Source organism: Streptosporangium sp. NPDC001559 (assembly GCF_042893955.1).
GTDB lineage: Bacteria > Actinomycetota > Actinomycetes > Streptosporangiales > Streptosporangiaceae > Streptosporangium.
Window position 1 is genome coordinate 167,887 of sequence record NZ_JBIAVG010000010.1, and the last position, 111,054, is coordinate 278,940.

At 71.2% G+C, this 111,054-nt stretch carries 111 protein-coding genes and 1 riboswitch (2 of these 112 cut by a window edge); of the genes, 49 read left to right on the forward strand and 62 right to left on the reverse strand.

Translation table 11 applies throughout. The annotated features are described in order from the left end of the window. Positions 1-1,365 carry the 3' portion of a carboxyl transferase domain-containing protein gene (locus ACFYY8_RS22960; protein ID WP_390044000.1) on the forward strand. It extends 54 nt beyond the left edge of the window, so 1,365 of the gene's 1,419 nt are visible here — the last part of the coding sequence; its start codon lies off the left edge, out of view; its stop codon occupies positions 1,363-1,365. Positions 1,366-1,381: 16 nt separating this feature from the next. Here ACFYY8_RS22960 and ACFYY8_RS22965 read toward each other — a convergent pair whose 3' ends face one another. From ACFYY8_RS22965 to ACFYY8_RS23050, 18 genes are all read right to left on the reverse strand, one after another. Continuing rightward, entirely contained in the window at positions 1,382-2,368 is a 987-nt protein-coding gene (locus ACFYY8_RS22965; RefSeq protein ID WP_390044003.1) for a PDR/VanB family oxidoreductase, read from the reverse strand. Positions 2,369-2,380: 12 nt separating this feature from the next. After that, entirely contained in the window at positions 2,381-3,376 is a 996-nt protein-coding gene (locus ACFYY8_RS22970; RefSeq protein ID WP_390044006.1) for a hypothetical protein, read from the reverse strand. A gap of 25 nt (positions 3,377-3,401) precedes the next feature. After that, positions 3,402-4,052, reverse strand: a complete 651-nt coding sequence (locus tag ACFYY8_RS22975; protein WP_390044008.1) for an RraA family protein — start codon at positions 4,050-4,052, stop codon at positions 3,402-3,404. Then, positions 4,049-4,444: a RidA family protein gene (locus ACFYY8_RS22980; protein WP_390044009.1), complete on the reverse strand. Its 396-nt coding sequence runs from the start codon at positions 4,442-4,444 to the stop codon at positions 4,049-4,051. The genes ACFYY8_RS22975 and ACFYY8_RS22980 overlap by 4 nt, the downstream gene beginning before the upstream one ends. 22 nt (positions 4,445-4,466) lie before the next feature. Then, complete coding sequence (locus ACFYY8_RS22985) at positions 4,467-5,465, reverse strand: hypothetical protein (RefSeq protein ID WP_390044011.1); 999 nt, start codon at positions 5,463-5,465, stop codon at positions 4,467-4,469. Further along, entirely contained in the window at positions 5,465-6,154 is a 690-nt protein-coding gene (locus ACFYY8_RS22990) for an RraA family protein (RefSeq protein ID WP_390044013.1), read from the reverse strand. Before ACFYY8_RS22990 ends, ACFYY8_RS22985 begins: the two co-directional genes overlap by 1 nt. Beyond that, positions 6,154-6,339 carry a hypothetical protein gene (locus tag ACFYY8_RS22995; RefSeq protein ID WP_390044015.1) on the reverse strand — a complete coding sequence of 62 codons (186 nt, stop codon included), beginning with the start codon at positions 6,337-6,339 and terminating at the stop codon, positions 6,154-6,156. Before ACFYY8_RS22995 ends, ACFYY8_RS22990 begins: the two co-directional genes overlap by 1 nt. Before the next feature lie 58 nt (positions 6,340-6,397). Next, positions 6,398-7,675, reverse strand: a complete 1,278-nt coding sequence (locus ACFYY8_RS23000; protein ID WP_390044017.1) for a Rieske 2Fe-2S domain-containing protein — start codon at positions 7,673-7,675, stop codon at positions 6,398-6,400. A 102-nt stretch (positions 7,676-7,777) separates the two neighbouring features. After that, on the reverse strand, positions 7,778-8,869 hold the full coding sequence (locus tag ACFYY8_RS23005; RefSeq protein ID WP_390044019.1) for an ABC transporter substrate-binding protein: 1,092 nt from the start codon (positions 8,867-8,869) through the stop codon (positions 7,778-7,780). A gap of 64 nt (positions 8,870-8,933) precedes the next feature. After that, positions 8,934-10,073: an ABC transporter ATP-binding protein gene (locus tag ACFYY8_RS23010; RefSeq protein WP_390044021.1), complete on the reverse strand. Its 1,140-nt coding sequence runs from the start codon at positions 10,071-10,073 to the stop codon at positions 8,934-8,936. Further along, positions 10,073-11,818, reverse strand: coding sequence for an ABC transporter permease (locus ACFYY8_RS23015; protein ID WP_390044023.1), 1,746 nt, complete (start codon positions 11,816-11,818; stop codon positions 10,073-10,075). The genes ACFYY8_RS23010 and ACFYY8_RS23015 overlap by 1 nt, the downstream gene beginning before the upstream one ends. 179 nt (positions 11,819-11,997) lie before the next feature. Continuing rightward, positions 11,998-13,209 carry a hypothetical protein gene (locus tag ACFYY8_RS23020; protein WP_390044026.1) on the reverse strand — a complete coding sequence of 404 codons (1,212 nt, stop codon included), beginning with the start codon at positions 13,207-13,209 and terminating at the stop codon, positions 11,998-12,000. Between the two features lie 17 nt (positions 13,210-13,226). Further along, the gene (locus ACFYY8_RS23025; protein WP_390044027.1) at positions 13,227-14,468 is read right to left on the reverse strand and encodes a hypothetical protein; all 1,242 of its coding nucleotides are present in this window, start codon (positions 14,466-14,468) and stop codon (positions 13,227-13,229) included. A gap of 87 nt (positions 14,469-14,555) precedes the next feature. Beyond that, positions 14,556-16,550 carry a M1 family aminopeptidase gene (locus tag ACFYY8_RS23030; RefSeq protein WP_390044029.1) on the reverse strand — a complete coding sequence of 665 codons (1,995 nt, stop codon included), beginning with the start codon at positions 16,548-16,550 and terminating at the stop codon, positions 14,556-14,558. 23 nt (positions 16,551-16,573) lie between these two features. Then, complete coding sequence (locus tag ACFYY8_RS23035) at positions 16,574-18,079, reverse strand: ethanolamine ammonia-lyase reactivating factor EutA (protein ID WP_390044031.1); 1,506 nt, start codon at positions 18,077-18,079, stop codon at positions 16,574-16,576. Between the two features lie 40 nt (positions 18,080-18,119). After that, a complete protein-coding gene (locus ACFYY8_RS23040; protein ID WP_390044033.1) occupies positions 18,120-18,833 on the reverse strand; it encodes a 4-carboxy-4-hydroxy-2-oxoadipate aldolase/oxaloacetate decarboxylase in 714 nt (237 codons plus the stop codon). 34 nt (positions 18,834-18,867) lie between these two features. Further along, on the reverse strand, positions 18,868-19,878 hold the full coding sequence (locus ACFYY8_RS23045) for an amidohydrolase family protein (protein WP_390044035.1): 1,011 nt from the start codon (positions 19,876-19,878) through the stop codon (positions 18,868-18,870). Between the two features lie 178 nt (positions 19,879-20,056). Continuing rightward, positions 20,057-20,728, reverse strand: a complete 672-nt coding sequence (locus ACFYY8_RS23050; protein WP_390044037.1) for a GntR family transcriptional regulator — start codon at positions 20,726-20,728, stop codon at positions 20,057-20,059. Positions 20,729-20,897: 169 nt separating this feature from the next. Here ACFYY8_RS23050 and ACFYY8_RS23055 point away from each other — a divergent pair, with 169 nt between their 5' ends. Both ACFYY8_RS23055 and ACFYY8_RS23060 read left to right on the forward strand, forming a co-directional pair. Then, a complete protein-coding gene (locus ACFYY8_RS23055) occupies positions 20,898-21,992 on the forward strand; it encodes a zinc-binding dehydrogenase (RefSeq protein ID WP_390044039.1) in 1,095 nt (364 codons plus the stop codon). A 7-nt stretch (positions 21,993-21,999) separates the two neighbouring features. Beyond that, on the forward strand, positions 22,000-23,241 hold the full coding sequence (locus tag ACFYY8_RS23060; RefSeq protein WP_390044041.1) for an MFS transporter: 1,242 nt from the start codon (positions 22,000-22,002) through the stop codon (positions 23,239-23,241). A 75-nt stretch (positions 23,242-23,316) separates the two neighbouring features. Here the strand turns inward: ACFYY8_RS23060 and ACFYY8_RS23065 are convergent, their stop codons facing one another. The 6 genes from ACFYY8_RS23065 to ACFYY8_RS23090 form a co-directional block, all read right to left on the reverse strand. After that, positions 23,317-23,871 (reverse strand): hemerythrin domain-containing protein, encoded by a 555-nt coding sequence (locus ACFYY8_RS23065; protein ID WP_390044043.1) that lies wholly within the window; start codon positions 23,869-23,871, stop codon positions 23,317-23,319. A gap of 259 nt (positions 23,872-24,130) precedes the next feature. Further along, positions 24,131-24,814, reverse strand: a complete 684-nt coding sequence (locus ACFYY8_RS23070; RefSeq protein ID WP_390044045.1) for a pentapeptide repeat-containing protein — start codon at positions 24,812-24,814, stop codon at positions 24,131-24,133. Positions 24,815-24,918: 104 nt separating this feature from the next. Then, positions 24,919-25,074 (reverse strand): hypothetical protein, encoded by a 156-nt coding sequence (locus ACFYY8_RS23075; protein ID WP_390044047.1) that lies wholly within the window; start codon positions 25,072-25,074, stop codon positions 24,919-24,921. A gap of 121 nt (positions 25,075-25,195) precedes the next feature. Next, entirely contained in the window at positions 25,196-26,152 is a 957-nt protein-coding gene (locus ACFYY8_RS23080) for an MBL fold metallo-hydrolase (RefSeq protein WP_390044049.1), read from the reverse strand. Between the two features lie 29 nt (positions 26,153-26,181). Continuing rightward, entirely contained in the window at positions 26,182-27,267 is a 1,086-nt protein-coding gene (locus ACFYY8_RS23085) for a mandelate racemase/muconate lactonizing enzyme family protein (protein WP_390044051.1), read from the reverse strand. After that, positions 27,264-28,406, reverse strand: coding sequence for an alpha/beta fold hydrolase (locus ACFYY8_RS23090; protein ID WP_390044053.1), 1,143 nt, complete (start codon positions 28,404-28,406; stop codon positions 27,264-27,266). Before ACFYY8_RS23090 ends, ACFYY8_RS23085 begins: the two co-directional genes overlap by 4 nt. A 179-nt stretch (positions 28,407-28,585) precedes the next feature. On the opposite strand from ACFYY8_RS23090, the gene ACFYY8_RS23095 reads away from it, so the two are divergent. The 6 genes from ACFYY8_RS23095 (at position 28,586) to ACFYY8_RS23120 (ending at position 34,378) form a co-directional block, all read left to right on the forward strand. Then, positions 28,586-29,242, forward strand: a complete 657-nt coding sequence (locus tag ACFYY8_RS23095) for a peroxiredoxin-like family protein (RefSeq protein WP_390044055.1) — start codon at positions 28,586-28,588, stop codon at positions 29,240-29,242. Positions 29,243-29,475: 233 nt separating this feature from the next. Next, entirely contained in the window at positions 29,476-30,738 is a 1,263-nt protein-coding gene (locus ACFYY8_RS23100; RefSeq protein WP_352011921.1) for an ABC transporter substrate-binding protein, read from the forward strand. Beyond that, on the forward strand, positions 30,735-31,538 hold the full coding sequence (locus tag ACFYY8_RS23105) for an ABC transporter ATP-binding protein (RefSeq protein ID WP_390044057.1): 804 nt from the start codon (positions 30,735-30,737) through the stop codon (positions 31,536-31,538). Before ACFYY8_RS23100 ends, ACFYY8_RS23105 begins: the two co-directional genes overlap by 4 nt. Then, positions 31,535-32,344: an ABC transporter ATP-binding protein gene (locus ACFYY8_RS23110; RefSeq protein WP_390044059.1), complete on the forward strand. Its 810-nt coding sequence runs from the start codon at positions 31,535-31,537 to the stop codon at positions 32,342-32,344. Before ACFYY8_RS23105 ends, ACFYY8_RS23110 begins: the two co-directional genes overlap by 4 nt. 11 nt (positions 32,345-32,355) lie before the next feature. Further along, on the forward strand, positions 32,356-33,255 hold the full coding sequence (locus ACFYY8_RS23115; RefSeq protein WP_390044061.1) for a branched-chain amino acid ABC transporter permease: 900 nt from the start codon (positions 32,356-32,358) through the stop codon (positions 33,253-33,255). A gap of 73 nt (positions 33,256-33,328) precedes the next feature. Continuing rightward, complete coding sequence (locus ACFYY8_RS23120) at positions 33,329-34,378, forward strand: branched-chain amino acid ABC transporter permease (protein ID WP_390044063.1); 1,050 nt, start codon at positions 33,329-33,331, stop codon at positions 34,376-34,378. A 168-nt stretch (positions 34,379-34,546) separates the two neighbouring features. On the opposite strand, the gene ACFYY8_RS23125 is transcribed toward ACFYY8_RS23120, so the two are convergent. Both ACFYY8_RS23125 and ACFYY8_RS23130 read right to left on the reverse strand, forming a co-directional pair. Beyond that, positions 34,547-35,728 (reverse strand): homogentisate 1,2-dioxygenase, encoded by a 1,182-nt coding sequence (locus tag ACFYY8_RS23125; RefSeq protein ID WP_390044065.1) that lies wholly within the window; start codon positions 35,726-35,728, stop codon positions 34,547-34,549. A gap of 182 nt (positions 35,729-35,910) precedes the next feature. Beyond that, complete coding sequence (locus ACFYY8_RS23130) at positions 35,911-36,603, reverse strand: IclR family transcriptional regulator (protein ID WP_390044067.1); 693 nt, start codon at positions 36,601-36,603, stop codon at positions 35,911-35,913. A gap of 179 nt (positions 36,604-36,782) precedes the next feature. Here ACFYY8_RS23130 and ACFYY8_RS23135 point away from each other — a divergent pair, with 179 nt between their 5' ends. Beyond that, complete coding sequence (locus ACFYY8_RS23135; protein WP_390044069.1) at positions 36,783-38,393, forward strand: FAD-dependent monooxygenase; 1,611 nt, start codon at positions 36,783-36,785, stop codon at positions 38,391-38,393. A 31-nt stretch (positions 38,394-38,424) separates the two neighbouring features. Beyond that, positions 38,425-38,898 carry an OsmC family protein gene (locus ACFYY8_RS23140; RefSeq protein ID WP_390044071.1) on the forward strand — a complete coding sequence of 158 codons (474 nt, stop codon included), beginning with the start codon at positions 38,425-38,427 and terminating at the stop codon, positions 38,896-38,898. A 62-nt stretch (positions 38,899-38,960) separates the two neighbouring features. Here ACFYY8_RS23140 and ACFYY8_RS23145 read toward each other — a convergent pair whose 3' ends face one another. Beyond that, on the reverse strand, positions 38,961-40,058 hold the full coding sequence (locus ACFYY8_RS23145; RefSeq protein ID WP_390044073.1) for an NADH:flavin oxidoreductase/NADH oxidase: 1,098 nt from the start codon (positions 40,056-40,058) through the stop codon (positions 38,961-38,963). A gap of 110 nt (positions 40,059-40,168) precedes the next feature. Here ACFYY8_RS23145 and ACFYY8_RS23150 point away from each other — a divergent pair, with 110 nt between their 5' ends. Then, complete coding sequence (locus ACFYY8_RS23150; RefSeq protein ID WP_390044075.1) at positions 40,169-40,489, forward strand: ArsR/SmtB family transcription factor; 321 nt, start codon at positions 40,169-40,171, stop codon at positions 40,487-40,489. Between the two features lie 43 nt (positions 40,490-40,532). On the opposite strand, the gene ACFYY8_RS23155 is transcribed toward ACFYY8_RS23150, so the two are convergent. Both ACFYY8_RS23155 and ACFYY8_RS23160 read right to left on the reverse strand, forming a co-directional pair. Beyond that, positions 40,533-40,970: a hypothetical protein gene (locus ACFYY8_RS23155; RefSeq protein ID WP_390044077.1), complete on the reverse strand. Its 438-nt coding sequence runs from the start codon at positions 40,968-40,970 to the stop codon at positions 40,533-40,535. Next, positions 40,967-43,621 (reverse strand): multicopper oxidase domain-containing protein, encoded by a 2,655-nt coding sequence (locus ACFYY8_RS23160; protein WP_390044079.1) that lies wholly within the window; start codon positions 43,619-43,621, stop codon positions 40,967-40,969. The genes ACFYY8_RS23155 and ACFYY8_RS23160 overlap by 4 nt, the downstream gene beginning before the upstream one ends. A gap of 347 nt (positions 43,622-43,968) precedes the next feature. Between ACFYY8_RS23160 and ACFYY8_RS23165 the strand changes: the two genes are divergently transcribed. Both ACFYY8_RS23165 and ACFYY8_RS23170 read left to right on the forward strand, forming a co-directional pair. After that, positions 43,969-44,460 (forward strand): hypothetical protein, encoded by a 492-nt coding sequence (locus ACFYY8_RS23165; protein ID WP_390044081.1) that lies wholly within the window; start codon positions 43,969-43,971, stop codon positions 44,458-44,460. Between the two features lie 44 nt (positions 44,461-44,504). Further along, on the forward strand, positions 44,505-45,944 hold the full coding sequence (locus ACFYY8_RS23170) for a nitronate monooxygenase (protein ID WP_390044083.1): 1,440 nt from the start codon (positions 44,505-44,507) through the stop codon (positions 45,942-45,944). Between the two features lie 58 nt (positions 45,945-46,002). Here ACFYY8_RS23170 and ACFYY8_RS23175 read toward each other — a convergent pair whose 3' ends face one another. From ACFYY8_RS23175 to ACFYY8_RS23190, 4 genes are all read right to left on the reverse strand, one after another. Further along, entirely contained in the window at positions 46,003-46,212 is a 210-nt protein-coding gene (locus tag ACFYY8_RS23175; RefSeq protein ID WP_390044085.1) for a hypothetical protein, read from the reverse strand. Positions 46,213-46,341: 129 nt separating this feature from the next. Continuing rightward, positions 46,342-46,509: a hypothetical protein gene (locus ACFYY8_RS23180; RefSeq protein ID WP_390044087.1), complete on the reverse strand. Its 168-nt coding sequence runs from the start codon at positions 46,507-46,509 to the stop codon at positions 46,342-46,344. A gap of 323 nt (positions 46,510-46,832) precedes the next feature. Next, entirely contained in the window at positions 46,833-47,021 is a 189-nt protein-coding gene (locus ACFYY8_RS23185; protein WP_390044089.1) for a hypothetical protein, read from the reverse strand. A gap of 25 nt (positions 47,022-47,046) precedes the next feature. Beyond that, complete coding sequence (locus tag ACFYY8_RS23190; RefSeq protein WP_390044091.1) at positions 47,047-47,448, reverse strand: thiamine pyrophosphate-dependent enzyme; 402 nt, start codon at positions 47,446-47,448, stop codon at positions 47,047-47,049. On the opposite strand from ACFYY8_RS23190, the gene ACFYY8_RS23195 reads away from it, so the two are divergent. Both ACFYY8_RS23195 and ACFYY8_RS23200 read left to right on the forward strand, forming a co-directional pair. After that, entirely contained in the window at positions 47,438-48,715 is a 1,278-nt protein-coding gene (locus ACFYY8_RS23195) for an enolase C-terminal domain-like protein (RefSeq protein WP_390044093.1), read from the forward strand. The two genes, ACFYY8_RS23190 and ACFYY8_RS23195, sit on opposite strands and share 11 nt — an antisense overlap. Before the next feature lie 88 nt (positions 48,716-48,803). After that, positions 48,804-49,463, forward strand: a complete 660-nt coding sequence (locus ACFYY8_RS23200) for a YqjF family protein (protein WP_390044096.1) — start codon at positions 48,804-48,806, stop codon at positions 49,461-49,463. Positions 49,464-49,469: 6 nt separating this feature from the next. Here the strand turns inward: ACFYY8_RS23200 and ACFYY8_RS23205 are convergent, their stop codons facing one another. Beyond that, complete coding sequence (locus ACFYY8_RS23205) at positions 49,470-50,723, reverse strand: PP2C family protein-serine/threonine phosphatase (RefSeq protein WP_390044099.1); 1,254 nt, start codon at positions 50,721-50,723, stop codon at positions 49,470-49,472. Positions 50,724-50,954: 231 nt separating this feature from the next. Then, positions 50,955-51,572: a TetR/AcrR family transcriptional regulator gene (locus ACFYY8_RS23210; RefSeq protein WP_390044101.1), complete on the reverse strand. Its 618-nt coding sequence runs from the start codon at positions 51,570-51,572 to the stop codon at positions 50,955-50,957. Positions 51,573-51,651: 79 nt separating this feature from the next. Between ACFYY8_RS23210 and ACFYY8_RS23215 the strand changes: the two genes are divergently transcribed. Next, the gene (locus tag ACFYY8_RS23215; RefSeq protein ID WP_390044103.1) at positions 51,652-52,407 is read left to right on the forward strand and encodes an SDR family oxidoreductase; all 756 of its coding nucleotides are present in this window, start codon (positions 51,652-51,654) and stop codon (positions 52,405-52,407) included. Positions 52,408-52,708: 301 nt separating this feature from the next. Here the strand turns inward: ACFYY8_RS23215 and ACFYY8_RS23220 are convergent, their stop codons facing one another. The 3 genes from ACFYY8_RS23220 to ACFYY8_RS23230 form a co-directional block, all read right to left on the reverse strand. Continuing rightward, positions 52,709-53,125 (reverse strand): DUF2795 domain-containing protein, encoded by a 417-nt coding sequence (locus ACFYY8_RS23220; RefSeq protein WP_390044105.1) that lies wholly within the window; start codon positions 53,123-53,125, stop codon positions 52,709-52,711. A 137-nt stretch (positions 53,126-53,262) separates the two neighbouring features. Further along, entirely contained in the window at positions 53,263-54,465 is a 1,203-nt protein-coding gene (locus ACFYY8_RS23225; RefSeq protein WP_390044107.1) for a cytochrome P450, read from the reverse strand. A 42-nt stretch (positions 54,466-54,507) separates the two neighbouring features. Continuing rightward, positions 54,508-54,996 (reverse strand): GbsR/MarR family transcriptional regulator, encoded by a 489-nt coding sequence (locus tag ACFYY8_RS23230; protein WP_390044109.1) that lies wholly within the window; start codon positions 54,994-54,996, stop codon positions 54,508-54,510. A gap of 507 nt (positions 54,997-55,503) precedes the next feature. On the opposite strand from ACFYY8_RS23230, the gene ACFYY8_RS23235 reads away from it, so the two are divergent. The 16 genes from ACFYY8_RS23235 to ACFYY8_RS23310 all read left to right on the forward strand — a co-directional run bounded on the left by ACFYY8_RS23235 (position 55,504) and on the right by ACFYY8_RS23310 (position 71,399). Then, on the forward strand, positions 55,504-56,391 hold the full coding sequence (locus tag ACFYY8_RS23235) for a hypothetical protein (protein ID WP_390044111.1): 888 nt from the start codon (positions 55,504-55,506) through the stop codon (positions 56,389-56,391). Further along, complete coding sequence (locus tag ACFYY8_RS23240; RefSeq protein ID WP_390044113.1) at positions 56,384-57,139, forward strand: YqcI/YcgG family protein; 756 nt, start codon at positions 56,384-56,386, stop codon at positions 57,137-57,139. The genes ACFYY8_RS23235 and ACFYY8_RS23240 overlap by 8 nt, the downstream gene beginning before the upstream one ends. Further along, entirely contained in the window at positions 57,124-58,242 is a 1,119-nt protein-coding gene (locus ACFYY8_RS23245; RefSeq protein WP_390044115.1) for a GNAT family N-acetyltransferase, read from the forward strand. The genes ACFYY8_RS23240 and ACFYY8_RS23245 overlap by 16 nt, the downstream gene beginning before the upstream one ends. Positions 58,243-58,307: 65 nt before the next feature. Beyond that, positions 58,308-58,835: a thiamine pyrophosphate-binding protein gene (locus tag ACFYY8_RS23250; RefSeq protein ID WP_390044117.1), complete on the forward strand. Its 528-nt coding sequence runs from the start codon at positions 58,308-58,310 to the stop codon at positions 58,833-58,835. Between the two features lie 7 nt (positions 58,836-58,842). Then, a complete protein-coding gene (locus ACFYY8_RS23255) occupies positions 58,843-59,433 on the forward strand; it encodes a thiamine pyrophosphate-dependent enzyme (protein ID WP_390044119.1) in 591 nt (196 codons plus the stop codon). Next, positions 59,430-61,385 (forward strand): alpha-hydroxy-acid oxidizing protein, encoded by a 1,956-nt coding sequence (locus ACFYY8_RS23260; RefSeq protein WP_390044121.1) that lies wholly within the window; start codon positions 59,430-59,432, stop codon positions 61,383-61,385. The genes ACFYY8_RS23255 and ACFYY8_RS23260 overlap by 4 nt, the downstream gene beginning before the upstream one ends. Continuing rightward, positions 61,382-62,068: a class I SAM-dependent methyltransferase gene (locus ACFYY8_RS23265; protein ID WP_390044123.1), complete on the forward strand. Its 687-nt coding sequence runs from the start codon at positions 61,382-61,384 to the stop codon at positions 62,066-62,068. The genes ACFYY8_RS23260 and ACFYY8_RS23265 overlap by 4 nt, the downstream gene beginning before the upstream one ends. Beyond that, complete coding sequence (locus ACFYY8_RS23270; RefSeq protein WP_390044126.1) at positions 62,065-63,333, forward strand: MFS transporter; 1,269 nt, start codon at positions 62,065-62,067, stop codon at positions 63,331-63,333. The genes ACFYY8_RS23265 and ACFYY8_RS23270 overlap by 4 nt, the downstream gene beginning before the upstream one ends. Continuing rightward, a complete protein-coding gene (locus ACFYY8_RS23275) occupies positions 63,330-64,166 on the forward strand; it encodes a hypothetical protein (RefSeq protein WP_390044129.1) in 837 nt (278 codons plus the stop codon). The genes ACFYY8_RS23270 and ACFYY8_RS23275 overlap by 4 nt, the downstream gene beginning before the upstream one ends. Then, the gene (locus ACFYY8_RS23280; protein ID WP_390044131.1) at positions 64,163-65,002 is read left to right on the forward strand and encodes a nucleotidyltransferase family protein; all 840 of its coding nucleotides are present in this window, start codon (positions 64,163-64,165) and stop codon (positions 65,000-65,002) included. Before ACFYY8_RS23275 ends, ACFYY8_RS23280 begins: the two co-directional genes overlap by 4 nt. 51 nt (positions 65,003-65,053) lie before the next feature. After that, positions 65,054-66,127, forward strand: coding sequence for an amidohydrolase family protein (locus ACFYY8_RS23285; RefSeq protein ID WP_390044133.1), 1,074 nt, complete (start codon positions 65,054-65,056; stop codon positions 66,125-66,127). Next, positions 66,124-67,278, forward strand: coding sequence for a hypothetical protein (locus tag ACFYY8_RS23290; RefSeq protein ID WP_390044135.1), 1,155 nt, complete (start codon positions 66,124-66,126; stop codon positions 67,276-67,278). Before ACFYY8_RS23285 ends, ACFYY8_RS23290 begins: the two co-directional genes overlap by 4 nt. Then, positions 67,275-68,507, forward strand: a complete 1,233-nt coding sequence (locus tag ACFYY8_RS23295; RefSeq protein WP_390044137.1) for an acetyl-CoA carboxylase biotin carboxylase subunit family protein — start codon at positions 67,275-67,277, stop codon at positions 68,505-68,507. The genes ACFYY8_RS23290 and ACFYY8_RS23295 overlap by 4 nt, the downstream gene beginning before the upstream one ends. Positions 68,508-68,514: 7 nt before the next feature. Continuing rightward, entirely contained in the window at positions 68,515-69,276 is a 762-nt protein-coding gene (locus ACFYY8_RS23300) for an inositol monophosphatase family protein (RefSeq protein WP_390044139.1), read from the forward strand. A 5-nt stretch (positions 69,277-69,281) separates the two neighbouring features. After that, positions 69,282-70,499, forward strand: coding sequence for an ATP-grasp domain-containing protein (locus tag ACFYY8_RS23305; protein ID WP_390044141.1), 1,218 nt, complete (start codon positions 69,282-69,284; stop codon positions 70,497-70,499). Between the two features lie 138 nt (positions 70,500-70,637). Beyond that, complete coding sequence (locus tag ACFYY8_RS23310) at positions 70,638-71,399, forward strand: metallophosphoesterase family protein (protein WP_390044142.1); 762 nt, start codon at positions 70,638-70,640, stop codon at positions 71,397-71,399. An 18-nt stretch (positions 71,400-71,417) separates the two neighbouring features. Here ACFYY8_RS23310 and ACFYY8_RS23315 read toward each other — a convergent pair whose 3' ends face one another. Together ACFYY8_RS23315 and alaS are read right to left on the reverse strand one after the other, a co-directional pair. After that, positions 71,418-71,642, reverse strand: a complete 225-nt coding sequence (locus tag ACFYY8_RS23315; protein WP_390044144.1) for an ArsR/SmtB family transcription factor — start codon at positions 71,640-71,642, stop codon at positions 71,418-71,420. 99 nt (positions 71,643-71,741) lie between these two features. After that, positions 71,742-74,387, reverse strand: a complete 2,646-nt coding sequence (gene alaS, locus ACFYY8_RS23320) for an alanine--tRNA ligase (protein ID WP_390044146.1) — start codon at positions 74,385-74,387, stop codon at positions 71,742-71,744. A gap of 138 nt (positions 74,388-74,525) precedes the next feature. Then, positions 74,526-74,652, forward strand: a riboswitch (cobalamin riboswitch). A gap of 192 nt (positions 74,653-74,844) precedes the next feature. Between alaS and ACFYY8_RS23325 the strand changes: the two genes are divergently transcribed. Genes ACFYY8_RS23325 through ACFYY8_RS23335 form a run of 3 tightly spaced genes read left to right on the forward strand, consistent with a single transcriptional unit; the run spans position 74,845 to position 77,689 of the window. Continuing rightward, positions 74,845-75,849, forward strand: a complete 1,005-nt coding sequence (locus ACFYY8_RS23325) for an ABC transporter substrate-binding protein (RefSeq protein WP_390044148.1) — start codon at positions 74,845-74,847, stop codon at positions 75,847-75,849. Then, positions 75,846-76,910, forward strand: coding sequence for a FecCD family ABC transporter permease (locus ACFYY8_RS23330; RefSeq protein ID WP_390044150.1), 1,065 nt, complete (start codon positions 75,846-75,848; stop codon positions 76,908-76,910). Before ACFYY8_RS23325 ends, ACFYY8_RS23330 begins: the two co-directional genes overlap by 4 nt. Next, complete coding sequence (locus ACFYY8_RS23335; RefSeq protein WP_390044152.1) at positions 76,910-77,689, forward strand: ABC transporter ATP-binding protein; 780 nt, start codon at positions 76,910-76,912, stop codon at positions 77,687-77,689. Before ACFYY8_RS23330 ends, ACFYY8_RS23335 begins: the two co-directional genes overlap by 1 nt. Before the next feature lie 13 nt (positions 77,690-77,702). On the opposite strand, the gene ACFYY8_RS23340 is transcribed toward ACFYY8_RS23335, so the two are convergent. Next, the gene (locus ACFYY8_RS23340; RefSeq protein ID WP_390044154.1) at positions 77,703-78,344 is read right to left on the reverse strand and encodes an NAD(P)-dependent oxidoreductase; all 642 of its coding nucleotides are present in this window, start codon (positions 78,342-78,344) and stop codon (positions 77,703-77,705) included. A gap of 97 nt (positions 78,345-78,441) precedes the next feature. Here ACFYY8_RS23340 and ACFYY8_RS23345 point away from each other — a divergent pair, with 97 nt between their 5' ends. From ACFYY8_RS23345 to ACFYY8_RS23355, 3 genes are all read left to right on the forward strand, one after another. After that, positions 78,442-79,026: a TetR/AcrR family transcriptional regulator gene (locus ACFYY8_RS23345; RefSeq protein ID WP_390044156.1), complete on the forward strand. Its 585-nt coding sequence runs from the start codon at positions 78,442-78,444 to the stop codon at positions 79,024-79,026. A 311-nt stretch (positions 79,027-79,337) separates the two neighbouring features. Further along, positions 79,338-80,657: a M20 family metallopeptidase gene (locus ACFYY8_RS23350; protein WP_390044158.1), complete on the forward strand. Its 1,320-nt coding sequence runs from the start codon at positions 79,338-79,340 to the stop codon at positions 80,655-80,657. A gap of 88 nt (positions 80,658-80,745) precedes the next feature. Further along, positions 80,746-81,540, forward strand: coding sequence for an IclR family transcriptional regulator (locus ACFYY8_RS23355; RefSeq protein WP_390044160.1), 795 nt, complete (start codon positions 80,746-80,748; stop codon positions 81,538-81,540). 3 nt (positions 81,541-81,543) lie between these two features. On the opposite strand, the gene ACFYY8_RS23360 is transcribed toward ACFYY8_RS23355, so the two are convergent. The 4 genes from ACFYY8_RS23360 to ACFYY8_RS23375 are packed head-to-tail and all read right to left on the reverse strand — an operon-like array spanning position 81,544 to position 85,503. Beyond that, positions 81,544-82,407 (reverse strand): alpha/beta fold hydrolase, encoded by an 864-nt coding sequence (locus ACFYY8_RS23360; RefSeq protein WP_390044162.1) that lies wholly within the window; start codon positions 82,405-82,407, stop codon positions 81,544-81,546. Positions 82,408-82,462: 55 nt separating this feature from the next. Continuing rightward, positions 82,463-83,341 carry an alpha/beta fold hydrolase gene (locus ACFYY8_RS23365; RefSeq protein WP_390044164.1) on the reverse strand — a complete coding sequence of 293 codons (879 nt, stop codon included), beginning with the start codon at positions 83,339-83,341 and terminating at the stop codon, positions 82,463-82,465. Then, the gene (locus tag ACFYY8_RS23370) at positions 83,338-84,285 is read right to left on the reverse strand and encodes a hypothetical protein (protein ID WP_390044166.1); all 948 of its coding nucleotides are present in this window, start codon (positions 84,283-84,285) and stop codon (positions 83,338-83,340) included. Before ACFYY8_RS23370 ends, ACFYY8_RS23365 begins: the two co-directional genes overlap by 4 nt. Before the next feature lie 9 nt (positions 84,286-84,294). Next, positions 84,295-85,503, reverse strand: coding sequence for a Rieske 2Fe-2S domain-containing protein (locus tag ACFYY8_RS23375; protein WP_390044168.1), 1,209 nt, complete (start codon positions 85,501-85,503; stop codon positions 84,295-84,297). Between the two features lie 231 nt (positions 85,504-85,734). Between ACFYY8_RS23375 and ACFYY8_RS23380 the strand changes: the two genes are divergently transcribed. Both ACFYY8_RS23380 and ACFYY8_RS23385 read left to right on the forward strand, forming a co-directional pair. Beyond that, positions 85,735-86,727, forward strand: a complete 993-nt coding sequence (locus ACFYY8_RS23380) for an NAD(P)/FAD-dependent oxidoreductase (RefSeq protein WP_390044170.1) — start codon at positions 85,735-85,737, stop codon at positions 86,725-86,727. Positions 86,728-86,746: 19 nt separating this feature from the next. Then, complete coding sequence (locus ACFYY8_RS23385; protein WP_390044172.1) at positions 86,747-87,106, forward strand: indolepyruvate ferredoxin oxidoreductase subunit alpha; 360 nt, start codon at positions 86,747-86,749, stop codon at positions 87,104-87,106. 197 nt (positions 87,107-87,303) lie between these two features. On the opposite strand, the gene ACFYY8_RS23390 is transcribed toward ACFYY8_RS23385, so the two are convergent. Continuing rightward, positions 87,304-88,476 carry a hypothetical protein gene (locus ACFYY8_RS23390; protein WP_390044174.1) on the reverse strand — a complete coding sequence of 391 codons (1,173 nt, stop codon included), beginning with the start codon at positions 88,474-88,476 and terminating at the stop codon, positions 87,304-87,306. A 166-nt stretch (positions 88,477-88,642) separates the two neighbouring features. Here ACFYY8_RS23390 and ACFYY8_RS23395 point away from each other — a divergent pair, with 166 nt between their 5' ends. Beyond that, positions 88,643-89,068, forward strand: coding sequence for a low affinity iron permease family protein (locus ACFYY8_RS23395; protein WP_390044176.1), 426 nt, complete (start codon positions 88,643-88,645; stop codon positions 89,066-89,068). A gap of 229 nt (positions 89,069-89,297) precedes the next feature. Here ACFYY8_RS23395 and ACFYY8_RS23400 read toward each other — a convergent pair whose 3' ends face one another. The 3 genes from ACFYY8_RS23400 to ACFYY8_RS23410 form a co-directional block, all read right to left on the reverse strand. Further along, positions 89,298-90,095: an inositol monophosphatase family protein gene (locus ACFYY8_RS23400; RefSeq protein WP_390044178.1), complete on the reverse strand. Its 798-nt coding sequence runs from the start codon at positions 90,093-90,095 to the stop codon at positions 89,298-89,300. A gap of 199 nt (positions 90,096-90,294) precedes the next feature. After that, the gene (ligA, locus tag ACFYY8_RS23405) at positions 90,295-92,391 is read right to left on the reverse strand and encodes an NAD-dependent DNA ligase LigA (RefSeq protein ID WP_390044180.1); all 2,097 of its coding nucleotides are present in this window, start codon (positions 92,389-92,391) and stop codon (positions 90,295-90,297) included. Positions 92,392-92,788: 397 nt separating this feature from the next. After that, entirely contained in the window at positions 92,789-93,160 is a 372-nt protein-coding gene (locus tag ACFYY8_RS23410) for a hypothetical protein (protein WP_390044182.1), read from the reverse strand. A gap of 520 nt (positions 93,161-93,680) precedes the next feature. Here ACFYY8_RS23410 and ACFYY8_RS23415 point away from each other — a divergent pair. Next, positions 93,681-95,102 (forward strand): M4 family metallopeptidase, encoded by a 1,422-nt coding sequence (locus tag ACFYY8_RS23415; protein WP_390044184.1) that lies wholly within the window; start codon positions 93,681-93,683, stop codon positions 95,100-95,102. 89 nt (positions 95,103-95,191) lie between these two features. Here ACFYY8_RS23415 and ACFYY8_RS23420 read toward each other — a convergent pair whose 3' ends face one another. After that, complete coding sequence (locus tag ACFYY8_RS23420) at positions 95,192-95,587, reverse strand: RidA family protein (protein ID WP_390044354.1); 396 nt, start codon at positions 95,585-95,587, stop codon at positions 95,192-95,194. A gap of 107 nt (positions 95,588-95,694) precedes the next feature. Between ACFYY8_RS23420 and ACFYY8_RS23425 the strand changes: the two genes are divergently transcribed. Continuing rightward, on the forward strand, positions 95,695-96,675 hold the full coding sequence (locus ACFYY8_RS23425; protein ID WP_390044186.1) for a helix-turn-helix transcriptional regulator: 981 nt from the start codon (positions 95,695-95,697) through the stop codon (positions 96,673-96,675). Between the two features lie 24 nt (positions 96,676-96,699). Here ACFYY8_RS23425 and ACFYY8_RS23430 read toward each other — a convergent pair whose 3' ends face one another. Beyond that, positions 96,700-97,746 (reverse strand): LuxR C-terminal-related transcriptional regulator, encoded by a 1,047-nt coding sequence (locus ACFYY8_RS23430; protein ID WP_390044188.1) that lies wholly within the window; start codon positions 97,744-97,746, stop codon positions 96,700-96,702. Between the two features lie 179 nt (positions 97,747-97,925). Between ACFYY8_RS23430 and ACFYY8_RS23435 the strand changes: the two genes are divergently transcribed. Next, entirely contained in the window at positions 97,926-99,110 is a 1,185-nt protein-coding gene (locus ACFYY8_RS23435; protein WP_390044190.1) for an RNA-guided endonuclease InsQ/TnpB family protein, read from the forward strand. Positions 99,111-99,337: 227 nt separating this feature from the next. Here ACFYY8_RS23435 and ACFYY8_RS23440 read toward each other — a convergent pair whose 3' ends face one another. From ACFYY8_RS23440 to ACFYY8_RS23460, 5 genes are all read right to left on the reverse strand, one after another. Beyond that, on the reverse strand, positions 99,338-99,835 hold the full coding sequence (locus ACFYY8_RS23440) for a flavin reductase family protein (RefSeq protein ID WP_390044192.1): 498 nt from the start codon (positions 99,833-99,835) through the stop codon (positions 99,338-99,340). Beyond that, positions 99,832-101,043 (reverse strand): acyl-CoA dehydrogenase family protein, encoded by a 1,212-nt coding sequence (locus tag ACFYY8_RS23445; protein ID WP_390044194.1) that lies wholly within the window; start codon positions 101,041-101,043, stop codon positions 99,832-99,834. Before ACFYY8_RS23445 ends, ACFYY8_RS23440 begins: the two co-directional genes overlap by 4 nt. A 40-nt stretch (positions 101,044-101,083) precedes the next feature. Then, positions 101,084-102,586: an aldehyde dehydrogenase family protein gene (locus ACFYY8_RS23450; RefSeq protein ID WP_390044196.1), complete on the reverse strand. Its 1,503-nt coding sequence runs from the start codon at positions 102,584-102,586 to the stop codon at positions 101,084-101,086. Position 102,587: 1 nt separating this feature from the next. Then, on the reverse strand, positions 102,588-102,980 hold the full coding sequence (locus ACFYY8_RS23455; protein ID WP_390044198.1) for a YybH family protein: 393 nt from the start codon (positions 102,978-102,980) through the stop codon (positions 102,588-102,590). A 110-nt stretch (positions 102,981-103,090) separates the two neighbouring features. Next, positions 103,091-103,696 carry a TetR/AcrR family transcriptional regulator gene (locus ACFYY8_RS23460; RefSeq protein ID WP_390044200.1) on the reverse strand — a complete coding sequence of 202 codons (606 nt, stop codon included), beginning with the start codon at positions 103,694-103,696 and terminating at the stop codon, positions 103,091-103,093. A gap of 125 nt (positions 103,697-103,821) precedes the next feature. Here ACFYY8_RS23460 and ACFYY8_RS23465 point away from each other — a divergent pair, with 125 nt between their 5' ends. Together ACFYY8_RS23465 and ACFYY8_RS23470 are read left to right on the forward strand one after the other, a co-directional pair. Next, positions 103,822-104,919, forward strand: a complete 1,098-nt coding sequence (locus ACFYY8_RS23465) for an aldo/keto reductase (RefSeq protein ID WP_390044202.1) — start codon at positions 103,822-103,824, stop codon at positions 104,917-104,919. A gap of 75 nt (positions 104,920-104,994) precedes the next feature. After that, entirely contained in the window at positions 104,995-105,414 is a 420-nt protein-coding gene (locus ACFYY8_RS23470; protein WP_390044204.1) for a hypothetical protein, read from the forward strand. Positions 105,415-105,439: 25 nt separating this feature from the next. Here the strand turns inward: ACFYY8_RS23470 and ACFYY8_RS23475 are convergent, their stop codons facing one another. Together ACFYY8_RS23475 and ACFYY8_RS23480 are read right to left on the reverse strand one after the other, a co-directional pair. After that, positions 105,440-106,324 (reverse strand): IS5 family transposase, encoded by an 885-nt coding sequence (locus ACFYY8_RS23475; protein WP_390044356.1) that lies wholly within the window; start codon positions 106,322-106,324, stop codon positions 105,440-105,442. Positions 106,325-106,435: 111 nt separating this feature from the next. Then, a complete protein-coding gene (locus tag ACFYY8_RS23480; protein ID WP_390044206.1) occupies positions 106,436-106,891 on the reverse strand; it encodes a MarR family winged helix-turn-helix transcriptional regulator in 456 nt (151 codons plus the stop codon). Between the two features lie 135 nt (positions 106,892-107,026). Between ACFYY8_RS23480 and ACFYY8_RS23485 the strand changes: the two genes are divergently transcribed. Then, positions 107,027-108,241 carry an amidohydrolase family protein gene (locus tag ACFYY8_RS23485; protein WP_390044208.1) on the forward strand — a complete coding sequence of 405 codons (1,215 nt, stop codon included), beginning with the start codon at positions 107,027-107,029 and terminating at the stop codon, positions 108,239-108,241. Between the two features lie 19 nt (positions 108,242-108,260). On the opposite strand, the gene ACFYY8_RS23490 is transcribed toward ACFYY8_RS23485, so the two are convergent. The 3 genes from ACFYY8_RS23490 to ACFYY8_RS23500 form a co-directional block, all read right to left on the reverse strand. Continuing rightward, positions 108,261-109,553, reverse strand: a complete 1,293-nt coding sequence (locus ACFYY8_RS23490; protein ID WP_390044211.1) for an RNA polymerase sigma factor — start codon at positions 109,551-109,553, stop codon at positions 108,261-108,263. 34 nt (positions 109,554-109,587) lie between these two features. Further along, entirely contained in the window at positions 109,588-110,007 is a 420-nt protein-coding gene (locus ACFYY8_RS23495; RefSeq protein WP_390044214.1) for a YciI family protein, read from the reverse strand. A 96-nt stretch (positions 110,008-110,103) separates the two neighbouring features. Continuing rightward, the gene (locus ACFYY8_RS23500; protein ID WP_390044216.1) at positions 110,104-110,451 is read right to left on the reverse strand and encodes a cupin domain-containing protein; all 348 of its coding nucleotides are present in this window, start codon (positions 110,449-110,451) and stop codon (positions 110,104-110,106) included. Between the two features lie 276 nt (positions 110,452-110,727). Here ACFYY8_RS23500 and ACFYY8_RS23505 point away from each other — a divergent pair, with 276 nt between their 5' ends. Continuing rightward, entirely contained in the window at positions 110,728-110,892 is a 165-nt protein-coding gene (locus ACFYY8_RS23505; RefSeq protein WP_390044218.1) for a hypothetical protein, read from the forward strand. Position 110,893: 1 nt separating this feature from the next. Here the strand turns inward: ACFYY8_RS23505 and ACFYY8_RS23510 are convergent, their stop codons facing one another. Further along, positions 110,894-111,054, reverse strand: the end of a protein-coding gene (locus ACFYY8_RS23510; RefSeq protein WP_390044220.1) for an NB-ARC domain-containing protein. The gene runs 1,987 nt beyond the window's last position; the window shows 161 of its 2,148 coding nt (coding positions 1,988-2,148); the start codon falls outside the window, past its right edge; it ends in the stop codon at positions 110,894-110,896.

Sequence of the window (111,054 nt, forward strand, 5' to 3'; positions counted from 1 at the left end):
GTCTCGTGGGACACGCGCATCGAGATCGCCTCCGAGGACCCCGGTTACCGCCGGGAGCTCAGGCGGGCGGCGAGGACCTCCGGCCACGACGAGTCGATCCTCACCGGCACCGGACGGATCGAGGGCAGGCGGGTCGCCCTCGTCGTCGGTGTCTTCGAGTTCCTCGCCGGGTCGATCGGTACCGCGGCCGCACGGCGGATCATCACGGCGATCGAACGCGCGACCGCCGAGCGGCTGCCGCTGCTGGCCGCGCCCGCGTCGGGCGGGACGCGCATGCAGGAGGGGACGCGGGCCTTCGTGCTGATGGCGGACCTCGCCCGGGCCGTCTCCGAGCACCGGCGTCACGGTCTCGCGTACGTCGCGCACCTGCGTCACCCGACGACGGGCGGCGCCTTCGCGTCGTGGGGCAGTCTTGGGCACTTCACGGCCGCCGAACCGGGGGCGCTGCTCGCCTTCTCCGGCCCCCGCGTCCACGCGACGCTCACGGGCACCCGGTTCCCCGAGGGCGTGCAGACCGCCGAGAACCTCTCGGCCAGAGGCGTCATCGACGCCGTGCTGACTCCGGAGGAGATGCGTGCCACGATGGCGCGGATCGTACGGGTCACCGAGGGGCGCGACCGCCGTCCCGTGGAGACGACCCCCCTCCCGCGTTCACCGGCCGACGGGACGGACTGGGCGTCCGTGCTGCTCACCCGCGACGCCGGAAGGCCGGGGCTGCGGGAACTGCTGGCCCGCGCCACCGATGTCGTGGAGTTCCACGGGACGAACGAGGGCGAGCGGGACGACGCGGTCGTCGTCGCCCTGGCCGACCTCGGCGGCGCGTCCTGGGTGGTCGTCGGCCATGACCGGACGGCTCCGGCGCCGATGGGACCCGCCGGGCTCCGGCAGGCGCAGCGTGGGATGGACCTCGCGGAGCAGCTGGGCCTGCCGCTGCTGACCGTCGTCGACACCGCCGGCGCCGATCTCTCACCCGCGGCGGAGGAGGGCGCGCTCGCCGGCGAGATCGCGCGCTCACTCGCGCGGATCACCGCGCTCGCGGTGCCGAGCGTCTCCGTGATCCTCGGGCAGGGCACCGGCGGTGGAGCGCTCGCGCTGGTGCCGGCCCGCCGCGTGGTCGCGGCACAGCACGCCTGGTTGTCGCCGCTGCTGCCCGAGGGCGCGAGCGCGATCGTCTACCGCGACACGGCGCACGCGGCGGAGATGGTCGAGCGGCAGGGCGTCGGCTCCGACACCCTGTTCGCGAACGGAGTCGTCCACGAGGTGGTGCCGGAGCCTCGCCCCGCGCATCTCGACCCCGAGTCCTTCCTCGCCGGCGTCGTGGGTGCGTGCGTCCGCCAGCTGAAGGACCAGGACCGGACGGTCTGAGACCCGCTGGTGCCCGTCAGATGTCGAGCACCAGCGAGTCGGAGATCGCGCGCGAGCAGCAGATCATCATCACGTCGCCGCGTTCGCGGTCGAGGTCGGTCAGGACCGAGTCGCGGTGGTCCGGTGTACCTGCGATGACCCGGGTCTCGCAGGTGCCGCAGATCCCCTCCTCACAGGAGGAGAAGACCATGACGCCCGCCTCGTCGAGCGCGTGCAGGATCGTCCGCCCCGGCTCGACGGTGACCGTCACCCCGGACTGCTCGGCGGTCACCTCGAACGGCTTGTCGTCGTCGGAGAACAGGGCGTCCCTGGGCGCGAACCGTTCGGTGCGCAGGGTGCCCTTCGGAAACGGCGCGCACACGTCCTCAAGCGCGGCGAGCAGGCCCTCGGGACCGCAGGCGTACACGAGCGTGCCCGTGGCGGGAGCCGAGAGGATGCCGGCCAGGTCGAGGCGGCCCTCGACGTCCTCGGGCACGATCGTGACCTTCTCGCCGTACGTCGCGGTGAGCTCGCTCGTGAAGGCCATCGTGCTCATCGAGCGCCCGCCGTAGTAGAGGCGCCAGTCGGCGCCCGCCGCCTCCGCCTCGCCCACCATCGCCTTGATCGGCGTGATGCCGATGCCCCCGGCGACGAAGACGTACGACGGAGCCTCCTCGAGCATGAAGTGGTTACGCGGCCCTCGCACCTCGACGGTCGTGCCGGCCCGCAACGTGTCGTGGATCCGTGCCGAACCGCCTCGGCCGCCGGCCTCGCGCAGGACGGCGATCCGCCATCCCTTCCGGTCCGCGGGATCGCCGCAGAGCGAGTACTGGCGGACGACGTCACCGATCACGACGTCGATGTGCGCGCCCGGCGTCCACCGGGGAAGGTCGCCGCCGCCGGGATCGGCGAGCACGAAGCCCGCGATCCCCTCGGCCGGCTCCGTGCGTTCGGCGACGACCATCTTCGCGACGCGGTCGGAGTACGTCGTGGCAAGGACTTTAGGATGGATCGCGAGGGACATGGTTCTCTCCAGTCACTGCCACATGGCGAAGGCCGTACCGATTCCCGTGCCGGCCTCCGACCTGTAGGCGGGGATGTAGTCGACCTCGGTCATCTCCAGGTGTTCGAGAGCACCGCCCGCCGCGATCCACAGCAGGCTCTCCGATGTGCCCGACCGCATGTGCTTGCGCGGGATGGTCGACAGTGACTCGACGTCGCGGTTCTTCAGCCCGTCGAGGATCCGGCGGTCGAGCCGCTCGTCGACGACGAAGTGGCTCAGCCCGCCCGACGCCACGATCGCCACGCGAAGGTCCTCGGGATAGGACTCGATCGCGCGGCGGATCGCGCGGCCGAACTGGTAGCAGCGCCGCGGCGAGGGGACGTTCGGGGGAAGGTAGGAGTTCACGGCGACGGGAAGCAGCGGGATCATCTCCTCGCCCATCAGCCGGCGTCGCACGAACGTGAACGCGTGGCCGATGCTGCGCCCCTGAGGCTGACGGCTGTAGGCGACGACGTCGAACTCGTCCTCGACGACGGACCGGATGACGTGGCGGCCGAGGTCGCCCGGCGTGACGTACTTGTCCAGGTCCTCCGCATGACGTGCCCACATCGACGCCTGCACCCCCTTGGCGAGCGCGTCGAACTTCTCCTGCTCCATGGGCATGTCGTAGATCGCGTCGCCGTGGAAGACCGCGAACGTCGGCAGGCCGTCGTCGCGGAACATCTCGTCCTGGTCGTCGCCGATCGCGACGACGACGTCGGGCGCGACCTCGGCGAGCTTGTCCTTGAGCACTCGCACACCGGCCTGGCCGCGCTCGTGGTGCGACTGCCACACCTGGGGGGTGAGCTTCTCGGCGGGCACCGCCCATTCCGGGACCCGGGCGAGCGACGCGTAGTCGTGGACGTCGCCGTCCCTGCCGATCAGGAACGGGTTCCGACGGTCGCGGTCGGCGTGGTCCTTCCACCACGAGGTCTCGGTGCTGAGCTGGGGGGTGTGCGAGGTTGCCAGCCCCAGGACGATCTCGGCCACGGCGGGCTCCTTTCTCTGCTGTGGTTCAGCGCTTGGTCTGCAGCCGGTGGTAGCCGAGCCGCCTGCGTGCCTCGACCAGCGCGACACCGGCCTGCACCTGCTCACGGATGCGTTCCTCGGTGCTCTCGATCTCCCGGACGAGATCGAGCACCTCCTGCTCGCGCTCCTGCGGTACGACGACGATCCCGTCGCCGTCGCCGATGAGGACGTCACCAGGACGCACCCGGACCTCTCCGAGCGTGACCGGGACCTGGATCCCCACCATCTGGACGCGGTCCTTGCCGGTGCGCATGTAACGGCCACGCGAGAAGACCGGGTAGTTGAGCTCGCGGGCACGCTTGCTGTCGCGGCACACGCCGTCGATGACGGTGCCGGCGACGCCCCTGCTGGAGGCGACCAGCGTGAGGATGTCACCCCAGACCGTCGCGTCCGTGCGGCCACGGTTGTCGAGCACGATGACGGCGCCCTCCGGGACGTCGTCGATGTAGTCCCCGACGGTGCCGCCGTTGACGTCCACCGGCTGATAGAGGCCGGTGAACGCGCGCCCGGCGAGGGCGAAGTCGGGGTCGAGCGGCTGAATCCCGTGCACCTGCCCGGCGATGCCCAGCCGGTCCAGGGCGTCCGAGATGCCGGAGGTCGCGGCCTCCGCCAGGCCCTTGACGATCTCATCGGTCATTTCGTGCTCTCCGTCCATGCTTCGATGCGCAGCTGCATCTTGAGCCGGCCGGGCAGGTCGCGGACCGTGGTGTGCCGCGCGGGCCGGTCGTGCTCGTCCGGGTACCATTCGAGCCAGTGGCGGTTGACGTCGCCGCGCAGGCTGTCGTCCTTGAGCAGGACCTCGAGGAACACGACCTCGTCGAGTCCGACACCCGCCACGTCGAGCAGGGTGCGCGCGTTCGCGAACGCGAAGTCCACCTGCGCGACGCCGTCCTCGGGGAGCTCGTTGTTCCCCGGGTCGCGGCCGGAGATCCCACTCGACTGGAAGAGGTTGCCGACGCGGGCGGCCATGGGGATCGGCGCGGACCCGTGGTCCACCCCCGGGATCTCGTAGGTGCGTCGTCTGCTCACGATGTGGCCTTCCTTTCAGTTCTCACAGCGCGTGGGTGCTGGGGGCGAAGAGCGACAGCGGCTCGACGTGGCCGGCCACGAGGCCCTGCTCGACGAGCGCCCGCGCGAGCCGCTCAAGGACGCGCCTGTTCGCGGCGATGCCGTACGGCATCGGGTCGGTGCCGCCGACGGTGCGGGAGACCGAGGCGTCGACCTCGCCGACGCGGGCCCAGTTGGCGAGCAGGCCCGGCAGCGGCTCGAACGCGAGTTCCTTGGCCTCGATGAAGGCCGAGTACAGGTTGAGCGCGAGCCACGGGTGCTCTTCGAACAGCGACGCCCTGATCACCAGGACGTGGTTGATCGGCAGGATCCCCGCCGACCGGTAGTAGCGCACCCCCTCGGCGACCTTGTCCGCGAAGATCGGACGCAGATGCGGGATGCTCGCCGCGCTCCGGCCGCTGCGGTCGACGAGGTTCGTCGTGCCGAGATAGCGGACCGCCGCGTCGAGTTCTCCGCCGGCGAGCAGCTGCCCCATCGTGCGGTCCGGGTGGATGTAGGTGAGGTCGACGCCCGGTGGCGGCGTGAACGACGTCGCGCCGCCGTGGCTCTTCTCCGGTGGCCGTTCCATGAACCACTTCAGGTCGCCGGCCTTCACTCCGAACTCGTCCTGCAACGCGACGCGCGTCCAGACGGCGGCGGTCTGCTGGTACTCGGGCACGCCGACCCGCTTGCCGACCAGGTCGGCGGGCGAGTCGATGCCGGCGTCGTCGCGGGCGAGCATGTCGGTGTGGAAGAAGTGACGGGTCGTGAAGACGGGAACGGCGACCCAGTCCCGTAGCCCCTGCGACATGCCGATGCTCAGCGACGACAGCGACATCTCGGAGATGTCGAACTCGCCGAACTTGAGCTGGCGCCAGAAGAGCTCCGACGGGTGCAGCCCTGTCGTGGCGAGTTCGACGCCCTGCACCTTCACCCGTCCGTCGAGAACCGGCCGGGTCATCGGGTTCACCGTGAGCGCCATGCTCAGGCGAAGCGTCGTCATCACCGGGCCTGCCGGCGGAGGGCGTTCTGGTACTCGGGACCCATCACCTCGGACGGGCTGAGTCCCTTGCGCAGTCCTTCGACCATCCCCATCTCACGGCGCGCGAGTGCCTCGGCGATCTCGGCGACCTCCCCGAGCCGCTCGCTCGGGACGATCACGACGCCGCTGCCGTCGGCGACCACGACGTCGCCGGACCGCACGGTGATGCCGTCGATCTCGACGGGCTCGCCCTGGCTGACCTCCGTCACCCGGCTCCTCGCCGTACGGGTGACCGGGGCGCGCGCGAAGACCGGGAAGCCCAGCACACGGGCCTCGTCGACGTCGCGCAGCGCTCCGTCGGAGACGACGCCGGCGATGCCCGCCTCGATCGCGGCGGTGGACAGGAGTCCTCCCCACGAGCCCATGCCGACCCGGCCGCCGTTGTCGATCACGATCACGTCGCCCGGGCCGCCGGCCTCGATGGCCGCGGCGCCGAGGTGCACCGGTTTCTCCGGCTCCCCCTCCTCGAAGGGGGCGAGCTTCATGGTCACGGCGCGGCCGACCACCTTTGCGCCCTCCCACATCGGCCGGATGCCGAGTGGCGTGCCGAGGATCCCGAGGGAGTCGAGGGCGTCGGAGACCGTGCACGCGTCCAGCCGCCGGAGCCGCTCGATCGCGACGGCCGTCTCGTCCGAAGGCTTGTCCCCCATCAGCTCTCCCTCTCGAAGAAGAGGAGCAGATAGCCGGTGGTGGACGAGTTGTAGATGATCGGCTGGATCGTGTTGAGCCTCCAGCCGGCCGTGGTCCGTTCCTTCAGCAGGAGGTTGAGGTCCTCGGTGACGGCCTCCGGCGTACGGCCGGTGGCGCGCACCTCCTGCACTTCGTACTCAGGCATCGCGTTCTTCACTCACTGTCTGTCACATCGATGTCGCGCGTCCGGGGAATGCCGGGGCTCAGTGCCACTGGGACCGGGTGCCCTCCTTGGACGCGTCACGCCACTCGGCGCCGCGTACCACCAGCAGGTCGAAACCCCGGGTGTCACCGTGGTCCTCCGGGTCCGAGCCGCGTGGCATGCCACCGGCCTCGACGGTGTCGGCCGCCTCAAGGAGCAGGCGGCGGGCGGTCTGGATCGCACGGTCCGTGCTGCCGAGCGCCTCCAGGCTGCGGTCGACGATCGGGCCCATGCCGACCTGGAGCGCGAAGTCCTGGGTGTTCACGCCCCGGATACCGGTGTAGGTCTTCGTGCGCTGGAGCTCACGGTCGATCCCGTAGTCGTTCTCCGGGCCGAGTTTGAGCCAGTAGGTGCCGGGGACGAAGTCGTCCTTGCCACGGCCGAACCTGCTCTCGTGGGACTCCCAGTACTCGTCGCTGATCGGGAAGCGGTCGTCGGTGGAGTACATGAAGTTGTAGACGTAGGTGTTCTCGTCGTCGATCGGCACCCACAGGTGCCCGTGGACGGACGGCAGGCCCTGCGGGTTGCCCTCCCAGTCGACGAAGCGGCCGCGCGACTGCTGGCAGGGCATCACGAACTGGTAGACGCGCAGATAGGTCTGGTCGTCGCTGACGTTGCGGATGCTGGCGTAGGTGAAGCCGTGCGAGGCGACGTCCACCTCGAGCTTCGGGTGCGTGTCACGGGAGCGGAGCAGCTTGCCGTTGCCGATGTCCTCGTTGTGGGCGAAGGACGAGTGGACGGTGTCGATGCCGCCCTCGACCGCCTGCAGGTAGTTGCACTGCTCGCCGGTCTTCGAGACGCGCCGGTGGGTGTCCGGTACGCGCAGCCACTCGTAGTCGGGGACGCCGGGGGTCGTCTCACGCGGGCCCATGTAGGTCCACACCACGCCACCGGCCTCATACGTCGGGTAGGCCTTGATGGAGACGCGGGTCTTGAACTTGCTCGTCGGCGGCTCCGACGGCATGTCGACGCACGCGCCCGTGACGTCGAACTTCCAGCCGTGGAAGACGCAGCGGATACCGCACTCCTCGTTGCGGCCGTAGAACAGCGGCGCGCGGCGGTGGGCGCAGAACGCGTCGACCAGGCCGATGTCGCCGTTACTGTCGCGGAAGGCGACGAGGTCCTCACCGAGGAGCCTGACGCGGATCGGCGGGGCGTCGGGGTGAGGGAGCTCCTCACTCAGGCAGGCGGGGATCCAGTACCGCCGGAACACATCGCCCATCGGGGTGCCCGGTCCGACGCGGGTGAGTCGTTCGTTCAGTTCCTTGGTGATGCGCATCTCTTCATTCCTTGGCTTCGTCGGTCCGGCCCTCACGGCCCGGGGCAACGCCGCCCCGGCGCCCCGTCGAAGGACGAGGGGCACCGGGGCGGCGTTCGGCCGTCACTTCTCGATCACCTTCCCGCCGGCCTTGGCCAGCACGTTTTCGTAGATCCTGGACCACTTCGCGAGCTCTTCCTTGTCGTTGCTCAGGGCGTACGGGAAGTTCTTGTACTCTTCGAGCTTGAAGTTGCCCTCGTAGTCGACGTTCGCCGGATTCCGGTTCTGCTCGACGAACATCTTCTGGCCGTCGGTCAGCAGGAAGTCGAGGAACAGCAGCGCGGTGGCCGGGCGCTTCGCGGTGACCGGGATACCGGCGGAGATGAAGGTGTACGGCACGGGCTGTACGACCGGTTCCGCCTCGATCGGCGCTCCCTCGGCCTTGCCCGAGGAGATCGCGTGGTAGTAGCAGCCGAGGCAGACCTCGGCCTGGCCCGACGTGAGCAGCGTGGTCTCAAGCGTGTGGCCCTTGACGACGAACGCGCCCTTCATCGAGTCCTCGAAGTACTTGATCGCCGCGTCCTCGGTCATCCCCTTCTGCTTGACGAAGTACTCCTTCACGAGTGCCTCGAACCAGGGGCCGTCCTCCTGCTCGATCATGAACTTGCCGCGGAAGCGCGTGAGGGCGTCCTCGATGTCCTTCGGCGGGTCCTTCACCAGGTTGGTGTTCCAGGAGATCACGGGGGCGATGACGTACAGGGCCATGGTGTAGTCCGTGGCCGAGCCGGGGACCAGACGTTCGGAGAGCGGTGTCTTCAGCGGCGCGAGCGCCTTGAGGTTCGCGAGGACCGAGCCCTGCGAGGCGTCGGCGACGTACAGGTCGGCGCCGTCGTGCTTCGCCTGCACCTCCTGGAGCACCTTCTGCGCGATCACCTCACCGCCCGCGCGGTAGTTCGAGACCTTGATGCCGTACTTCTTCTCGAACGCCTCGATGATCGGGTCGGTGTCCTCGGGCTTGGTACCGGCGTAGAAGTTGATCTGCCCGCCCTCGGCCTTGGCCAGTTCGAGGAGCTTCGTGCCGCGCTGCTCCAGCGACAGGCCGTCGATCTGCGCGTAGACGTCCTCGATGCCTGAGCCACCGGCTCCGGAGTCCGAGGCGTCGGACGATCCGCACGCGGACAGCAGCGCGGCGGCGACCGCGGTCACGGCGACCACGGCGGCCAACCTCCTTGGAGGCTTAATGGACATCATCACTCCGTTTCAGTGGGGGGTCCGGTATTCAGTTGCTCATTGCCATGGGGACCGCGGCGCATCCGTGCCTGGCGAAGTTCAGGCGTACGGTGGTTCCGTCCGCGAGCGGGGACTCGCTTGAGCCGCTCACGTTCCACTCGGTGTCGCCGACCTTGACGCGGTACTCCATCGTCATGCCGAGGTAGGCGCTGCCGTCGACGACGCCCTCCCACTCACCGGGCTCGTGAGCGCCGCCGTCCACGACCGGCGAGAGGGCGACCGACTCCGGTCGCACGGAGACGAACACGTCCGCGCCGATGGAGAGCCCGGCCTGGGAGGAGGCGACGATCAGCCCGTCGGGGGTCTTCACCGTGACCTCTCCCTCGGAGACCGCGGCGACCTTGCCCGCCACGAGGTTCGCGCTGCCGACGAAGCGCGCGACGAACTCGGCGGCCGGTGCGCCGTACACCTCACGCGGGGTGCCGACCTGTTCGACCTTGCCGTTCGACATCACGGCGATCACGGTCGACATCGACAGCGCCTCGGACTGGTCGTGGGTGACGTAGACGGTGGTCACGCCGATCTCGTGCTGGAGCCGCTTGAGTTCGAAGCGCATGTCGGTGCGGAGCTTCGCGTCGAGGTTCGAGAGCGGCTCGTCGAGCAGGAGCAGCGGCGGCTCCATGACCAGCGCGCGGGCCAGGGCCAGACGCTGCTGCTGGCCGCCGGAGAGAGCGGTGGCCGAGCGGCCGGCGAACTGGCTCAGCTGGACGACCTCAAGCGCGCGCTCCACGCGCTCGCGCACCTGTTTGGCCGACGGACGGCTCTTCCGGTCGCCCACCTGAAGCGGGAAGGCGGCGTTCTTGTAGACGTCCATGTGCGGCCAGATGCCGTAGGACTGGAACACCATGCCGAGGCCGCGGTCGTTGGCCCGGACCGAGACACCCGTGTCCGAGCTGAACAGGACGCGGTCGGCGACCGTGATGGTTCCGAGGTTCGGCGACTCCAGGCCGGCGATGCAGCGCAGCGTCGTGCTCTTGCCGCAGCCCGACGGACCGAGCAGCGTCAGGAAGTCACCGGATGCCGCGGACAGGTTGACGTCAGCGATGGCGTAGTTCCGCTCCCGCCCCTTCTGGTGGCCGCCGTAGCTCTTGTAGAGACCCTCGACCTTGAGGAGCTTGTTGCTTCCCATCAGTGGTTCACCTCGTTGAATCCGTCTTCTTTGACACCGAACCTGGACGCGGCGACTCGACTGGCTCCGACGATGAGGCAGAGGATCAGGATCATGATGATTCCGAGTGCCGAGAGGAGAGTGAGCTGGCCGTTCTCCCACTGCTGCCAGATGACGACGGAGAGGACCTCGTTGCCCGGCGTGTAGAGGAGCAGTGAGCTGGCGACCTCGCGGAACGACACGACGAGGACGTAGATCCAGCCGCTGAGGAGTCCCGGGAGAATGGTGGGGACGAGCACGCGCCGGAAGGTCTGCAGCCAGGTCGCGCCGCTCGTCTGGGCGCTCTCCTCCAGTTCCGCCGACACCTGGATCATCGCCGAACTCGCGTAGCGCATGCCGTACGGCATGTACTTCGTGAAGTACGAGACGACGAGGATCAGGAGCGTGCCGTAGATCGGGATCGGCACCCGCAGGTACACGAAGAGCAGGGACACACCGAGGACCAGGCTCGGGATGCCGATCGGCAGGAACGTCAGGCTCTCAAGGACGCCCGAGCCCTTCGGCCGCGCACGCACGGTGATCCAGGAGACGATCGCCATCACGACCATCACCGCGGTGGCGGTGCCGATGCCGACCACGACCGAGTTCCGCAGCGCCTGCAGGATGTTGCCGTTGCCCAGGATCTCGCCGTAGTTGCCCAGCGTGAGGTTGCCGAGGCTCTCCAGCGACGGGCCCGCGTAGATCTTCTGCGCGGAGACGTAGGCGAGCATGACGACCGGGAGGACCACCGCGACCGCGAAGTACAGCCACGTCAGCGGAGCCAGCGCGTACTTCACCCTGCCCAGCGGCAGCGGACGCGGCCGGAAGCCCTTGCCGGTCACGGTCTGGAAGGACTTGGTCCGCTTGTTGAGGCGGCGCTGGAAGTACATCGCCACACCGGCGATCACGAGCACCGGCATCGCCAGCGCGCCCGCGGTCGAGTAGTCCGGCGGGAACAGGTGCAGCGAGTTGTAGATGCCCGAGGTGAAGACGCGGATGCCGCCCGGGGTACCGAGGATCGCGGGGACCTCGAAGGCCTCGATCGCCCGGACGAAGGTGAGGGCGATCGCGCCGATCAGCGCCGGCTTCACCAGCGGCAGGGTGATCCGTGCGATGACGGTCGGCAGCCGGGAACCGCACATCAGCGCCGACTCCTCGAACGACGGGTCCGTGTTGCGGAAGGCCGCGTACATGAGGAGGAACACGAGCGGCATCTGGTGGAGGCCGTCGACGAAGATCATGCCGCCCATCGAGAAGACGTTGAACGGCTCGATCCCGAAGAGGTTGTCCGTCCAGGTGTTCAGCAGGCTGTTGCGGGGGCTGGCGAGAAACGTCCACGAGATCGTGTGCAGGACGCCGGGGATGATCAGCGGCACGGTCGCCGCGATGAAGATCAGGCCGCGGCCCGGGATGTCGGTCCGCACCGTGAGGTAGGCGAGCCCGGTGCCGCCGACCACGGCGAAGACCGTGGTGCCCGCCGCGAAGATCAGGGTGTTCTTGATCAGCTCGAACAGGTGTCCGTCGGAGTACGCCGTGGAGAAGCCGTCGAGGGTGAAGGCGCCGTCGGCGTCGGTGATGGTCCCGTACACGAGGTACAGCAGCGGGACGACGGCGAGGTACACCACCAGCGCGGCGGCGACCAGCATGATCACGATTTCGACAGCCGAGCGACCGCGGAGGATCTTCGCCGGCTGCGGGGCGAGGGGTGCCGGGGCGATCTGCGTCATCGGACGTTCCTACGGTGTGACATAGGACTCTTGCTGTTCTGCATGGGCTGCAAGTTATAGGCTGCAGGATCTGGAGTCCAGACTCTGGGTTGAATTCGTTCGGTCACGTTTCCCCGCAAGGATGTGGAAACGGGGTGGAACGATTTCGTTCCACCCCGTGACAAAGAAGATCAAAATGGTCAAATAGCTGGCCCAAGTGACCGTGGCGTCCTGATAACGCCCATCAGGTCCTCGGGACTCAGCGCCAGGATCGCGGGCTCGTCGAAGATGTCCCCCATCTGCGACCGCACGCCGTTCGCCGAGAGCGCCTCCAGGAACCTGCGATGGATCCGTGGATCCTGCTCGTCGTACTCGACCTGGCGCCCGCCCTTGGACACCGAGACGTGCCCCTGCCCCTCGGCGCTCTTGCGGCGCAGCGCGATGAACGGATATCGCCGGCTGCCCAGACTGCAGGCCAGATAGCGCGCCGGGTCAGGGCCGGTGTTGAAGTGCTGGTGGTACATCCAGAACGGTGGTGTGTACATGAAGCCGTGGCGCCATGGGATCTCGACGAACTCCGAGTCGCCCTCGTACCAGAGCAGCGTGTAACCCTCGCCGTCGACGGCGTGCACATGGGTGCCCGCCGCGTGACGATGGCCCTTCTTGTAGCCGCCCGACGGGATCTGCGAGACGTGTGCGTGCATCGTGCCCTCGGCCAGCACGAGGGCCACGTTGCGCGAACCCTTCCCCCGGCTCTCCATGTCGTACAACGTGAAGCTCGTGAGGTCGTGGATGAAGTTGGTCTCCCAGACGTTCATCTTCTTGACCGAGTCCCTGTTGTAGACGAAGTGCTCTCCTCCTCCCCGGAAGTAGTCCTCCTGGCCTATCCGGTCGGGGAAGTCGGCGTCACAGCCGAAGACGAAGTTCGCGTCGTGGAACAGATTGATCAACAGCGGGGCGTCGTTCGTGACCGAGAACCGTGCCGGCCTGCTGCTTGAGCCGTTCGAGATCTGGTATCTGCAGTTGAGCGGGATCGCGAACAAGGCGCGTGGCCCCCACTCGAACACCCGTTGACTGCCGTCCTGAAGCCAGATCGTCGTGGTGCCGTAGCCGTCGAGGACGTAGAAGAACGCCTCGTAGAGATGTCGTACGACATCGGTCACCTTGGTCGGCTCGATCTCCAGCACGTAGTTCGCCATGAAGTCGCCCATGCCGTGGGTGTGGGCGAAGCAGCCTCGTGCGCCGTATCTCTCCCACGGCGCCGTCTCCAGGGCGAGCAGGTCGTGCCCGAAGTCGAGGTGGATCGGGATGCCCTCGGCCTTCGACCAGTCGGCGTAGGGATCGACGAGGTACTTGTCGTCGCCCTGAGGCACGTCGTCCGGCCGCGCTGAGGGGTTCACGGTCGCGGTCACCCTGTGCTCCTCCCCGCTCATCGGCCGTCGGGCCGTACGTACAGCTCCGGCGGCATCCGCGTCGTGATGCCGTTCCTCGCGAGCCGGGCCTCGAACTCCGCGCGGATGTGCGGGTCCTCGTCCCAGAACTCGATGCTCTTGCCCCCCTCGCTGCGACCGAGGTTGGAGCTCTTCAGCGTGGCTCCCGGCGGCGCGAACAACCCGGCGATGCGCGCGCTCGGCGGGCCGTTCATGGCGAGCACACGGAGTGGCTCGGCGCTCGTCGCGAAGTGCTGGTGGACCCAGTCGCCGCCGCCCGGCGCGGCGGCGACCATGCCGCCGGGCCGGTAGTCGACCCGCCTGACCAGCTCGCCGTTGCCCGCCTCCCACGGCCGCAGGCCCGCCTCAAGCGGCCAGGTGTAGGTGAAGCCGCCTCCCCTGATGCAGATCAGCACGGCGCTCGGCGGGTGGTGGTGCGCGGGCGCGTACCGGCCGACCTGGAACTCCAGGACCTTCATGTAGAAGCGGGCGTTCGCCATCCACGGCTGGATGCGCCTGGTGCCGGGACCGCGCTGGTTGTCCAGCGGGAGCTCAAAGTTCGGCAGGTCCGGGATCAGGTTGGTCACCTGCATCGCACGGCCGCGCACCGGATCGGCGACGAGCTCGTCGCGGTAGTCGAAGTAGTCGCTCTTGCCGGAGTAGCGCTCTTCGAACGGATAGGGGTTGCCGAAGATGAACTCGCGGTTGTCGTACATGTTGAAGACGGCGGGCGCGGTCGTGCCCGCGATGACGAGAGCGCGCCTGCCGCTGCCGTTCACCAGTCGATGCGGCGCGTTGAGCGGGATGCCGAACAGCGACCCGGGTCCCCACTCGAACGTCTGCGGCGCCGTGCCCGCCGGCGCCCCGTTGCGCCACACCTCCGTCGTCCCCACGCCCTCGACGACGTACATGATCTTCTCGTAGATGTGCTGCTCTATCTCAAGCGCCCCGCCCGGCGGCACCTCGATGAGATGCATGCCCCACAGCTCCTCGGTGCCCAGCAGCTGGATGTACGCGCCACGTCCGCCGGTCCGAGCCCAGTCGCCGAGTTCGAGGTCGCGCACGTCCTCGAAGCCGATCTCGCGGTAGACCGGGATCCCCTCGGCATCCATGAAGTGGTCGTAGGGCTGCTTCGGGCTCTTGAACTCCTTCTTGCCGCCGAACGCGTCGCCGGTCGGCGCGACGTACTTCGGCGTCTTGGCGGCCCCGTAGTTGGTGGTCGCCTCCTCGTACTCAGCCATGCTCGAAACTCAACTCACTCTCTTTCGCACCCGTACGACGGGCGACCCCTGGGGTAATTCTGTAGCCTATAGCGTTTGAGTAAAATGTCATACAGCATCCAGATTCATCCATTGGGACCGGAAGCGGACGCCCCAGGCCAGCTCCGCGGCGCACTCCCGCACGGCCGCCCGCGACGCCGGACGGAGCCGGCCCTCACCGAGCAGTTCGCCCACGCTCGTGAACGCGTCCGCGGTGAGCACCGAGCGCGGGAACGCGAACCGTGCCAGCGCGACCGCCCGCGGCTCGGAACAGGGGTCCGTCCTGGCCGCCGTCTCGTGCCGGAATCGAGCCACCAGCCCGGTGACGTGCTCCGGATGATCGGCGTGCCAGAGCCCCGCCGCCATCCCGGCGAGGGTGGCCGGGTCGCTCAGGCCTGGAGCGAACAGCCGCTCCCAGGCCCGTTCCTTCTCCCCCGCGTCCGGGAGGAAGGCCAGGCAGGTGGCCACCTCGGCTCCGGTCTCATCCCCTGCCGCCACGATGCCGCGACGGCCCAGCTCCCCGAGGGCGGCGAGCCGGTTGCGCGCGGCCCAGGCGAGCGGGCCCGCCGACCGTCCGCCGTCGAGCCCGCCGAGCAGACTCCTCACCGGTGGCGCGGCCGCCGTCGAGACCCACGCGTACGTCGCGGTCGCCGCGAGCCGCGAGCCGTCCGGCGCCCGCGCGACCACCTCGCGTAACGCCTCGGCGACGAGCCGCTCGGCTTCACGCCCGCCGGCCGGACGGGTCCAGCCGGCGCGGCGCAGCCGCTCGGCGAACCACGTCGTCATGCCGGCGAGCCGGTCGGCGTCGCGCTCGTGGCCCAGCAGCGACAGCAGTACGCCGAGGGCCGTGGGACCGTCGATCTCGCACGCCGCGACAGCGCGCTGAAGCTCCTCCCATCGATCGGCACCGGCCGTCGAGCGCCGCTCCGGCGGCGCGAGCGCGCCGGCGTCCAGCAGCGGGCCCTCGGAGACGACGCGTGCCAGCCGAGCCCACCACTCCTTCTCTCCGAGCGCCCGCATCCAGTCCTGGACCTGACGCACGCCCGCCGAGTAGTGATGGCTCGCGGCTGAGGCGAGCGCGTCCGCGGCCGTCAGGGCGGGCCGGTGCCGGTCGAGCGTCACCGGGCTGTGGACACGCCGGGCCTCCGCTCCGGCGTAGGGCCTCCCCGCGGGCGTCGCCCGCAGGGCCGTCCGGCCCACGACGTCGGCCAGCGCCTCCTGCAACCAGAGGTCGTCCCACCATCCGATGGTCACGAGGTTCCCGAACCAGAGGTGCGCGATCTCGTGTGCGAGCACGGACACGAGCCGCGCGTACCCGGACGAGCCCGGCGCGACCAGGAGCGAGTCGCGGACCATGACGCAACCGGCGGTCTCCATCGCCGGCCAGGCGAGACCTGGGACGAACGCGATCCGGAGTTCGCCGCCCTTCCGTGGCGCCGGGCATCCGAGCCTCTCGCCGATCTCGGCGACGACCTCGGCCACGACGCGGGCGAGGCCGGGGGCCACGCCTTCGAGCACGGGGGCGCGCGAGCGCACAGCGTGCAGGACGACCCCGAGCCCGTCCTCACGCACGGTCTCGGTCGCGAACGGGCCCGCGACGAAGCCGGTCGCGTACGTCGGCACGACGGCCGCGGCCGCCTCACCCATGCCGGTGCCCGCGACGACCCACCCCGGCGGAGACTCGACTCGAACGCTCGTCTCCGCCTTCAGGTCCGGCTGGTCGAAGCAGGTGAACCAGTGCGGCGCCGCCGTCGGCCCGGACGCGGCGTAGACGTAGACCGACCCGTCGGCCTCGTCGACGACCCGGCAGAGCCCGCTGCCGCCGATGTCGTACGTCAGCGACCGCGTGTACTCGCGGGCCTGCGTGCCGACGGCCACGGCGACGGGGACGCGCAGGTCGCGGCCCGCGTCCCTCGCCTCGGCGAACGTCGCGCCGGCTCGTTTCCCGTCGAACACGACCTTCGTCGTGGAACGCGGCGCGTCAAGATCGCGGAGGTCGACGGTCACGTCGTAGCGCAGCACCGAGAGCAGCCCGCTGCGCTCCCGTGCTTCCCGCTCGGTCAAAGGCACCCGGTGCGTCGCCATCGTCAGGCGAACAGGAGTGACTTGATGACGACCGGCACGACGCCCGGTGGGTCGATGAAGGAGCCGACGTCGACGTAGTCGAGCTCGCCGAGCTCGATGCCGTCGACGGCGACAAGCGGACGCCGTACGCCCGCGTCCTCCTGGAGCACGCGGCCGATCAGCTGGGCGACGTCGGCGTCGACCACCACCACGAGCAAGGCGTCGTCCGCGGCCGACCCGGCCACGGCGGCGATGGACCGTGCCAACGCCGCCAGCCGCGCATGCGTGGCGCTCCCGGTCCAGCGTACGGCGAGGCACACCGGCCGCCTCGGGTCGGCGTCACGCTGCCGGGCGCTCGTCTCGAAGGCCTCCACGACAGCGGCTTCGTCGATCGCGTCACCCAGTTCTCCGTCGAACCGCACGACGGGGAGGTTCTGGGCGGGCAGGCCGCCCTCCCCTGACAGGTGCAAGGTCTTGCCGCTCACCTGGACCGTGAACTGGGACGCGCCGATCACCGTGGCACGGATGCCCTGTCCCGGGTCGACCGCCGGGATCGACAGGCGTTTCGCGAGTTCCGCGATCACCGCCTTGGCGAGTTCGGGCGCGATGTCCCCGAACCGTTCGCTCGTGTGGCCGAAGACGTACTCGGCGACACCGCCGGAGAAGGTGACGTACTCGGGCTCCTTCGGCCGTCGCAGGTGCTCGGTGAGTTCGAGGGCGTGGCCGAGTTCGTCCAGGGCGTCGCCGGTGATCTCGTCCACGACGATCCGCGCGAGCCTTCGCGCGATCGCCGACCGATGCCCGGGATCGGCCAGCGACCCGGGGTCGACCGGGATCCCGAGCTCCTCGGCGACCATGCGCGCGGAGTCGTCGACCCTCGTCCATGCTCCGTCCGCGTCCTGAGCCAGGAGGCGCCCGCCGACCGCGAACGCGGCGACGTCGACGATCTCCCCGTCGACGATGAGCGCGAGCTTCGTCGTGCCTCCGCCGATGTCGACGTGGAGACCGGTCTGCCCGCGCAGCCTCGAAAGACGCGCCGCCCCCGAGCCGTGTGCGGCGAGGATGCTCTCCAGCTTGTGGCCGGCGGTGGCGCACACGAACTTGCCGGATTCCGCGGCGAAGACCTCGTCGACGGCGCGCGCGTTCGCGCGCTTGATGGCCTCACCGGTGAGGATCACCGCACCGCTGTCGACGTCGTCCGGAGTGAGGCCGGCGTCCTGGTAGCAGTCCTGGACGAAGTGCGAGAGCGCGTGGGCGTCGATCGTGCCGTCGGGCAGGAACGGTGTGAGCAGGATCGGGGAGCGCCATACGACCTCACGCTCGATCACGACGAAGCGGTCGGCCGACCTGTGTCCTTCGCGCTGGAAGTGGACGCGGGCGAACAGCAGGTGGGAGGTCGAACTGCCGATGTCGATGCCGACGGTCAGGAGTTCGAGCGTCTCCTGTTCGAGGATCGCCTTCGCGATCGCGAGACGGACCTCCTCGTCCAGCACGTCGTCATGGGTGTGGAAGAAGTCCTCGTCATGCACGGACCGGTGCTCCTAACAAAGTGGTTTCGCCGACGCCCGCTCACCGGAGTGAGACGTCCGGCAACGCGCGGCCTTGGCCGTCGACGTACTGGACGCCCAGAGACGCGAGTGTCGCGCGGAGGTTCATCACGTCGAGGCTGAGTTCTCCGTTGCGGAACTGCTCACGCTTCTCCTCCTCACTCCTGGTGCGCCGAGGCGCGAGCTCGGCCGTCTCCTTCGCCAGCTCCAGTGGTACGACGACGACACCGTCGTCGTCGGCGACGATGACGTCGCCCGGCCGTACGTAGGCGCCGGCGACGACCACCGGGACGTTGACCGAGCCCGCCGTCGCCTTCACGGTGCCCATCGCGGACACGGCCCGCGACCAGACCGGGAATCCCATGGCCTGGAGGTCAGCGATGTCGCGCACACCGGCGTCGATGACGAGGCCGAGCACTCCGCGAGCCTGCAGCGCCGTCGCGAGCAGGTCGCCGAACATGCCGTCGGACGAGGGCGACATCGTCGCCACGACGAGCACGTCACCCGGCCTGCACTGCTCCGCCGCCGCGTGGATCATCAGGTTGTCGCCCGCCTGGCTCAGCACGGTCACGGCCCGGCCGGCGATCTTCGCGCCTCGGTAGATCGGACGGATGCAGGGGTCCAGCAGCCCTGTGCGTCCCATCGACTCGGACACCGTCGCCACCCCGCTCTCGCCAAGGATGGAGACCACTTCCTCGTCGGGGCCCTCGTCGTTGACGACCACCACGTGTGGCATTGGTGACTCCTCTAGCTGTCGTTGTCAGCCGACGTCACGCAGGGATCCGCGCGTGAAGACGAGAGAACAGGGCACGTGCGTTGTCCTCGTAGACCGCCCGGCGGTCGTCCTCGGTCAGGAAGTCGATCGCGTCGATCGTGGTCTTGAAGTCGTCGAAGACCCGGCCGGTCTTCGGGTCGACCGCCGAGCCGCTGCCCGGCTTCTCGGTGCCGAAGAGGCAGCGGTCGGTGCCGACCGTCTTGAACAGCAGTTCCAGCGAGAGCGGGTTGTGCAGCACGGTGTCGAACCAGAACCGGCGCAGTCCCTGCTCGAACGGCTCTGCGTCCGCGGACCCGCCGAACTTCGGCATCAGCCGCTCCGCCTGCCAGCGCCCGATCTGGTAGGGCACCGAGCCGCCGCCGTGGGAGATGATCAGCTTCAGGCCGGGGAACCGGTCGAACACGTCCGAGTTGAGCAGGCTGAGGATCGCGATCGACTCCTCGGTCACGAAGTGCTCGCTGTAGGTCTCGCGGCCGCTGTTGCAGCCGGCCGAGTGCACGAGCGCAGGCACGTCGTGGTGCACGAGGCGCTCGAAGAGCGGGAACCAGTACTCGTCGCTGAGCCGCGGCGACGGTCCGGCGCCCTCCCACGGGTCGGGGTTCAGCAGCACGCCGACGAAGCCGAGTTCCTCGATGGCGCGGTCGAGTTCGGGGAGAGCGTTCTCGATCGGGGCGCCCGCGCACGTCGGCAGTCCGGCGACGCCGGCGAACCGGTCCGGGTGCAGCTCGACGGTCTGCGCGATGAGGTTGTTGTTGGCCTCGATCCACCAGTGCACGACCTGGTCGGGCTTGGCGGAGTGCATCTGGTGGAACGGACGCGGCGAGATCAGCTGCATGTCCGTGCCGACACTGTCCATGATCGCGATGTTTCCCGCAGCCGCCTCGGCGATGGCGGCGTCACTGACACCGATCGGCGGGCTGTAGCGCCCGCCGGCGGCGAGCAGGTTCGCGCGGTAGGCGTAGAAGACAGGGGGGGCGACCACATGGGCGTGGCTGTCGATGATCACTAGTTCTCCTCGATCGAGGCCGGACCCTCGGATTTCCGTGCAGGCTATAGGCTGTGGGGTGTCGGTGGCAACCACTCTGTCGGCATATGTCTTATTCCAGGGGGCGAACACGCGGAAAGCACTGAGGGGTGGACACCGTGCGTCCACCCCTCAGTGCTTTCCGTACGGAAGGAGATCCCTAGTCGTCGAGGCCCAGCGCCGAGTGGTCGATGCGGTCGAAGGACGCCGAGATGTGCTCCAGCATCAGCTGGGCGGCCTCCTCGGACCGGCCGGCGATGAAGGCGTCCACGATCCGGCGGTGCTCGTCGTTGGCGACCTTCACCTGCGCCTTGTCACGCAGGGTCGCCACGCGATAACGGTCGCAGCGATCCCAGAGGTTCTCCAGAATCTGCACAAGCACACTGTTGCCGCAGGAGCTGTAGATCGCGCGGTGCAGCGCGCGGTTGGAGTGCAGGCCCTCGATCGGGGTCTGGTCCCGCTCCGAGAGGACCAGCAACTCCGCGATCTCGTCGCGCTGCTCCTGTGTCGCCACCTCCGCGCCGAGCGCTACGGCCTTCGGGTCGAGCAGGATGCGCACGGCGTACGTCTCCTTGAGCTGCCCGAGGTCGAGCGGCGACACCACCGTGTTGCGGTGCCGTCGGCTGATCACGAGATTTTCGGACTCAAGGAGCCGGAGCGCCTCGCGAACCGGTGTCGTCGACAGCCCCAGCTTCGTCGCGAGCGCCTCCTGGTCGAGGATCGCGTCGGGCTGGAGCACGCCCTCGACGATGTCCTTGCGGATGAGCTTGTACGCCACCTCGGTCTTCGTCAGCGCGACGTATGGCGCAGGGACGACATCAGCGTCACTCATGGTCACCACCCCCGTAGGCACGGACCGAACCGGCCCCGACTGCCGACAGGTCATAGGCCATAGATTGTCAGAGCCGACATTACAGCACAAGAAGCTCTGGCGTGATCCGTTCTCTTGTCATGGAAAATCCTACAGGCTATATAGTCGGGGCGACTCAAGGGAGGCGCTGATGAGGTTCGCCAAGGCGAGCGTGATGACCGGTCCGCGGACCATGGAGGTCCGTGAGTTCCCACTCCCGGAGCTCGGGGTGGACGACGGTCTGCTCAAAGTGGAGGCCGCCGGCGTCTGCGGCTCCGACGTGAAGTCCTTCCTCGGTGATCTCTCCCCCCGGATCCTCGGCCATGAGAACGTCGGCACCGTCGAGGCGATCGGCCGCAGCGCGCGGCAGCGGTGGGGGCTGCGGGAGGGCGACCGCGTCGTACTGGAGGAGTACCTCCCCTGCGGGCACTGCGACTTCTGCCGGTCGTCGGAGTTCCGGCTGTGCCTCGACTCCGACCCCTCGACCAACCCCGCGGCGCTCCGGTACGGACGCACACCGCTGACCGTCGCGCCGTCCCTGTGGGGCGGGTTCAGCGACCACCTCTACCTCCATCCCCGCACGGTCGCGCATCGCCTGCCCGGCGACGTCTCGGCCGTCGAGGCCTCACTCGCGCTCCCGATCTCCAACGGCTACGAGTGGGTGTACCGCGAAGGGCGGGTCCGGCCGGGCGACGTCGTCGTCATCTTCGGACCGGGGCAGCAGGGACTCGGCGCGACGATCGCGGCGAAGGCCGCCGGCGCCGGGCTCGTGATCGTGGCCGGACTCGCACGTGACAAGGAGCGGCTCGACGTCGCGCGGGCCTTCGGCGCGGACCACACACTGTTCGCGGACGAGGAGGGCGTGCTCGCGAAGATCGAGGAGCTGACCCACGGCGAGCTCGCCGACATCGTGGTGGACACGGCCGCCGGCGACGAGTCGACCATCTCTCTGGCGCTCGACGCGGTACGCAAGCGAGGCAAGGTGATCGTCGCCGCGGCGTCGATGAAGCCGTTGCGCGAGCTCGACTTCTTCAAGATCAATCGCAGGTACCTCTCGGTGCTGGGCGTTCGCGGCCACAGCTACCAGGCCGTCGAGTGGGCGATCGGCCTGATCGCGAGCGGGCGCCACCCGCTGCATCTGATGTGCTCGCTCACGGTCGGCATCGACCAGGCCGACCAGGCGATCCTCGGTACGGCGGGCGAGCTGCCGACGCCGGTCATCCACGCCTCCGTCGTGCCTGCGTGAGCCTGCGATGACATCCCCCTCCCCCTCGGTCATCTGGAAGATCGCGCCGTCGGCGCTGGTTCCCGCCCTCGTCTACGAGATCGGCAACGGCGCGGTCGCGCCGATCATCCCGCTCGCGGCTCTGAGCGCGGGCGCCTCGACGACGACCGCCGCCCTGATGGCGGCCATGACCGGCGTCGGAAGGATTCTCGGCGATGTACCGGCGGCGAAGCTCGCCGACCGCGTCGGCGACCGCCGGGCCATGTCGATCGCCGCGACGGTCACGACTCTCTGCTGGATCGCGTGCCTTCTGACGACGTCGGTCGTCGCGCTCGGCGTCGCCCTCCTGGTCGTCGGGGCCTGCAACTCGACGTTCTACCTCGCACGGCAGAACTACGTCGCCGAGGTCGTGGCGATCACGATGCGGGCGCGCGCGCTGTCGACCCTCGCGGGCGCGCATCGCATCGGGCTGTTCGTCGGGCCGTTCCTCGGGGCGGGCGCGATCGCTCTGGGCGGCCTGCACGCGGCGTTCGCGATCGGCGTGATCGCAACCGTCGCGACCGGCCTCTGCCTGCTGTTCGTCCGCGACCTCGACTTCGCCAGCGACCGGCCTCGCCATCTCCGCGGCACCCAGGGCGCTCGAGCGATCTTCAGGCAGCACCGGTCCCTCTTCCTCTCGCTCGGCCTGATGGTCGCGACCGTCGGCGCGGTACGGGCGACGAGACAGAGCGTGCTTCCGCTCTGGGCCGACGAGATCGGCCTCAGCGCCACCGTCACGAGCCTCGTCTTCGGCATCGCGAACCTGGTCGACATGTCGTTGTTCTATCCGTCCGGTCACGTGATGGACCGCTACGGCAGGCTCTCGGTCGCGATCCCCGCGATGACGTTGCTGGGAGCGGGCCTGATCGCGCTGCCGTTCACGTGGGAGGTCGTCGGGTTCACCCTGGCGGCGGCCGTGATGAGTCTTGGCAACGGCATCGGCTCGGGGATCATGATGACGATCGGCGCCGACGTCGCGCCGCACGACAACCGCACCACCTTCCTGTCGGTATGGCGCCTGCTGAGCGACACCGGGCAGGCGATCGGGCCGGTAGTGCCGGCGGTGTGCGCCGCCGTCGCGACGCTCTCCCTCGGCATCGGCATCACCGGCGGCCTGGGGATCGTCGCCGCGATCGGCCTCGCGCGCTGGGTGCCGCGCTACTCGACGTACGCGACCCCGGCGATGGCGCGACGACAACGCGAGGCCGCCGCGCGGGGCGAGGAATCCTGACTCCGCGTGGCCGGCCGTACCCAGACGCGCGTCGCGGGGGCGGCCCGGCCCACGGATCGGTGCGCCCCCGACGTCTCAGCCTCCGAGGGCGGAGAGCAGTTCGTCCTTGGTCATGGAGCCGTAGCCCTCGACGCCCTTCTTCCTGGCCTGCTCGACCAGTTCCTCCTTGGTGCGGCCCTTCGGCCTGGGCGGCTTGGCGAGTTCCTCGGCCTTGGCCTGGCTGAAGGTCCGGCCCATCGCGACCAGCCTGTCGGCGGAGATGGCCTTGGCCATGGCGGGGAGAATGTCGCTCTCCTCCTCCTCGACGTGGTGCTTGACCGCCTTGACCATCCGCTCCAGCGCGGTCGTGAACTCCGGCCGGTCGGGGTCGGCCTCCATGAGGGCGGCCAGGAGTTCCTCGGCCTCGTGGTGTTCCCCGATCCCGTGGCGGACCTCGCCGCGCTCGCCGGGATCGGCTTCGGCCAGTTCGGGGTAGACCCGGGTCTCCTCGGCTCGGGCGTGCGCGACGAACTTCGCGGCCAGTTCCGCCACCAGGGCGGGCCGGTTCTCCGGCTGGCTCCTCAGCCTCTCGAAGATCGTCTCGACGTCGCGGTGGTCGGCCATGATCAGCTCGATGACGTTCTGGGGCATGTTCGTCTCCTCAGTCTCAGGAACGGGCCCTGGCGGACACCCGGCGATCGGCTTTCTTGATCGCCTCAACCGGCTCCGCCCCTACCCGCCGTCGTCCCCTGAAACCTCGGAGCCCCGGCCACGCGGTGTGCTCCTTCTTCCTGCGGCGGCTCGTCAGGCGTGCCGGAGGAGGTCCGGATCCTCAGTGATCTCCTAGCCCAGACCTCCGGTGTGAGAACCGGGCGGGCGATGAGAGAGGAGGCGGCCCCGAAGGAACGGGCTACTCCTCGACGGTGATCCCCATCGCGCTCGCCAGAGCGTGAACCAGTCCCCGCGCGTCCTGGCTCTTGATGATCGCGCCCCTGAGACTCGTCACACCGGCGATCCCCGACAGGTCACAGTCGGCGAAACGGGTGCCCTCCATCTGGGCGTTGGAGAACTGCGCCCTTGTCAGGTCGCAGCGTTCGAACCTCGCCCCTCGCAGGTCGGCGTTCTGGAAGGTGGCCTCCGGCATGGCGCAGTCGCGGAAGACGACGCTCTTGAAGGTGGAGAACCTGAACCCGGCCAGGTCGGCACGGCAGGAGTCGAACACCACGTCCCGGAACACGCACTCGGACCAGGCCATGCCCGTCAACCGGCTCGCGGACGTCCGGGCGCGGTGCATCGCCGACGCCCTGGCCGTCATGTTCGACAGATCGCAGCGCTCCAGTTCCACATCGGTGAATTCGGCGCGGCGCATCCGCGTGCTCGAAAAACTCGTGTCGATGAGGCGGCAGCTCTCGAATTCGGCCGCGTCCGCGTCGCGGAATGACAGATCGACGCCTTTGAACTCCATCGATCGATAGGCGCCGTCGTCCTCAAGATCGTGCTCGGGCGGCCGCGCGGCGGTCAGCGAACCGGACAGCTTGGGGAGGGCCGGCTCTTTCAACCGCTTCGGCCGGCCATGAGGGGCGCGGGATGGCATGGGGTGAAGCCTAACCTTCGGTCCGGGAACGGCTCGACCGCCGGACTCCTGAGGGACTCTCCGGCACCGCCCAACGACCGGCGTGAAGAAGGAGCAGGCCCCGCTCACCAGGCCGCCGCCGGGGCGCTCCTCCGCCGGTCGGCGTTCCAGGACGACGGCGAGGCCCTGCCCCAGCCGATGCGGAGGGCGGCCGCGCCGGTCCCGGAGCCTGCGGGCGTCGTGCCGGACCGTGTCGCGGCCGCGGCCGAACGGTGGTTCACGCGCTCCGCCGCGGACTCGGCCGGGGCCGCGGCGGAGCCGCCGTCTCCTGAGGCCGGGCGTACCGGCGCTCTCGTGGACCGCGCCTCAGGTCCTGAGCGGGTGAGGTGCCGAGGGCGGCGCTCAGCCCGTGAGGCGGTCCCAGACCTGGCGGTCGCGCTCCGGGGTCCAGATGCCGGGGGCCTGTCCGTCGAGCTCCTCCCAGGCGCGCCAGGTGTCGAAGACCATGGCGTGCTCGAAGACCGGCATGCCGCCGTACACGGGCAGCAGGGCCTCACGGGCCGCCACGTACGCCTGTTCGACCGTGCCGCCGCCCTCCTTGACCTTCTCCACGGCCGTCATCAGCGTGCTGAGGAATTCACGGGTCAGCTCGACGGCGCGCTGGGAGGCGGCACGGTCATGGGCGATCTCGCCGCGTCCGCCCACCAGGATCTCCACGTCGAGTGCCTTGACCCGGTCGAGCGTGGTGGTCATCCACTCCCGGTGGTAGGCGTCGCCGGTGTAGACGGCCGAGCCGTTCTCCACCAGGTCACCCGCGAAAAGGACCTTCGACTTGGGCACGTAGGCGTAGATGTCGCCGGAGGTGTGCGCGTTGCCCGCCCAGGCCAGTTCGACGGTGCCGCGGTCGCCGCCCAGTTCGATCGACATGTGGTCGTCGAAGGTCAGGGTCGGCCAGGTCAGGCCGGGGATGGTCTCGTGGCCGGCGAACAGCCGCGGCATCCGGCCGAACTCGACGTCCCAGTCCTCCTTGCCGCGCTCGACGATGAGCCGCCTGGTCTCGGTGTGCGTGATGATCTCCTGCGCGTCGAACCCGGCGGCGCCGAGCACGCGTACCGCGTGGTAGTGCGACAGGACCAGGTACCTGACCGGCTTGTCGGTGTGCTGACGCAACTGCGCGAGCCAGCGCCTGGCCATCACGGGGGTGGCACGGGCCTCGAAACAGACCAGGAAGTCCTCGCCCTCGATGGCGCCCACGTTCGGGTCGCCGCCCGTGGTCAGGGCGTACACGCCGTCGGCGAGGACCTCCAGGATCTCGGGCTTCTCCTCGGTGTCGCCGGTGGAGGCGAATGGCTTGGACACGGTGTGCTCCTTCTTCTTGTGGTGGTTCGTCAGGCGTGCCGGAGGCGGTCCAGCGCGGCGCCGTCCCACAACATCCCGTGGCCGGGACGGTCCGGCGGAGTCGCCACACCACCGCTGACCGGCAGGGTCTCGGCGAGCACCTCGTCGATCAGCGGGAAGTGCTCGACGTAGGTGCAGTTGGGTACGGCCGCCGCCAGGTTGATGTGCAGCTCCGGCAGGAAATGGGGGGTGAGCACGGCGCCGAACACCTCGGCCACCGCGCTGATCCGCAGCCATTCGGTGACACCCCCGCACAGCGGCACATCGGGCTGAAGCACGGACGCGGCGCCCTCGCGCAGGTAGTTCGCGAACTCGTGCCGGCCGTGCAGGTGCTCGCCGACCGCGACGGGGACGCCCTGACGGGCGGCGAGCTGGGCGTGTCCCGCCAGATCGTCGGAGGGCAGCGGCTCCTCGATCCAGTAGACGCCGAGATCGTCGAGGCGGCGGCCGAGCCACACCGCGGTGGGCAGGTCGAGTCGCTCGTTGCAGTCGACCATGATCCGCAGGTCGTCGCCGAGCGCCTCGCGTACGGCGCGCACCCGCGCCACGTCCTCCTCCGCGCGGCGGGCGCCCACACGCAGCTTCACCGCGTCGTAACCTTCGGCGACGTACTGACGGGAGCCCTCGATCAGCTCGTCCACCGTCATCGCGTGGGTCGAGCGACCGCTGCCGTACACCGGGACGGTGTCGGTGTGCGCGCCGATGTAGCGGTAGAGGGGCAGCTCGGCGCGGCGGGCGCGCAGGTCCCACACGGCGATGTCGGCGGCCGACAGCGCGGGCAGTGCGACGCCCCTGCCCAGCCTGCGGGTCGCGGTGGTGATCTCGTGCCAGCGGCGCGGCCAGGCGTCGAGGGGGGTGCCCTCGGCCATCTCCTTGACCAGGCCGGTGAGCAGGGCGTACAGGGCTTCTGCGCCGCCGGTCAGCGCGTAGGTGAAGCCGGTGCCTGTGGCCCCCTCGTCGTCGGTGAGGGTGACGTGGAGCAGGTCGACCCGGGTGGCGCCGGAGCCACCGCGTCCCGCGCCGAGCGGGATGCGCACCCAGGCCGTGCTCAGGTCGGCGATCGTCGGGCGGTTCACAGGACCTTTCCAATCCAGCCGATCAGGGCGTCGGCCATGACCGCGGTGAGCTCGGGCTGGCCGTTGAGATAGTGACGGCCGCCCTCCACCGCGGTGAGTGTCTTGTTGTCGTGGGGCACCGCCTCGTACAGCTGGCGGGCGTGGGAGGGGAAGCACGCCTGGTCGGCGGTGCCGTATATGACGTGTACGGGGACGTCCACGGTGGCGAGCCGGGCGGGGCCGTCGCCGTTGGAGGTGCGGATGGACCACTGCGACAGCCATGAGCGCAGGCTGGTCAGGTGGCCGAGGGTGGTGGGCCGCAGGTTCGCCTCGTAGGACTCCCCCCACAGGGTGCCCGGCGCGCGGTCGGACGGGTCGATGGACAGGTCCACGTTACGCGGGTCGGCGCAGGTGGCGTGGATCCTGATGGGCAGGTCGGTGACCTTGCCCCCGGCCTGCTCGGTGAGCGCGCCGAGCCGGGCGATGACCGCGTCGGTGATCCGCTCGTTGCGTGCCCGCTGCGCCTGGCGGTAGCGGGCCAGCCACTCCTCCTGGTACGGCGGGCCGTTGTGCGCGGCGAACATGTCGAGCTCGGGGTCGCGGTCGAAGGGGTCGTCCTCGTCGCGCACCGCGGGGTCGAGCCATTCGACGAGAAGGTTGGCCCGGCCGGGGTGGGCCATCAGCATGACCAGGGCGTCGGCGGGCGGCAGGTGGGCCTTGGTCAGGTCGGGGCCGCCGCCGTAGGGTGCGGAGGTGATGGTGGCGTTACGCGCCTGCTCCTGGTAGAGGGCGACGAGCCCGCCGCCGCCGGAATTGCCGACGAGGACGACCTTCTCGTACCCCTCTGCGCGCAGGTGGCCGACGACGGAGGCGATGTCGAGTACGCAGTTCTCCAGCAGCAGCACCGAGTCGTTGCCGAGGTAGCGGGTCGTCATGGCCACCGCGTCGACCCCGCGCTCGGCCCACGCCCCGAGCGCGTAGTGCCCGAGGAAGTTGGAGGAGGGGTGGACCACCACCACGGCGGTGTCGGCGCGCCGGCCGGGGTGTGCGCGGACCCGGGAGCACCACAGCACTCCCGCCATCCGGGCCACGCCCGAGTAGACCTCCGAGGCCGCGGCCGCCGTCCCGATGGGAACGGTGAGCAGCTCCCGCTCAGCCATGTCCTGACCACCTCACCAGCGTTCGATTAACGGTTACTGTCACCATATATCGGTATCGCTCACCCTAGCGCACACCCTCACGTCTTGACAGGGGCGCGACCGGGTTCCGAGGATGCACGTAACCGAAGTGCACAAAAAACGAACATCGCAACCGAATAACGGTCAAGGAGTTGGCGCCGGTGCAATCGCTCAACGAGATCCTCGCGGCCAAGGCCGCATCGGTCCAGCGGCCCGAGGAGGCCAAACGCGCCATCAACGAGGCGTTCGCCGAGATCGAGGCCGCCGGCCTCGTCCCCGGGGTGAAGGTCGGAGAGCAGGCGCCCGACTTCACACTGCCCAACGCGGTGGGAGCCAAGGTACGGCTCTCCGACCGGCTCGCCGAGGGACCGGTCGTCCTGATCTTCTATCGCGGCTCATGGTGCCCGTACTGCAACCTTGAGCTGGCCGCCTACCAGGCCGCCCTGCCCGAGTTCCGCGAGGCGGGGGCGCGGCTGGTGGCGGTGAGCCCGCAGCTGCCCGACGACGCGCTGTCGATGCAGGAGAGACACGACCTGGCCTACGACGTGCTCTCCGACGCCGACCAGGAGGTCATGGCCGCCTACCGGGTGAGGTTCGAGCTGCCCGAGGAGATCAAGCCGCACCTGCTGGACGTCACCGCGGCGGCGCTGGCCCGCCAGCAGCCCGACGGCCGCTGGAGCCTTCCCGTGCCCGCGACGTTCGTGCTCGACTCCTCCGGCGTGGTGCGGGCCCGGCACGTGACGATGAACTACCGGACGCGGATGGAGCCCGCCGACGCCCTGCGGGCCGTACGCGAGATCCGCGCGGCCGCCGGCTGACCGCCTCCCCTCCCCCGGGGCGGTGAGACGGCCGTTTCACCGCCCCGCATCATTCCTGTTGCCGTTCGGCCACCCTCTTGACACACCAGATGGGCCACAGCACGATAGTCGAACGGTTTAACCGAATATCGGTTGCGGGCCGTTCTCTCCCCATCGACCACAACGTGATCTCTACTGCCTGCGGCCACGCGTTTCCGACGGACGCGGACCCGTACCGGCACGAAAGGGGACGCATGCCATCCCACACGCTCCGCATGGCCGCCGCGCTGGGCGCCGCGGCTCTCGCCATCACCACCGTGACCGCCTGTTCCACCAAGGCGCAGACCAGTTCCGACACCTCCGGTGGCATGCCCACGGGGCCTGGTGTGGACGGCTCCACGATCAACCTGGGTCTGCTCACCGACGTCACCGGCCCGTTCGCCGCGATCGACAAGCAGCAGAACCTGGGCGTGAAACTCTACTGGGACGCCAAGAACGCCGCGGGCGGCGTCTGTGACGGCCGCAAGGTCAACCTGGTGACCCGGGACCACGGATACGACCCGCAGAAGGCGGTGTCCCTGTACTCCGACCTGTCGCAGCAGGTCCTCGCCCTGCAGATCACCGTCGGCTCGCCCACCACGCTCGCCGTACTGCCCAAGCTGGAGCAGGACCGCATGCTCGCGGTGTCCATGGGCTGGTCTCCCAGCGTCAAGGACAGCGAATCGATCATCATCCCCGGCACCACGTACGACATCGAGATGGTGAACGCGGTCGACTACCTGATCGAGCAGAAGAAGCTCGCCAAGGGCGACAAGATCGGTTACATCCACCTCAAGGGCGACTACGGCGAGCCCGGCCTGGCGGGGGCCACCTTCGCCGCGGAGGCCAACGGCATCTCCGTGGTCAGCCAGCAGATCGACCCGACGGTCAGCGACCTCTCCGGGCAGGTCAAGCAGATGGCCGGGGAGGGCGTCAAGGCGCTGTTCCTGAGCGCGTCCGGACGGCAGGTCTCCTCCGCGGTGGCCGTCGCCGACGTGGAGGGCCTGGACGTGCCGATCGTGGCGGCCTCCCCCGGCTTCTCCCCCGAGTCGCTGACCACCGGCGCGGGAGCGGCCATGGAGAAGAACATGCTCGTGGTCAGCTCGGCCGCGCCGTTCGCCGGCGAGGGCCCCGGCCCCGAGCAGGTCAGGAACCTGTACGCGAAGTCCGGCGAGAAGTCGATCACGCCCAGCCTGTGGGTGACGCTCGGCTACGCGGCGTCGAGCGTGATGGACCAGGCCATCACCCAGGCGTGCGAGAACAAGGACCTCACCAGGGAGGGCCTGGCCAAGGCCTTCCGGCAGAAGGGCGTCTACGACACCCAGCAGACCACCGTGCCGCTGGACTTCTCCAAGCCGGGCGTCTCGCCGTCCACCAAGACCTTCGTCATGAAGCCGTCCAAGAGCGCCGAGGGCGGCCTGGAACTGGTCCAGAGCGGCTACACCGGTCCGGACACGGCGAAGTTCCAGGCGCGATGACCGGTCGGGCCACAGACGATCCACTGCTCTCGGTACGCGGCCTCGGGGTCCGCTACGGGGACGCGGTGACCGCCCTGCGGGACGTCAGCGTGGACGTCCCGCACGGCGGCATCGTGGCGGTGCTCGGCAGCAACGGCGCGGGGAAGTCCACGCTGTTGCGCGCCATCTCCGGAGTGCTGGCAGGCCAGGCGGGCCGGATGACCGGCGGTGAGATCACGTTCGCCGGCGCCCGCATCGACGGTGCGGGCGCCGAGCGCCGGGTCAAGTCCGGCATCGTGCAGGTCCCCGAAGGACGCCGCGTGTTCGGCCGCCTGACCGTCGAGGAGAACCTGCGGGCGGGCAGGTACGGCAACCCGAAGGGCAAACGACCCGGCGACCTGGAACGGGTGTACGAGCTGTTCCCCGTGCTCGGCGAGCGCAGGGGGCAGACCGCGGGCCTGCTGTCCGGCGGCGAGCAGCAGATGCTGGCCATCGGGCGGGCCCTGATGGCCGAACCCCGGCTGCTGCTCCTGGACGAGCCGTCCCTGGGACTCGCACCCAAGATCATCGACCGGATCGTGGACCTGCTGCGCGAGATCCACAGGCAGGGCACGGCGATGCTCGTCGTCGAGCAGAACGCGGCGGTGGCACTGGAGCTCGCCGACCACGCGTACGTGCTCGCCGTGGGCGAGGTGGCGATCGAGGGCCCGGCGGAACGCCTGCGCGGAGACGACCGGGTGCGCCGCCTGTACCTGGGAGGAGAGCCCGACGAGGAGGACGCGGCCACGATTCCCGCCGAAGCACAGGGAGGAACGGCATGACGGCACCCGGGGCCCGCCTGCAGGTCAGCGACGTCACCGTCAGGTTCGCCGGGGTGACGGCGCTCGACGGGGTCACCTTCACCGCCGAGCCCGGCACGATCCACGCGGTGATCGGCCCGAACGGAGCGGGCAAGTCGTCCCTGTTCAACGTGCTGTCCGGGATCTACAAGCCCGCCCGGGGCAGCGTGCTCGTGGACGGCGGCGAACTGGTCGGGCTCGCCCCGCATCGGGTCACCGGCCTGGGAGTCGGCCGGGCGTTCCAGAACGCGTCCATGTTCGCGGGACTGACCGTGGAGGAGAACCTGCTGCTCGGCCGGCACCGGCTGGGCAGGGGCGGGGTGTTCGGCGCCGGGCTGCGCCTTCCCCATGCCCGCCGCTCCGAGCGGGAGGACAGGGCCAAGGTACGCGAGGTCGCCGAGTTCCTCGGGGTCGACCACCTGCTTCCGCTGCCCGCGGCCGAGCTGCCCTACGGCGAGGCCAAGCGGGTGGACATCGCGCGTGCCCTGGCCACCGAGCCGCGGCTGCTGCTGCTCGACGAACCGGCGGCCGGCATGCACACGCACGAGAAGATCGCCGTCCGCGACACCATCCGCAGGATCGCCGCCGAACAGCGGATCACGGTCCTGCTGGTCGAGCACGACATGGGGCTGGTGATGGGCATCTCCGAGCAGGTCACCGTGCTCGACTTCGGCCAGGTCGTGCTCACCGGACCGCCCGACCAGGTGACCGCGCACGAGGCGGTCATCGCCGCCTACCTCGGCAGGGCCGCAGAAAAGGAACGTTCCGAGTCCGAGCCGCCATCCTAGGAGCCGGTTTCATGGCACAACTTCTCTCGATGCTGGTGGAGGGCGCGTCACTCGGTGCCGTGTACGCGCTCGTCGCCCTGGGCATCGTCGTCGTCTACAAGTCGTCCAGCGTGGTCAACTTCGCCCAGCCGAGCCTGCTGATGTTCGGCACGTACGTGCTGGCCAGCGCGTACACCCTGCACGGGCTGTCGTTCTGGGTGGCGCTTCCGCTGGGCGTGGCCGCGGCCGCGATCCTGGCCGTACTGATCGACCGCCTGCTGGTCAGCAGGTTCCGCAAGACGCACGCGGTGGTCGCGGCGAGCATCATGACCATCGGCCTCGACGTGGTGCTGCTGACCGAGACCGACCGGCGGATCGGCTCGCAGATCCTCACCACCGGTGACCCGTGGGGCAACGCCGTGGTGCGGTTCCTGGGCATCGGCGTCGCCGAGGCGCGGATCGCCGCGCTGGTCGTCGGCGCGCTGCTGCTGGTGCTCTTCCAGCTGTGGCTGCACCGCAGCGACTTCGGCGTGGCGATGCGGGCCACCGCCGAGGACCCGGAGACGGCGTCCCTGATGGGCATCCGGCTCGGCCGGGTTTCGGCGACGGCGTGGGCCGTGGCCGGTGCCCTGGCCGTTTGCGCGGGGCTGTTCATCGTGGCCTATCCGAGCCCGGGCCTGGACACCTCGGTCGAGGCCGTGGCGCTTCGCGCGCTGCCCGCCGCGATCATCGGCGGCCTGGACTCCACCACCGGCGCCATCGCCGGGGGGTTGCTGGTCGGGCTGAGCGAGGTCCTGGTCCGCGGGTACGGCGAGTACCTGACGTTCCTCGGTCAGGGGTTCGAGGAGGCCGCGCCGTACGTGCTGATGCTGGTGGTGCTGTTGATCAGGCCCGCCGGGCTGTTCGGGATACGGGAGGCCGTCCGTGTTTAAGCCGGCGAACACATCCGAGGGGACACGGCGCGGTGCGCTCGCGGGGGTCCGGTGGCGGGCTCCGGTCGCGATCGTGGCGGGCGTCGTCCTGCTCGCCATCCCGCTGTACGCCGACCGGTTCTGGCTCAATCTGGGCTCCTTCGCCTTCGCCGCCGCCATCGGCGCGGTCGGGCTGATGATCCTGGTCGGCCGGGTCGGTCAGCTCTCCCTCGCGCACTCGTTCTTCCTGGCCGTGGGCGCCTACGGGTACATCTGGCTCGGCTCACCGGCGACGGAGGGCTCCTGGGGACTCGGTCTGCCCAGCCTGCCCGCCGCGGTGATCGCGGTGGCGCTGGCAGGGCTGGCGGGGCTGGCGTTCAGCCCCCTGGCCGGCCGGCTGAAGGGCATCTACCTGGGGGTCGCGTCGCTGGCGCTGGTGTTCATCGGCCAGCACGTGCTGTTCACCGCGGAGCCGCTCACCGGCGGTTACAACGGGCGTAACGTGCCCGAGCTGACCATCGGCTCGTTCCAGGTGCTCGGCACCGAGCCCGAGCTGTCACTGCTCGGGGTGCCCCTTCGCCAGGCCGAGCGCGGGTGGTACGTCACCCTGATCATCCTGGCGCTGACCACGGTGTTCGCCGTGCTGGTACTGCGCAGCCGGGTGGGCCGGGCGTTCGCCGCGATCCGCGACGGCGAGGTGCACGCGGCGGCGCTCGGGGTGCGGGTGTCGTGGTACCGGTCGGTCGCCTTCACCCTGTCGAGCGTGTACGCGGGACTCGCAGGCGTGCTGCTGGCCCTGCTGTTCCAGCGGGTGGTGCCCGAGTACTGGGACCTGTTCCTGTCCCTGGAGTACCTGGCGATGGTCGTGATCGGCGGGCAGGCGTCGGTGGCGGGAGCCATCGCCGGCGCGGCGTTCGTCTCCTCGCTGCCGCTGCTCCTGCAGCGCTACAGCGACGCGATCCCGGGCATGGGCGGCGCGGTGTCCGACTTCGGGCCCGCCTACGTCGCGCAGATCATGTACGGCGGGCTGATCGTGGTCATCCTGTTCTACGAGCCCAGAGGACTGGCGGCGCTGGCCACCCGGGCGCGTAAGGCGCTGACGTCCCGCCGCCCCGTCTCTGCCGACCACGCGACGCCGTCGTGACAGCCCTCATGGGCCCGTCATGACGCCCTCGTGACGGGCCCATGAGGGCGTCATGACGGGCTCATGAGGGGCTCATGAGGGGCTCATGAGGGGCTCGACACGGCCCATGACGGCGAAGGGCCCTGCGACCGTGGTCGCAGGGCCCTTCTGAGTGGGAAGGCGAGCGTTTCACCCGCCGACGTCGACGCCGGCGCCGCGGGCCCACGACCAGGCGTAGCCGGGGTCCTCCGCCTCGTCGAGGTGGGGGCCGAGGTCGAGCGGTTTGAAGGTGTCCACCATGACCGCGTACTCCTCGGTCCTGGTCACCGTCATGCTCTTCTCGGCGCTGCCCGGCTGCGGGCCGTGGATGTAGCCGGCCGGGTGCAGGGAGACGGACCCCATGCCGACGCCCGTGCCCGCACGGCTCATGAAGTCGCCGCCGCAGTAGAACAGCACCTCGTCGGAGTCCACGTTGGCGTGGTTGTAGGGGACCTTCACCGCGTCCGGGTGGTAGTCGTACATGCGCGGCACGAAGGAGCAGATGACGAAGCCCGGCCCCTCGAAGGTGATGTAGGTGGGCGGCGGCAGGTGCAGCGCGCCGGTCGAGGGGGTGAAGTCACGGATGGACAGCGCGTAGGGGTAGTTGTAGCCGTCCCAGCCGACCACGTCGAAGGGGTGGTAGGCGTAGGTGTAGCGGGTGACGCCACGCCGGTGCCTGACGTACACCTCGGCCGGTCCGTCGGCGGAGGTCAGCTCCTCGGGGCCGCGGATGTCCCGTTCGTTGTACGGCGAGCCGTCCAGGAACTGCCCGAACGGCGACATGAACCGTTTGGGCGGCCTGATGTGCCCGCCGCCGGACGCGGTCACCACGAACAGCCGTAGCTCGCCGCCGAGCAGCCGCCAGCGGTGCGTCGTGGAGGTGGGGATGACGACGTAGTCGCCGTCGCCGACCTCCATCCGGCCGTAGGGGGACTCCAGCACGGCCGAGCCCGCCTCGACGTAGACGAGTTCGTCGCCGACCGCGTTGCGGTACAGGGGGCTGTCGGCGTCGGCGGCGACGTAGGAGATCGTCACCTCGGAGTTGCCCATCAGGACCCGACGGCCCAGGATCGGGTCCCCGCCCGGCTCGAAGGCGTGGGTGCGCAGGTGCCGTGGCAGCAGCGGATCGTTGGGCCGCATCGGCCCGCCGCCGTCGGCGTGGCTCTCCGCCGCGGTGATGGCGGTCGGGATCCTGCGGTGGTACAGGAACGACTGGGTCCAGCTGAACCCCTCCTCGCCCTGCATCTCCTCGTGGTAGAGGGCGCCGTCGGCGCCGCGGAACTGGGAGTGCCGTTTACGTGGCACCTCGCCCAGACGCCTGTAGTAGACCATGCCCACCTCAATCCGGGGTCGAGCCCTGCGCTCTGTTGGCGTTCTATTATCGGTTACATAGACCGTATATCGGCGATCCTTGCGCACGGGCGGAGGGTTGTCAATCGCCCGGACATGCGAAAGGCCCCGGTGCCCGCTCGGGGCTCCGGGGCCGTCACACCTGCGCCAGGGCAGGCCGGAGGTCAGGTCAGGCCGAGTGCGATGCGCCCCGCCAGGGCGATCACCTCGCCGGCCAGAACCTTCTCGTCGTGCTTGCGCTCCTTCGGGATCACCACGCCGACACTGGCGTCACACCAGCCGTTGACCACGATCGGGGCGGCGATGCCGGTGAAGTTGGGGACCAGCTCGCCGGTGGTGACCACGTACCCGCGGCCGCGCCCGTGGCTGACCTTGTCGCTCTCGCCGGGCTCGGGGGGGCGTCCGGCCAGGATGGCGATACCGGTGGCGGCGGTGCCCAGCGGATGCCGCGAGCCGGTGCGCAGGCCGATGTGGAAACTGGCCCGCTTGGGCTCGACCGAGGCCAGGGTGACGGCCCCGTCCCCGTCGGCGACATGCATGACGGCGGTGGCGTCGAGCCGCTCGGCGATCTCGGTGAGCAACGGCCCCGCGACCACCATGAGATTCTGTGAAACCTGGCGCGCCAGGGTGAACAGCCCCATGCCCAGCAGGTAACGTCCCTCACGGTTGCGCCGGACGAATCCGCGGTGCAGCAGGGTCGCCAGCAGGCGGGCGGCGATGGAGCGGTGGACGCCGAGCCGGGCGGCGGCCTCGGTCGGCGACAACCCCTGGTCCACCTCCGCGAGGATCTCCAGCAGGCGCAGCCCCCGATCGAGCGTTTGCGCGATTTCGCCAGATCTGGCCGGTTCCTCGGTCACGGTCTCACTCCTAGTCGAAAATCGGGCTACACGAGCGATTATCGCGCTTCTCCCGCTCGCGCGCCAACATCGATTCGCGTCGCATCTTGTCGTCCCTCTTGAAGTCCCGCCGCAAACAGGGCACGCTATGACCAATATACGGTCGTAGTAACCGGATATCGGTCACTTCGGAGGTGGCGATGGCTCTGCCGGACAGCTCAGGTTCTTTCCCGCACGTGGTGATCGTGGGCGCGGGGCCCGTGGGCATGGCCACCGCGATCCTGCTCGCCAGGCAGAACGTGCGCTCGGTGGTGCTGGAGCGCCGTGACCAGCCGAGCTGCCGGCAGTCCAGAGCCGTCACCGTACAACGCGACATCCTCGCGCTGTACGACCGTCTCGGCGTGGCCGACGAGATCGTCAACGACGGGATGAGCTGGTCGCTGGGCCGCACGTACTACGGCGACAAGGAGATACTCCAGCTCAGGTTCCCGCCGCACGGCGAGGAGATCTACCCGCCGTTCGTGAACTTCCCGCAGTTCCGCATCGAGGAGATGCTCTACGACGCGGCGCTCGCGACCGGTCTGGTGGACATCCGACTGGAGCGCACGGTCACCGGCTTCGAGCAGGACGACTCCGGCGTGCGGGTCACCGCCGACGGCCCCGAAGGACCGGAGACCCACACCGGCGCCTACCTCGTCGCGGCCGACGGCATCGGCAGCGGCGTACGGCGCCGCCTGGGCATCACCTTCGACGGCTGGCAGACCAAAGGACGTTTCCTCGTCGCCGACTTCGAGGCCGAACTGCCGTTCAGGCGGGAGCGGCGGCTGTGGTTCAACCCGCCCTTCTATCCCGAGGGGATCGTGCTCATGCACGGGGTGAGCCGGCGACTGTGGCGGCTGGACTGGCAGATCCCGCTGGACGCCGACGCCGACGCTCTCACCGAGCCCGAGCGGGTGCGGGCGCGGATCGCCACCGTGATCGGCGACCACCCGGCGAAGGTGGTCCGCAGCAACACCTACACCTTCCAGCAGTGCAGGGCCTCGGCCTTCCGCAGTGGCCGCGCGTTCCTGGTGGGCGACGCCGCGCACGTCGTCTCGCCGTTCGGCGCCCGCGGCATGAACAGCGGCATGGAGGACGCGGAGAACCTGGCCTGGAAGCTCGGTCTCGTGCTCAACGGCAAGGCCGGGAGCGCGCTCCTGGACAGCTACGAGACCGAGCGGGCGGCTGCGGCCGACCACAACCTGGAGCTGACCGGGGCCTCCATGAGGTTCATGACCCCCGACGGCGAGCCCGGCCGCCGCGAACGCGACGCCGCTCTCGCGGCGGCCGCCGACGACCCCGGCCAGGCCCACCGGGTGGACAGCGGCAGGCTGTACGAGCCTTTCCCCTACTACGAATCGCCGCTGACCGCGCCGACCGTCCTGTCCTCTCCCCGGGTGCGGCCGGGTGCGCCGCTGCCCGACCTGCGCTGCGCCGAGGGTGGCCGCGCGACCACACTGCGCGCCATCACGGCGGGGTCGCTGACCCTGCTCGCCGTACCCGGTCGCGACGGCCTCACCCCCGGGCTGAGCGCCGCGCTCGACGCCATCCCCGCCCCTGCCTGGGTCCGGCGCCGCGTCCTGGCCCCCGCGCCGGCGGGTCCCGGCACGCTCACCGTGCTGTCCGACAAGATGTGGGACATCTACGCCGGCGAGCAGGATGTCGTCTACCTCGTGCGCCCCGACTGCTACGTGGCGGCCGTCGTCCCGCTGGACGGCACCCCCGTCGACTTCGGCGCACTGACCGCCGAGGCGTCCAACGCCGCCGGCTGACCGCCATTCCGCCCCAACAAGGAGCAGCACCATGATCGACAGCAGCGCCGTCGTCGAGACCTCCCGGGTGAGCGTCGAGGCCGCGCCCGGACGCACCAAGCTGGTCACCGTTCCCCTGGACGGGCAGGTGCCCATGGGTATGCACGGCGGCGTGGCCGAACACTACAAGGTGCCGCTCGACACCATCGAGCCGCACGCCACCACCCTGGACTACCTGGTCGGCGCCACCGCGGGATGCCTGACAGGCACCCTGTCCGGCATGCTCGGGCAGCTCGGCCAGCCGACCACCGACGGCGCGCTGACGTCCGAGGCCGAGGGGATCGTCGTCAACGACGGCGGGGTGCTGCGAATCGCCGCCGTCCACGTGCGTTACCGGGTACGCCTGGCCGAGGGGGTGGACCCCGCCGAGGTGGCACGCGCCCACGACCGGCACACCCGGCACTGCCCCATCGCGCGAACCATCGGCGGCTGCGTGGAGATCACCACCACCCTGGAGACCGTCTGAGCCCGTCTCTCCCTCCGGCGGCCCGGTCCTGGTCACCCGGGCCCGTGGCCGGGCCGGGCCGGTCAGACGGCATAGCCGTACTGCTCGGGCCAGGAAAGGGGTGAGGAGAGCTCCAGCTCACGGGCGGCCCGGTGGGGCCAGTGGGGGTCGCGGAGCAGTTCGCGGCCGAGCAGCACGGCGTCGGCCCGGCCGGAGGTGAGGATCTCCTCCGCCTGGCGCGGCTCGGTGATCAGGCCGACGGCGGCCACCGGCATGCCGGTCTCGGCGCGGACCCGGGCCGCGAACGGCACCTGGTAGCCGGGGCCGGTGAGGACCCTCGCGCGGGGCGCGTTCCCTCCGCTGGAGACGTCGAGCAGGTCGACGCCGCGGGAGAGCAGTTCCCTGGCCAGGAGCACGGTCTCCTCGACCGTCCAGCCCTCACGTTCGTCCTCGGGGTTCTCCGTGAGCCAGTCGGTGGCCGAGACGCGGAAGAACACGGGGAGTTCCTCAGGCCAGACGGCGCGTACGGCCTCGACGACCTCAAGCGCGAGACGGATGCGGTTGTCGAACGAGCCGCCGTAGGCGTCGGTGCGGCGGTTGCTGTGCGGGGAGAGGAACTCCCCGATCAGGTAGCCGTGCGCGCCGTGCACCTCGACGACCTGGAAGCCCGCCCGCAGGGCGCGCTGGGCCGCCTGGGCGAAGTCGTCGACGACGCGCCGGATCTCCTCCACGGTCAGTTCCCTCGGCACCGGATGGTTCTCGGCGAACGGGATCGGGCTCGGCGCGACCGGCTGCCAGCCGCCGTCGGCGACGCCGACCGGCCCGCCTCCGCGCCACGGCCGGTCCGTCGAGGCCTTGCGCCCGGCGTGCGCGAGCTGGATGCCGGGTACGGTGCCGTGCCTCTGGAGGAACCGGGTGACGCGGGTGAACGCCTGCTCCTGGCGTTCGTTCCACAGTCCCAGGTCCGCGGGGGTTATCCGGCCCTCCGGGGAGACGGCCGTGGCCTCGGCGAGGATCAGCCCGGCGCCGCCCACCGCGCGGGCCGCCAGGTGGGACAGGTGCCAGTCGTGCGGCACTCCCGCCTCGGGGCCGTCCGCGGCGGCCGAGTACTGGCACATCGGCGCCATCCAGACACGGTTGGGAATCGTCAGCGAGCGCAGGGTGATGGGGTCGAACAGCATGGGGACTCCCGGTTCGTTCGGCAGGTTTGTACGACGCTCATCGTAGTACGAGATTCATCGTAGTACGACAATTAACGTAATATCGAGGAGAACGCGGAGGGGAGACACACATGAGAGTTCTGGAACACCCGGACGTCGAGGAGATCCGGCTGGAGGCGGTGCTGCACGCGCTCTCCGACCCCATGCGGCTGGAGGTGGTGCGGTTCCTCGCCACGACGGAGGACGGAGCCGCCTGTTCGGAGATAGACCTCGCCGTCAGCAAGTCCACCGGGACGCACCACTACCGCGTCCTGCGCGAGGCCGGGGTCATCAACCAGGTCTACCAGGGCACCTCGAAGATCAACTCCCTGCGCAGGGCCGACCTCGACGAGCTCTTCCCCGGCCTGCTCGACAGCGTCGTCTCCGCGGCCACCAGACGACCGCGGAGATGACCGGCACCGCCCGGGCCGGAGGGACGAGACCGGGGAGACGGGCTCAGGTGGCGGGCAGGACGGTCGCCAGAAGTACCACGCCGACCGAGCCGACCAGCGCCGTCACCGCCATGCTTCGCGCGAAGGCGGGGCGTCCGGCGCGCACGGCCCATCCGTGCAGGGCCGCCGCGACCATGACCGCGCAGAACAACGCCAGCTTCGCGGCCAGGGTCCGCCCGTAGCCGGGCTCGGCCGGCGAGGCCCAGGTGACGCCCTTGTGCCAGGCGATGGCGACGCCCGTACCGAGTTGCACCGGCAGGAACACCGCGCCGGTGAACATCCCGAAGCGGCGGCCGACCGCGGTCAGCACCCGGCCACGCCGTTCCGCGTCCAGCAGCCGCCGGGCCAGGGGCAGCAACACCAGTGAGACCGTCAGCTGCCCGCCCACCCACAGCGCCGCCGACAGCACGTGCGCGAAGCGCACCACCGTCCACCACGTCATGACGCGCTCACCCGGAACAGCCCGTGCGCTCCGGCCTCGGCGTTACGCATCAGGTGGTCCACCACCGGATAGGTGCCCGGCTCGGGGAAGACCAGTTCGGCGAAGCCCCCCTGCGCCGGGGCCAGGTCCAGCACCTGCGCACCGCCCGGGTCGCCGGCGCGCAGCCGGTAGGACCCCTCCTCGTAGAGGGTGTCGAACGGCGTCCCGACCACGTGCAGCGCCGTCCCCGAGTTCGGCCCCGCCGCCACCGCCCAGATCCGCACCCGCTCACCGGCCTTCGCCTCCAGCGGGGCGTGGTCGTAACCGGCGGCGGTCCCGTTGAACGTCCACCCGTCGGGACGGCCCTCGCGCAGCTTGACGACCTGGGCCTCGCCGCCCGGCTCCCCCAGGTACAGCTCCCCCGAGACCAGCAGATACTCGCGGTCCACACGTGCCAGGTCCGGCGGGTCGATGATCACGGCTCCGTACATGCCGTTCGCGATGTGCTGGCTCATCGGCATGGTCGAGCAGTGGTACAGCCACGCTCCCGCGAAGTCGGCGCGGAACCGGTAGGTCAGCCGCTCACCCGGCTGGATCGTGCGCATGGGCCCGTCGGGAGCGGTCGCACCGGCGTGGAAGTCGATGCCGTGCCCCATGGACCCGCCGTTGACGAACGTCACCGTGAACACGTCGCCGACCCTGCCCCGCAGAACCGGCCCGGGAACCGTCCCGTTGAACGTCCACACCCGCTGCCGCACCCCCGGCGCGACCTCCCGCACGGCCCGATCGTCCACCCGGATCTCCACGGCGTGCTCTCCGCCGCCCGGCGCGGGCCTGAGCGTCGCGTCGTACGGCCTCCAGGCCGGTGACATCGGCGCGGCGAGGTCGAGGCGGGCCGTACCGTTCCCCGTCCCGCCGTGTCCGCCGTGTTCCCCCGGCCCGGCCGTCCCCGTGGATCGCCCGGCCTCCGGGGAGACGACGGGGACGGGCGAGGGGACGATCCGCATCGTCATTCCCGCCGCCCGGTGCCCGGCCACGGTGCACCAGCCGTCGACCGCCTCGCCGAGCGGCTTCAGCGTCAGCGTGGCCTTCTCCCCGGCCGCCAGCGCCGGGGAGCGCTCACCGGTCGTCAGCCGCAGGTCGTGGCGCTGGGCGTCGGCGTTGGTGACGCGGAGCGTCAGGACGGTGCCCGGAGCGGCCTCGATCACCGAGGGCCGGACGCGCATCCCCGACAGCGTCACCTCGACCGTTCTGGCGCCCGTGGCGACGACCTTCGTCGCGGGACCGGACCCGCCGCCGGCCGCCGCCACGACCGCGGCGGCCGTCAGCACGCATCCGGCGGCCACCCCGGCCAGGACGGGAACGCCGCGCCTTTTTCCCGTGCCGGTCGTCTTTCCCGTGCCGGTCGTCGCAGTGGCCGGGGCGTCCGGGGTGGCCGCCCGCAGCAGGGTGAGCGCGGCGAGCACGACGAACGCCGAGCCCGAGGCCAGCACCAGGACCCAGCCCAGTACGGCGAGCGGACGCGGCACGGGAAGCACGAGCAGCGGCGTGCCGAGGTTGAACGCGGCCAGCCGTACCGCCCAGCCGCGTTCGAGCAGCGCCGCGTTCTCCTTGAACCGGGCCGGGCCGCCGCCCAGCACCGCGGGAAGCAGGTGCAGCAGCGAACCGAGCAGCACCTGGGCGACGAACCCGGCCAGCACCAGGGGCAGCAGCGGTTCAAGCGCCCCGGCCACCTCGCCGGTCGGCCGCGTGACGACGATCACCACGTCGATCACGAGCGCGATCTCGAACCAGACGACGGCGGCCCCCATCGTCCAGGCCGCGCCGGTGCGCGGGCGGCGGGAACGCACCGCCTCCGCGAGCGGCGCCAGCGCCGCCGCAGTCCCGGCCGCGTAGGATGCCAGCCCGGCCGCCGCCACCCAGCGGAGGTCCGCCAGCAGGCCGCCGGTCAGCAGCACCAGGCCGGGCACCGCCAGTTTCAGGCCGGTGGAGGAGGCCCCGCGGGTCCGCTCGGACAGGCGGGTGCGCAGCACCGTCGGCCAGAGCGTGAACAACGTGCCGAGCACGGTCAGGCCGACCCAGCCGAGCAGGTTCACCTGGGCGTGCGCCGCGTGCATCCTCTCGTGCGGGACGCCGGGACCGACCTGCGCGGCCAGCAGCCCGCCGAGGACGCCCCCGGCCGCCAGGGCCCCGGCCGCGCACACGTACCAGGCGACGACATGGCCGAACCGGCCGGGCAGCGCGCCGCGTGCCAGCCGTACCAGTGTGGCCGCGTGCCAGAGCACGACCGCCACGATCACGGCCGCCCCGCCCACGGCCACCGCGACCGGTCCGGCGGAGACGCCGTACAGCACGGCCACCGTGGCGGCGTTGAGCAGCCCCAGCCGGGTCAGGCCGAGACGCGGGTCCGGTGTGCGGGCGCGCAGCAGCACCACGGTGAAGTGCTCGCTCCAGATCAGGACGGCGGTGGTGACCGCGCCGAGCAGGAGGACGTGGACCAGCAGCCAGCGCGGCGCGGGCAGCGCCTCCCCCGCCGACGCGGCCGTGACCGTCAGCCCCAGCCACGCCACCACGAGCGCGTTGGCCCACAGGTGCCACGGCCCTCGACGGCGTACGGGCTCGTCCGGACCTGACGGCCGTCTCCTCTCGATGCGAACCTCGACCGGTGTCACTCTCGTCGCCTTTCCCTCGGCGGCCGGAGCACCGGCGTGACGGCGCGTCCGGACGCGGGCGCGGAGAGGGGTCCGAGGACGCCGCCCTCGCCGGTTCCGCGGGCATGGCCGTTCTCTTCCGCCGGATGTCACGGGGCGCTGAATTCACCTCACGGTAAATCCTCAGATGGGTGGCGGGCATGGGCTCAAGGACCATCACCTGGGGGACCAAAGTCCTTCCGGCCGCTCCTTTACCCGGATTTGGGACTTTCGGCCTGCCGAGCAGGGGCCTGTGCCCCTTCATCGCACCCCGCCCGCCGCCGAAAACTCCTGACAGAGCCCATGCCGTCACGACGAAGGAGACCCTCATGAACGACCCGCGCCGGTTGGCGGCGACGCTGGTTGGCGCCGTCGGCGTCACCACCCTGACGGCCGGCGCCGCGATGGCGGCCCGCGGCCTGCGGGGCAGGGACGAGATCCGCGACGAGCTCTCCCGGCAGCGGATCACCTTCCCGGAGAGGGGGCTGCCTCCGGAGCTCACCGCGTACGCCGGGCACCAGGTGGAGGACGGCGTCCAGGCCCGCGCGTTCGCCGACATGATCGGTGGCAACGTACGCCACGCCACACGGGGCCGGACCTACTCCGAGGTCACCGCGGAGCTGCACGCCGCCGGAGGCCAGGACGACTCCCTCGCCGCGCTGCGCCAGACCGCGTTCATGGGCGAGACGTTGCGCGCCTCGCTGATGACGGCCTACCAGGCCTGGCAGATCACCTCCCTGACCGTCGGCCTGGGCGCGGTCCTGATGGGCGCGGGCGCCGCCTTCGTCACGGTGGGCGCCGCGATGTCCTCCGGCGGATGACCGCCGCGCCCCGTTCCAGACACCGACGACCGGGAGGTCCCGTCTTGCCGCTCGACACCGCGTTTCCCACGATCATCCAGGGCGGTATGGGGGTCGGCGTGTCCGGATGGCGGCTGGCGCGGGCCGTCTCCACCACCGGGCAGCTCGGTGTCGTGTCCGGCGTCGCCCTGGACGTCGTGCTGGCCCGCCGGTTGCAACAGGGCGATCCGGGCGGTGACCTGCGCCGCGCCCTGGACGCCTTCCCCTTCCCCGAGGTCGCGGAACGGATCTGGAAGCGCTACCACGTGCCCGGCGGCGTCCTGCCCGGCGAGCCGTACCGGCCGGTGCCCAGGCTCGGGCTGCGCCCGCACCCCGGCCGGACCGAACTGACCGTGGCCGCCAACTTCGCCGAGGTGTTCCTGGCCCGCGAAGGTCACGACGGTCCGGTCGGCGTCAACTACCTGGAGAAGATCCAGCTGGCCACGCCCGCGGCGGTCTACGGCGCCATGCTCGCCGGCGTCGACTACGTGCTCATGGGCGCGGGCATCCCCTCCGAGATCCCCGGCCTGCTCGACGCCCTCGCCGTCCACCGGCCCGCCGAGATCTCGGTCACCGTCGCCGGGGCCGAGTCCGGGCGGCGGTACACCGTCGGCGTCGACCCCGCCACCCTGCACGGCCCCCTCCGCCCGCCCCCGCTCGAACGCCCCCGGCTCCTGGCCGTCGTCTCCTCCGACGTGCTGGCCGTCTACCTGGCCAGGAGGCCCGAGACCCGGCCCGACGGGTTCGTGGTCGAGGGTCCCGTCGCCGGTGGCCACAGCGCCCCGCCCCGGGGCAGGCTCCGTCTCGACGAGGAGGGCGAGCCTCTCTACGGCCCCCGCGACCGGGTGGACACCGGGAGGATCGCCGCACTCGGGCTGCCGTTCTGGCTGGCCGGTGGCCAGGCCGGGCGGCGAGGGCTGGCACGGGCGCTGCGGGCGGGCGCCACCGGCGTCCAGGTGGGTACGGCCTTCGCCCTGTGCAGGGAGTCCGGACTTGAGGAGACGCTCCGGCGCCGTCTGCTCGACGCCGCCTCCGGCGGCACCCTGCCGGTCCGCAACGACCCCGGCGCCTCACCGGCCGGGTTCCCCTTCAAGGTCGCCTCCCTGCCCGGCACCGTGGCCGACCCCGGCGTCTACGCCGCCCGTCCGCGTCTGTGCGACATGGGACATCTGCGCGCGCCGTACCTCAAGGCCGACGGTGAGGTCGGTTACCGCTGCCCGGCGGAGCCGGTCGAGACCTACGTCCGCAAGAACCGGCCGGAGAGCGACACGGCCGGCCGCAGGTGCCTGTGCAACGGGCTCGTCAGCGCGATCGGGCTCGGGCAGCGCCGCCTCGACGGCTACGCCGAGCCCGCCCTGCTCACCCTCGGCCAGGACCTCGGCTTCCTGCGTGACCTGCCCGGCGACTACACGGCCGCGGACGTCGTCGCCCACCTTCTTCACGGGTCGGAGGGCGGCCCGGGCTGACGTCCCGGACGCGGGGTGATCGGGGCGGGCGAAGGTCGCCTCACCCGCCCCGGCACGATCAGGTCATCTGGACGCAGGCGTTGTAGGTGACGCTCGCCCGCTCGGCGGCGGCGCGTTCGCCCATGCCGGTGGAGCGCCAGAGCTGGTAGGCGTAGTTGGCCGCCTGCACGCAGTCGGTGCCGGCGCCGGCCGGTGCGGCGGAGATCGCGAGCGTGGCCGTGGTGGACACGGTGACCAGGGCCGCCGCGATCAGGGGGCGGATACGCATGGCGCGGGTTCCTTTCGAGGGTGGGGGGTCACAGGCGGCACGGCGTTCCGGCGGACCCGGGCGAGGGGTCCCGTGCTCCGGCTGAGCCGTACCTGACCTGCGTGTGAGGGACGGATCCGGCAGACCGGGCTACTTGGGGTCGACGCCGGGCGCGTGGCAGGCGGGGCCGTTCGGGCCGGTGGTGCAGGGCTGCGGAGGCTGGGCCTGCGCCTGGGCCGGGAGGGACAGCGCCCCCACGAAGGCCGCGGCCGACAGTGTGACGGCGACGACGGTGAACGCGGGACGAAGACGGGTCACGTGGACTCCTGTGCTGGATACGCGAAGAACGCGGCGTGCGAATTCTGTGGCTGCGGTCGCCGGATGCCCCGATGATCTCCGGTGCCGCACTGCTGATTCTCGGCCGGTGATCGCGCTCCCGGTTCCTCCCGCCGGATGATCTCCCGCCTACCCTCCTGGGCGTAGGTCCTACGGCCGTCGTCTGACACGGCCGCGCCGCGCGTGCGCCGTCCGACCGACTTGGCCGATCGGCCGAACTCGAAGCGGGGCGACCGCCGCCGTGAGCGGTCGATGGACGGTGGACGAGCACCGCGAGGCCGGCAGGCGCATCCCGTTCGTACGGTTCACCCCGTGCGCCGGTTCCTGACCGATGTCACCGCCACCGCCGCCACCACGGCGGCGGCGCAGGCGGCGAGCGCCGTGGCGGTGGTGAGCAGGCGGACCGGCCGCGCGGGCTCCTCAGGACGCCGCGCCCAGCGGCGTTCGGGGAAAGCCCTCCCCGTCGTCGCCGCGAGGGCCGGAACGCGTGTCACGGGGCCGGGCGGACCGTCTGGGCGGTCATGACCTGAGCTCGCTGATCTTGTCGCGGGCGACGGTGGCGAGGGTGGCCGCCTTGTGCGGCTGACCTCGGAGGAAGGCCTCGGTGAAGTGCTTGGCCTGCTCGTAGCTCACCTTCCCCGGCATCGGCGGCTCGTTCGGGTTGACGTCCACGTCCACCAGGGCGGCGCCGGGGTGGGCGAGCGCCTCACGGACGGCGCCGGCCACCTCGCCGGGGGCGGTGGTCTTCGCGCCGTAGCCGCCGCAGCCCCGGGCCCAGGAGGAGAAGTCCGCCTCAGGCCGCCGGTGCCGCACCGCGTACTCCGGGTAGCCCAGGACGATCTGCTCCCAGAGGATCTGCCCGTAGACGTTGCAGCTCGGCGGCTGGGTCCACCGGGACGGCGTCCCCAGGGTGAAGCTCAAGACAGGGCGGGACAGGGACGTCCGTCCGGTACGGCGGGCACGTGAGGCGATCGGCGCGGAGGCGGAGCTGTACGTCGACGCCAACGGCGCCTACACCGCCAAGGAGGCGATCCGGCTCGCCGCCGAACCTGAGGAGTGGGACGTGCGCTGGTTCGAGGAGCCGGTCTCCTCCGACGACCTCTCCGGGCTGCGCCGGGTGCGCGAGGCCGTACGGGCCGGCGTAACACGGCGGGCTTCGCCGAATGAGAACCGCTCCCGGGGTAGTGGGAACGGCATGCACGAACTGCGTCACAGCGATCCGGCCGAACCCGGCATCACCCGCAGACGCCGCGGGCGCTCCTTCTCCTACGCCTACGCCGACGGGCGTCCGGTCAGGGACCGCGGGACGCTCGCCAGGATCAGGGCGCTCGCGCTGCCACCCGCCTGGCGGGAGGTGTGGATCTGCCGCGACGCGAAAGGCCACATCCAGGCCGTGGGCACCGACGCGGCCGGGCGGCGGCAGTACCGCTACCACGACGTCTGGCGTGAGGAGCAGGACCGGCTCAAGTTCGCCCGGGTCGCCGAGCTGGCGGAGAGGCTGCCGGACTTCCGCAAGAAGGTGCAGGCCGATCTCGACCAGCCGGGCCTGACACGCGAGCGGGTGCTGGCCGCCGCGGCCCGCATGCTCGACATCGGGCTGTTCCGGGTGGGCGGCGAGGCGTACGAGTCCTTCGGGCTGGCGACGATGCGGATGGAGCACGTGACCTGCTCACGCGGACGGGTCGCCTTCCGCTACCCGGCGAAGAGCGGCAGGCTGCGCGAGATCGAACTGGACGATCCGGACGTGTGCGAGGTCGTCACCGCGTTGCGCGGGACCGGCGCCAAGGGTGAACTGCTGCGCTACGAGGACGACGGCTCCTGGGTCGACGTCCGCAGCGACGACATCAACGCCTACCTGCGTGAACGCATGGAGACCGAGGTCAGCGCCAAGGACTTCCGCACCTGGCACGCCACGGTGTACGCCGCCGTCGGCCTGGCCGTCTCGCGGCGGGTCCGCAGCCGGGCCGGGCGCCGCAGGGCCGTCGCCCGTGTCATGCGGGAGGTCGCCGGGCACCTGGGCAACACCCCCGCGGTCGCCCGCGCCTCCTACGTCGACCCCCGCGTCGTCACCGCCTACGAGCGGGGCAGGACCATCCACCGGGCGCTGACCGACCTCGGCGAGGCCGACGGCCCGGCCACGCACGGCGCGGCGGAACGCGCGGTCATCGACCTTCTCAAACACCCCTGAACCGGCCCCTCCTGGGTAGCGATACAGGATGCGGACGACACAGCCTCCACAGGTCACCCGGCCGGTGATGTACCACGGGTGGTCCCAGATGACCTTCATCCACTGGCGCTACTCCCCCGCCCAGGTCCAGGCGCTGCTTCCCGGCTGGCTCACGGCCGAGGAGTTCGACGGCTCGGCGTGGGTCGGTCTGACGCCCTTCCTCATGGAGGACGTACGGGTGCCCGGGACACCGGCCCTGCCGTGGCTGTCGCGGTTCCCGGAGACGAACGTCCGCACCTACGTGCGGGACGCGCGGGGGCGCCGTGGCCTGTGGTTCCTGTCGCTGGACGCCGGACGGCTCCTTCCCGCCCTGGGCGGCAGGGCCGGTTACGGGCTGCCCTACCACTGGTCCGACATGTCCGTGCGCGTCGAGGGGGAACGGCGGGCCTACCGCTGCCGGCGCCGGCTGATCGGCCCCGCGGGCGCCCGATGCGACGCCGACGTGGAACTCGGCGCCCCGCTGCTCGACGCCGAGCGGGACGAACTCACCGACTTCCTCACCGAGCGCTACCGGCTGTTCACCGTCGTCGGAGGCAGGCCGGCCCACGCCGAGGTCGAGCACCGGCCGTGGCCGTTGCGCCGTGCCCGCCTGGTCCGTCTCGACCAGGACCTCCTGCGGGCCGGGGGCCTTCCCTCTCCCGAGGGTGATCCGCTCCTGCACGCCTCCTCGGGGGTGCGGGTCCGGGTGGGGATGTGGAACCTGTCCTGACGCCGCTCACGCGCGCTCACCGATCAGCGCGGAACGCAGCCCCTCCGGCCCGTCGTACCGTCGGCCCTCCGTACCGTGCCACTCGACGATCAGGACGGTGGCGTCGTCCTGCAGACGGCCGCCGTGGTAGTCCAGCACGGCGTGGATCAGGCGGCGCAGCGTCTCGGGCACCGGCAGGCCCGCGGCGTGGTGACGGATGACGAAGTCGATGAACCGTTGCAGCCCGAACTCCTGTGCGGTGCGGCCCCTGGCCTCGGTGATGCCGTCGGTGTACAGCAGCACCCGGTCCCCGGGTTCCAGTTGTTCCCGGCACGGGGTGACCGGCAGGTTCAGGTTCAGTCCCATGGGGTGGGCCGGGACGCACCGCAGGGTGGTGACCCAGCGACCGTGGCGGATCACCACCGGCGGGTGGTGACCGCGGTTGACCCAGCTGAACAGGCCGGTGGTCATGTCCAGGTCGGCCATGATCGCGGTGACGAACCGGGTGGTCCTGCCGAACTCGCCGATCAGCACACGCTCGATCTCCTCGCTGTTGTCCGCCAGCCCCATGCCCTGGCGGCGGTGGTTACGGCAGGCGGCGATCGCAAGGTTGGCGGTCAGCCCCGCCGAGGTGTCGTGCCCCATGGCGTCGAAGACGGCCAGATGCAGGGCCTCACCGGCGATGGCGTAGTCGAAGGCGTCCCCGCCGACCTCGTAGGCCGGTTCCATGACCGCGCTGACCGTGACCCGGCGGTTGGCGAAGGTGAGCGGCGGCATCAGGTTCCACTGCATCTCCGCGGCCACGTTCATCGGCCGGGTGCGCACCACTCGGGCGTAGGAGTCGCTGTGCTCGCGGTGACTGACCAGCAGCAGCGCCACCATCGAGGCCAGATGCCGCATGGCGTCCCGGTCCGCCTGGTCGTCCTCCGGCGGCCGGACGCGCAGCACGCCCAGCCGTCCCGTGCCGTCCAGCACCGGCACCCACCAGTGGTCCGCCCGCCCGTCGGCACCGGTCTTGGCCAGCGGGCGCACCTCCTGGAAGGCGCGCCCGGCCAGGGTGGCGTCGATGCGCAGTTCCTCCGGTTCCTCTCCGGCCTCCTCCGGCCCGGCCAGGGGCCGCAGCACCGTCTGCTGGAGGTCGGCCAGGTAGATCGCCACCTCCCGAAGTCCCGCGCGGGCGGCGTACTCGCTGACCAGGAACGGCAGGCGCTCCAGCTCCGCCAGGTGACTGGCCTCCAGCAGGCCGGTCAGCATCCCCGTGACATCTCGCGAGGAGGACATCGGCCACCCCCTGTCCGCATCGTGGCCGGCCGCGTCAGCCTGTGGCGCCTCCCCACCCCGAGCGACTTGTCGTTAACCATCACTAAAGACGGGATTCCCGGATTCCGGGGAACGCAACGTCGCCCTCGAAGGTCACACGCCTCCCCGAAAGGACTTCGGCCAGGCCTCGCGGAAAAGGGGCCGGGCCGAAAGAGCGGTGTCCACACCCGTGCACGGAGCACCGGCGGCCGCTCAGGGAGTCTCCGGCGGCGCCGGCCAGACTCCGATGGCGAGTTCGGCCACCGGGCGCAGGTCGGCGGCGGTCGCGCCGTCGGCCGCCTGTTGTGACAGGCCCTGAAGAGCGGCTCCGAAGTACCGGGCCAGAGCCCGGGTGTCGACGGAGTCCGGCAGTTCGCCCGCGCGGACGGCCTCGTCGAGACGGGCCGTGAAGACGGCGACGTTGGCGTTGCGGATGTCGCGGAGGAAGGCCTCGACGTCGGCGTCCCTCGGGTTGACGTTGGTCGCCGAGCGGATGATCAGGCAGCCCGCCGGGTGGGACGGGTCGGTGTAGGCCTCGGCGGCCTCGCGCAGGATGCGCGCGAAGGCGCCGCGGGCGGTGCGCTCCTCACGCAGGGCGACCCTCGCGAAGGTGGCGGGCGCCGCCCTCTGGTAGGCGACGACGGCCTCCTTGAACAGGGACTTCTTGTCGCCGAAGGCCGCGTAGAGGCTCGCGGGCCTGATGTTCATCGCCTCCGTCAGGTCGCTGACCGAGGTGGCCTCGTAGCCGCGGTCCCAGAACAGGCGGACGGCCTTGGCCAGCGCCTCGTCACGGTCGAAGGTGCGGGGGCGGCCCCGGCGGCTCTCGGTCATGGCACAAATTCTAGAGCACTCACTCAATAATCCGTGCTACCGTATTTTTTGAGCAATCACTCAACAAAGGAGTTTCGTCATGGGACGTCTCACGGACAAGGTCGCGCTGGTCACCGGGGGCAGCCGGGGTATCGGCCGGGCCGTCGCGCGACGGCTGGCGGGCGACGGGGCCACCGTCGTGCTGACCTACGCGCAGGACGACGCGGCGGCGGCGGAGACCGTCGGGAGCATCGAGAAGGACGGCGGACGGGCCTTCGCCCTCCGCTCCGAACTGGGCGAGCACGGCGACGCCGAGGCCATGTGGGCGGCCTTCGACGCCGTGACCGGCGACGCCCGGGTCGACATTCTGGTCAACAACGCCGGCATCGCGCGCAGCTCCGACCTCACCGCCCTTACCGAGGAGGAGTTCGACAGGGTGTTCGCGGTGAACGTCCGCGCGCCATTCTTCATCGTCCAGCACGCGCTGACCCGGCTCAACGACGGCGGCCGGATCATCAACGTCTCCAGCGGCGCGGCCCGGATAGCGTTGCCCGAGGTCATCGCCTACAGCTCCACCAAGGGCGCGCTGGACACCTTCACCCTCAACCTCGCCAAGATGCTCGGCCCGCGCGGGATCACGGTCAACTCGGTCGCGCCGGGGATCATCGACACCGACGTCAACGCGGGCTGGCTGCGCGCCGACCCCGAGGCCTGGGAGCGGGCCGCGGCTCTGTCGGCGCTCGGCCGGGTCGGCGCCCCCGAGGACGTCGCGGACGTCGTGGCCTTCCTCGCCTCCGACGACGCCCGCTGGGTGAGCGGCCGGGTCGTCGACGCCACGGGCGGCTCCGGTCTGTGAAGGGCATCGTTTGCTTGACCTGTTCGGAGGTAGAGCGCGGCCCTGTCGCGGGGAGGTTCTCGTGCGAGTCCGTCCTCGGAGGTGCCGTTGACCGTCCCTCGTCCAGCCGCCGTCCTGTTCGACCGTGCAGGATCACCGGCCCCTCGTGACGAGGCAGGGAGCGCCCAAGCTCGGCGCGGCGGTCACGGCTGGCGACCACGACCGTCACTCTCGGCCCGTCCGTCCCGCTCCTCTCCGGCGTCATGTCGCGCGTCTCCGGCGGGTCTCCCCTCGGCGGGCAGGGCGGGGCCGTGCCCGCCGGTCAGTCCCGCTGCTCCCTGCCGCCGAAACCGAGCGTGTCGGCGATCTCCTCGACGTTGGCGAAGGTCCGGTCGGGCAGCGCCCGCAGGGCGGAGAGCACGGGATCCGGCGCGGACTGCGCCTCGGCGCGGGCCAGCAGGGTCGCGCGGTCGGCGGGAAACGCGTGGGTGCCGCTGATCCAGCGGGCCAGGACGCTACGGCTGTCCACCTCCTCCGGGGTCATCTCCTCCGGGGAGCCCGGTTCGTGTCCGGGTGGCCGGGGTCCCGGGGCGAGATCCCTCTCACCGGGGGCGTCGAGGGGCTCCGGCTCCTTCCACTCCTCGACGCTGCTGTCCTCTCCTCCCTGGACGACGCCCTGAACCTCGTGTTTCTGCTCGTCGTCCAGCCGCGGACCGTGCTTGGTGCTTCCCCGTTCCATCTCTGGTCCCCCTTCCGATTCCGTACTCCTGCCCCTGCCCCGTATGCCGGCGGCTACCCACGGCCGGACCGTCGAATGGCGCGGCCGGGACAGGCGCCGCCCCCGGAGACGGGTCTCCGGGGGCGGCCGTACGGTGCCTATCCCTGGAGGAGCGGGAGGCGGCGCACTCCCGTCAGGGAGGGGGTGGGGATGAACAGCACGGGGTCGTCCGGGTCGGTCCGCAGGGTTTCGAAGCGGTCGAGCAGGATGTCCAGAGCGACCCGTCCCTCCAGCCTGGCCAGCGGCGCGCCCAGGCAGAAGTGGATGCCCCTGCCGAACCCGAGGTGCGGGTTGGGGTCGCGGCCCGGGTTGAAGACGTCGGGGTCGGGGAACTGGCGCGGGTCCCGGTTGGCCACCGCGAGCCAGACCATGACCATCTTGTCGGCCGGGATCGTCACGCCGCCCAGCTCGGCCTCCCGGGTGGTGGCGCGGCCGAGGAGGGCGAAGGGGGTCATGTACCGGATCGCCTCCTCGATGACAGCCGGGATCGAGGACCGGTCGGCGCGCACCCTGGCCTGCTGCTCGGGGAATGCGTCCAGGCACAGCACCGTGTTGCCGAGCAGCATCGTCGTGGTGATGTGTCCCGCGAGCAGCAGGATGATCGCGAAGTTGACCACCTGGTCGTCGGGCAGGCGTTCGCCGTCCACCTCGGCCTCGACCAGCCTGGTGAGCAGGTCGGCGCGCGGCTGCCGCCTGCGCTCGGCCGCGTGGGCGGCGAGGTAGGCGGACATCTCCCGCCACGGTTTCAACGTGGCCGCGACGTCCGCCTTACGCTCCTCCTCCGAGCGGTTGAGCGAGATCTCGGCGTCACGCTGGAACAGCGCGTCGGCCCACTGCTTGAACAGGGCGCGGTCGCCGCTGGGCACGCCGAGCAGCTCGGCGATGACGATGACCGGCAGCGGGTAGGCCAGGTCGCGCACGAGCTCGAAGCGGTCCTGCTCGCGCGCCGCGTCGAGCAGTTCACCGGTGAGGGCGGCGATCCTCGGTTCGAGGTCCGCCACGACCTTCCTGGTGAAGGCGTTGCTGACCAGCTTGCGCAGTTTGCCGTGCTCCGGCGGGTCGATCTGGGTGATGAAGCCGTCCAGCGAGAACTCCTCGCCGAACGACATCTCCTTGGGAATCACACGCATGGTGTCGGAGGAGTACGTCGCGGGGTCGCTGAAGACCTCGTGCGTCTCCTGGTAACCGTAGACGTTCCACAGCCCGGTTCGGCTGTCGAACTCGACCGCCGGGCCCGATCGGGGCCCGTGCAGCCAGAAGTGCTGTTTGGGGATGTCGTACCGTTCGACGATGCCTGACATCGCCTCTCCTTGGTTGAGGATCCCTCTGCCTGATGCGGTACGTCAGGACGTCTTCTCGCGGTACTCCTTCCAGCGCTCGACCATCCCGTCCGCGTCCTGCAGGACGAAGGCGTAGAAGTCCCGGGTCTCCTTCAGCCGGGCGCGCTGGTCCGGCCGGTCGTCGCCGACGATCGACAGTCCGAGATCGAGCGTGTCGAGACTCTGCCTGACGGCGACCAGCTGGGCCCGCACGATCTCGGCCCACTCGCCGCTGGCCGTCCGGTAGCGGTGCTCACGGGTGGCGGTCGGAACGCGCTCCACCATCCCGCTCAGCTCCAGCTGCCTGGCGACCGTGCTGACCGCGGTCTTGCTCACGCCCAGCTCCGCCGCCAGCTCGGTGAGGGACCTGTCGGGCGGGTCGCAGATCATGAGCCACGCGTGCAGGCGGCCCATCGTGCGCGTCCTGCCCAGCCGCTCCATGATCAGCCCCATGCGATCGACGAACTCGGTCTCCGAAGGGTCCACCAGCGCCAACTCCGCAATGAACGTCAAGTACGTACTTGACGAAACGTACGCCTCTTTCCGACCGAAGTGAAGGACCGCGCCCGCACTCCTGCCGGAACCCGCCGGGCCCATGAGTGACGTAGATCACACCCCACCCGCCGGCCATGTGACGGGCCGGGTCATGATCCGCGAAACCCCAGGTCCCACCCGCGAACGGAGACATCCGTCACACACGGAACGAGCCGGACCGGCCGGACCGGTGCCGTCAATCGCCCGTTCACGGTTGACGCGCTTTCTTGACATGTCGCATGCTCTTGAAGTCGAACATATTCACTCGCACCGGGGGCCGTTTTTCAGCCAGGCGTGCGGGACAGTGCTTTCCTTATAGCGGAACGGTTCTCGGGAAGAGTTCCCTCCGCGTTTCCGGAAAGATGACAAACGGACGCGCGACCCTCATTTCCCGCCCGTCCGGAAACACTGCACAACCTCTTGAAATTCTATTGAGCGTACGAGAGGTGAAAGGCCGTGGACTGGTCCCGTAATCTTGTGGTCGTCGTGAGTCCCGATTCCTTCATTCGCGGGCTCGGGCGCCGAATCGTGGACGACGTGCTGAACGCCGACTGCGAGGAGGTGGCGGCGCGGGTCGTCCAGCCGGGAAGTCTCCTGCTCGACGTCATCTACGACGACCTGGCCCTCAGGAGGATCCATTTCGGGACCTACCGGTACCGCGCGATCGACGCGCTGTACCGGCTCGGGCCCTCACTCGCGCTCCTGCTGACCGGCGGGCCCGACATCCACCGGCGCTTCACCGAGATGAAGGGTTCCGGGCCGCTCGAACGGGCGTCCGCCTCCTCGCTGCGGCTGCGCTACGGGGCGGTCAACACGATCCTCGGCCTGCTGCACGCCTCGGACAGCCCGCAGGAGGCCGAACTGGACTGGCGGACGTTCTTCGTCAGGGAGTGGGGCAACCTCGGCCGCGGCGAACTGCCGGAGAGCCACACCCAGCTCGCGACACCGGGGGCCCGCACCCTCGCCTCCCTGCTCGACAGACCGCCGGGAACCGGGGAGAACCGCGGCTTCCTGCAGGTGAGAGACCAGTTCAGAAGGGTCCTGATCGCCCACCTGTGGGAACTCGTACCGGACTCCGAGGCCGCCTCCGTGGCCCACGACCTCGCCGGGACGCCGGAGACCCCGCTCGACGACGAGCTCGTCGCCCGTGTCGCGAAGAGCCTGGACGGCTCCGCCGACCTGATCCTGCGCCGGGCCCTGGGCTCCACGTTCACCCCCGAGGGGCCGCCGCTGGACACCGACCGGCTGTGGACCGCGCTCGAGGGTTACGGCATCAGGGTCGACCCCTGGTCCAGGGCCGTCCTGGCGACGTCGCAGTACTTCCCGCCGGTGGCCTATCCCGACCCGGTCGCGGGCGGTGACGCGCGTGGGTGAGAGAGCCTCCGCGCGGATGTGGACGAGCGCCCAGGAACCGCCGGAGGACTCCCCCGAATGGGTCTCCCGGGAACGGCGGCGGATCCGTGACGCCCTGCTCTCCACCCATCCCTTTCCCTACCCCTGTCACTTCGGCGCCATCGGCGAAGCCGCGGGAAACAATTACTACACGTTCATGAACCTGCGCCGGGACTTCTCCGGCGAGGTGGCTGCCGTGGCCCGTGACCTCGTGCATTTCATCGGAATCCAGCGCGGTTCCCCCGAAGAGCGGCTTTCGTTCCTCCTCATGGTCGGCCCGCCGTCCGGCGAACGCGACTTCGCAGGGTACCGCGCCCTTTTCTGGAAGGTCCTTTCCGGCCTGCATTCGTCTGACAGGGGACCACGGCCCCCCGACGTTCCCGACGACCCCGACGACCCGAAATGGGATTTCAACTTCGACGGCGAACGGCTCTTCAGTTTCGGCATGTGCCCGGCCTACGGCCCCCGGCGCAGCCGGGCCCTGGGGCAGTGCCTCCTCATCGCGATGCAGTCCCGGAGCGTCTTCGGGAACATCGGCGGTTCGACGGCGGCGGGGCGCGCGGCCAAGCGGCGCATCCGCCGGAGCCTGTCCCGGTACGAGGACGTTCCGCTGCTCTCGGACTCCGGGGACGGCCTGGGGTCGACGGCCGAGAAGTGGAAGCAGTACTTCCCCGAGATCGACGGACGCCCGCTGACCGGCGGGTGCCCCATCCGATGGGAGCGGCGTTGAGGACCGGGGACGGGGCACGGCTCGTCGTCGACGAGGTCCTGCCGCCGCACTGGCCCGACCTGACCTTCCTGACCTCGCCCGCGTGGCTGGAGATGATGGGGGACAGACCGCCGGGCCGGGGCCACTACTTCCGGCTCGTGCGCGACGGCGTCACCCTCGCCGCGACCACGGGATACCTGATCGAGGACCCGGACTGCTACGAGTCGTTCAACCTCCACGAGCTGATGTGGCGTGATCCGCCCGTCTTCCCCGACCAGCGGCGCCCGCCCGGCAAGGCCCCGGAACGGTCGCTGTGCTTCCCGTTCCTCGCGATCGTGCAGCCCGGCTACGACGCCGACGTGGTCAGCTCCGGCGGCCCCTCGCCTGAGCGGGTCGTCGACCTGCTGGCCGCCGTCACGGCGTGGGCGCGGGACGCCGGGGCGGTCTGCGCGGCGGTGCTGTACGCGGCGGGTCCCGCGCTGTGCTCGGCGCTTTCGGCCTCCCCCGCGTGGTCGCGGATACCCGGCACGGTGCGGTCGGTCCTCGACGTGCCGCGGGGCGGGTTCGACGAGTACGTCGCCAGGCTCCCCAAGACCAGCCGCCAGAAGGTGCGGTGGGACCTTCGCGACCTCGCCCGCGCCGGGGTGCGCACCGCCCCGGCGCCCGCGGACGTCCCCGGCGCGGCGGAGATCCGCCTGCGGATGAACCTCGTCGGGAAGTACGGCGGGTACAGCACCCCGGAGACCGAGTGGTCCAGGCTGGAGCGGCTCACCTCGCTCTTCCCGCCGGAGCGCCTCCGGCTGTTCCACAGCCGCTCCGCCGACGAAGAACTGCTGGCGTTCAGCCTGTTCATCCGGTACGGCGAGCAGTGGCACGTGTTCTGGTGCGGTTTCGACTACGAGAACCCGGCCTGCCGCAGGACCTACTTCGACGTGATGTTCTACACCCCGGTCCGTGCCGCGCGGGAGGAGGGGGTACGGACGATCGACTACGGGCTGGGCTACGAGCGGAGCAAGAAGTGGCGGGGATGCCACGGGGCGAGGCGGGACATCTGGGTCACCGACCTCGGCGAAGGACTCACCCCGTGGATCGAACGTGCCGCGCACCCGGACGGCCCGCCCTGAGAACCGCCCCGGCAGCACCCCCCCCCGACAGCACAGCGAGCGTACGGCGAACTGGAGACGCAGACTTGGATGTCATTGCCGCGCGAGAAACCGAGCGAACTCCCGTGCTGGCCGACGAGGTCTTCGCGGCCGGATACGACTTCATCACCGGCGTGCCCGACTCCCACCTCGCGGGCTTCCTGAGCGGGCTGGCGGAACACCCCCGCGCCGCCGACCGCTACCTGCCCGGGACGCGGGAGGACAACTGCGTCGCGCTCGCGGCGGGCGCGTACCTGGCGGGCGCGACACCCCTGGTGTTCATGAAGAGCGCCGGCCTCGGGACCTGCGTCGACGCGCTGACCAGCCTGGCGCTCGTCTACCGAGTCCCTCTGGTGCTGATGGTCTCCTGGGCCGGGCACGACGACCGGGACGTCCCCCATCACACCGTCATCGGCCGGCCCGCCCCCGCCGTGCTGGACGCGCTGGGCATCCCCGTACTGCGCTGCCGGCTGGCCGACCCGGCGCGGGTGGCGGAGCGGTTGCGCGCGGCCCTGCGCACCGCGCACTCCTCCCGCGTCCCCGTCGCCGTCCTGTGCGCGCCGGAAGGGGTGTGAGCGGCGGATGCTGACCAGAGGCGAGGCGCTCACCCGCGTCGCACGAGCGGCCGACGCGGCGAACGCGGCGGTCTTCACCGGCAACGGGCTCATCCCTCGCGCGCTGTACGCGCTCTCCGACCGGGAGGAGAACTTCTACATGATGGGCAGCATGGGGCTCGCCTTCCCCATGGCCGTCGGGTTCTCGAAGCTGTCCGGGACGGTGGCCTTCGCCGTCGAGGGCGACGGGAACACCCTCATGGGGCTGTCGGCTGCGCCGCTGGCCGCGGCCGCCACCGGCCCCCTGGTCCACGTGGTGCTGGACAACGGGATGTACGAGAGCACCGGCGGGCAGGGGTCGCCGGCGCCCCGGTTCTCCTTCGTCAAGATGGCCGAGGCCTGCGGGTACTCGACGGCCGTCTCCGTGGCCGAGGGCGACGCGCTCTCCCTGGCGCTGTCCGCTGCGGTCGGCGGGGGGCACGTCGGCCTGGTCCACGTTCTCGTCGCGACGGACGGCGGCCCGCCTCCGCCCCGGGTCCCCTTTCACCCGGCCGAGATCACCGAGAGGTTCATCGCGCGGTTCCGTGAAGACGTTTCCCGGCAGGAGACAGCCCAATGAACGAGTTGCGCATCGGCATAGGCGTGCACAGCCCCATCACCGCGTTACTCGCGGAGGAGGCCGGGGCCGACGTCCTGTGGCTCGGCAGCCTTGAGATGTCCGCCAGCCGCGGCGTCCCGGACCGCGAGGTTTTGGAGGTCACCGAGGTGGCCGCCATCGTCCGCTCGGTGCGGGCCGTGACATCCCTGCCGATCTACGTCGACGCCGACACCGGCAGGGGCAGCGACGAGGTCGCCGTGCTCGCGACCAAGCTCTACGAGGACGCGGGCGCCACCGCCATCTGCGTCGAGGACAACGTCTTCCCCAAGCGGAACTCCCTCGACGACCGGTTCAGCGGCCGGGAGCTGCTGAGCGCCGAGGCGTTCGCCGAGCGGATCTCCGCCATGGTGGCCGCCCGCCGTTCCATCCAGGTCATCGCCAGGACCGAGGCCCTGGTCGCCGGGCACGGGGCCGACGTGGCGGTGCGGCGGCTACGGCGCTACGCCGCGGCGGGCGCGGACGCCCTGTTCGCGCAGGCCAACCGGGCCAGCGCCGACCAGCTGCTCCCCGTCGTCGAGCGGATCGCCCCGCTGCGACCCATGGTGCTCGCTCCCACCGTGCTGCCCGGGGTGGACGCCGAGTCCTTCGCCGAGCACGGCCCGGTGACCGTGATCTTCGCCAACGTCGTCATCCGCAACCTGGTGGCGCAGACCTCCCGGGTGCTGCGCGACCTGATGGCCTCACGGCGTCTGGAGAACGTCCTTCCCGACCTCGCCGGGGTCGAGCGGCTGTTCGAGCTGGCCGAGCACGGCCACGCGGCCGACCCGCCGCCCGCGTCCGGCGTCCCCGTTCCAGAGCCCCGCCCCCGGGTCGAGGAGCGCGCGGCCCGCCCCTCCGACGTCGAGACGGCCAGGGTCAGGATGACCGAGGCGGCCTTCGACTACTGCGCGGGCGGCGCCGGGGACGAGTCGGGGATGCGGCGCAACGTCGAGCGCCTGGACGCCCTGACGCTCACACCGCGCGTGCTGCGGGACGTCTCCGCCCGCAGCACCCTGACCGAGTTGCTGGGCACCCCGCTCTCCGCGCCGCTCCTGGTCACCCCGATGGGCCTGCAGGCCCTGTGCCACCCCCTGGCCGAGGTGGCCACGGCCGCCGCCGCGCACTCCCTGGGGCTCGGCTTCACCCTGTCCATGTTCAGCTCCCGGCCGGTCGAGGAGGTGGCCGAGGCCGCCCCTGGCCGGCTGTGGCAGCAGGTGTACCTGCTGCGGGAACGCGAGGTGAGCTGGTCCCTGGTGGACCGGGCCGAGCAGGCGGGCGCCAGGGCGGTGGTGTGCACCGTGGACGTCCCGCTGGTCGGCCGCCGGAGCCGCGACGCCCGCAACGGGTTCCGGCGGTTCGACACGGCGCCGCCCGCGATCGTCCAGGACCCGTGCTTCGTCGACCTGCTCGCCCACCGGCGGCGCCGGGACCCCTCCCTGACCCCCGCCGGTCTGGTCACCGAGCTGTTCCCGGATCCGGCCGTTTCCTGGGCGGACCTCGCGGAGTTACGCTCCCGCACCCGGCTCCCGCTCGTCGTCAAGGGCGTCCTGCACCCCCAGGACGCCCGGCGGGCCGTGGACGCCGGCGCGGACGCGATCCAGGTGTCCACGCACGGCGGCCGTCAGTCCGACCGGCACGTGGCCGCGGTGGACGCGCTGCCCGGCGTCGTGGCGGCGGTCGGCGACCGGGTGCCCGTGCTGTTCGACTCCGGGGTGCGCACCGGGGCGCACGTGGCGACCGTGCTGGCGCTCGGCGCGCGGGCCGTCCTGGTGGGCCGTCCCGTGCTGTGGGGGCTGGCGGCGGACGGCCAGGAGGGGGTGGAGGGAGTCCTGCGCTCCCTCACCGAGGAACTCGACCACACGATGGCCCTCCTCGGCGCCCCCGCCGTCGACGGCCTCGACCGGGAGCTGATCGGGGTGCGGGAGTGGGCGTGAACCAGGGACAGACGGACAGCACCACGGCCCACCGGCACTGGGACCAGGTGTGGCGCACCGGCGACGGGCGCGCCGACTGGTCGACCGTCGACCCCTGGGTCGCCGGCACCGTCGGCCTGCTGCGTGAACGGCGGGCACGGACGGTGCTCGACCTGGCCTGCGGGGTCGGCAGGCACGCGGTGTTCCTGGCCCGGTCCGGCTTCCGCTGCTGGGCCGTCGACGCCAGCCCGACCGCGATCGAGCACACGCGCGCGGCGGCCGAGCAGGCCGGGGTCGACGTGGATCTGCGGATCGGCCAGATGAACCGGCTCCCCTACCCCGACGGCCACTTCGACTACGTGCTGGCCTACAACGCGATCTACCACGGAGACCCGGAGGCGGTGCGGGCGACCGTCCAGGAGATCCACCGGGTGCTGCGGCCCGGCGGGCTCTACCAGGTGACGATGCTGTCGCGCCGCAACCGGGGCTACGGTCAGGGCGTCGAGGTCGCGGAGGGGACCTTCGTACGGCCCGACGCCGACGACGACAAGGTGCACCCGCACTTCTACTGCGACGCCGCCGGGCTGGTCACGCTGAACCGGCCCGCCGAACCCCTGTCGATCCACGACGCGGAGCACTCGGCTCCGGGGTCCTTCCACTGGCACTGCCTGTTCGAGACGCCCGCGGGGCCGGAGCGCGGATGACCAGGGAGCCCAGGACCACCCTGCTGTCGCGGATGGCGGACCGGCCGCAGCTGCGGCCCTTCCGGATCCGGGATTTCAGGTACCTGTGGGCCGGGTTCGCGGTCTCGCTGCTCGGGGACGGCATGATGTTCGTCGCGCTGCCGTGGCTGGTGCTCTCCATGAGCAACACCGCGACGGCGCTGGCGTCCATCGGGGTGGTGATGGCCCTGGCGGCGCTGCCCGCCGCGCTGCTCGCCGGGGCGCTCGTGAACCGTCTCGGCGCCCGGCGGGTGATGCTGGCCGGTGACCTCTGCCGGGCGGTCACGCTGGCGGCCCTCGGCCTGCTGGGCATGGCCGACCTCCTCACCGGCTGGTGGCTTCTCTGCGGGCTTGCCCTGTTCTCCGCCGCCGAGGCCGTCTTCGTCCCGGCCTTCGCGACGATGGTGCAGTCCCTGGTCCCCCCCGAGCACCTGGTGGGCGCCAACTCGGCCGACCAGGCCATCCGGCCCCTGATGTGGCGGCTGGTCGGCCCGGTGGTCGGCGGCGCCCTGGTGGCGAACTACAGCGCGGACTGGGTGCTCCTGCTGGACGCGGGCACCTTCGTCGTCTCGTTCCTGTTCCTGCTGCGGGTCGGCACCGAGCGAAGCCCCGGTCCCGGGGACGGCGCGAACCTGCTGGCCGACAGCCTCGGCGGCTGGCGCTACGCGTGGAGGCACCGCTGGCTGCTCTACGCCTTCTCCGCGGGCGCGGTCGCGGTCGTCTGCGTCATGGGGCCGTGGAACGTGCTCGTCCCCTACGTCCTGCGCAACGAGATCGGCGGCGGTGCCGAGATGTACGGCCTCGTCCTGGCCGTCGGCGGGGTCGGCCAGGTCGCGGGCGCCCTCCTCGTCGGAGGCAGGCCGCTCGACAGGCGGACGCTGACGTTGCTCTACCTCGCGTGGGGGGTGATGGCGGGCGGCCTGGCGGGGTTCGCCGTCCACTCGTCGCCGTGGCCCGCGCTGGCCGGCAGTTTCGTGATCAACGCGGCGCTCGCCGTCTCGACGGTCCTGTGGGGGGCGCTGTTGCAGAGCGCCGTGCCACGGGACCAGGTGGCGCGCGTGTTCGGCATCGACTGGGCCCTGTCCCAGGTGCTGGTGCCCATCTCGTACTCCGTCGCGGGGGCGCTCGCGGACACGACGTCCACGCGTACGGCCCTGCTGGTGGCCGCGCTGGGCGGCCTGGTCTGCGTCCCGGCGATGCTGATCGTCAAGTCGGCCCGGCGGATGCCGGAGGTGAGGGGTGTATGAACGACACACTCGTTGAGGCGCTGGCACGGCGTTTCCCCTGGCCGGACGGCTGCGGCGTGGTGCTGGCCGGTTCCACGGCCGAGGGCGTGGCCATGCGCGGCTCCAACGTCAACGTGCTGGTGGTGGACGCGCCGTACGGCTGGGCGCCGCCCGATGACGGTACGCCGTGCGTGGTGCGGCCGATGAGCCTGTGCCTGAACCACATCTACTCCTCCGACCCGGTGATCAGCCTTGAGGTGCTGCGTCCGCTGGACGGCCTGGCCGAGCTCGCGGCCGGGATGTCCCGCGTCGGGGACCCGGACACCCCGGATCTGGAGCTGCCCGTCCTCGACGTGCTGGAGATCAGGCTCCTGTCCCGGCTCCGGGGCGGCCTGGTCCTGCACGGGGACGAGACGGTCGAACGCTGGCGGAAGCGGATGGAGCTGGGGTGGCTGCCCGCGTTCCACTGCGCCACCACGTACCTGACCGCGCTCCACTTCCATCGCAAGGCCGCGACCGCCCGGGCCGACGGGCTGCCGCTCGACGCCTCGGTCCAGTTGCGCCTGGCGGTCGAGCACCTGCTCGTCAGCGCCCTGGCCGCCGACGACCGTGTGCTGCACGAGGTCAAGAACCTCGGCAGGCACCTCACCGCGGACCTGTCGGCCGCCGTGGACAGGCCCCGGCTGCTCGTGGAGGCCGACGCCCTGCTGCGCCGGGACATGACGGCCGTACCCGAGCTCTTCGCACGGATCGAGGAGCTGGCGGCGGGCCTGCTGGACTGGCTGCCCGGCACGGAGCACGGCGCGACCGCGGCCCGCTACCTGCGCGGTCAGGGGCTCGGGGGGCGGCCGTGACCACACAAACCTCCTACGTCCCCGCGCTTCCGCCCGTGGTCCGCCAGGTCGTGGACGGCCTCGCCGGCTCGCCCGCGGTCCGCTCCGTCCGGATCGCGGGCTCACGGGCCCGCGGCAGGCCGACCGGGCCGGACAGCGACTGGGACATCCTCGTCTACGTCGACGAGGTGCCCTCCGAGGCGGAGTTGCGCCGCCTGCTGCCCGGTCTCCCCTCGGGGAGCGAGCCGGTCGAGCTCGTCACCGCCAACCTCGGCCACCCGTTCCAGGAGTCGGAGTTCTCGGTGCCGGTCTCCCCCAGGATCGACGTCTGCCTGCGCCCGCTGGCGAACCTGGAGGCCGAGCGGGAACGGGCGGACAGGGGGGCCTTCCTCGTCCACTCCTACCCCAAGATCCACAGCGGTGTGCCGTCCTACATCCTGCTGAGCGAGGCCGCGCTCTCGGTCTCCGTGCACGGCGAGGTCGGGCGGCCCCCCTGCCCCGTCGCGCTGCGGGACAACGCCGCCGCCTGGTGGCGCGGGCGCGCGGCGTGCTGCCTGCTGCTGGCGACCGACCACGTCAGGGCGGGAGAGACGATCGGCGCCCTGGGGCACGTACTCGCCGCCGCCACCTCCCTCGCGCACGCGCGGCTCATCGGCCGGGGGTACTGGTACCCCATCACGAAACGCCTGCTCGACGAACCGGGCGCGCTGCCCGACGGCGCCCGCCGCGGCCTCTCGGACCTGTCCGCCGGCCTGATGACCGCGGCCTCGGTGGACAGGATCGCCGGGGACATGGCCCTCGACCCGGAGGACGGGCTCGAATGGCTGGCCCAGGGCCGGCACATGGGAGTCGAGTGAGGCCCGCGAGAAGCACATCGACGACCCGCGACCACAGAAGCTGGAGATCTCGTGCCCGACGCCGGACTGTACGACTGCGACACGCACTTCACCGACCACCTTCCCGAGATCTGGGAGGACATCGGGTTCACCGCCGCCGAACGCCCCGAGGTGGTCGTCGAGGCGGGGGTGACACGGCTCCGGCTCGGAGACCGTGTCTTCCCCAAGCCGAGCGGCCACGGGCACGGCAACCCCAAGGGCCTGGGCCACCTCATCGGGCCGGGCCAGGACGAGGACAGGGCCGCCTTCACCGACGAACACGGCATCGCCGCGGCCGTCCTCCAGCCCGGGTTCGTCGGCCTGTCGGTGCAGGCCGTCGAGGACGAACAGACGCGCCTGCGCCTGCTCGACGGGTACAACCGGCTGGCCTCGCGGGCCTGCGCCCGGTCCCGCCTGACCCTGAAGTGGGCCTTCCTCGCCTCCGCCGAGGACCCGAAGTGGAGCGAGGAGGCGCTGCGGGGGTACGCCGACGACCCGCACCTGGTCGCCGTCGTGGTACGGCCGACCGCCCGCACCGCCACGGCGCGGCTGAACTCCCCGGACCTCACCCCGCTGCTCGGCACGGCGGCGCGGCTGCGGCTCCCGCTGGCCGTGCACGGCGGAACCGGCTGTCACCAGTGGTCGCCGCTGGCGGACGCCTACGACGACTACGCGATGACCCACGCCTTCGGGCACATGGGCGAGCAGATGATCGCGCTGGCCGACCTGGTCACCCGCCCCGACGGGCTGCCCGACGGCCTGCGGGTGGTCATGCTGGAGTCCGGCATCGCCTGGATTCCCAGCGTGCTCGGACGGCTCGCGAGCCACACCAGGCGGCTGGCGGGGGACGTGCCGGACCCGGTCGAGACCTTCCGCGAGCACTTCGCCGTGGTGCCCGACCCCGGGGAGGAACACGTGCTGTGGGCCGCGCGTCAGCTCGGCGCGGAGAGCATCCTGTTCGGCTCGGACTACCCCCACTGGGACACCGTGGAGTCCGGCGGCTGGCTGGCGAAGTTCTCGGACCTCTGCCCTCCCGACCTGCTGGCCGCCAACACCTCGCGGTTCGTCCCGCGCCTGGTCGGGCCGGCGACGGGTGACCCGCGATGACGCCCCCGCCTCTCGTCCCCGTCGGGGACCGCCCCGTCCGTGTCCTGGTGGCCGGTTGCGGCGACCTCTCCGTGCGGGTGCTGCACGGGCTGGCGAACGCGCCGTCCCCCCGTCGTCTCGCGATCCTCGGACGCGACGGGGAGGCGGTCGTCCGCACGGCCAACATGGTGGCGCTCTCGGCCGCCCAGCTGGGCAGGCACTGGCCGGTCGAGCCCCTGGTGGCGGACCTGGACGACACCGCGCGCACGGCGGAGGCCCTGGCCGGGTTCGCCCCGGACATCGTGTTCGCCGCGGCCAGCCTGCAGTCCTGGCACGTGCTCTCCGAACTGCCCCGGGACCGTTTCGCCCGTGTCGGCGCCGCCCGTTTCGGCCCCTGGCTCCCGATGCACCTGTCCCCGGTGCTCAGCCTCATGAGAGCCGTACGGCTCGCGGGCAGTCCGGCGGTCGTGGTCAACGCGGCCTACCCCGACGCCGTGCACCCGGCGCTCGCCGGGGTGGGGCTGAGCCCCCACCTGGGCATCGGCAACGTGGCCAACTCGGTCCCCGCGCTGCGGGCCATCGCGGCCGGACACCTCGGCTGCCCGCCGGACGAGGTGCGGCCGCGTTTCGTGGCGCACCACTTCGTCGGGCACCGGCTCTCCCGGACCGGGGACGGCGGCGGCGCCGCCTACCACCTGACGTTCTGGCGGGACGGCGTCGACGTCACGGCGGCGCTGCCTCCCGAGGACGTCATGTTCGCCCTGATGCGTACGGAGTACCGCCGTACCGGAGGCCGGGAGGGGCAGGTCATGACCGCGGCGTCGGCCCTGAGCGTGCTGGAGCCCCTGGCCACCGGCACCGGCGCCGAGGTGCACGCCCCCGGCTGGGCGGGCCTGCCCGGCGGCTACCCGGTCAGGATCACCCCGGACGGCACGGAGCTCGACCTGCCGCCCCGGCTGTCGGAGAAGGAGGCCGTGGAGATCAACCTCGACGGCCAGCGTCACGACGGAATCGCCCGGATAGGGACCGACGGCCTGGTGGAGTTCACCGAGGAGTCGACGGAGATCATGCGGGCGGAGCTCGGATACCACTGCAAGCAGCTCGCGCTCGACGACGCCGGGCAGGCCGCGGCGGAGCTCGCCGCCCGATACGCGGAGTACAGCCGACGATGAGCGATGAGCCGGTACAGACCCTCGTCCTCGACCACATCGGTTACCGGTACTACCGGGACGCCGACGGCCGTGCCTTCCTGCCCGCGTCCCGCAACCGCGTCCGGCTCGTCACCGACATCCGCAAGCTGGACCAGGCCCGCGGCGACGAACTCGCGGGCGTCGTCGGCGTCCCGCGCGGTGACGAGACCCTCCTTGAGGCCGCCGCGCACTTCCTGGACGGCGTCTCGGAGCGCCCGACCCAGCGGATCGTCGCCATCAGCGAGGGCCTGCTGCTGACCGCCGCCAGGATGCGGGACCGGCTGGGCGTGCCCGGCCCGACGGAACACCAGGTCCTGGGGTACCGGGACAAGGTGATCATGAAGGAGCGGCTTCGGGAGCGCGGGGTGCGCGTCCCCGACTTCGCCCCCTTCACCGAGGCGAACGCCCTGGAACTGCTGCGCAGGCACGGCGCCCTGGTGGCCAAGCCACGGCGCGGTGAGAGCTCCGCCGGCATCGTCTTCCTCGACGACGCCGAGGACGTCCGCCGGTTCGCCGCCACGACCTCCAAGGAGGAGCTGGCCCGTTACGAGGTGGAGGAACGCGTCGACGGGCGGCTGTTCCACATCGACAGCGTCGTCCGTGACGGGGTGCCGCTCGCCGCGGTGGCCGGGCGGAGCGTGGAGGAGACGACGTCCTACCGCCGCCTGGAGGCGTTCCGCGACGTGGCGGTGGGGCCGGGCGCGACCCTCGACCGGCTGCTCGCCTTCAACCGCCGGGTCCTCGCCTGCTACCCCGACTTCAGCGGCGTCACCCACCATGAGGTCTTCCTCACGGAGGGCTCCGGGGGCGAGGTCTGTTTCTGTGAGATCGGCGGCCGCGCGGGCGGCGGCGGCATCATCCCGGGTTTCCGGTCCCGGACCGGTGTCAACCTCGACGAGGTCGTCATCCGCTCCCAGCTCGGGCTGGAGGTTCCCCGGCCCCCTGACCCGGCCCCGCACCTGACCGGTTACGCGCTGGTCTACGCCCCCGCCGGACGGCTCGGCACGGACCTGACGCCCCCGGCCGAGGACTGGATCATCGACACCCAGCTGCGCTTCCAGGTCGGCGACGTCATGCCGCGGCCTGCGGCGTGGAACCAGGCGGCCGTGACGGTGACCGTACGCGGCGAGACGGAGGCGCAGGTCCAGGCCCGGCTCGACGAGGTGATCGAGCTGACGCTGAGGCGGCTGCGCGGCCAGGAGCGGAGGTGAGACGGCGTTGGACATCGAGAGGCTCGCTCTCGCCGTGGCCCGGCGCGCGGCGGCGGAGATCGAGGACACCGCGCGGGAGACCTACCGGGTCACGCGCAAGAGCACCGAGCAGGACCTGCTGACCGAGGCGGACCTGAGATCGGAGTCGGTCATCATGGACCTGCTGCGCACGGCCCGGCCGGACGACGCGGTCCTGGCCGAGGAGTCCGGCTACCAGGCCGGGCGTTCCGGGGTCACCTGGATCGTCGATCCGCTCGACGGCACCGCCAACTTCGTGCGGGCCTCGCCCCACTACGCGGTGAGCGTCGCGGCGGTCTCCGGCGAGCGCTGGCTGGCCTCCGTCATCGTCCGGCCCGCCGACGGGCAGTGGATGGCGACGCTCGACGGTTCGCTCGACGGCAGCTTCACCCGGTCGCCGGGGCCCGCGGAGCGGCACGTCCGGGTCGCCGTGGCGCTGCCGTACGGGACCGAGGAGCTCAAGGAGGCCCACGGCATCCTCCGGCTCGTCGGCAGGCGTTACCAGGTGGTGCGGACCGGTTCGGCGGCCTGTGACCTGCTGAGGGTGGCGGCCAGGACCTTGGACGCCCACATCGCGGTCGCCCTCCCGTGGTGGGACACGGCGGCGGGACACGGCCTGGTCCGCGCGGGCGGCGGCACCGTGACACGCGGCCGGTCGCTGCGGCGCACACGGATCGACATCGCCGGGGAACCGGCCGTGGTGCGCGCGCTGCTCGGCCTCCTGACCGAGCACCGCCACGTGGTGGGGTGACGGGGATGGCCCACCCCCGCGCCGGGCGGCCCGTGCTGCTGCTCGTGACGAGCCGCAGGCGGCGTTTCACCCGCCACCTGCTGGAGCGGCCGGACATCGGCACGGTGCTGCTGTGCACACGGGCCACGGCGGGTACGGTGCCGGATGGCGCGCCCTGTTTCGTGATCGACGAGGACCGGCCGCTGGCCGGGGAGGTGACCCGTTACAAGAAGTGGGCCTCCGGGCTCGACGCCGTCCCCGCCTACTTCTGCAACCCCGACGAGACGCTCCAGCCGCTGACGCACCGCTTCGCCGCGTTCGCCGGGCTGCCGCACATGACCCGGGACCAGGTCCGCCTGGCCACGGACAAGGTGGCGATGAAGGAGCTGTTCGCCGCCGCCGGGCTGCCCGCCGCGCGCTGGCGCGTCGTCACCTCGGCGCAGGAGGTACGGGCGTTCGCCGACCGGAACGGATGGCCCGTCGTGGTGAAACCGGCCGTCTCCGGCTCCAGCGTGGACGTCTGGAGGTTCCACGCCCACGAGATGACCTCGGCCGCCCGGATCATGGCGGTACGGCCCCGGCGGCGGTGGATCGTCGAGGAGCACGTGGCGGGCACCGAGCACCAGCTGTGCGCCCTCGTGCACCGCGGCGAGGTCCAGGACGCCTTCGTCGCCGTCAACCCGGCCCCCATGCTGGAGACGCTCGAGGGCGCGATGAACGCCGACATCACGCTGGCGCCGTCGGAGCCCAAGCCCCTCGATCCGAGGAAGGTGGCGCAGCGGATCTCCGACGCGCTGGGTTATCGCGACGGTTATCTCCACGCGGAGTTCTTTCTCCGGCCGGACGGTTCCCACGTCATGGGTGAGATCGCGGCGCGGCTGAGCGGGGCCTGGTTGCCGGAGAACCACGGCCTTTCCCACGGGTTCGACATGCTGGCCGCCGTCGCGGACGTCTATGTGGGGCGGCGCCCGCAACTGGCGTACACCCTCGACAGGTCGGTCGGGGATCTTCTCCTTCCGGCCCGCCGTGGCCGCGTGCTGGACATCTCTCCCATAGAAGACCTTCTTTCCCTTCCCGGGGTCATCTCCGGCGAGGTCACGGCCTCGGTCGGCGACCGTCTCGAACCGGCGCGCGCCTCGAACGCCTGCACCGGCTATCTGCACATAGCGGGAAGGGATTCGAAAGAGGTCAGGTATCACATGGAAAACGCGCTGTCCGAATATCGTCTGGTGACAACAGAATGATTTCACCGATAAATCATCGTCACCTGTGTTGTTCAGGGCTTTTTCCGGCCGGTCGGCCGGTCCGCTGGCGACCGGCCGCGGCGTCCGTGTAGAAAAGCACCTGAGACCCGTAACCGACGCGGCCAGAAAGGACATTCGATGGTGGCAAGTGTCGCTGTTCTGTCCGATATTCATGGGGTGTTGCCCGCGCTTGAGGCCGTACTCGCCGAACCCGAGGTGATGGCCGCCGACAGGATCGTCGTCACCGGCGACCACGCCGCGGGCCCCCAGCCCGTCGAGGTGCTCGACCGGCTCCGCGAGCTGGGCGACAGGGCGGTCCTGGTGCGCGGCAACGCCGACCGCGACCTGGTCGCGTTCGCGCGGGGAGAGGGCGTCGAGGACGCCTGGGAGATCGACCTGTGGGCCGCGCGGCAGCTCCGCGACGAGGACGTCAAGCTCCTGGCCGACCTGCCCCACCCGGTCACCATGGAGGTCGAGGGCTTCGGCAAGGTCGTCTTCTGCCACGGAACCCCGCGTGACGACAACGAGGTCGTGCTGGTCGACACCCGGCTTGAGCGCTGGGCGGAGGTCTTCGCCGACCTGCCCGACGACGTGCGCACCGTGGTGTGCGGGCACACGCACATGCCGTACCTGCGGCTCGTGGACGAGCGTCTCGTGGTGAACGCCGGAAGCATCGGCATGCCCTACGGCCGCACCGGCGGCCACTGGCTGCTGCTGCGCGACGGCCAGGTCCAGATCCGCCGCACCCCGTTCGACCTCGGCGACGCCGTGGAGTCCGTGGTGCGGAGGTCGGGCTACCACGACTGCCGCTCGTGGGCCGAGCACTACATCCACGCCGTCACGACGGACGCGGAGGCCGTCACCGCCTTCGGCCCGCGCGACGGCCGTACGACCAGCTGAACGCCCTCATCCGATCGCTCAGGAGGTGGGGGCGGCCGCCAGCCCGTCACCGAGGGGACTCCTGCGGTACAGGACGTGCCGTCCGTCGCGGGCCCTGGTGACCAGGCCGGTGCCGTACGGCACGCGCAGGTGCTGGGAGACGGCGCTGGGGGTCACCCTCAGGCGGCGGGCGAGTTCGACCGTCGGCAACGGCTCCTCGAGCAGGCCGAGCAGCGTGGCCCTGGGCGCGCCCAGCAGCGCCACCAGGGCGCCGGCGTCCGGGGGAACGCGAGCCGTACGCGGCCACGAGCCGGCGCCACGTCAGCGTCTACGAACACGCCGGGTGAACCGGGGCGGTTCCGGTCACTCCGGCGTTCGGTCCGCGAGGAGGGCGGCGAGGGCGGCCAAGGCCTTGTCGGGGTCGGCGGGCCTGCGGCCCTGAGCCGTCTCGGCGTTGCCGCCGCCCCGGCCCTCGGGAAGCGCCCTGACCAGGTCCGCGGCGGCCAGTCCCCGGGTACGGCCCGCGGCGTTCACGGTGACCACGAGGGCCGTGCCGGACAGCACCGCGGCGACGCCCGGCCGGTCCTCGGGCAGGGCCGTGCCGACGCGCTCCGCCAGGAGACGGGCGTCGGTCTCCGTGGTGCCGGTGGCCAGCAGGACGTCGCCGTGGACGGTCGCGGTCGCGGCGACCTGGCCGGCCTCGACGGTGAGGAGCCGGTCGCGGAGCCTGGCCGTCTCGCGTTCGCTCTCCCTGAGGCGTTCGGCGAGGGCGGCGACCCGGTCGGCGACCTCCGCGCGGGGGGCGTTGAACCGCTCGGCGATCCGGGAGACGAGGTCGCGCTCGCGGGCGAGGTAGCGGAAGGACTCGATGCCGGTGACGGCCTCGATGCGGCGCTGTCCCGAGCCGACCGACGACTCGGCGGTGACGGCGATGCCGCCGATCTGGGAGGAGCGGTCGACGTGGGTGCCGCCGCACAGCTCCCGCGACCAGGCGCCGCCGATCTCGACGACCCGGACGGTCTCGTCGTAGGTCTCGCCGAACAGCGCCAGCGCCCCGATCTCACGGGCCTCCCGAAGGGGCATGTGGCGTACCTCGACCGGCAGGTCCCCGCGGATCGCGACGTTGGCGGCGTCCTCGATCTCCCCCCGGACCCCGGCGGGCAGGGCGCCGCGCCAGGAGAAGTCCAGGCGCAGGTGGCCGGGCCGGTTGTAGGAGCCGGACTGCAGGGCGGCCGGGCCGAGCGTGGCGCGCAGCGCGGCGTGCACGACGTGGGTCGCCGAGTGGGCCTGGCGGGCGCCCGCGCGCCACTCGGGGTCGACCTGGGCGCGCACGGGCTGTCCCGGCGCCAGCTCCCCGTCCAGGACGCGCACCTGGTGCACGACCAGCCCGGGGACGGGGCGTTGCACGTCCAGCACCTCGGCGGACAGGCTCGGGCCGTGCAGCGTGCCCGCGTCGCTCTCCTGGCCGCCGGACTCGGCGTAGAACGGGGTGCGGTCGAGGACGACGCCGACGATCTGGCCCGCGACGGCCGTGGTCACGGGCGCCCCGTCGCGGAGCACGGCCAGGACCGTCGAGTCGGTGGTCAGCGTCGTGTACGCCTGCCAGTCGGTGGGGCCGTGCTCGTCGAGAAGCGCTCGGTGCAGGCCGGTGTCGGCGTGGCCTGTCTTCCTGGCGCGGGTGTCCTCGCGGGCTCGGCGCCGCTGTTCGGCCATCAGCTCCCTGAACCCGGTGACGTCCACGTCGAGGCCGTGTTCGGCGGCGATCTCGACGGTCAGGTCGATCGGGAAGCCGTAGGTGTCGTGCAGCTTGAAGGCCGTGGCCGCTGGCAGCCGTTCCCCGGTCCGGGTGATGGCCCGGTCGAGCAGCGCGCTGCCCTGGCGCAACGTCGAGCGGAAGGTCTCCTCCTCGCCGTAGGCGTAGGCCGAGATCCGGTCGAAGTCGGCGGCCAGCTCCGGGTAGGAGGGCGCCATGCAGTCGCGGGCCACCGGCAGCAGTTCGGGTAGGACCGGGTCCTCGTAACCGAGCAGCCGGACGGCGCGGATCGCGCGGCGCAGGATCCGGCGCAGCACGTAGCCGCGTCCCTCGTTTGAGGGGGTGACGCCGTCGCCGATCAGCATGAGCGCGGTGCGGACGTGGTCGGCGACGACCCGGAGCCGGACGTCGTCGGGGTGGCTCTCGGCCGCGGACGGCCCGGAGCGCACGCCGTACCTGGTTCCGGTCAGCGCCGCCGCGGCGTCCAGGACGGGCCGGGTCTCGTCGGTCTCGTAGAGGTTGTCGACGCCCTGGAGCAGCGCCGCCATGCGTTCCAGGCCCATGCCGGTGTCGATGTTGCGGGAGGGCAGCTCGCCGAGGATCGGGTAGTCCTCCTTGCCGACGCCCTCGCCCCGCTCGTACTGCATGAAGACCAGGTTCCAGAACTCGAGGTAACGGTCCTCGTCGACCTCGGGCCCGCCCTCTCGCCCGTAGGCCGGGCCACGGTCGTAGTAGAGCTCGGAGCAGGGCCCGCACGGCCCGGGGACTCCCATGGACCAGAAGTTGTCGGCCTTGCCGCGCCGTACGACGCGGACCTCGGGCAGGCCGATCACGTCCCGCCACAGGGCGTGGGCCTCGTCGTCGTCCAGGTAGACGGTGGCCCAGATCCGGTCGGGGTCGAGGCCGTAGCCTCCCTCGGCCCGAGGCTTGACCGTCAGGTCCCAGGCGAGCCTGATCGCCTCCTCCTTGAAGTAGTCGCCGAAGGAGAAGTTGCCGCTCATCTGGAAGAACGTGCCGTGCCTGGTGGTCTTGCCGACCTCGTCGATGTCGAGGGTGCGGACGCACTTCTGCACGCTGGCCGCCCGGGGGGACGGCGGTGTCCGCTGCCCGAGGAGGTAGGGCTTGAACGGCACCATGCCCGCGTTGACGAACAGCAGTGTCGGGTCGTCGGCGGGCAGCGGCGCGCTGGCGGCCACGGTGTGCCCCGCCGCCGCGAAGTGCTCAAGGAACCGCCGTTTGACCTCCGCCGTCCGCACTTGCCCTCCCGAATACTGCCAGTCTTTGCAATTGCAAATTTGTTGCAACAAGGCATCGTACAGCCGCCGCCGGAACCGGAAGCCATCTTCAGCGCATCAACGGCTTCGTGCAATGATGACCGGCGAAGGCGAGCGCGGACGAGGAAGCCGGTGCGAATCCGGCGCGGTCCCGCCACTGTGATCGGCGAGCGGACCCCCACGAGGTCACCGCCCCCTGCGGGGTGGGAAGACGGGGGCGAGCATCGACCCGAGAGCCAGGAGACTCACGCGGTCGCCTCCTCGACGAACTGGGGCGGATCTCCCCGGAGAGGAACGGGTCGGCCGATGGATGACCTCGCGTGGCGACGACCGCACGAGCCCTCCGCGCCGGCGTGTGCCCGGAGACGACCTCCTGGCCGGTTCCGTGATCTTCCGGCAGGGCCGTCCCATGGTGCAGATCCCGTGAGAGGAACCGTCCGTGACGGTCAGACGTCCCCTGTCCCTGTTGCTCGCCCTGTCCTGTGCCGTGCTCCTGGCCGGTTGTGGCGCCTCCGCCGGGGAACCGGCGCCCTCCGGAGCCCCGGCTGAAGGCCCTGCCGGGGCCGTCGCGGGCTTCCCGGTCACCCTCGACGACTGCGGCGTCAGGACGACCTACGACCGGCCGCCGCGGCGGGCGGTCTCGCTCAACCAGCACGCGACCGAGGTGATGCTGGCGCTGGGACTGCAGGGGTCGATGGCCGGCACCGGATATCTCGACGACAAGGTCCTGCCCGAGTACCGGGCCGCCTACGACGGGGTGAAGGTGCTGTCCAGGCGGTACCCCTCCTACGAGGCGCTGCTGGCCGAGGAGCCCGACTTCGTCTACGGCGGTTTCTCCAGCGCCTTCGACGAGAAGGAGGGCCGCGGCCGCGACGCGCTGGGCAAGGCCGGGATCGACACCTACCTCAACGTCGAGCAGTGCCCGTCCGGCCCCGTGGACATGGACCTGATGGACCGGGAGATCCGCAACGTCGCCACGATCTTCGGCGTGCGCGAGCGGGCCGAGGCGCTCATCACCCGTCTGCACGAGCCTTTGGCGCGGGTGAGGGAGAGGCTCGCCGACGTCGAGCCGGTCAGGTTGTTCGTCTACGACAGCGGTGACAAGACCGCCTTCACCGCCGGGGGCAGGGGCGTCGGCGACGAGATCATCACGCTGGCGGGCGCGCGGAACGTCTTCACCGACGTGGACAAGGCATGGGCCGACGTGTCGTTCGAGCAGGTCGCCGAGCGCGCGCCCGACTGGATCGTCGTCTACGACTACGGCGACGAGAAGGTCGAGGACAAGAAGAGGTTCCTGCTGTCGAACCCGGCGCTCGCCGACGTTCCGGCGATCAGGCACAGGCGGTTCGCGGTGCTGCCGCTGTCGTCGGTCGTGCTCGGGGTCCGGGCGCCGTCCGCGGTGGAGTCGCTGGCCCGGCAGATCCACCCCGACCGGTTCGAGTGAGCGGCCTGACCGGGCTCTCCCGGACCACGCCCGTCACCCGGCGCCCCGGCCTGCCGTACCCGCTGACGCTCGCGCTGTGCGCGCTGCTGCTCTGCGGGGCGGTCACGGCGGGGGTCGCGGCCGGTTCGATCAGCCTGCCCGCCGGGCAGGTGTGGGGCATCCTGCTGCACCGCCTCAACCCCGCGCTGGCCGAACCGGTCTGGTCGCCGGTCAGGGAGACCGTCGTCATGGACGTACGGCTGCCACGGGTGATCCTGTGCGGGGTCATCGGCGCCGGTCTCTCGGTCTGCGGGATGGCGTTGCAGGCGCTGGTGCGCAACCCGCTGGCCGATCCGATGCTGCTGGGCGTCTCCTCCGGCGCCAGTGTGGGCGCGGTGAGCGTGACGGTGTTCGGCCTGACCTTCCTCGGGCCGTTCTCCCTGCCGGTCGCCGCGTTCGCGGGGGCGCTGGCGGCGCTGGTCACGGTCTATCTCCTGGCCCGGTCCGGCGGGCGGATGACCACGGTGCGGCTGGTGCTGGCCGGGGTGGCGACGGCCGAGGTGCTGTCGGCGACGGCCAGCTTCCTGGTGGTGACCTCCGACGACCCGCACCGAGCCCAGTCGGCCGTCCGCTGGATGCTCGGCGGCGTCGCGGGGACGACGTGGACGACGGTGTGGGTGCCCGCGGCGGCCGTGACGGCGGGCACCGTCGTCCTGCTGGGCGTCTCGCGCCCGCTGAACCTGCTGCTGGCCGGGGAGGAGGCCGCCGCCTCCCTGGGGCTGGACGTGCACCGCTTCAGGACGGCGCTGTTCGTGCTGGTGGCGATGGTGATCGGCACCGTCGTCGCGGTCAGCGGGACCATCGGGTTCGTCGGGCTGATCATGCCCCATGTGGTGCGGCTGCTCGTCGGTGCCGACCACCGGCGGGCGCTTCCGGCCACGGCGTTGCTCGGGGCGGCGTTCCTCATCATGGCCGACCTGGTCGCCAGGACGCTGATCACCCCCGAGGAGGTCCCGGTGGGGATCATCACGGCGCTGGTCGGCGGGCCGTTCTTCCTGTGGCTGATGCGGAGGAGGACCTGATGGGCGCTCTGGCCGTACGGGAGGTCTCGGTGCGGATCGGCGGCAGGGACCTGGTTCGCGCGGTGACGTTCGAGGTGGCCCCCGGTGAGGTGCTCGGCCTGGCCGGGCCCAACGGCGCGGGCAAGTCGACCCTGCTGAGAACCCTCTACCGGGTGCTGCGCCCCACCGCCGGGCAGGTGCTCCTCGACGGGCACGACGTGTGGCGGACGCCGGGCAGATGGCTGGCCCGCCGGCTGGCCGCGGTGCTTCAGGAGGGCGGCGGCGACTTCGGGCTGAGCGTCCACGACATGGTGTCCATGGGACGTACCCCGCACAAACGGGCCTTCGACGGCGACTCCCCCGCCGACCGGGCGATCATCGCCGAGGCGCTGGAACGGCTGGACGTGGCCGATCTGGCCCACGCGCCCTTCGACCGGCTCTCCGGCGGGGAGAAGCAGCGGGTGCTGATCGCCCGGGCGCTGGCGCAGCGGCCGGAGGTGATGGTGCTGGACGAGCCGACCAACCACCTCGACCTGCGCCACCAGCTCGACGCGCTGCGTCTGGTGCGCGGGCTCGGGATCACCGCGGTGATCGCGCTGCACGACCTCAACCTGGCCGCCGCGTTCTGTGACCGCCTGTGCGTCATGGACGGCGGCGCGGTCGTGGCGCTCGGGACCCCGCGCGAGGTGCTGACGCCTGAACTGCTGCGGGACGTCTACCGGGTGGACGCCGAGGTCGGCGCGCATCCGAGGACGGGCGTCCCCCAGGTGACGCTGATCACCGAGGGGGACGCGCCGTGAGGGAATCCGTGCCTCAGTAGCCCAGTGAGACGGTGTGGCCGACGGTCTCGGGGGCGGCCAGCGTGGCGAGGATGGCGTCGGCGAGGTCCGCGCGGGAGATGAAGATGCCCCCTCTGACGTTGACGTCGACGGCGGTGCGGTACGGCTTGCGCCTGCCGTCGGTGAGCCGGGGCGGACGCATGATGGTCCAGTCCAGGCCACTGGCGCGGACGGCGTCGTCGGTGCGGACGAAGTCGGCGAACCCCTCACGCAGGAGGCGCCGCAGCATCGGCTTGACCAGCAGGCGGCTGGCCGGTCCGTCGCCGCTGTCGACGATGTGGCCGCTGGCCGTGACGACGACAAGGCGGCGGGTCCCCGCGGCGCGCATCGCGGCGATGATCGCGCGGGCGCCGTCCGCGCACACCGATCCGCCGCCGCCCGGCCGGGGCCCGAGGGCCGAGATCACGGCGTCCCCGCCGGTCACGGCGGCGACGACGGCCTCCGGGGCCGCGGTGTCCATGACGTCGGCGACGACCGGCTCAAGCCTCGGGTGGCCGGTGGACGTCAGCCGGGCCGGGTCGCGCACGACGGCGGTGACGTGGTGGCCCGCAGCGAGGGCCTGCTCGACCACGTGCCGCCCGGTACCGCCGGTCGCTCCGAACACGGTCAGCTTCATCTAAGCTCCATGTGGTTAGTAAACGTTCGCTAACCCTTGGAGGTTAGTGAGCGATCACTAACCTCGTCAAGCGACGCCCAGCCAGAAAGGGACCGAGATGGGCACCAGGGACGTGATCCTCGACGCGGCGGCGGCGGTGATGGCCGAAAGGGGTCTCGCCAACGTGACCACCCGCCAGATCGCGCAGGCCGCCGGGTTCACCGAGGCGACGCTCTACAAGCACTTCGCGGGCAAGGCCGACCTGCTCGTGGCGGTGATGCGGGAACGCTCCCCCGGCTTCACCCGGCTGGCGCAGGCGCTGAACGGCGGGGCGGGCACGGGCACGCTCCTGGGCAACCTCACCGCGCTGGCCCAGGCCGCGATCGCCTTCTACGGCGAGGGCTTCCCGATGCTCGCCTCGGTGTTCGCCGATCCGGCGACCCTCGCCGCGCACCGGGAGGAGCTACGTGTCCACGGCGCCGGTCCGCACAAGGTCAACGAGGCCGTCGCGGCCTACCTGAGCGCCGAACGGGACCTCGGACGGCTGCGGCCGGAGACCGACGTGACCGCCGCCGCCGGGCTGCTGCTCGGGGCCTGCTTCCAGTACGCCTTCCTCGGGCACATGACGCCGCCCGGCGACCGCGACGACGAGAGGGCCGCGGCGTCCTTCGCCCGCACCCTCCTCGAACGGCTCACCGTGTGACGACCACTTATGGGATAGAGATCTTCACCGTGGCGTCGCCGTACGCCGATCCCGCGTGGGCGTCCCGCTGAGCGGGACGTTTCCATGGGCGGTTCCCCTCCGGCCGGCGGATCATCTCGGCAGGGCGGAAACGGCTCCCGCGTGGGACCCCCGGCCACGCGCCGGGGGTCCCACGCGGGACGAGTCAAGGAGATCCCCATGCCACGTCCCCTGCTGGTCCTGCTGGTCTGCGCGGCCGTCGTCGCGGCGCTGCCGCCGCTGTGGCGCCTGCTCGCCAGGCGGGTCAACACCCAGGTCCGCCGGATCAACCGGTGAACGCGCCCGACGGGCTCGACGGGCTCGACGGGGACCGGCGCGACCTGGTCGCCGCGGCCTGGCGGCACGTCACGGGCGACCGGCTGCGGGAGCTGTTGCGCGGCCTGGTGGACATCCCCAGCCCCACCGGCGGCGAGCGTCCCCTGGCCGAGCACATCGCCGCCACCCTGACGGCCGCCGGTGTCACGGCGGCCGTCCAGCCGCTCGACGACCGGCAGGCCAACGCGTGGGGCCGGTTGCCCGGCGACGGCGGCGGCCCCGACCTCATGCTGTACGCGCCGATCGACACGCTGACCACCGGCCGCGAGGACGAGGACGTCCCGTGGATCGGCCCCGCGCTGCGCCCCGACATGCGTCCCGCCGCCCGCGTCGAGGGTGACCTGGTGACCGGGCTCGGCGCGGGCAACCCGAAGGGGCACGCCGCCTGCGTGCTGATGGCCGCCGAGGCCGTTCACCGGGCCGGGCTGCCGCTGGCCGGGGACCTGCTGGTCGCCTTCGGGTCGGGCGGCATGCCCGCCAACGCCGCGCCCGGCGCAGGACGGCGCAATGTCGGGCAGGGGGTCGGCTGCTCCTACCTGCTCGAACAGGGACTCTGGGCGGACTTCGCGGTGATCGCCAAGCCGGGATGGACGGTCTCCTGGGAGGAGGTCGGGCTGGCCTGGTTCGAGGTCGTCGTCCACGGCGTCCACACCTACGCCGGCTCACGGCACCGCCTGCCGTACGAGAACGCGATCGCCAGGGCGGGCGAGGTCGCCGTACGGCTTGAGCGGTGGTTCGCCGGGTACGCCGAGCGGCACACCGAGGGGACGGTCTCCCCGCAGGGCGTCGTCGCCGCGATCGAGGGGGGCTGGCCGTACCGGGCCGCGGTGACCCCGGCCGCGTGCCGGCTGCTCGTCGACCTGCGGCTGAGCCCGCGCACGACCCCCATGGAGGCCAAGCGGGAGTTCGGCGCCGCGATCGAGGGGATCCGCGCCGAACTGCCCGGCGTCCCGGTGACGTTCGAGATGGTGCTCGCCGTACCCGGCACCGCCTCCGACCCCGGGGGCTGGGTGGCCCGTGAGGCCGTCGCCGCCTGGGAGGCCGCCGAGGGGCGCCCGCACGAGGTGGCCCTCGGCAACAGCGGCGCCACCGACGCCAACATCCTGCGGGGGCGGGGGGTGCCGACCGTGCGGATCGGCATGCCCAAGATCGCCGGGCTCGACTTCTCCCTGGGGATGAACACCGCCGACGTCAGGGAGATGGAGCGGCTCACCCGGCTGCTGGTCCGCGTCGCCGTCAACACGGTCACCAGGTCCCGCACGGAGGTGGGCATATGACCATATTGGTCACAGAGGGTAGCTATTTCGGATGGAACGCATCAAACTACTCCTCACAGGTCTCCGAACCACCTGGGAGGTCCCTGCGATGACGGTACTCCCGTTCGCCCGCGCCGGATCGACGGCGACGCCGGGCAACGCCGAGGCGATGAACTCCGTCCTGGGCAAGGCCCGTCTGATCATCGAGGCCTTCACGGCCGAGGACGACGCCCTGTCCCTGTCCGAGCTGGTCAGGCGCACCGGAGTGGCCAAGGCGAGTGTGCACCGGCTCGCCCAGGAGTTGCTCGGCTGGGGGGTGCTCGAACGGGCGGGCAGCCACTACCGCCTGGGGCTGCGACTCTTCGAGATCGGCCAGCGGGTGCCCAGGCAGCGGATCCTGCGTGAGGCGGCCCTGCCGTACATGGAGGATCTGCTGCTCGCCACGCACGAGACCGTCCACTTCGCCATCCACGACGGCCTCGACGTGCTGTACGTCGAGAAGCTCATGGTGCACCGGGGCCTGCGCAAGCAGTCCCGGGTCGCCGGGCGGCTCCCCCTGTTCTGCACCGCGACCGGGAAGGTGATCCTCGCCTTCTCCCCTCCTGCCCTCTTCCACGAGGTCGTACGGCGCGGCCTCACCCCCATGACGCACCGGACGATCACCCAGCCGGGGCTGCTCCAGGCCCAGATCGCCAGGGTCAGGGCGGAGCGCCTCGCGGTCGAGGCCGAGGAGACCAGGCTCGGTTACACGAGCCTGGCCGTGCCCGTCTTCGGGGACACCGGCGCGCTCGCGGGCGCGTTGTCGATCACGGCGCCCACCTTCAGGATGAACCACGGCCGGTTCACGGCCGCGCTGCGCACCGCGGCGCTCGGTGTCTCCAGGACGCTCCAGGCGACGGGCTGACGCCTACGCGGAGATCGGGTGCCCGGCGAGGAAGGCCAGGCTCAGCTCGTTGTAGCGCGCGGCCTGCTCGTGCTGGGGCCAGTGGCCGCACTCGTCGAACAGCACCAGCTCCGAGCCCGCGATGGCCCTGTGCATCGCGGCCGCCTCGGGCACCTCGCCGAAGGGGTTGTCACGGCCCCACACGATCAGGGTCGGCACGTCGATCCCGGCGAGGTCCTCCGGGCGCAGGATGTTCCGCAGCCGGGTCTCCAGGTCCTGCAGGCACAGCAGGTTGCCGAGGTTGGCGGCGAAGCCAGGCCGGTGGTAGACGGCGTGCCTGACCGCGACCAGTTCCTCGGTCGCGTCCTTCGCGTCAGCCATCAGCAGCCGCAGCCGCCGCCTGGTCAGCCCGATGTCGTCGCCGGTGACCGCCTGCCTGGTCGAGGTGCGGATGCGCTCCATGACCTTCGGGTTGGCCACGGTGCCCCCGGCGCAGAGCAGTTGCAGGGAGGCCACCCTCCCCGGCGCGTCGATCGCGGTGCGCGCCCCGACCCAGCCGCCGAGGGACTCTCCGACGATGTGGGCGCTCTCGATCCCGGCCGCGTCCATGTAGGCGAGCAGGTGGTCGCGGTAGCGGGGGATCTCGTAGGGGTAGTCCGGCATGCCGGTGTATCCGTGGCCGAGCATGTCGATCGCGTGGCAGGCGTAGCGGTCCGCGTGGGCGCCGAGGTTGCGGGCGAAGGCCTCCAGGTGGCCGCTGGTGCCGTGCAGGAAGATCACCGGCTCGCCGGTCCCGGCCTGCAGGGAGCGGGTGGGGACGCCCCCGGCGTCGACGGTGGTGACCCGGAAGTCGAGGCCGGTCAGTTCGGTCCAGATGGTGGTGGTCATGGGACTGTTCTCCTTGGTGTCAGGGTCACGGGTGGTCGACGGAGCGGTCGCCGGGTCATGGGTGGTCGACGGAGCGCAGGAAGCCCTCGACGACCGCGTGGTAGGCGGCGGGCCGTTCCTCCTGCAGGTGATGCGAGACGTGGTCCATGACGTGCAGGTTTCCGCGCCTGAGCATCCGCGACAGCATGAGCGGGTAGTCGGGGGTGAGAAAGGCGTCCTCACGCCCCCAGATGAACAGCGCCGGCGCCTCGACCAGCCCGAGCTCGGCGGTGAGGTCCTGCCAGTCGCCCCGGGGCGAGTCCGTCATCGCGGCGAGTTCGCGCTCCCCGGGGTCGAGGCTCTGCCGCCAGCGCATGTCCACGGTCTCCTCGGGCAGGCGCGCGGCGTCGTACCACTCCAGCCGGGTGATCAGCTCGCGCATCTTCTCCCGGGTCGGTCCCCGCCCGCCGTAGTAGACGTCGCGGGCGGCGCGGCCCCGGTGCCCGCGTTCCGGCAGGGGCGCCAGAGGGCCGTAGAAGACGGGCATGCTGCCGGTCACCACGAGGGAGCGGACACGATCGGGGTAGCGGGCCGCGAGGCACAGCGCGATGGTGCCGCCCCAGGAGTTGCAGACGAAGTCGGCCCTCTCGACGCCGAGGGCGTCCATGAACGCGACGGTCTTCGCGGCATGGAAATCCCACATCGGCCCGCTAATTCGGCATTTTTCGGATTTGCCGTACTGGAGGATGTCCACGATCAGGCACCGCCGGTCGGCCGAGAAGTACGGCGCGACGGGCCCGAAGTCGCTCCAGCCGGTGCACCCGGGGCCACCGCCGTGCAGGAAGATCGTGTCCGGCCCCTCCCCCAGCTCGTGGAAGTGGTACCTGACGCCGTCCGCGTCGGCGAAGCGGCTCTCGGGCGGGACGCCCGCCGCCGGTGAGGGCACGCCGGTCATCGGTGACCTCCCGCGGGGTCGAGTACGGCCACGCCCATCCCGGTGAGCCACTCGGGCATGGGCGCGTAGACCAGCGGCGTGCCCGGCACGAAGCCGAGCGCGGCGGCCATCACCAGCCAGGTCCGCAGCTCCTGGCCGCCGTTGCCCGCCGCCTCCTCCACCTCGGCGGTCGTCAGCGAGGCGTAACGGCGCAGACGGCCGCCCGCGAGGTCGTCGAGGAAGGCCCGGTCGAACTCGGGGAAGATCGTCGGGCGGGCGGCCACGATGATCTCCCGGCGCCGCCTGTCGTAGCGTTCCCACTCGCCCCGCCCGTTGGTCCAGGCGTCCACCAGGAAGGCCTCGTCGTCGCCCTGGGGGTCCGCCCAGTCACTCGGCCACGGCAGCCGGTGGGACAGCCCGCCCGAGGCGACCACCACCACGCGCCGGTCCCCCGCGATCCGTCCCACGGCCCCGGCGAGGTTCTCCCCCAGCCGGACGCAGCGCGCCAGTGTGGGCAGCGGCCGGGCGAAGACGTTGACGACCAGCGGGACGACCGGCACCTCCAGGTCGCCGAGCAGGTACTGGATCGCGTGCGACTGCCCGTGGTCGATCTGCAGCCGGGCCGAGATCGCCACCTCGGTGCCCGCCTCGACCAGGTCGGTCGCCAGTGCCCGCGCGAAGGCGGGGTCGGTCCGCTGGGGCCCCTTGGGGGTACCCGCCTCCCCCATGGCGACGACCTCGCCGACGCCCACGGTGAAGGCCGGGACCAGGTCCAGCCAGAGGCCGCGGAAGTGGTTCGACCCGACGATCACCACCACGTCGGGGCGCGCCAGCTCCACCCGGTGTCTGGCGGTCTCCAGCGCGTCGCGGAAGGCCTCGGCCCGGTCGGTGTGCACGACCCGGTCCCAGTGCGTGTTCATCAGGGTCGAGTGGGACGCCCCGACCCCGAGCACGATGTCGGACATCTTCGGCCCTCAGCCCGCGTTCCCGGCGCGCAGCCGTTCGAGGCGTTCCTCGGTGGTGTCCTCGGCGAGTTTGCGCCACCTCAGGAGGGAGTCGTCGGGACGGTAGAGCTTCTCCGGCGGCGCGTCGGTGACCTCGACCATCCACTTGTCCTGGCCGGAGAACTGGCCGTGGAAGAGCCAGCGCACCGCGCCGAGATACTTGGCGTAGAACGACAACGCCCGGATACCCCTGCTGAAGTCGGCCAGCATGCCGACGTACAGGTGGTTCTCCGCGTCGACCGGCACGTAGAACTCGTAGTGGATGAAGGTCGGGTAGACGATCCGCAGGACGCCCGGCATGCCGACCGAGGCGAACCCGGGGAACTCCTGGGCCGCGATCGTCGGGTTGACCCGGCGGTGCGAGGCGGTGTTGCCGATGTTCTGGACCGTCTTCGGGGGGCGGGCCTTGTACCACGCCGTCCCCGACCACCTGCCGAGCCCGGGGAAGTCCGCCTCCCAGAACTGCTCCCGCTGCACCCGGTAGATCCAGCGTCCGCGCCTGACGATGCTCGTGGTGTTCCAGACCGGCATCGGCTTGAACAGCCGCCACAGCGCGGTGCGGTGGAGATACTTGGCGTGTCCCTCGTCGTAACCGTTCTCGCAGGCGAACCGCCAGTTGCCCGCGCGTGCCTGGATCCGCTGGCCCACGACCGCCGGGTTGCCGACCAGTTCCTCCGGCAGCTGCTCGTCGATCGGGTGCGGCCTCTCGCCGTCGCCGACGTACACCCAGACCAGGCCCAGGCGCTCCTCGACGTCGTAGGTCGGCTGGGTGACCTTGCCGCAGATCGGCGACCCCGGGCCGTCGGTGATCGCGGCCTTCAGGACGCCCGTCTCCAGGTCGAAGGTCCATCCGTGGTAGACGCAGGAGATCGTCCCGGGGAACTGCTTGTCGCCGTGGCTCAGCGGAACCCCCCGGTGGGGGCACCGGTCCCGCATGCCGTACACCCTGCCCCGGTCGCGGATGACGAACAGGCGCTCACCGAGCAGGGTGACGGGGCGCGGCTTCTCGCCGACCTGCGAGGAGAAGCAGACCGGGTACCAGTAGCCGCGGAAACCCGCCGCCGCGGCCTGGTAATGCGGCCAGCTCGACCAGTCCTGACGGCCCGGCAGCCTGCCCGCGCGGCGCCCCCTCGCCGGACTCACGGTCGGATTCACGGTCGGATCAACGGTTTCGGTCATGTCTGCTCCAGTCGCCTCACGCCGGTGCCGGGAGCAGACCATCCGGCCCGGGGCTCGGGAAAGGAACCCGGTTCACCCAGCGGACCGCGTGCCGAGGACCACGGCCCCGTCGGCGACCACACCGAACCCGCGCGGGCAGCGGTCCGGTGAGCGGTCCCCGCCGCGGGACCTGACCGGGGTGCCCGGCCTACGTTCTGCGGCGAGAACGCACCGACCCCCAGGGAGCCCCCGGTGAGCACCCCCACACCCGTCTCGGCCGACGTCCTCGTCGTCGGCGCGGGACCGGCGGGACTGTACGGCGCCTACTGCGCCGGATTCCGCGGCCTGTCCACCGTCGTCGTCGACGCCCTGCCGCAGGCGGGCGGCCAGGTGACGGCCCTGTATCCGGAGAAGGAGATCCGCGACGTCGCCGCCCTCCCCGCGATCAGGGGCAGGGACTTCGTCGCCGCCCTGGTGGAGCAGGCCTCGGCCTTCGGCGCGACCCACCTCATGGGCAGGCGGGCCGTACGGCTCGAGCACCGCGACGGCGAGCCGGTCGTGACGCTGGACGACGGCACGGTCGTCAACGCCCGCGCCGTCGTGCTGACCTCCGGCATCGGCACACCGACCCCGCGGCCGCTGGAGTGCGGCCAGGAGTGGCTCGGCACGGGCCTGTCGTACTTCGTGACCGACCCCCGGGCGCACGCCGGCCGGGACGTGGTGGTCGTCGGCGGCGGCGACAGCGCCCTGGACTGGGCGGACACGCTCGGCCCGATCGCGCGCTCGGTGACCCTCGTACACCGGGGGGCCGTCTTCCGCGGGCACGCGGCGACCCTCGACCGTGTCAGGGCCGGGCGGGCGCGCGTCCACACCGAGACACGCGTGGCCGCGCTCGAAGGGGACCTCGCCACGGGCCGCCTGGCGAAGGTGCGGCTGCGGGCCCGCTCCGGCGAGGAGACGGTCGTCGCGGCCGACCACGTGATCGCCGCGCTCGGCTTCGTCAGCGACCTGGGCCCGCTGCGGGACTGGGGGCTCGCCCTGCGGGGGCGCTCTGTCGCCGTCGACCGGTCGATGCGGACCAACCTGCCCAGGGTGTACGCCGCGGGAGACCTGGCCGGTTACGAGGGCAAGGTGCGGCTGATGTCCGTCGGCTTCGGCGAGGCCGCGACCGCCGTGAACCACGTGGCCGTCGACCTCGACCCCGGCCTGTCCCTGTTCCCCGGCCACTCCACCGACGGCCCCTGACCCGCGAAAGGACATCCCCGTGACCTATGTGATCGGCCCCGGCTGCATCGACGTCCTCGACCGCTCCTGCGTCGACGTCTGTCCCGTCGACTGCATCCACGTCGGCGAACGCAAGAGCTACATCAACGCGAGCGCGTGCATCGACTGCGGCGCGTGCGAAGTCGAGTGCCCCGTCTCCGCGATCGTCGCGGATCGGCGCGCCCGAGGGGACGAGACGTTGAACGCCCACCTTGAGGACTCCCGCGCCTTCTTCCTTGAGGTGCTGCCCGGCCGTGACCGGCCCCTCGACGACCCCGGCGGCGCGCCGCCGACCGGCGAGATCGGCGTGGACACCCCCCTGGTCGCCGCGCACCCGAAGCGAAACGGCGGCCTTCCGTGACCCGCCCGGACTCGCCGAGCCGGTGGCCGGGGCCGGACGGGCAAGTCCTCAGCCGACGCCGACGTACCGGTGCGGCGTGAAGGGGGTCGAGGTCCGTCTTCACAGACCGGTCGTCAACGGCCACGGGCCTGCCCGGGGTCGCGGCACGTCCACGTCGCGACCACCGCCGCGGGCCGACGGCCGATCACCGGCCCCTCTCAGCGCCTCATCCAGATCCATCCCCTGCTGTCCTCGTCGTAGGAGGGGCTGCCGCCGACCGCGAACACCTGCTCTCCCCCGGGGACCTTGGCCATGTCGAACACCTCGGGTGCGTTGCCGGCCCTGGGCGCCTTCTCCCGGGTCCAGGACCGGCCGTCGAAGTGGAGCAGAATGCGATGCTCGTCGTAGGCGTAGTTGGAAGCGCCGAGCCATACCCCGCCGTGGCCGTCCGGCGCCACGGCTCCGAACGAGATCGCCTCCTCCGGGACGCCGCCGGGCAGGTCCCATCGGCGGCCGTCCCAGCGCATCAGCAGTGCGGCCTGGCGGCGGCCTGGCCGCATGATCGAGCCCGCGACCCAGACCTCTCGTGCCGACACCGCCACGACGTCGCGGAACGAGGCCTCCGCACCGCTGAGCGACGGCGGTGCGGGCACGGCTCTCCAGCGGCGGCCGTCCCAGTGCTCGATCGCGGAGACTTCCCCCAGATCATCGCGGGTGAGTGCCCACAGGTCGTCCGGGGCCGCCGCGCTCAGCCTGCTCACGGACGAGGCCGAGGAAACAGGGACCTCGGACCAGCCCGACGGGGACCAGTGCGCGAGAGGGAGGGGGCGCCAGAGCGGATTCTGCCGTGTTCCGGCGATCTGGCCGCCGGCGATCCACACGTCCTGGGGGCCGGCGACGACGGCGTCGTCCAGGCGGGCCGAGCGCGGCCAGGGTGGTCTTCCCCGGCTTGACCACCGGCGGCCGTCCCAGCGCCACATGTCCGCGTCCTGGTCGAAGATCCAGACATTGGTCGCGGCCGTTCCGGAAACGACCGTGGGATACCGCAGGCTCCCCGGTGGGCGGATGGATCGCCATTCGCGTCCGTCCCAGCGCCACAGGCCGCCGCCGTACGGGCCGACGGGCTCACCGTCGGTACCCACCGCCCACGCCTCGCCGGGCGCGACCGCGACGACCCTGGTCGTCTCGGAGCCTCCGTGAACCTTCTCGGTCCACACTCCCGCGGACAGGGGCAGGTCCCCCTCGGCCGGAGCGCCGCGCCCCGGTGTTCTCCCCGAGGAGCCCCGCGAGCCCGCGGCGCCGTCGCCCGAGCATCCCGCCGCGGCGACGCTCAGCACCGCGAGCACGACCAGCGGTCCCATCACAAGCGAATTGCGCGGAAACCGTGCCATGGAGCAGCAGCCTACGCATCCCGATCAGATGCCGTTCGTCCGGTGAGGCGGCGGTGACGGTGGCCGACGCAGAACACGACGTAAAAATTACGAACGGTGGTGATTCCAGAACGTTCTCCTGGATAGCTGTACTTTCTCACGTTTTGGTGGAGCGAAGGGGGCGGCGATGACGACACATCACTCCGGCAGCGGCGACACGGTCACCATGCCGACGGACGTGAACACCCGCCTGTCGTTCTTCGACCGCTTCGCCACCAAGGCCGCCGCCTTCGTCTCCGGCGCCTGGTTCTTTGCGATGTGCGTGCTGCTGGTCCTGATCTGGGCTCCGTCGTACTTCGCCTTCGGTGACGTCGACACCTGGCAGCTGATCATCAACACGGCCACCACCATCGTGACGTTCCTGCTGGTGGCCCTGCTGCAGAACACGCAAAGGCGGGCCGACGAGGCCCTGCAGCACAAGCTGAACGCGATCGCCGACGCGCTGGCCGACCTGATGAAGCAGGTCGCCGCCGACCGGCAGCTGAAGCAGCTGCACGAGGACATGCGCGAGCTGCGTGCCGCCATCGGCCTGGAGAACAAGGAAGGCACCTGATCCCGGCCCGCGGTCCTCACACACCGTGGTGAGCGCCGGCACCGGCCGACCACGACGACGCTCGCCGGTGCCGTGGTCGGCCGGTGCCGATCTCCGGCAGGCGCCTCCTCGGATCGCGGCGGCCGAGCGATCGGGGCGGCCGAGCGATCGGGGCGGCCGAGCGATCGGGGCGGCCGAGCGATCGGGGCGGCCGAGCGATCGGGGCGGCCGAGCAGGAGAGCGGCCTCTCCTATTCTCGGCTGTGGATCATCGACATCAGCAGCCCGTGGGTCTCGGCGTCGGCGGCCACCACAAGCCCGCGACCCGCCCGCCCGATCGGGGCACCGTCGATCCCGGTGACCACACAGCCGGCGGCCCGGCACACCGCGATACCGGCGGCGAAGTGCACGCTCCCGGACAGATCACCTCCGTCGGTGACGTACGCGGCGCGTTTGCCGACGGCGACCCAGGCCAACGCCAGCGTCGTGGACACGACCCTCGGCCGGAACCACTCGGCGAACCCGGCGTGGGCCAGCAGGTCAACGGCCCGGAACCCGGGCGCGCTCGGGAACGGCGGATCCAGGTTGACGTCCACCAACCGGCTGGCGGAAGTCGGCACGGACCGCGTGTCGACCCCGTCGTGCCGTGTCCAGGTGGACCCGCCGTCGGTGAAGAAGACCTCGCCGCCGAACGGGTCGGCCACCGCCGCCGCCCCGTCGCGCAGCGCCACGTTGACCGCCACCAGCATGCCGCCGACGGCGTAGTTCAGCGTGCCGCACAGGGGGTCGACCAACCACTGGCGCGCGGCGTCGGCCGCGCCCTGCCGTCCGCCTTCCTCGCCGAGCACCGCGTCATCGGGTCGGGCGGCACGGAGGACGCCGAGGATCGCCTTCTCGGCCTCCACATCGGCGGTCGTGGCGAAGTCTCGGGCTCCCTTGTCGATGCGGGTGAGCCGCCGGCCGTACAGGCCACGCACCACGTCGGCGCCGGCACGCGCCGCGGCCATCGCGACCTCGGCGTCGTCGGGGCTCGCGTTGGAGTTGATCACGCCGTGCAGGGTACCGGGAGGAAGCCGATCTCCACCGGCCGGATCGGACGTCGCCCGTACGGCCGACCGGCGGGCCCTGTCCGCCACCGGACAGGGCTGTGGACGGTCGATGGCCGGTGTGCCCTCCCGGATCAGGACGGTGCTCGATCACCGAGCGCCTGCAGCGTGGACGGCCCCGTCCCTCAGGCGGGGGAGGACGTCAAAGGAACGCGCCGACGAGTGCGGCGAACTCCTCCGGTGAGGCGATCCGTACGCCCAGGCCCTCGGCCTTGGCCTTCTTGGACCCGGCCTTGTCTCCGGCGACCAGCAGCGAGGTCTTGGCCGAGACCGAGGACGACGCCTTGCCTCCCGCCCGTTCAACAAGTTCGTTCATCTGGTTGCGCGACAGGTCCTGCAGGGGACCGCTCATCGCGCCGGTGACCACGACCGTCATCCCGGCCAGCGGCAACGCGGAGCCCTCGCCCTTCTCGTCCTCCTGGCCGTCGGCCGCCCCGTCGCCCGCCGCGGCCGGTGTGACGCCGGGCTCGACCATGTTCACCCCGGCCTGGATGAGCTTGTCGATCAGCGGACGCAACTCGGCCAGCTCGGCGACCACGACCGGGGCCTTCTCCGGGCCGATGCCCTCCACCACCTGCAGGTCCTCGGCGGACGCGGCGAGAACGGCCTCCATGGTGGCGAAGTGCCGGGCGATCCTGCGGCTCATCGACCGGCCCGTGCCGCGAACACCCAGCGCGCAGAACACCCTGCTGAGCGGCCGGGTTTTGGCGGTCTCGATGGCGGCCAGCAGCTTGTCGGTGCTGGTGTCCCCCATCCGCTCCAGGGTGAGAACCTGGTCGCGGGTCAGGAGGAACAGGTCGGCGAAGTCGGCGATGAATCCGGCGTCCAGCAGCTGGACGATGCGGGACTCGGCCAGGGTCTCGACGTCGAGGCAGTCGCGGCCGACCGCGTAGACGATGGAGGCCAGCGCCCGGCAGGTCCGGCCCCGCACGCATCGCCACCGTTCCTGACCGGTGTCGATGGCGTCTCCGCAGTTCGGGCACGTCTCGGGGAAGGCGATCGGCTGCTCGTCGCCGGTGCGCAGGTGCACCACCGGCGCCTCCACCCGCGGGATGACGTCTCCGGCCTTGTAGACGGTCACCGAGTCGCCCAGCATGAGACCACGCCGGGTGATGTCGCTGGGGTTGTGCAGCGTGGCGTAGGTGACGATCGACCCGTCGAGTTCGACCGGCTCCAGCACCGCGCGCGGGGCGATGATGCCCGTGCGGCCGGTGTTCCACTCGACCGCGACCAGCTTGGTGATCTTCTCGACGGCGGGCAGCTTGTAGGCGACCGCCCACCGGGGAGCGCGCGAGCTGAACCCGGCCTGCGCCTGGTCTTCCGCGAGGTCGCACTTGATCACGATGCCGTCGATGCCGAAGGCCAGATCCGCTCGCTGAGCGGCGATCTGCTCGACGCGGGCCTGGATCTCCTCGACACCGGTGACCGTGACGCCGGCGACCGGCGTGGCGGCGGTGGTCTGCACGCCCCACGCGGCGACCAGGCCCATGATCTGGCTGTGCGGCAGCTCGCGCAGCCGTACGGCCAGCTCGGAGCCGTCACCGGGCGGCAGCGGCAGCGCGCCGTAGCCGAAGAAGGTCAGCTCGCACACATATGGCCGGTCCTGCGCCCGCAGCGTGCCGGCGGCCGCGCTGCGCGGGTTGGCGAACGTGGTGCCGTCGTGGGCCTGACGTTTGGCGCACGCCGCCTCGAACTGGGCGGCGGTCATCATCACCTCGCCGCGGATCTCGACCGTGACCGGCTCGGTGAGCGTGCCCGGCAGGCCGACGACCGTCCCGATCGCGTGACTGACGTCCTCGCCCGCCGTACCGTCGCCGCGCGTGATGAGCTGGACCAGGCGGCCGTTGCGGTAACGGGCCGAGATCGCCAGGCCGTCGAGCTTGGGCTCCACGCTCCAGACGGTGACCGGACGGCCGAGGCGGCGCTCCAGCCCGGCGGCCCACTTGGTCAGGCCGTCGGCGGAGAACACGTTGTCCAGGCTCAGCATCGGGGTGCTGTGCGGAACGTCGCCGACGACGGCGCCTCCGGCGACCTTTCCCGTGGGCGAATCCGGCGACACGTCGCCCGGGTGCTCGGCCTCGTAGGCCTCGATGCCGCGGACCAGCCGGTCGTAGGCGTCGTCGTCGAGCGAGGAGGTGCCGTCGCCGTAGTAGGCGGCGGCGGCGTCGACCGCCAGCTGAACCGCTTCGACGTAGGCGGCCTGGTCAGCGGGGACGGTGAGAGGAGGCGTGTCGCTCATGAGGACATCCTGTCGAACGGAACCGACATTCTCCGGACCGTGGGCGTGAGGTGAACAGGGTGAGACTGGGGGCGATAGTTGGCCCCGGCAGTTCTGATCTGAGATCTCGATTCAAGATCAGCTGCTGGGAGTGCGTCACCGACTCACGCAGTAGCGTGGTGCGGTCGGATCGCTGCGGGTTGGAAAAATTGTTTCCGCAGTTCGAGGTCGGTGAGCAGTTCCGTGAACATTTGATGCTGGGGCCGCAGTGGTCACGGCGGTGGAGATTGCTCTCGTTGCGACCCCCAGCTATAGATGGCGGCTGAGAGAAGACCGAGCAGCGGGTTCTCCCGGATTTCCAGACATCGTTGGCGGGGGTTCCCAGGTCTTCTTGACGGCTCCAAAAATGAGCTTTCCTTCAGGTGGCCGTTGGCCAGTCGGTGTCGAGGAAACGCGTGGTGGCAGAGTCGAGGAGGGCACCGAACTTCTCGGGGGTGGTGATCTGCGGGCATTCGGCGACGACCTCTTCGTTGGCCATCGCATCGAGGTCTGCCCAGCCGCCGCGATATAGAACGATCTGCACCTCGGCCCATTCGTCGGCACCACGGACGCGCACGCCGACCGAGTCCGGGTCGACGACCAGAGCGCGGTCGGTCTCCAACGGCTGAGGCCAGGGTGCAGTCTCATCTCGCCAGGTGATCGGTCCAGGGCTGAGCCCGCGCGCAGTCCAGGCGAGCAGGCGTGCGGTGATCTCGGCGGCAGCCTGATCGAGGTCGATGACGTGATCCATGAGGAGATCTTCGCCTGTGACGCTTTCTCGTGTCTTGTTCGCCAGGGCGGTCGACGTCCAGCCGCCAACAAGATCTGGGGACCGTCGTCTATAGCCGGGGAGTCACACTCGCGAACTGCGCCGGCAGATCGACAAGGCCAACTATCGCCCCCAGTCTCAGGTGGGCAACCGGCCGTGCGCGTCGTCTGAACGATCACGCGGAGCCCACGTGCCCGCCGGAGACCGAAGGAGCGTCCAGCGGACCTCCTCGCGGAAGGTCGGATGGTCCAGGCCGGGCCGGTTTCCTGTGCGCGCAGGTCAGGCCCCGCTCCGTCGATTCACGGCCGAGGTCACGAGGACGCTTCGGGACCGGAACGTGTTTTCCGGCCCGTGGCCCGTACGCCCGCAGGGAGCGCTATGCACGCCATACGCCCGAAATATAAGTATTTGTAGGGTTCTCCGCCCCTCGTGTCGATGTCACCGTTGGGGCAGCCCTGGCCGGCCACGGCTCCTTGCGCCTGCGGACAAGGAGTCATCGCGTATGAACCTCAAACCCACACTGGGAGCGTTCGCTCTCATGACGGTCGTCGCCATGGGCACGACGGCGCCGGTGAACGGCGCGGAGGCCACGGGCACGGCGCACAGTGGTGCGGGAACCGCCGGTCAGGCGTTCCTGGGCTCGGGCAACAGTCACTTCAACGGCAACCCGGTGGCCGTCCAGACCACGTACTCCGGGGGCCTGTACTCCCTGAACGACCCCACCCGCCCCGGTCTGAGCTGCGGCCGTCTCAACGGCCCCGTCCTCACCAAGACGACCGACACCTGGGGCGACGGAACCGGTACCAGCCTGGAGACCGCCTGCGTCGACGTCATGTTCGCCGCGCAGAAGCACTGGGACATGCTGCGTGACTGGCTGGGACGCAACGGCGTCGACGGAGCCGGCCACTCCTACCCGGCATCCGTCGGCCTCAACGACGTCAACGCCTACTGGGACGACAACCGCGCCGTCTTCGGCCACAACAGCGCCCGCACCGACCAGCTCACCTCGCTCGACCTGGTCGGCTACCACTACGGCCTCGCCGTCTACGCCAAGACCGGTTACGACGACGGTAACGGCCCGGAGGCGCAGTCCCTCCGGCTGTCGGCCGCCGACATCTTCGGCACCCTGACCGAGCACTACGCCAACCACCCCCCTGCCCTGGACGAACCGGACTACCTGATCGGCGAGGAGGTGAACATCGTGGGCGGTGGGGCGCTCAGGAACATGTACAACCCCTCACTGACGGGTAACCGGAGCTGCTACCCCCTCTCCATGATCCCACCCGCCGACGGCGGACCGCAGGACCACTGGTTCTACCTGCTCGCCGAGGGCACCAACCCGCCGGGCAAACCCGCCAGCCCGGTCTGCGCGGGCCCGTCCACGCTGGCCGGCGTCGGCGTCCGGAAGGCCGCCCGGATCTTCTATCAGGGGATCCAGCGCAAATCCCTCGGCTGGTCGTACGGCAGGGCACGCGTGGCCACCATGCTGGCCGCGAAGAACCTCTACGGCTGCCCCGAGATGAACGCGACCAAGGCCGCGTGGACCGCCGTCGGCGTCCCCACCCAGTCCGGCGAGCCGACCTGCTCGACGCCCACTCCCCCGCCGTCCCCCGCCCCCCATCTCAGTGGGATCACGGTCGACCCGCCCTCGGCCACGGTCAGCCCCGGCGGGTCGACCACCGTCCAGATCAAGCTGTCGCCTGACACGGCCCAGCCGGTGACCCTGTCCGCCACCGGCAATCCCGCGGGGACGACCGTCGGCATCGCCCAGAACGGTCAGACCATCACGGCGACCATCAACGTCTCGGTTAGCGCCCCCCTGGGCAACCACGTCATCACCTTCGCCGCCACCTCCGGCGGCTCCACCAAGACGACCTCTTTCGCCCTCACGATCATGGGGGAAGGTGATCAGCCGACGCATTGACGAACGACCGCCACGGACGCGGCCGGAGGAGGGGCGGACGCGGAGACCGTCCGCCCGTCCGACCGCCGGGACGGCTCACCCGCGCCGCCTCAGGCGACGGCGGTTCCCTCAAGTTCGACCATCAGGTCGGGGATCGCCAGCCGTGTCACCCCGAGCATCGTGGTCGACGGCGCCACCCCCACGGCACCCAGCCGCGACGCCAGCACGCCGTAGTGCTCGAAGAGCCGGTCCACGTCGGTGGTGTAGACGTTGAGCCGGACGAGGTCGGCGAGGGACATGCCCGCCTCGCCGAGCACGGCCTCCAGGTTGTCCAGGCTCAGCGCCAGTTGCTCCGCCATGTCACCGGCGTGCCGGGGCCTGCCGTCGCCGCCCATCGCGGTCTGCCCGGCGCAGTACAGGGTCCGGGTCTGCCCGGAGACGAGTTTCCCCTGGTCGTATCCCAGCTCCGTCGACCACGCCCACGGGTTGACCGCCGTTCGTTCCACTGCCATGTCAGCTCCATTCGATTACATTCATCGGCCCGAGGGCCATGTCATCAAGCCTCCCGGCAAATCACGACATCTTGTGTCGTGTATTCCAGTAGTGTTTTTGCGTGCGTGCCGATCGGCTGGTCTCGCTGGTGCTGCTGTTGCGGCGGCACGGCCGGCTGTCCGCGGTCGCGCTGGCCCGCGAGCTTGAGGTGTCCACCCGCACCGTGCTGCGCGACATCGAGGCGCTGTCGGCGGCCGGTGTCCCGGTCTACGCCGAACGCGGAAGGCACGGCGGGTTCTCGTTGCTGCCCGGTTTCCGGACCGAGCTGACCGGGCTGAACCACGACGAGGCCCTCGCCCTGCTGATCGCCGGGTCCCGGCGCGGCGCGCAGGCGTTCGGCCTCGGCTCGGCACTCGCCTCGGCGATGCTCAAGGTGATCGACGCGCTGCCGGAAAGCCATCAGGACATCGCGGCCGAGGCGGCCGAGCGGCTGCTCATCGACCCGGAGACCGACCTCCTCTCTCGCCGGTCGGTCGCCGAGGAGGTGCCGGACGCCGTGGTCGCCGAGATCCGGCGCGCGGTGCTCGCCGGGCACAGGCTGCGCATCCACTACGCGGCCGTCGACCAGGCCCCGAGGTGGCGCACGGTCGACCCGATCGGCCTGGTCACCGTACGCGACCAGGGCTATCTGCTGGCCACGCGGTCCGGTGCCGACCGCACCTACCGGCTGTCCCGAGTCCTGGCCGCCAAGAGGCTCGCCGAGCCCGCGCGGCGACCGGACCGGGTCGACCTGGACCGGGCCTGGCAGGAGCGCGGCACGCGGTTCCGCGCCGGCGGCGACCAGGTCGCCGTGCTGGTACGGCTGGCCCCGGCCAGGCGGGAGGAGCTGGTGGGCACCGCGCTGGCCGTCCTCGCCGAGGAGGTCGACCCGGACGGCCTGCTGCGGATGGAGGTGACCTTCCAGGACGCGAGACACGCCAAGTGGGCGCTGTGGCAGCTCGCCCTGGACGCCGAGGCCCTGGCCCCGCGGTGGTTGCGCGCCTGGCTGCGCGAGCGCGCCACCGCGATCGCCACCCGCTACGAGGACCTCCCCGAGGGCTGACGGACGCCGGGCCGTACGGCGGGCTCAGCGCAGCAGGCGGTCGAGCAGTTCCGCGCGCGTGTGCACGCCGAGCTTGGCGTAGATCGACTTGAGGTGGTGCTTGACCGTGTGCGGACTGATGAACAGCTCGGCCGCGATCTCACCGTCCCTGCGGCCGGTGAGGGCGCGGGTGGCGATCTCGGCCTCACGCGGGGTGAGGGACGCCAGCCGGTACGGGGCGACCAGGCGCGCCGTACCGTCCCGTACGGTGATGACCGAGACGATCACGTCCGGCTGGCCGGGCAGCCGCTGCGAGGTGACGGTGAGGTGCGGCCCGGCCTCCAGGGCGCCGTCCGCGCTCCAGGAGACGACCGTCCTGTCCCCGTCGCAGTCGAGCAGCCGTTCCACCTCCGGGCGGGCGGCGCCGAGCCTGGCGAACAGGGACAGAGCGGGCGCGTTGAGATGGCGCCGCGCCAGCGCCAGGTCGGTCAGCACGACCGGAGTGCCGCACCGGTCGAGCGCCTCGGCCAGCTGGCGGCGTTCACGTTCGATCGAGGACCGCTCCCGCACCGCGGACACCGCGATGCCCAGCACCATGGCCGCCACGTGGGCGGCGTCGCGGTCGGCCTCGGTGAACTCGGGCTGCCCGTCCCGCCGGGCCAGGTTCAGCGTGCCCGCCACCTCGGCGCCGACGACGAACGGTGCGCACAGCACCCGCGCCATGGCGTGCGGGGCGAACACGTCGTGCACGATGGGCAGCTTCAGCCACTCCTCCCTCGGCATCAGCGAGTCGCTGTCGCACACCCGGCGTTCGCGCAGAGCTCGCTGGACCACGGGGTCCCGGTCGCGGCCGTGACGCTCGTAGCTGCGCACGTAGTAGTCACCCAGTCCCCGCACCCTGGCTGCGGCGGGGCGCCCGGTCACGTTGTCGTGCACGTAGACGCCCGCGGCGAAGGAGCCGAACCTGCCCGGCGCCTCCTCGAGGAAGTCGAGGAAGCGGTCGAGCAGCCGGTCGAGGGAGGGCGAGGCGACCAGCTCGGCGACGAGCGCGGGCGGCAGCGATCGGACCGGATCGGCGGCGGGACCGCCCATCAGATTCTCCCGAGGGGACTGTCGCCTTTAGGTGACGGGGGAATCGGGAGCGGGAGGGCCGCCAAGGCCCGAGCGTGCGGTGACCCGCCTGGTCCGCGCATCGCGGGTGTCCTTCCTGGTTTTGTCGGTGCCGGCCGATACCGTGACGGTGTCGTTGCCGAACGTGAGGGGGGTGGGGTGTGCGCAGATCGTTCAAATTCCTGTTGCGTCCCACCCGTCACCAGGAGATCGCGCTGGCGGCGTGCCTGGACGACCACCGCACGCTGTACAACGCCGCTCTGGAGCATCGCCGCACCGCCTATGCCAAGGCGGGCGTGAGCATCCGCTACGGCGAGCAGTCGGCCGAACTGAAGCACGTCCGCGCCGACGACCCGGACGGGCAGGGGCGCTGGTCCTTCTCCTCCCAGCAGGCCACCCTTCGACGGCTCGACAGGGCGTTCGCCGCGTTCTTCGACCGCGTCAAAGCAGGCCGCACGCCCGGGTTCCCGCGTTTCAAGGGTCGGGGCCGGTTCGACACGGTGGAGTGGCCCAGGGACGGTGACGGCTGCCGGTGGGGCTCCCAGCCCGAACACCCCAGCGCCACCTATGTCCGCCTTCAGGGTGTCGGGCATGTCCGGGCGCACCGGCACCGGCCGGTCAAGGGCCGCGTGAAGACGATCGGCGTCAAACGGGAGGGCGACCGCTGGTATGTGGTGCTGTCGTGCGACGACGTGCCCGCCGAACCACTTCCCGCCACGGGTACGGCGGTCGGTATCGACCTGGGCGTCGCCTCGCTGGTGACCGCCTCCGGCGGCGAGCACGTCGCCAACCCGCGCCACCTGGCCGCGACCGCCGATCGTCTCGCGCAGGCGCAGCGAGCCCTGGCTCGTAAGAAGCGCGGCTCGCGGCGGCGCCGTAAGGCGGTCGCCCGTGTCGCCGCCCTGCACGGCAAGGTCCGCCGTCAGCGCCTCGACCACGGGCACAAGGCCGCGCTCGCCCTGGTCCGCACTTACGACGTGATCGTGCACGAGGACCTGCGGATCGCGAACATGACCCGCTCGGCCGCGGGCACAGTTGAGAGGCCCGGCCGGAACGTCGCGGCCAAGTCCGGGTTGAACCGGAGCATTCTGGATGCGGGGTGGGGGGTGTTCCTGACGATTCTGTCGTACAAGGCTGAGAGCGCCGGTCGAGAGCTGATCGCGGTGAACCCCGCCCACACCTCCCGCACCTGCGCCGCCTGCGGGCACCGCGCTGCGGAGAACCGCCTCGCCCAAGCCGGGTTCCGATGCCGGGAGTGCGGGCATGCCGCGCACGCCGATGTGAACGCGGCGGTCAACATCTTGAGGGCAGGGCTTGCCCTTCGCCAGGCCGCGGAAGCGGCTTAGCGAGAAGCCGCTTCCTTCAGGGAACGGAGGAGTCACGACGTGCTCCACTCTCGACACGCTCGGCCGGGCGGCCCGCCGAGGCGTCCCGCCCGGACCGGCTTCCTCCCACCTTCCAGGAGGACGGCCGTGGCCGCCAAGCGTCGGGTCCGCTCAGCGGACCCGCGCCCGGCGGGCCGTCGTCCGGCCGGGTCCGGCGGGTCGCTGTCCGGCCGGGTCCGCCGGGGCCGTCATCCGGCCAGACGGCCGTGGAGGAAGAGCAACGGCTCACGCTCGGGTTCGGCGGCCAGTGAGACCACCCGCCCGATGAGCATCCAGTGTGAGTTGTTGCGCAGTGTCCCCGCCAGGCGGCACTCGAAGCTCGCCGTGGTCCCGGCGAGCAGCGGCGCGCCGACCACGCCGGGGACGTGGTCCACGTGCTCGAACTTGTCGGAGTCCTTCGAGGCGAACAGCCGGGCCGTGGCCGCCTGCCCCGAGGAGAGCACGTTCACCGCGAACACCCCGGAGCGTTCGATCGCCGACCAGGTGCGGGAGGTCGCCGCCAGGCAGACCAGCACCTGGGGCGGGTGCAGGGTGAGGGAGGTGAAGGCGTTGACGGTGCTGCCGTACGGCGTGCCGTCCAGGGTCGTCGTGACGACCACGACCCCGGTGGGGAACTGGGCGCACGCCGATCTGAAGGCCTCGGGAGTCGGCTCGGTCGACGGCTCGCACGAGGTGGTCCCGTTCATGACGCCGTGCGCAGGGCCGGTGCCTGGCCCGGGTCGAGCCCCATCGAGATCAGCCCGGCCATCTCGGCGCACGCCAGCGCGTTGGGCGGCATGATCGGGCCGGTCATGGCGTCCCGCAGCATCAGCTCGTAGCCCTTGGCCCGCATCAGCGAGTTGAGGCCGCCCGCCGTCGTGCCGAGCGTGGAGATCGTGTGAATCGCCGTGCCGACCATCAGCTTCGCCCGCAGGAACGCGGCGCAGGTGTTCAGGCTCGGCCCGCTGTTCTCGTCGGCCTCCCAGGCCGCGTGGTACATCATCAGCCTGGCCGCCTCGATCTGGGCAGCGATGTGCCCCATCGCGGTGCTGATCGTCGGGTGGTAGCCCATCGGCTGGGCGTGGCCCTTGGCCGTGCGCGTCCCGAGGGCGTTCTGCAGCCACTCCGCCATCGCCTCGGCGACACCGAGGTAGACGCCGGTGTAGCCGCCCCACGCGATGTGGGCCTGGGCCACGATCCAGTTGCCGAGGAAGTCGTCGAACTCGCACAGGACGAGGTCGTCCGGCACGAACGCCCCCTCGATGCGGACCTGGTTGCTGCGGGTCGAGCGCATTCCCAGCGTGTCCCAGTCGTCGGTGACCGTGATCGCGCCGTCCTGGCGGGTCGGCATCAGGAAGCCGACCACGTGGGTCGGGTCGTCCGCCCACTCCGGGTGGGCGAACATGAAGGCGTAGTCGCTGGCCTCCCACAAGGAAGCGAACATCTTCGTGCCGCTGACCTCCAGGCCGCCGGGCACCCGGCGCGCGGAGAGGGTGGGCATGTAGGTGGCGGGCAGCAGGCTCGACGCGGACGGCTCGGACAGCGGCGCGCAGATCAGCGCGCCGTCCCGGACCACCAGGTCGGCCACCCGCTTCTTGGCGTCGGCCGGTACGGCGTCGAGCGTGGCGATGATGCGGGTGGCCACGTAGTGCATGTTGAAGCCGAGCGCGGTCGAGGCGTCGCCCTTGGCGAGCGCCTCGACGGTGGCCAGCCACTGGGTCGTCCTGGCCCCGAGGCCGCCGAGGTCGCGCGGGAGCGCGACGCCGTACAGGCCCGCCTCGCGCAGTTTGGCGAGGTTCTCCGTCGCGGTGCTGCGGTCGCGGTCGTGCTCCCTGGCGTGGGGGGCGAACCCGGCGGCGAGTCTCGCGCCGAGCTCGGCCAGTTGCGCGCTGTGTTCGTCGAGGTCGAAGCGCATGGTGGTGCCTGTCTTCCTGGTCGATCTGTTCTGAAGGGTCTCAGGTCCACATCGGTGGACGGGCGGTGTCGAGGCTGGCGTGGACGACCTTGGTCGAGGTGTACTCCAGGAGGGTCGAGGTGGCCCCCTCCCTGCCGAAGCCGCTGGCCTTGACGCCGCCCTGCGGCTGGCCGAGCGGTGTCGCGAACCAGGTGTTGATCCAGACCATCCCGGAGTCGAGGCGGTCCGCCAGCCGGTAGGCCTGGGCGAGGTCGGTGCTCCACACCCCGTTGGCCAGCCCGAAGGCGACCCGGTTGGCCCGTTCGACGACCTCCTCCTCCGAGGTCCAGGACTCCACGGTGAGCACGGGGCCGAAGAACTCCTCGCACGAGGCGCTGGTCGTGCCGTCCGGGGAGGCCAGGACGGTCGGCCGGTAGTAGCTGCCCCCGGCCAGCTCGCCGGGCATCTCCGGGACGTGCCCGCCCGCCCTGAGCCCCGCTCCCTCGGAGAGCGCGGCCCGCACCCTGGCGGCGACCAGGTCGCGGTGCCTGGCCGTCACCAGCGGGCCGAGCTGGGTGGCCGGGTCGAGGGCGTCGCCGACGACGATCGACTCGGCGCGGGCGACGACCCTTTCGAGGAGTTCGTCGTAGCGGTCCCGGTGCACCATGAGCCGTGAGGAGGCGAAGCACACCTCGCCGTTGGCGGCGAAGATGCCGGTGAGCACGTCCTCGGTGACGGTGTCGAGGTCGGCGTCCGGGCAGACCACCATGGCCCCCTTGCCGCCCAGTTCCATCAGCGCCGGGACCAGCCGCTCAGAGACGCCCCCGAGGATGCGGCGCCCGGTCTCGGTGCCGCCGGTGAAGCTGACCTTGGCGACGTCGGGGTGTGAGACGAGCGCGTGCCCTGCCTCGGGGCCGAACCCGGTGACGACGTTGACGACGCCGGGCGGGAACAGGTCCTGCACGAGCCGGACGAACTCCACCGTGCTGACCGAGGCCAGCTCCGACGGCTTCACCACGACGGTGTTGCCCGCGGCCAGGGCGGGCGCCAGCTTGTGCGCCACCGAGATCAGCGGCGAGTTCCACGGGACGATCGCGGCGACGACGCCGAGCGGGCGCGGCGTGGTGGAGACGTGGGCGCCGGGGCCGCAGAGCACGGTCCGCCCGTGCAGGTCGCGGACGACGCCGGAGAAGAACCGGAAGATCTCCGCGGCCGTCGGCACGTCGATCAGGCCGCCCTCGCGGATGGCTCTGCCGTTCTCGGTCGCGAGCAGGGCGGGCCAGCGTGCCGCGTCCTGGGTCAGCCGCTCGGCGACGGCCCACAGCAGGGCCTGCCGGGTGTCGAGCGAGGTCCGCCGCCAGGTGTCGAAGGCGCTCCTGGCCGCGGCGACCGCGCGGTCCACGTCGCCCGCCGTACCCTCGGCGACCTGCGCCCAGACGCGGCCGGTGCTGGGGTCGACGGCGGGGAAGGTCCGGGTGGCCCGGACCTCCTCGCCGCCGATCAGCAGGGGCCGCGGGGCGGCCAGCACGAGCCGTCCCCCCGTGGTGGCTTCGGTCGTGGTCATGTCAGAAGCCGATGTGCTGGGAGTGGAAGGGGTTGTCGATGCGGATGCGCCAGGTGCCGTCGGTCTGGCGACAGAAGACGTTGCTGTCCACGGCGCCCATCTCGATCGGCTCCCCGTCGGGGCCGGTCCCGGTCAGGTGCCATCTGAGCGCGACCAGGGCGACGTCCCCCGCCTCGACCCGGTGCAGTTCCTCGATCGTCAGGTGGGGCTTGGTGTCGATGAACCGCTGGAGCGCCTCCCGCAGGGCGGGCAGTCCCCGGACGGGCTCCGTCCCCGGCGCGGTCTGGAAGACGGTGTCCTCGTCCCAGCAGGACACGGCCAGGTCGAGGTCCCCGGCGTTCATGGCCTCGACGAACAACTCGTTGAGCTCGGTGACGCTGTTGTGCGAACCCACGGTTACTCCTTGGTGAGGGGGGTGCGTTTCCCTCAACGTAGGTTCGGCCGCGGGTGGCCACATCCCGCCGGGACGGGGTTCGCGGGCATCCCCTGTTCGGGGGATGCCCGTCAGTTCGCGGGGAAGGCGCCCGCGCGCAGGCTGGCGATGCCCATGTCGAGGGCGGCCTCCAGGTGGGTGGTCTCGCCGGTGGACATCTGGATCAGCACGCCGCCCTGGACGCACGCGAGCAGGGCCGCCGCGGCGCGGTCGGGGTCGACGGCGGGGTCGATCTCGCCGGTGCCCTGCATGTGCCGTACGCCGGCGGCGAGCTCGGCCTGCCAGCGGCCCATCAGCCCGGTGACCACGGCGCGGGCGCCGGGGGTGCCCTCGCCCAGGTGCGAGGTGACGGCGTTGAGCGGGCACAGGCCACCCTGCCTGCGGTAACGCTCGACGACGGTGTCGCGCCACGACCGCCAGGCGGGCCAGGAGGTGAGGTCGCCGAGCTGGGGCCGCTGGTCCTCAAGCACCCGGTCGGCCTCCAGGCGTGCCACGGCCAGCAGCAGCTCCTCCCTGCCGCCGGGGAAGTAGTGGAACAGCTGGCTCTTGCTGGTGGCGGTCCTGGACAGCACGTCGTCGAGGGTCGTCGCGGCCACGCCGAACTCGCGGATGTGCGCGGCGGCGCCGTCCAGGATGCGCTGCCGGGTCGCGGCCCCCTTGCGGGTCAGCGTGGGCATGACCACCTCCAGATTGGACTTTTCAGTCCATATTATCGCGCAGATTTTGGACTTGACAGTCCATTTTATGCCACGCAAGGTGGGTCGGGAAACCACCCGCCCATCTCAGAACGGGGAGGACCCCCATGTCTCTCGACCAGTACTACCTGCTCGGACGTTCCGGACTGCGGGTCAGCAGGCTCGCGCTCGGCACGATGAACTTCGGCACCGGCGGCTTCCACGCCGCGTACGGCAAGGCCCGGGACGAGATCCGCCCCGTCTTCCGCCGCTACCTGGAGGCGGGCGGGAACCTCATCGACACGGCCGACTTCTACACCGCCGGAGAGAGCGAGACCATCCTCGGCGATCTCATCGCCGAGGCCGGGGTGCGCGACAGGGTGGTGCTCACCACCAAGTTCACCAACAGTGTCGAACCCGGAGACCCGAACGCGGGCGGCAACGGCCGCAAGCACATGATCAGGGCGGTCGAGGCGTCGTTGCGCCGCCTGCGCACCGACCACATCGACCTGTTCCTGCTGCACACCTGGGACCGGATCACCCCCGTCGAGGAGGTCATGCGGACCTTCGACGACCTCACCAGGGCTGGGAAGATCCGTTACGCGGGCCTGTCCGACGTGCCCGCCTGGTACGCGGCGCGGGCCCAGACCCTCGCCGATACCGGTGCCTTCCCCCCGGTGCTCTGCGTGCAGCTGCCCTACTCCCTCATCGACCGGGCGATCGAGTTCGAACACGTCCCGATGGGACGCGACCTGGGAGTCGGCATCACGGCGTGGAGCCCCCTCGGCGGCGGCTTCCTGACCGGCAAGTACCGGCGCGACGGGCAGGGTCTGGCCGGGCCGGGCAGGCTCGACCGGTCGGGCTCCGCCTGGCGGTCGTGGACGGACCGGGAGTGGCGGATCCTGACGGCGGCCGAGAAGGTCGCCGCCGAGCTCGGGGTGACGACGGCCCAGGTCGCCGTCAACTGGGTCGCCACCCAGCCCGGGATCGCCTCGGCGATCGTCGGGGCGAGCGACGTGCGGCAACTCGACGGCACCATGGCCGCCCTCGGCTTCGAGATCCCGCAGGAGCTGCGCGCCGTCCTCGACGAGGCGAGCGCCGTGACGCCTCCGCTGGTCTACGGCATGTTCACCCCGGAGTACCAGGGCGACCTGGTCAGCCCGGGGGTCAAGGTCGGGGACAAGCCCGCCGGGTACGCCCCCGCCGTACGGAACTGGGTGGCCTGACAGCCGTCAGGGTGGGAGTGCCGCGGCCCCCTTCAGGTCTTCTGCCTCCCCGGCGCCGGGCCTAGCCTCGAAGACATGGACCCTGAGACCACGGGCGCGGTCACGGCCCGGGACAACCCGCTCGGCCGGTTCCTGCGCACCCGCCGCGAACGCCTGAGCCCCGAGGACGCGGGCATACCGTACGGCCCTCGCCGCCGGGTCGCGGGCCTGCGCCGGGAGGAGGTCGCGGCGCTGGCCGAGGTGAGCATCGACGACTACGCGGAGACGGCGGGCGCGCGACGGGCCTCGACCCTCGCCACGTACGGCAGGCAGCCCGGCGACCCGGTCCGCGCGAGCGAGGCGATCATCACCGCCGTCGGGTCGGAGCGGCCGCCGCTGCGCCTGCTGCTGGGCAGGGCCGCCTACGACGTGGCCTCCGCCCGCCTCGGCACCCTCAGGACCACCTTCGACACCTGGCGCGACCTCACCCTCAGCGCCGACTACCCCGCCTCCTGACGCGGGGGCACGGCTAGGAGTTGTCTCAAAGTGAGGTCAGCAGCCAGTCGTTGATGATGGCGATGTGAAGGCTGGCCTCGTAACGGGCGGCGAGTTTGTCGTAGCGGGTGGCGGCGCCGCGATGGCGTTTGAGCCGGTTGATGCCGCATTCGACGGCGTGACGAGCGCGGTAGTCCTCGCGGCTGAACAACGGCGGGCGGCCACCGGCGCAGCCGCGCCTCTTGCGGTGGCGGATCTGGTCGGCAGGTTCGGGGATCGTTGCGGGGATGCCGCGTCTGCGCAGGTAGGCGCGGTTAGCGCGGGAGCTGTAGGCCTTGTCGGCCCGCACCCGGTCAGGCCGGGTGCGGGGACGGCCGGACCCGATCCTTGGAACGTTGATCTTCTCCAGCACGTTGCGAAACTGCGGCGAGTCACCACGCTGCCCGGCCGTCACCAGCAGCGACATCACCTTTTGGCCCTGCTCGCAGGCCAGGTGAACCTTGGTGGTGAACCCGCCCCGGGAACGTCCCAGAGCGTGATCGGCCGGTTCGGGGACGACGCCGCCCGCCGGCTCTTTCTGCGGGGCGGATCGCGCTCCGGCGGCGTGCCGGTGAGCGCGGGCGGTCGTGGAGTCCACGCTGATCTCCCACATGATGCGGCCTGCGGAATCCGCCCGGGCCTGCAGTTTGGTGATGATCCTCGCCCAGATCCCGGCCCGCTGCCACCGGCGAAACAGCGAGTACACCGCCTGCCAGGTGCCGTAGTGCTCCGGGACGTCGCGCCAGGGCGCCCCGACCCGGACCCGCCACCGGATCCCATCGATGAGCTGCCGCTTCGTCCACACAGACGGCCGACCCGATCGGACGGGCGCAGGCAGCAGTGGTTCCAGCCGCGCCCATTGCTCATCGCTCAGATCGAACCGCCGCGACACCACTAGAGTGGCCACGAGGTCTCCGGTACTGGTTGTTCTTGGTCGATCAACCCATCTACCGGAGACCTCACTTACTTAGCGATCCCGACACACCGGACTTCGAAACAGGACCTAGGCGCGCTCCCGCCCGCGCAGGCCGGCCGCGTCGTCGACGTATCTGAGCAGCAGTCTGGCGAACTGGAGCCGTTCCCTCCTCGGCCAGCCCTCGGTGATCTGCTCGAACGCCTCGCGCTGCCCCTTGACGAAGCACTCGCGCAGGTCGGCGCCCTCCTGGGTGAGTTGGAGCACGGTCCGTCTGCCGTCCTCCTGCGAGGCGGCGCGCAGCAGGTATCCGGAGGAGATGCAGTCGGAGACCATGCGGCTGGCGACCGACTGGTCGACCCCGAGCTCCTCGGCGACGCCGCCGACGGTCATCTCGTCGCGGCTGTCGGCGACGATGTTGAGCACCATGTTGCGGGAGGCGTCCCTGCGTGAGGCGGGCACGCGCCGCCGCAGCCGGGCGAAGATGGGCCCGATGCCGTCGAGGAGGGCCTCCTCCTCCGGGGTCATGTCGTCACCGCTGGTCATGGAGACATCCTAACCGTCCTGACGAACAAACATACATATGCGTTACAACACGCACATGCATGCTATTGGTCATGTATTTTCTTGGGCATGGGCGGCACCAGGCCGCCCGCACCGCCCAGGGAGGCAACAGTGTCCATGACCGCCGTGACCAACGCCCGCGTCTTCGACGGCGAACACGTCCTGCGGGAGACCACCGTCGTGATCGGCGGCGGGGTCGTCACCGCCGTCGGAGGCGACGTGCCCGCCGGGGCGAACGTCGTCGACGCGAGTGGCGGGACGCTGCTGCCCGGCCTGATCGACGCCCACGCCCACACCTCCGAGCAGGCGCTGGCGTTCGCGCTGAGGTTCGGGGTCACGACCGAACTGGAGATGCAGGGGCTGTGGACCAAGCCCAACAGGGCCCGCCTCCGCGACGACGACGCCCTCGCCGACGTGCGCTCCGCGGGGTTCGCCATCACCCCGCCCGGCGGCCACCCCAGCGAGCTGTTCCCGCCGGGCACACGCTTCGGCGGTGACGGGCCGACCGGCGGCCAGGCCCCGGTGAAGCCGTTCTCGACCACCCCCGAGGAGGCGAGGGACTTCGTGCCGAAGCTCGTCGAGACGGGTTCCGACTACATCAAGTTCATGGTCGACGACGGCACGGTCGAGGGCCACCCGGGCCTGCCCATGCTCGACCAGGCGACCCTGAACGCCGGGGTCGCCGAGGCCCACCGGCACGGGATGCTCACCCTCGCCCACGTCCTCACCGTCGAGGCGACGCGCATGGCCGTCGAGGCGGGTGTCGACGGCCTGGCCCACCTGTTCATGGACCGGCCTCACGACGACGAGATCATCGATCTCATCGCCCGCTCCGGCGCGTTCGTCGTCCCCTGCGTGGTCCTCAACGCCTCCATGACGGGGATCACCGGAGCCGACCTCGCCGAGGACCCGCGCGTCGGCTCCCGTCTCGACGAGGCCTGGCTCACCACGCTGCGCGGCTGCTACGGCCACTACCCCCAGGGCAGGCTGGAGGACGTCCTGGACACGGTCGGCGCCCTGCGCGCCGCGGGCGTGGACATCCTCGCCGGGACCGACGCCGCCTTCCCGCTGCCCTTCCTCGGCGGTGTCGCCCACGGCGCCAGCCTCCACCGTGAGCTGCGCTACCTCGTCCAGGCCGGGCTGACGCCCGTCGAGGCGCTGCGTGCCGCGACCAGCGTCACGGCACGCCGCTTCGGCCTCACCGACCGGGGCAGGATCGCCGTGGGCGCCCGCGCCGACCTGCTCCTCGTGGACGGCGACCCCACGACCGACGTCTCCGCCACCCTGGACATCCGCGCCGTCTGGCGCCGCGGCACCCGGCTGGCCGCCTGAGCGCCCCCGGCGGACCTGGTCACCCCCGCAGCGCCGCCGCCTTGCTCAGCAGTACAGACCGTTCGCGGACGTTGCCGCACAGGCGGGCGGCCAGTTCGAACTCGGCGCGTGCCTCGGCGGCCCTGCCGAGCCTGGCCAGCAGTTCGCCGCGCACACCGGGCAGCAGGTGCGAACCCGGCAGGCGACCGGCGACGGCCAGGTCGTCCACGATGTCCAGCGCCTGCCCCGGCCCGTCCGCCATCGCGACGGCGACCGCGCGGTTGAGCTCCACGACGGGTGAGGGCGCCACCCGGCCGAGCGCCTCGTAGAGGATCACGATCCGTCTCCAGTCGGTCTCCGCGACCGAGGGGGCCGACGCGTGGCAGGAGGCGATCGCCGCCTGGAGCCCGTACGGCCCGAGCCCTCGCCCGGCCCCCGCCGCGCGGGTGAGGGCGGCCAGGCCCCGGCGGATCGCCGAGCGGTCCCACAACCGCCGGTCCTGGTCCTCCAGGAGCACCGCCTCCCCGTCGGGACCGGTGCGCGCGGGAAAACGCGCGGCGGTGAGTTCGAACAGGGCGAGCAGCCCGTGCGCCTCCGGCTCGGCCGGCAGCAACGCGGTCAGCGTCCTGGCCAGGCGGATCGCCTCGTAGGCGAGGTCGGTGCGCAGCAGGTGGTCACCGGCCGTCGCCGTCGAGCCCTCCGTGAAGATCACGTAGAGCACGCCCAGGACGCCGCCGAGCCGCTCGCGCCGATCCTCCGGCGGCGGCAGCTCGAACGGCACCGCCGCCGCGGCGATCGTCTTCTTCGCCCGGGTGATCCGCGCCTGGACCGTCGGCACGGGAACCAGGAACGCCCTGGCGATCTCCTCGCTCGACAGGCCGCCGACCACGCGCAGGGTCAGGGCCACCCGTGCCTCCGGGGAGAGCACCGGGTGGCAGGCCACGAACATCAGCGCGAGGACGTCGTCGTCGATCCGTTCTGGATCCCACGGCAGGTCGTCCCGGTCCGGCGGGACCCGCGCGCCCGAGGTGGCCTCCCCCTCGGTGAGCTGCCCGGCGAGCATGGCGTAGCGCTCGCCCAGCGCCGCCCCGCGGCGGAAGCCGTCGATGGCGCGCCGCCGCGCGGTCGTCAGCAGCCAGCCCACCGGGTTGTCCGGCGTGCCATCGCGCGACCAGGTGACGAGCGCCTCGGCGACCGCCTCCTGCGCGACGTCCTCGGCCAGCGCGAAGTCACCGGTGTAGCGGGCCAGAGCGCCGACGATCCTGGCCGACTCGATCCGCCAGACGGCCTCGACGACCCGCCGTACCGGCTCACCGACCGTTTCCGTGCTCATCTTTTGCGCTCATCTTCTGTGCATGTCCCTGTGGTCAGAGCTGGCCGGTCCGCTCGCGCCACGCCCGCTCCTTGGCGACCCACTCGTTGTCCTGGGGGAACTCGTCGATGCCGGGCACCCGGCGGATCTCACACTTGGAGCCGGCCATCATGGGGATCCGCCTGGCCCACTCGACCGCCTCCTCCTTGGAGGCCACGTCGATCAGGTAGAAGCCGCCGAACAGCTCCTTCGTCTCGCCGTACGGGCCGTCGGTGACCACCGGCGTCTGTCCGCTGAAGTCGACGACAACGCCCTGGGCCGGGTCGTCCAGCCCCTCCGCGGCGACGAGCACGCCCGCCTTGATCAACTCGTCGTTGAAACGCCCGACCGTTTCGAGCATCTCCTCGAAGGGCGTGTTCATCATCTCGGCGAGGCTCTCGTCCGTGCCCCTCATGATCAGCATGTACTTCGCCATCTCCGGTCTCCTCCGCTGTCGGGGCCGTCCTTCGGCCCTCTCACCCACAGGTCGAACGGCGTGACGGCGGATCGACACGGCGGGCGAACTTTTTTCTCAGGCGTCCCAGCTCTGGCGGTTGAGGGAGACGGTGAGCAGGACGACGGCTGCCTCGACAGCCTCAAGGTCGTGCCGGGCGTCGGGCACGATCAGCAGGTCACCGGCCAAACCGTCCCAGGAGTCGTCGCCCGCGCTCAGCCGGACCCGCCCCCGCAGGACGTGCACGGTGGCCTCACCGGGGTTCTCGTGCTCGCCGAGCCGCTGTCCGGCGTCGAGCGCGATCAGCGTCTGGCGGAGCGAGTGCTCGTGCCCGCCGTACACGGTGTGCGCGCTGCGCCCGCTCGACGCGGCACGGGCGAGGTCGAGCTGCTGGGAGGCCAGTGCGGTCAGTGACAGCTTGTTCATTCGGTCCCCTGAACGGTACGGACGAGGTGATGGGCGTCCGATCTCCCACGCAGACGGTACTTCCCCCCTTCCTCGGCCGCATATCGGGGCGCTCCGGAACGGCGGTTCTTTTCCCTGCCATTCATATGGCGCTGGGAAGCGTGTTCACGGAAAAGGGGAAACCACTTGGCGGCGGGAACTCTTCTCGTTTCCTGCGCCGAACGATCAGGCGGTATGGTACGTGCTCGTTGAAAATCACCGATGGCCCGAGCGCCTGGATTACCCGGTCGGAGGATCGTGAGCGGCGAGGACCGGCCGTGGGCGGGGAATTCTCCAGCGGGCACCTGGGGCACCGTCCGCACCCGCCGCAGCGTCCTGGCCGTGGCCAGGAACATGACCTCGGCAGGCCGGCTGCTCGACGTGCTACCCATCTTCGGCTCCGACCTACGCGTCCGGACGTGAGTCAGGAGTCCGACGGGGCCGGAGGGGGCAGGCGCCCGCCCAGTTCGTCGGCCTTCGCCGTCTTCCCCAGGTCGAGATAGACGGCGATCGCCCGGCGTAGGTGCTCCTCCGAACCCCGCTCGTCTCCCATGTCAGCGGTGAGGCCGGCCAGGATCTCCCAGG

What these genes read in the sequence shown, in the direction of transcription:
- ACFYY8_RS22965 (WP_390044003.1), bottom strand. Translation starts at nt 2,368, where the DNA reads ATGTCCCTCGCGATCCATCCTAAAGTCCTTGCCACGACGTACTCCGAC.
- ACFYY8_RS22975 (WP_390044008.1), bottom strand. Translation starts at nt 4,052, where the DNA reads ATGACCGATGAGATCGTCAAGGGCCTGGCGGAGGCCGCGACCTCCGGC.
- ACFYY8_RS22985 (WP_390044011.1), bottom strand. Translation starts at nt 5,465, where the DNA reads ATGACGACGCTTCGCCTGAGCATGGCGCTCACGGTGAACCCGATGACC.
- ACFYY8_RS22990 (WP_390044013.1), bottom strand. Translation starts at nt 6,154, where the DNA reads ATGGGGGACAAGCCTTCGGACGAGACGGCCGTCGCGATCGAGCGGCTC.
- ACFYY8_RS22995 (WP_390044015.1), bottom strand. Translation starts at nt 6,339, where the DNA reads ATGCCTGAGTACGAAGTGCAGGAGGTGCGCGCCACCGGCCGTACGCCG.
- ACFYY8_RS23000 (WP_390044017.1), bottom strand. Translation starts at nt 7,675, where the DNA reads ATGCGCATCACCAAGGAACTGAACGAACGACTCACCCGCGTCGGACCG.
- ACFYY8_RS23010 (WP_390044021.1), bottom strand. Translation starts at nt 10,073, where the DNA reads ATGGGAAGCAACAAGCTCCTCAAGGTCGAGGGTCTCTACAAGAGCTAC.
- ACFYY8_RS23015 (WP_390044023.1), bottom strand. Translation starts at nt 11,818, where the DNA reads ATGACGCAGATCGCCCCGGCACCCCTCGCCCCGCAGCCGGCGAAGATC.
- ACFYY8_RS23025 (WP_390044027.1), bottom strand. Translation starts at nt 14,468, where the DNA reads ATGGCTGAGTACGAGGAGGCGACCACCAACTACGGGGCCGCCAAGACG.
- ACFYY8_RS23040 (WP_390044033.1), bottom strand. Translation starts at nt 18,833, where the DNA reads ATGCCACACGTGGTGGTCGTCAACGACGAGGGCCCCGACGAGGAAGTG.
- ACFYY8_RS23050 (WP_390044037.1), bottom strand. Translation starts at nt 20,728, where the DNA reads ATGAGTGACGCTGATGTCGTCCCTGCGCCATACGTCGCGCTGACGAAG.
- ACFYY8_RS23055 (WP_390044039.1), top strand. Translation starts at nt 20,898, where the DNA reads ATGAGGTTCGCCAAGGCGAGCGTGATGACCGGTCCGCGGACCATGGAG.
- ACFYY8_RS23060 (WP_390044041.1), top strand. Translation starts at nt 22,000, where the DNA reads ATGACATCCCCCTCCCCCTCGGTCATCTGGAAGATCGCGCCGTCGGCG.
- ACFYY8_RS23065 (WP_390044043.1), bottom strand. Translation starts at nt 23,871, where the DNA reads ATGCCCCAGAACGTCATCGAGCTGATCATGGCCGACCACCGCGACGTC.
- ACFYY8_RS23070 (WP_390044045.1), bottom strand. Translation starts at nt 24,814, where the DNA reads ATGCCATCCCGCGCCCCTCATGGCCGGCCGAAGCGGTTGAAAGAGCCG.
- ACFYY8_RS23090 (WP_390044053.1), bottom strand. Translation starts at nt 28,406, where the DNA reads ATGGCTGAGCGGGAGCTGCTCACCGTTCCCATCGGGACGGCGGCCGCG.
- ACFYY8_RS23100 (WP_352011921.1), top strand. Translation starts at nt 29,476, where the DNA reads ATGCCATCCCACACGCTCCGCATGGCCGCCGCGCTGGGCGCCGCGGCT.
- ACFYY8_RS23105 (WP_390044057.1), top strand. Translation starts at nt 30,735, where the DNA reads ATGACCGGTCGGGCCACAGACGATCCACTGCTCTCGGTACGCGGCCTC.
- ACFYY8_RS23110 (WP_390044059.1), top strand. Translation starts at nt 31,535, where the DNA reads ATGACGGCACCCGGGGCCCGCCTGCAGGTCAGCGACGTCACCGTCAGG.
- ACFYY8_RS23115 (WP_390044061.1), top strand. Translation starts at nt 32,356, where the DNA reads ATGGCACAACTTCTCTCGATGCTGGTGGAGGGCGCGTCACTCGGTGCC.
- ACFYY8_RS23125 (WP_390044065.1), bottom strand. Translation starts at nt 35,728, where the DNA reads ATGGTCTACTACAGGCGTCTGGGCGAGGTGCCACGTAAACGGCACTCC.
- ACFYY8_RS23135 (WP_390044069.1), top strand. Translation starts at nt 36,783, where the DNA reads ATGGCTCTGCCGGACAGCTCAGGTTCTTTCCCGCACGTGGTGATCGTG.
- ACFYY8_RS23140 (WP_390044071.1), top strand. Translation starts at nt 38,425, where the DNA reads ATGATCGACAGCAGCGCCGTCGTCGAGACCTCCCGGGTGAGCGTCGAG.
- ACFYY8_RS23145 (WP_390044073.1), bottom strand. Translation starts at nt 40,058, where the DNA reads ATGCTGTTCGACCCCATCACCCTGCGCTCGCTGACGATTCCCAACCGT.
- ACFYY8_RS23150 (WP_390044075.1), top strand. Translation starts at nt 40,169, where the DNA reads ATGAGAGTTCTGGAACACCCGGACGTCGAGGAGATCCGGCTGGAGGCG.
- ACFYY8_RS23155 (WP_390044077.1), bottom strand. Translation starts at nt 40,970, where the DNA reads ATGACGTGGTGGACGGTGGTGCGCTTCGCGCACGTGCTGTCGGCGGCG.
- ACFYY8_RS23165 (WP_390044081.1), top strand. Translation starts at nt 43,969, where the DNA reads ATGAACGACCCGCGCCGGTTGGCGGCGACGCTGGTTGGCGCCGTCGGC.
- ACFYY8_RS23175 (WP_390044085.1), bottom strand. Translation starts at nt 46,212, where the DNA reads ATGCGTATCCGCCCCCTGATCGCGGCGGCCCTGGTCACCGTGTCCACC.
- ACFYY8_RS23200 (WP_390044096.1), top strand. Translation starts at nt 48,804, where the DNA reads ATGACCTTCATCCACTGGCGCTACTCCCCCGCCCAGGTCCAGGCGCTG.
- ACFYY8_RS23205 (WP_390044099.1), bottom strand. Translation starts at nt 50,723, where the DNA reads ATGTCCTCCTCGCGAGATGTCACGGGGATGCTGACCGGCCTGCTGGAG.
- ACFYY8_RS23210 (WP_390044101.1), bottom strand. Translation starts at nt 51,572, where the DNA reads ATGACCGAGAGCCGCCGGGGCCGCCCCCGCACCTTCGACCGTGACGAG.
- ACFYY8_RS23215 (WP_390044103.1), top strand. Translation starts at nt 51,652, where the DNA reads ATGGGACGTCTCACGGACAAGGTCGCGCTGGTCACCGGGGGCAGCCGG.
- ACFYY8_RS23220 (WP_390044105.1), bottom strand. Translation starts at nt 53,125, where the DNA reads ATGGAACGGGGAAGCACCAAGCACGGTCCGCGGCTGGACGACGAGCAG.
- ACFYY8_RS23225 (WP_390044107.1), bottom strand. Translation starts at nt 54,465, where the DNA reads ATGTCAGGCATCGTCGAACGGTACGACATCCCCAAACAGCACTTCTGG.
- ACFYY8_RS23245 (WP_390044115.1), top strand. Translation starts at nt 57,124, where the DNA reads ATGGGAGCGGCGTTGAGGACCGGGGACGGGGCACGGCTCGTCGTCGAC.
- ACFYY8_RS23255 (WP_390044119.1), top strand. Translation starts at nt 58,843, where the DNA reads ATGCTGACCAGAGGCGAGGCGCTCACCCGCGTCGCACGAGCGGCCGAC.
- ACFYY8_RS23260 (WP_390044121.1), top strand. Translation starts at nt 59,430, where the DNA reads ATGAACGAGTTGCGCATCGGCATAGGCGTGCACAGCCCCATCACCGCG.
- ACFYY8_RS23270 (WP_390044126.1), top strand. Translation starts at nt 62,065, where the DNA reads ATGACCAGGGAGCCCAGGACCACCCTGCTGTCGCGGATGGCGGACCGG.
- ACFYY8_RS23275 (WP_390044129.1), top strand. Translation starts at nt 63,330, where the DNA reads ATGAACGACACACTCGTTGAGGCGCTGGCACGGCGTTTCCCCTGGCCG.
- ACFYY8_RS23290 (WP_390044135.1), top strand. Translation starts at nt 66,124, where the DNA reads ATGACGCCCCCGCCTCTCGTCCCCGTCGGGGACCGCCCCGTCCGTGTC.
- ACFYY8_RS23295 (WP_390044137.1), top strand. Translation starts at nt 67,275, where the DNA reads ATGAGCGATGAGCCGGTACAGACCCTCGTCCTCGACCACATCGGTTAC.
- ACFYY8_RS23305 (WP_390044141.1), top strand. Translation starts at nt 69,282, where the DNA reads ATGGCCCACCCCCGCGCCGGGCGGCCCGTGCTGCTGCTCGTGACGAGC.
- ACFYY8_RS23310 (WP_390044142.1), top strand. Translation starts at nt 70,638, where the DNA reads ATGGTGGCAAGTGTCGCTGTTCTGTCCGATATTCATGGGGTGTTGCCC.
- ACFYY8_RS23335 (WP_390044152.1), top strand. Translation starts at nt 76,910, where the DNA reads ATGGGCGCTCTGGCCGTACGGGAGGTCTCGGTGCGGATCGGCGGCAGG.
- ACFYY8_RS23340 (WP_390044154.1), bottom strand. Translation starts at nt 78,344, where the DNA reads ATGAAGCTGACCGTGTTCGGAGCGACCGGCGGTACCGGGCGGCACGTG.
- ACFYY8_RS23345 (WP_390044156.1), top strand. Translation starts at nt 78,442, where the DNA reads ATGGGCACCAGGGACGTGATCCTCGACGCGGCGGCGGCGGTGATGGCC.
- ACFYY8_RS23355 (WP_390044160.1), top strand. Translation starts at nt 80,746, where the DNA reads ATGACGGTACTCCCGTTCGCCCGCGCCGGATCGACGGCGACGCCGGGC.
- ACFYY8_RS23360 (WP_390044162.1), bottom strand. Translation starts at nt 82,407, where the DNA reads ATGACCACCACCATCTGGACCGAACTGACCGGCCTCGACTTCCGGGTC.
- ACFYY8_RS23365 (WP_390044164.1), bottom strand. Translation starts at nt 83,341, where the DNA reads ATGACCGGCGTGCCCTCACCGGCGGCGGGCGTCCCGCCCGAGAGCCGC.
- ACFYY8_RS23370 (WP_390044166.1), bottom strand. Translation starts at nt 84,285, where the DNA reads ATGTCCGACATCGTGCTCGGGGTCGGGGCGTCCCACTCGACCCTGATG.
- ACFYY8_RS23375 (WP_390044168.1), bottom strand. Translation starts at nt 85,503, where the DNA reads ATGACCGAAACCGTTGATCCGACCGTGAATCCGACCGTGAGTCCGGCG.
- ACFYY8_RS23390 (WP_390044174.1), bottom strand. Translation starts at nt 88,476, where the DNA reads ATGGCACGGTTTCCGCGCAATTCGCTTGTGATGGGACCGCTGGTCGTG.
- ACFYY8_RS23395 (WP_390044176.1), top strand. Translation starts at nt 88,643, where the DNA reads ATGACGACACATCACTCCGGCAGCGGCGACACGGTCACCATGCCGACG.
- ligA (WP_390044180.1), bottom strand. Translation starts at nt 92,391, where the DNA reads ATGAGCGACACGCCTCCTCTCACCGTCCCCGCTGACCAGGCCGCCTAC.
- ACFYY8_RS23410 (WP_390044182.1), bottom strand. Translation starts at nt 93,160, where the DNA reads ATGGATCACGTCATCGACCTCGATCAGGCTGCCGCCGAGATCACCGCA.
- ACFYY8_RS23415 (WP_390044184.1), top strand. Translation starts at nt 93,681, where the DNA reads ATGAACCTCAAACCCACACTGGGAGCGTTCGCTCTCATGACGGTCGTC.
- ACFYY8_RS23430 (WP_390044188.1), bottom strand. Translation starts at nt 97,746, where the DNA reads ATGGGCGGTCCCGCCGCCGATCCGGTCCGATCGCTGCCGCCCGCGCTC.
- ACFYY8_RS23440 (WP_390044192.1), bottom strand. Translation starts at nt 99,835, where the DNA reads ATGAACGGGACCACCTCGTGCGAGCCGTCGACCGAGCCGACTCCCGAG.
- ACFYY8_RS23445 (WP_390044194.1), bottom strand. Translation starts at nt 101,043, where the DNA reads ATGCGCTTCGACCTCGACGAACACAGCGCGCAACTGGCCGAGCTCGGC.
- ACFYY8_RS23450 (WP_390044196.1), bottom strand. Translation starts at nt 102,586, where the DNA reads ATGACCACGACCGAAGCCACCACGGGGGGACGGCTCGTGCTGGCCGCC.
- ACFYY8_RS23460 (WP_390044200.1), bottom strand. Translation starts at nt 103,696, where the DNA reads ATGCCCACGCTGACCCGCAAGGGGGCCGCGACCCGGCAGCGCATCCTG.
- ACFYY8_RS23465 (WP_390044202.1), top strand. Translation starts at nt 103,822, where the DNA reads ATGTCTCTCGACCAGTACTACCTGCTCGGACGTTCCGGACTGCGGGTC.
- ACFYY8_RS23470 (WP_390044204.1), top strand. Translation starts at nt 104,995, where the DNA reads ATGGACCCTGAGACCACGGGCGCGGTCACGGCCCGGGACAACCCGCTC.
- ACFYY8_RS23480 (WP_390044206.1), bottom strand. Translation starts at nt 106,891, where the DNA reads ATGACCAGCGGTGACGACATGACCCCGGAGGAGGAGGCCCTCCTCGAC.
- ACFYY8_RS23485 (WP_390044208.1), top strand. Translation starts at nt 107,027, where the DNA reads ATGACCGCCGTGACCAACGCCCGCGTCTTCGACGGCGAACACGTCCTG.
- ACFYY8_RS23490 (WP_390044211.1), bottom strand. Translation starts at nt 109,553, where the DNA reads ATGAGCACGGAAACGGTCGGTGAGCCGGTACGGCGGGTCGTCGAGGCC.
- ACFYY8_RS23495 (WP_390044214.1), bottom strand. Translation starts at nt 110,007, where the DNA reads ATGGCGAAGTACATGCTGATCATGAGGGGCACGGACGAGAGCCTCGCC.
- ACFYY8_RS23500 (WP_390044216.1), bottom strand. Translation starts at nt 110,451, where the DNA reads ATGAACAAGCTGTCACTGACCGCACTGGCCTCCCAGCAGCTCGACCTC.